Source organism: Novacetimonas pomaceti, assembly GCF_003207955.1.
GTDB lineage: Bacteria > Pseudomonadota > Alphaproteobacteria > Acetobacterales > Acetobacteraceae > Novacetimonas > Novacetimonas pomaceti.
Map to the genome: position 1 here is coordinate 1 of NZ_NOXG01000003.1, position 112,911 is coordinate 112,911.

Annotated in this window: 111 protein-coding genes, 5 tRNA genes, 1 other RNA gene and 1 pseudogene (1 of these 118 only partly in view); 54 read left to right on the forward strand and 64 right to left on the reverse strand. The window is 63.6% G+C overall.

Annotation, left to right across the window (positions count from 1 at the left end):
* Positions 1-325: 325 nt before the first annotated feature.
* From CFR71_RS04300 to CFR71_RS04310, 3 genes are all read right to left on the reverse strand, one after another.
* A complete protein-coding gene (locus CFR71_RS04300; protein ID WP_110528447.1) occupies positions 326-835 on the reverse strand; it encodes a DUF192 domain-containing protein in 510 nt (169 codons plus the stop codon).
* A gap of 48 nt (positions 836-883) precedes the next feature.
* Positions 884-1,552 (reverse strand): MBL fold metallo-hydrolase, encoded by a 669-nt coding sequence (locus CFR71_RS04305; RefSeq protein WP_110527653.1) that lies wholly within the window; start codon positions 1,550-1,552, stop codon positions 884-886.
* A 92-nt stretch (positions 1,553-1,644) separates the two neighbouring features.
* Positions 1,645-2,025: a host attachment protein gene (locus CFR71_RS04310; RefSeq protein WP_110527656.1), complete on the reverse strand. Its 381-nt coding sequence runs from the start codon at positions 2,023-2,025 to the stop codon at positions 1,645-1,647.
* 149 nt (positions 2,026-2,174) lie between these two features.
* On the opposite strand from CFR71_RS04310, the gene CFR71_RS04315 reads away from it, so the two are divergent.
* The 4 genes from CFR71_RS04315 (at position 2,175) to CFR71_RS04330 (ending at position 5,443) form a co-directional block, all read left to right on the forward strand.
* A complete protein-coding gene (locus CFR71_RS04315) occupies positions 2,175-3,272 on the forward strand; it encodes an XdhC family protein (RefSeq protein WP_110527659.1) in 1,098 nt (365 codons plus the stop codon).
* Positions 3,269-3,907, forward strand: coding sequence for a nucleotidyltransferase family protein (locus tag CFR71_RS04320; RefSeq protein WP_110527662.1), 639 nt, complete (start codon positions 3,269-3,271; stop codon positions 3,905-3,907). Before CFR71_RS04315 ends, CFR71_RS04320 begins: the two co-directional genes overlap by 4 nt.
* A gap of 82 nt (positions 3,908-3,989) precedes the next feature.
* Complete coding sequence (locus CFR71_RS04325; protein WP_110528450.1) at positions 3,990-4,340, forward strand: RidA family protein; 351 nt, start codon at positions 3,990-3,992, stop codon at positions 4,338-4,340.
* Between the two features lie 329 nt (positions 4,341-4,669).
* Entirely contained in the window at positions 4,670-5,443 is a 774-nt protein-coding gene (locus CFR71_RS04330) for a CHAP domain-containing protein (RefSeq protein WP_408891647.1), read from the forward strand.
* A 175-nt stretch (positions 5,444-5,618) separates the two neighbouring features.
* Here CFR71_RS04330 and CFR71_RS04335 read toward each other — a convergent pair whose 3' ends face one another.
* The 14 genes from CFR71_RS04335 to rfaD form a co-directional block, all read right to left on the reverse strand.
* Positions 5,619-6,071: a 23S rRNA (pseudouridine(1915)-N(3))-methyltransferase RlmH gene (locus CFR71_RS04335; RefSeq protein WP_207781327.1), complete on the reverse strand. Its 453-nt coding sequence runs from the start codon at positions 6,069-6,071 to the stop codon at positions 5,619-5,621.
* A gap of 14 nt (positions 6,072-6,085) precedes the next feature.
* Positions 6,086-6,571 carry a ribosome silencing factor gene (rsfS, locus tag CFR71_RS04340; protein ID WP_110527671.1) on the reverse strand — a complete coding sequence of 162 codons (486 nt, stop codon included), beginning with the start codon at positions 6,569-6,571 and terminating at the stop codon, positions 6,086-6,088.
* 93 nt (positions 6,572-6,664) lie between these two features.
* A complete protein-coding gene (locus CFR71_RS04345; protein ID WP_110527674.1) occupies positions 6,665-7,291 on the reverse strand; it encodes a nicotinate-nucleotide adenylyltransferase in 627 nt (208 codons plus the stop codon).
* Between the two features lie 9 nt (positions 7,292-7,300).
* On the reverse strand, positions 7,301-8,593 hold the full coding sequence (locus CFR71_RS04350; RefSeq protein WP_165829377.1) for a glutamate-5-semialdehyde dehydrogenase: 1,293 nt from the start codon (positions 8,591-8,593) through the stop codon (positions 7,301-7,303).
* A 90-nt stretch (positions 8,594-8,683) separates the two neighbouring features.
* A complete protein-coding gene (ychF, locus tag CFR71_RS04355) occupies positions 8,684-9,778 on the reverse strand; it encodes a redox-regulated ATPase YchF (protein ID WP_110527677.1) in 1,095 nt (364 codons plus the stop codon).
* 4 nt (positions 9,779-9,782) lie between these two features.
* Positions 9,783-10,355 (reverse strand): aminoacyl-tRNA hydrolase, encoded by a 573-nt coding sequence (pth, locus tag CFR71_RS04360; RefSeq protein WP_110527680.1) that lies wholly within the window; start codon positions 10,353-10,355, stop codon positions 9,783-9,785.
* 31 nt (positions 10,356-10,386) lie between these two features.
* Positions 10,387-11,004 (reverse strand): 50S ribosomal protein L25/general stress protein Ctc, encoded by a 618-nt coding sequence (locus tag CFR71_RS04365; RefSeq protein WP_110527683.1) that lies wholly within the window; start codon positions 11,002-11,004, stop codon positions 10,387-10,389.
* 146 nt (positions 11,005-11,150) lie between these two features.
* On the reverse strand, positions 11,151-11,741 hold the full coding sequence (locus CFR71_RS04370; RefSeq protein ID WP_110527686.1) for a histidine phosphatase family protein: 591 nt from the start codon (positions 11,739-11,741) through the stop codon (positions 11,151-11,153).
* A gap of 121 nt (positions 11,742-11,862) precedes the next feature.
* Complete coding sequence (locus CFR71_RS04375; protein ID WP_110527689.1) at positions 11,863-12,846, reverse strand: ribose-phosphate pyrophosphokinase; 984 nt, start codon at positions 12,844-12,846, stop codon at positions 11,863-11,865.
* Positions 12,847-13,044: 198 nt separating this feature from the next.
* Positions 13,045-14,535, reverse strand: a complete 1,491-nt coding sequence (locus tag CFR71_RS16825; RefSeq protein ID WP_239020265.1) for a hypothetical protein — start codon at positions 14,533-14,535, stop codon at positions 13,045-13,047.
* Positions 14,536-14,542: 7 nt separating this feature from the next.
* Complete coding sequence (gene pgeF / locus CFR71_RS04385; RefSeq protein WP_239020266.1) at positions 14,543-15,364, reverse strand: peptidoglycan editing factor PgeF; 822 nt, start codon at positions 15,362-15,364, stop codon at positions 14,543-14,545.
* 5 nt (positions 15,365-15,369) lie between these two features.
* The gene (locus CFR71_RS04390; protein WP_110527692.1) at positions 15,370-16,461 is read right to left on the reverse strand and encodes a class I SAM-dependent methyltransferase; all 1,092 of its coding nucleotides are present in this window, start codon (positions 16,459-16,461) and stop codon (positions 15,370-15,372) included.
* Entirely contained in the window at positions 16,461-17,315 is an 855-nt protein-coding gene (gene lgt, locus CFR71_RS04395; RefSeq protein WP_110527694.1) for a prolipoprotein diacylglyceryl transferase, read from the reverse strand. Before lgt ends, CFR71_RS04390 begins: the two co-directional genes overlap by 1 nt.
* Before the next feature lie 67 nt (positions 17,316-17,382).
* The gene (rfaD, locus tag CFR71_RS04400) at positions 17,383-18,363 is read right to left on the reverse strand and encodes an ADP-glyceromanno-heptose 6-epimerase (protein WP_110528459.1); all 981 of its coding nucleotides are present in this window, start codon (positions 18,361-18,363) and stop codon (positions 17,383-17,385) included.
* A gap of 222 nt (positions 18,364-18,585) precedes the next feature.
* Here rfaD and CFR71_RS04405 point away from each other — a divergent pair, with 222 nt between their 5' ends.
* The 5 genes from CFR71_RS04405 to CFR71_RS04425 all read left to right on the forward strand — a co-directional run bounded on the left by CFR71_RS04405 (position 18,586) and on the right by CFR71_RS04425 (position 21,394).
* Positions 18,586-18,879, forward strand: coding sequence for an accessory factor UbiK family protein (locus tag CFR71_RS04405; protein WP_110528462.1), 294 nt, complete (start codon positions 18,586-18,588; stop codon positions 18,877-18,879).
* Between the two features lie 232 nt (positions 18,880-19,111).
* Complete coding sequence (locus CFR71_RS04410; protein ID WP_110527696.1) at positions 19,112-19,615, forward strand: type III secretion system chaperone family protein; 504 nt, start codon at positions 19,112-19,114, stop codon at positions 19,613-19,615.
* Positions 19,615-20,445: a pyrroline-5-carboxylate reductase gene (gene proC, locus CFR71_RS04415; RefSeq protein ID WP_110527699.1), complete on the forward strand. Its 831-nt coding sequence runs from the start codon at positions 19,615-19,617 to the stop codon at positions 20,443-20,445. The genes CFR71_RS04410 and proC overlap by 1 nt, the downstream gene beginning before the upstream one ends.
* Before the next feature lie 123 nt (positions 20,446-20,568).
* Positions 20,569-21,222: a TetR family transcriptional regulator gene (locus CFR71_RS04420; protein ID WP_110527703.1), complete on the forward strand. Its 654-nt coding sequence runs from the start codon at positions 20,569-20,571 to the stop codon at positions 21,220-21,222.
* 97 nt (positions 21,223-21,319) lie between these two features.
* A tRNA-Gln gene (locus CFR71_RS04425) sits at positions 21,320-21,394 on the forward strand.
* Between the two features lie 594 nt (positions 21,395-21,988).
* On the opposite strand, the gene CFR71_RS16100 is transcribed toward CFR71_RS04425, so the two are convergent.
* Positions 21,989-22,240 carry a hypothetical protein gene (locus tag CFR71_RS16100; protein ID WP_133250310.1) on the reverse strand — a complete coding sequence of 84 codons (252 nt, stop codon included), beginning with the start codon at positions 22,238-22,240 and terminating at the stop codon, positions 21,989-21,991.
* A 269-nt stretch (positions 22,241-22,509) separates the two neighbouring features.
* Between CFR71_RS16100 and dosP the strand changes: the two genes are divergently transcribed.
* Positions 22,510-25,068 (forward strand): oxygen-sensing cyclic-di-GMP phosphodiesterase DosP, encoded by a 2,559-nt coding sequence (gene dosP / locus CFR71_RS04430; RefSeq protein ID WP_110527706.1) that lies wholly within the window; start codon positions 22,510-22,512, stop codon positions 25,066-25,068.
* 66 nt (positions 25,069-25,134) lie between these two features.
* Here the strand turns inward: dosP and CFR71_RS04435 are convergent, their stop codons facing one another.
* Both CFR71_RS04435 and CFR71_RS04440 read right to left on the reverse strand, forming a co-directional pair.
* A complete protein-coding gene (locus CFR71_RS04435) occupies positions 25,135-26,178 on the reverse strand; it encodes an alpha-E domain-containing protein (protein WP_110527710.1) in 1,044 nt (347 codons plus the stop codon).
* Positions 26,160-27,632 carry a circularly permuted type 2 ATP-grasp protein gene (locus tag CFR71_RS04440; protein WP_110527714.1) on the reverse strand — a complete coding sequence of 491 codons (1,473 nt, stop codon included), beginning with the start codon at positions 27,630-27,632 and terminating at the stop codon, positions 26,160-26,162. Before CFR71_RS04440 ends, CFR71_RS04435 begins: the two co-directional genes overlap by 19 nt.
* A gap of 257 nt (positions 27,633-27,889) precedes the next feature.
* Between CFR71_RS04440 and CFR71_RS04445 the strand changes: the two genes are divergently transcribed.
* The 3 genes from CFR71_RS04445 to CFR71_RS16105 all read left to right on the forward strand — a co-directional run bounded on the left by CFR71_RS04445 (position 27,890) and on the right by CFR71_RS16105 (position 30,448).
* On the forward strand, positions 27,890-28,813 hold the full coding sequence (locus CFR71_RS04445) for a transglutaminase family protein (protein ID WP_239020267.1): 924 nt from the start codon (positions 27,890-27,892) through the stop codon (positions 28,811-28,813).
* 75 nt (positions 28,814-28,888) lie between these two features.
* The gene (locus tag CFR71_RS04450) at positions 28,889-29,965 is read left to right on the forward strand and encodes a zinc-binding metallopeptidase family protein (RefSeq protein ID WP_110528468.1); all 1,077 of its coding nucleotides are present in this window, start codon (positions 28,889-28,891) and stop codon (positions 29,963-29,965) included.
* 204 nt (positions 29,966-30,169) lie between these two features.
* A complete protein-coding gene (locus tag CFR71_RS16105; RefSeq protein ID WP_133251087.1) occupies positions 30,170-30,448 on the forward strand; it encodes a hypothetical protein in 279 nt (92 codons plus the stop codon).
* A 75-nt stretch (positions 30,449-30,523) separates the two neighbouring features.
* Here the strand turns inward: CFR71_RS16105 and CFR71_RS04460 are convergent, their stop codons facing one another.
* Positions 30,524-31,462 (reverse strand): LysR family transcriptional regulator, encoded by a 939-nt coding sequence (locus CFR71_RS04460; RefSeq protein ID WP_110527721.1) that lies wholly within the window; start codon positions 31,460-31,462, stop codon positions 30,524-30,526.
* Positions 31,463-31,565: 103 nt separating this feature from the next.
* Here CFR71_RS04460 and CFR71_RS04465 point away from each other — a divergent pair, with 103 nt between their 5' ends.
* Genes CFR71_RS04465 through CFR71_RS04475 form a run of 3 tightly spaced genes read left to right on the forward strand, consistent with a single transcriptional unit; the run spans position 31,566 to position 34,293 of the window.
* Complete coding sequence (locus CFR71_RS04465) at positions 31,566-32,309, forward strand: (Fe-S)-binding protein (protein ID WP_110527724.1); 744 nt, start codon at positions 31,566-31,568, stop codon at positions 32,307-32,309.
* Positions 32,306-33,712, forward strand: a complete 1,407-nt coding sequence (locus CFR71_RS04470; protein ID WP_110527727.1) for a lactate utilization protein B — start codon at positions 32,306-32,308, stop codon at positions 33,710-33,712. The genes CFR71_RS04465 and CFR71_RS04470 overlap by 4 nt, the downstream gene beginning before the upstream one ends.
* Complete coding sequence (locus CFR71_RS04475; RefSeq protein ID WP_110527730.1) at positions 33,709-34,293, forward strand: LutC/YkgG family protein; 585 nt, start codon at positions 33,709-33,711, stop codon at positions 34,291-34,293. Before CFR71_RS04470 ends, CFR71_RS04475 begins: the two co-directional genes overlap by 4 nt.
* Before the next feature lie 75 nt (positions 34,294-34,368).
* Here CFR71_RS04475 and CFR71_RS04480 read toward each other — a convergent pair whose 3' ends face one another.
* From CFR71_RS04480 to CFR71_RS04495, 3 genes are all read right to left on the reverse strand, one after another.
* Positions 34,369-34,638, reverse strand: a complete 270-nt coding sequence (locus CFR71_RS04480) for an HU family DNA-binding protein (protein WP_110527733.1) — start codon at positions 34,636-34,638, stop codon at positions 34,369-34,371.
* A gap of 422 nt (positions 34,639-35,060) precedes the next feature.
* Entirely contained in the window at positions 35,061-36,431 is a 1,371-nt protein-coding gene (locus CFR71_RS04490; RefSeq protein ID WP_133251088.1) for a hypothetical protein, read from the reverse strand.
* 247 nt (positions 36,432-36,678) lie between these two features.
* Positions 36,679-38,727 carry an NAD(+) synthase gene (locus tag CFR71_RS04495; protein ID WP_110527743.1) on the reverse strand — a complete coding sequence of 683 codons (2,049 nt, stop codon included), beginning with the start codon at positions 38,725-38,727 and terminating at the stop codon, positions 36,679-36,681.
* A gap of 235 nt (positions 38,728-38,962) precedes the next feature.
* Here CFR71_RS04495 and CFR71_RS04500 point away from each other — a divergent pair, with 235 nt between their 5' ends.
* Positions 38,963-39,139 carry a DUF1328 domain-containing protein gene (locus CFR71_RS04500; protein WP_003617451.1) on the forward strand — a complete coding sequence of 59 codons (177 nt, stop codon included), beginning with the start codon at positions 38,963-38,965 and terminating at the stop codon, positions 39,137-39,139.
* Here the strand turns inward: CFR71_RS04500 and CFR71_RS04505 are convergent.
* The 7 genes and pseudogenes from CFR71_RS04505 to CFR71_RS04535 form a co-directional block, all read right to left on the reverse strand.
* A complete protein-coding gene (locus CFR71_RS04505) occupies positions 39,096-39,581 on the reverse strand; it encodes a disulfide bond formation protein B (RefSeq protein WP_110527745.1) in 486 nt (161 codons plus the stop codon). The two genes, CFR71_RS04500 and CFR71_RS04505, sit on opposite strands and share 44 nt — an antisense overlap.
* A gap of 28 nt (positions 39,582-39,609) precedes the next feature.
* Complete coding sequence (locus tag CFR71_RS04510) at positions 39,610-40,962, reverse strand: alpha,alpha-trehalose-phosphate synthase (UDP-forming) (protein WP_110527748.1); 1,353 nt, start codon at positions 40,960-40,962, stop codon at positions 39,610-39,612.
* Positions 40,950-41,702 carry a trehalose-phosphatase gene (gene otsB, locus CFR71_RS04515; protein WP_110527751.1) on the reverse strand — a complete coding sequence of 251 codons (753 nt, stop codon included), beginning with the start codon at positions 41,700-41,702 and terminating at the stop codon, positions 40,950-40,952. The genes CFR71_RS04510 and otsB overlap by 13 nt, the downstream gene beginning before the upstream one ends.
* Positions 41,703-41,807: 105 nt before the next feature.
* Positions 41,808-42,467, reverse strand: coding sequence for a DUF2155 domain-containing protein (locus CFR71_RS04520; RefSeq protein WP_110527754.1), 660 nt, complete (start codon positions 42,465-42,467; stop codon positions 41,808-41,810).
* Entirely contained in the window at positions 42,464-42,724 is a 261-nt protein-coding gene (locus CFR71_RS04525; protein ID WP_110527757.1) for a hypothetical protein, read from the reverse strand. Before CFR71_RS04525 ends, CFR71_RS04520 begins: the two co-directional genes overlap by 4 nt.
* Before the next feature lie 2 nt (positions 42,725-42,726).
* Entirely contained in the window at positions 42,727-43,320 is a 594-nt protein-coding gene (gene mlaD / locus CFR71_RS04530; RefSeq protein WP_110527759.1) for an outer membrane lipid asymmetry maintenance protein MlaD, read from the reverse strand.
* A 58-nt stretch (positions 43,321-43,378) separates the two neighbouring features.
* A pseudogene (locus tag CFR71_RS04535) lies at positions 43,379-43,756 on the reverse strand (NADH:ubiquinone oxidoreductase subunit NDUFA12); the annotation flags it as partial.
* A gap of 206 nt (positions 43,757-43,962) precedes the next feature.
* Between CFR71_RS04535 and CFR71_RS04540 the strand changes: the two are divergent.
* The 5 genes from CFR71_RS04540 (at position 43,963) to CFR71_RS04560 (ending at position 50,559) form a co-directional block, all read left to right on the forward strand.
* Positions 43,963-45,552: a TSCPD domain-containing protein gene (locus tag CFR71_RS04540; RefSeq protein WP_110527765.1), complete on the forward strand. Its 1,590-nt coding sequence runs from the start codon at positions 43,963-43,965 to the stop codon at positions 45,550-45,552.
* A gap of 55 nt (positions 45,553-45,607) precedes the next feature.
* Complete coding sequence (locus CFR71_RS04545; RefSeq protein ID WP_110527768.1) at positions 45,608-46,075, forward strand: RidA family protein; 468 nt, start codon at positions 45,608-45,610, stop codon at positions 46,073-46,075.
* Between the two features lie 85 nt (positions 46,076-46,160).
* Positions 46,161-47,327, forward strand: coding sequence for a GNAT family N-acetyltransferase (locus tag CFR71_RS04550; RefSeq protein ID WP_165832031.1), 1,167 nt, complete (start codon positions 46,161-46,163; stop codon positions 47,325-47,327).
* A 281-nt stretch (positions 47,328-47,608) separates the two neighbouring features.
* Positions 47,609-48,595 (forward strand): zinc-dependent alcohol dehydrogenase family protein, encoded by a 987-nt coding sequence (locus CFR71_RS04555; RefSeq protein WP_110527771.1) that lies wholly within the window; start codon positions 47,609-47,611, stop codon positions 48,593-48,595.
* Positions 48,596-48,780: 185 nt separating this feature from the next.
* Positions 48,781-50,559: a DEAD/DEAH box helicase gene (locus tag CFR71_RS04560; protein WP_110527774.1), complete on the forward strand. Its 1,779-nt coding sequence runs from the start codon at positions 48,781-48,783 to the stop codon at positions 50,557-50,559.
* A gap of 287 nt (positions 50,560-50,846) precedes the next feature.
* On the opposite strand, the gene CFR71_RS04565 is transcribed toward CFR71_RS04560, so the two are convergent.
* Positions 50,847-51,329: a hypothetical protein gene (locus tag CFR71_RS04565; RefSeq protein WP_110527777.1), complete on the reverse strand. Its 483-nt coding sequence runs from the start codon at positions 51,327-51,329 to the stop codon at positions 50,847-50,849.
* 405 nt (positions 51,330-51,734) lie between these two features.
* Between CFR71_RS04565 and CFR71_RS04570 the strand changes: the two genes are divergently transcribed.
* The 4 genes from CFR71_RS04570 (at position 51,735) to CFR71_RS04585 (ending at position 54,757) form a co-directional block, all read left to right on the forward strand.
* Positions 51,735-51,950: a hypothetical protein gene (locus CFR71_RS04570; protein ID WP_110528474.1), complete on the forward strand. Its 216-nt coding sequence runs from the start codon at positions 51,735-51,737 to the stop codon at positions 51,948-51,950.
* A gap of 16 nt (positions 51,951-51,966) precedes the next feature.
* Positions 51,967-52,632 (forward strand): helix-turn-helix transcriptional regulator, encoded by a 666-nt coding sequence (locus CFR71_RS04575; RefSeq protein WP_110527781.1) that lies wholly within the window; start codon positions 51,967-51,969, stop codon positions 52,630-52,632.
* 95 nt (positions 52,633-52,727) lie between these two features.
* Complete coding sequence (gene lepA / locus CFR71_RS04580) at positions 52,728-54,533, forward strand: translation elongation factor 4 (protein WP_110527784.1); 1,806 nt, start codon at positions 52,728-52,730, stop codon at positions 54,531-54,533.
* A 133-nt stretch (positions 54,534-54,666) separates the two neighbouring features.
* Positions 54,667-54,757: transfer RNA gene (locus CFR71_RS04585), tRNA-Ser, on the forward strand.
* Between the two features lie 262 nt (positions 54,758-55,019).
* On the opposite strand, the gene CFR71_RS04595 is transcribed toward CFR71_RS04585, so the two are convergent.
* The 3 genes from CFR71_RS04595 to CFR71_RS04605 form a co-directional block, all read right to left on the reverse strand.
* On the reverse strand, positions 55,020-55,586 hold the full coding sequence (locus CFR71_RS04595) for a DsbA family protein (protein ID WP_110527790.1): 567 nt from the start codon (positions 55,584-55,586) through the stop codon (positions 55,020-55,022).
* Positions 55,587-56,121: 535 nt separating this feature from the next.
* Positions 56,122-56,196 (reverse strand) — tRNA-Thr (locus CFR71_RS04600).
* 83 nt (positions 56,197-56,279) lie between these two features.
* Entirely contained in the window at positions 56,280-58,460 is a 2,181-nt protein-coding gene (locus tag CFR71_RS04605) for an AsmA family protein (protein ID WP_110527793.1), read from the reverse strand.
* 198 nt (positions 58,461-58,658) lie between these two features.
* Between CFR71_RS04605 and ilvD the strand changes: the two genes are divergently transcribed.
* On the forward strand, positions 58,659-60,521 hold the full coding sequence (gene ilvD / locus CFR71_RS04610; protein WP_110527796.1) for a dihydroxy-acid dehydratase: 1,863 nt from the start codon (positions 58,659-58,661) through the stop codon (positions 60,519-60,521).
* A gap of 202 nt (positions 60,522-60,723) precedes the next feature.
* On the opposite strand, the gene CFR71_RS04615 is transcribed toward ilvD, so the two are convergent.
* Together CFR71_RS04615 and CFR71_RS04620 are read right to left on the reverse strand one after the other, a co-directional pair.
* Complete coding sequence (locus CFR71_RS04615) at positions 60,724-60,957, reverse strand: hypothetical protein (RefSeq protein ID WP_110527799.1); 234 nt, start codon at positions 60,955-60,957, stop codon at positions 60,724-60,726.
* Between the two features lie 444 nt (positions 60,958-61,401).
* A complete protein-coding gene (locus CFR71_RS04620; RefSeq protein WP_110528477.1) occupies positions 61,402-62,790 on the reverse strand; it encodes an NAD-dependent succinate-semialdehyde dehydrogenase in 1,389 nt (462 codons plus the stop codon).
* 301 nt (positions 62,791-63,091) lie between these two features.
* On the opposite strand from CFR71_RS04620, the gene CFR71_RS04625 reads away from it, so the two are divergent.
* Positions 63,092-63,664: a hypothetical protein gene (locus CFR71_RS04625; protein WP_110527802.1), complete on the forward strand. Its 573-nt coding sequence runs from the start codon at positions 63,092-63,094 to the stop codon at positions 63,662-63,664.
* Between the two features lie 25 nt (positions 63,665-63,689).
* On the opposite strand, the gene CFR71_RS04630 is transcribed toward CFR71_RS04625, so the two are convergent.
* Complete coding sequence (locus CFR71_RS04630; RefSeq protein WP_133251090.1) at positions 63,690-63,878, reverse strand: hypothetical protein; 189 nt, start codon at positions 63,876-63,878, stop codon at positions 63,690-63,692.
* A 171-nt stretch (positions 63,879-64,049) separates the two neighbouring features.
* On the opposite strand from CFR71_RS04630, the gene CFR71_RS04635 reads away from it, so the two are divergent.
* Positions 64,050-64,808 (forward strand): DNA/RNA non-specific endonuclease, encoded by a 759-nt coding sequence (locus CFR71_RS04635; protein ID WP_239020268.1) that lies wholly within the window; start codon positions 64,050-64,052, stop codon positions 64,806-64,808.
* A gap of 179 nt (positions 64,809-64,987) precedes the next feature.
* A complete protein-coding gene (locus CFR71_RS04640; RefSeq protein WP_110527811.1) occupies positions 64,988-65,260 on the forward strand; it encodes a hypothetical protein in 273 nt (90 codons plus the stop codon).
* Between the two features lie 359 nt (positions 65,261-65,619).
* Here the strand turns inward: CFR71_RS04640 and rpsI are convergent, their stop codons facing one another.
* Positions 65,620-66,123 carry a 30S ribosomal protein S9 gene (gene rpsI / locus CFR71_RS04645; protein WP_110527814.1) on the reverse strand — a complete coding sequence of 168 codons (504 nt, stop codon included), beginning with the start codon at positions 66,121-66,123 and terminating at the stop codon, positions 65,620-65,622.
* 5 nt (positions 66,124-66,128) lie between these two features.
* Positions 66,129-66,611 (reverse strand): 50S ribosomal protein L13, encoded by a 483-nt coding sequence (gene rplM / locus CFR71_RS04650; RefSeq protein ID WP_110527817.1) that lies wholly within the window; start codon positions 66,609-66,611, stop codon positions 66,129-66,131.
* Between the two features lie 187 nt (positions 66,612-66,798).
* On the opposite strand from rplM, the gene CFR71_RS04655 reads away from it, so the two are divergent.
* On the forward strand, positions 66,799-68,175 hold the full coding sequence (locus CFR71_RS04655; RefSeq protein WP_239020269.1) for a hypothetical protein: 1,377 nt from the start codon (positions 66,799-66,801) through the stop codon (positions 68,173-68,175).
* A 49-nt stretch (positions 68,176-68,224) separates the two neighbouring features.
* Positions 68,225-69,133: an NAD(P)H-binding protein gene (locus CFR71_RS04660; protein WP_207781326.1), complete on the forward strand. Its 909-nt coding sequence runs from the start codon at positions 68,225-68,227 to the stop codon at positions 69,131-69,133.
* Positions 69,134-69,178: 45 nt separating this feature from the next.
* On the opposite strand, the gene CFR71_RS04665 is transcribed toward CFR71_RS04660, so the two are convergent.
* A tRNA-His gene (locus tag CFR71_RS04665) sits at positions 69,179-69,254 on the reverse strand.
* Between the two features lie 87 nt (positions 69,255-69,341).
* Complete coding sequence (locus CFR71_RS04670) at positions 69,342-70,517, reverse strand: aminotransferase (protein ID WP_110527823.1); 1,176 nt, start codon at positions 70,515-70,517, stop codon at positions 69,342-69,344.
* 196 nt (positions 70,518-70,713) lie between these two features.
* On the opposite strand from CFR71_RS04670, the gene CFR71_RS04675 reads away from it, so the two are divergent.
* The 6 genes from CFR71_RS04675 to CFR71_RS04700 all read left to right on the forward strand — a co-directional run bounded on the left by CFR71_RS04675 (position 70,714) and on the right by CFR71_RS04700 (position 77,624).
* Entirely contained in the window at positions 70,714-71,052 is a 339-nt protein-coding gene (locus tag CFR71_RS04675; RefSeq protein ID WP_110527826.1) for a P-II family nitrogen regulator, read from the forward strand.
* A gap of 121 nt (positions 71,053-71,173) precedes the next feature.
* Entirely contained in the window at positions 71,174-72,634 is a 1,461-nt protein-coding gene (gene glnA, locus CFR71_RS04680) for a type I glutamate--ammonia ligase (RefSeq protein ID WP_110527829.1), read from the forward strand.
* 286 nt (positions 72,635-72,920) lie between these two features.
* Positions 72,921-73,919, forward strand: coding sequence for an NAD(P)H-quinone oxidoreductase (locus tag CFR71_RS04685; RefSeq protein ID WP_110528483.1), 999 nt, complete (start codon positions 72,921-72,923; stop codon positions 73,917-73,919).
* Positions 73,920-73,941: 22 nt separating this feature from the next.
* Positions 73,942-74,733: an alpha/beta fold hydrolase gene (locus CFR71_RS04690; RefSeq protein WP_110527832.1), complete on the forward strand. Its 792-nt coding sequence runs from the start codon at positions 73,942-73,944 to the stop codon at positions 74,731-74,733.
* A 173-nt stretch (positions 74,734-74,906) separates the two neighbouring features.
* Positions 74,907-76,055, forward strand: a complete 1,149-nt coding sequence (locus tag CFR71_RS04695; protein ID WP_110527835.1) for a TonB family protein — start codon at positions 74,907-74,909, stop codon at positions 76,053-76,055.
* A 108-nt stretch (positions 76,056-76,163) separates the two neighbouring features.
* Positions 76,164-77,624, forward strand: coding sequence for an AMP nucleosidase (locus CFR71_RS04700; protein ID WP_110527838.1), 1,461 nt, complete (start codon positions 76,164-76,166; stop codon positions 77,622-77,624).
* A gap of 54 nt (positions 77,625-77,678) precedes the next feature.
* Here the strand turns inward: CFR71_RS04700 and CFR71_RS04705 are convergent, their stop codons facing one another.
* The 5 genes from CFR71_RS04705 to CFR71_RS04725 all read right to left on the reverse strand — a co-directional run bounded on the left by CFR71_RS04705 (position 77,679) and on the right by CFR71_RS04725 (position 79,929).
* The gene (locus CFR71_RS04705) at positions 77,679-78,494 is read right to left on the reverse strand and encodes a TIGR00282 family metallophosphoesterase (protein ID WP_110527841.1); all 816 of its coding nucleotides are present in this window, start codon (positions 78,492-78,494) and stop codon (positions 77,679-77,681) included.
* Positions 78,495-78,512: 18 nt separating this feature from the next.
* A complete protein-coding gene (locus tag CFR71_RS04710; protein WP_110527844.1) occupies positions 78,513-79,118 on the reverse strand; it encodes a 5-formyltetrahydrofolate cyclo-ligase in 606 nt (201 codons plus the stop codon).
* A gap of 4 nt (positions 79,119-79,122) precedes the next feature.
* Positions 79,123-79,282: non-coding RNA, 6S RNA (gene ssrS, locus CFR71_RS04715), on the reverse strand.
* A gap of 9 nt (positions 79,283-79,291) precedes the next feature.
* Positions 79,292-79,633, reverse strand: coding sequence for a cell division protein ZapA (locus CFR71_RS04720; RefSeq protein ID WP_110527847.1), 342 nt, complete (start codon positions 79,631-79,633; stop codon positions 79,292-79,294).
* Positions 79,634-79,635: 2 nt separating this feature from the next.
* Complete coding sequence (locus CFR71_RS04725) at positions 79,636-79,929, reverse strand: hypothetical protein (RefSeq protein WP_110527850.1); 294 nt, start codon at positions 79,927-79,929, stop codon at positions 79,636-79,638.
* A 60-nt stretch (positions 79,930-79,989) separates the two neighbouring features.
* Here CFR71_RS04725 and CFR71_RS04730 point away from each other — a divergent pair, with 60 nt between their 5' ends.
* Together CFR71_RS04730 and thiE are read left to right on the forward strand one after the other, a co-directional pair.
* Entirely contained in the window at positions 79,990-80,412 is a 423-nt protein-coding gene (locus CFR71_RS04730; RefSeq protein ID WP_110527853.1) for a hypothetical protein, read from the forward strand.
* 134 nt (positions 80,413-80,546) lie between these two features.
* Positions 80,547-81,188: a thiamine phosphate synthase gene (gene thiE, locus CFR71_RS04735; protein ID WP_110527855.1), complete on the forward strand. Its 642-nt coding sequence runs from the start codon at positions 80,547-80,549 to the stop codon at positions 81,186-81,188.
* Between the two features lie 177 nt (positions 81,189-81,365).
* On the opposite strand, the gene epmA is transcribed toward thiE, so the two are convergent.
* Complete coding sequence (epmA, locus tag CFR71_RS04740; RefSeq protein WP_110527858.1) at positions 81,366-82,406, reverse strand: EF-P lysine aminoacylase EpmA; 1,041 nt, start codon at positions 82,404-82,406, stop codon at positions 81,366-81,368.
* Between the two features lie 135 nt (positions 82,407-82,541).
* Between epmA and CFR71_RS04745 the strand changes: the two genes are divergently transcribed.
* The 6 genes from CFR71_RS04745 (at position 82,542) to CFR71_RS04770 (ending at position 88,199) form a co-directional block, all read left to right on the forward strand.
* Positions 82,542-83,630 (forward strand): lysine-2,3-aminomutase-like protein, encoded by a 1,089-nt coding sequence (locus tag CFR71_RS04745; protein WP_110527861.1) that lies wholly within the window; start codon positions 82,542-82,544, stop codon positions 83,628-83,630.
* 46 nt (positions 83,631-83,676) lie between these two features.
* Positions 83,677-84,243, forward strand: coding sequence for an elongation factor P (efp, locus tag CFR71_RS04750; protein ID WP_110527864.1), 567 nt, complete (start codon positions 83,677-83,679; stop codon positions 84,241-84,243).
* Positions 84,244-84,352: 109 nt separating this feature from the next.
* The gene (locus CFR71_RS04755; RefSeq protein WP_110528488.1) at positions 84,353-85,183 is read left to right on the forward strand and encodes an inositol monophosphatase family protein; all 831 of its coding nucleotides are present in this window, start codon (positions 84,353-84,355) and stop codon (positions 85,181-85,183) included.
* A gap of 132 nt (positions 85,184-85,315) precedes the next feature.
* Positions 85,316-86,155 carry an OmpA family protein gene (locus tag CFR71_RS04760; protein ID WP_239020270.1) on the forward strand — a complete coding sequence of 280 codons (840 nt, stop codon included), beginning with the start codon at positions 85,316-85,318 and terminating at the stop codon, positions 86,153-86,155.
* Between the two features lie 12 nt (positions 86,156-86,167).
* The gene (locus tag CFR71_RS04765) at positions 86,168-87,214 is read left to right on the forward strand and encodes a flagellar motor protein MotA (RefSeq protein ID WP_110527867.1); all 1,047 of its coding nucleotides are present in this window, start codon (positions 86,168-86,170) and stop codon (positions 87,212-87,214) included.
* 19 nt (positions 87,215-87,233) lie between these two features.
* On the forward strand, positions 87,234-88,199 hold the full coding sequence (locus CFR71_RS04770; RefSeq protein ID WP_110527870.1) for a peptidoglycan -binding protein: 966 nt from the start codon (positions 87,234-87,236) through the stop codon (positions 88,197-88,199).
* A 221-nt stretch (positions 88,200-88,420) separates the two neighbouring features.
* Here CFR71_RS04770 and CFR71_RS04775 read toward each other — a convergent pair whose 3' ends face one another.
* The 3 genes from CFR71_RS04775 to CFR71_RS04785 all read right to left on the reverse strand — a co-directional run bounded on the left by CFR71_RS04775 (position 88,421) and on the right by CFR71_RS04785 (position 90,328).
* Complete coding sequence (locus CFR71_RS04775; RefSeq protein ID WP_239020271.1) at positions 88,421-89,029, reverse strand: tetratricopeptide repeat protein; 609 nt, start codon at positions 89,027-89,029, stop codon at positions 88,421-88,423.
* Positions 89,030-89,147: 118 nt separating this feature from the next.
* On the reverse strand, positions 89,148-89,273 hold the full coding sequence (gene ykgO / locus CFR71_RS04780; RefSeq protein WP_003617324.1) for a type B 50S ribosomal protein L36: 126 nt from the start codon (positions 89,271-89,273) through the stop codon (positions 89,148-89,150).
* A gap of 89 nt (positions 89,274-89,362) precedes the next feature.
* On the reverse strand, positions 89,363-90,328 hold the full coding sequence (locus CFR71_RS04785; RefSeq protein ID WP_110527876.1) for a hydrogen peroxide-inducible genes activator: 966 nt from the start codon (positions 90,326-90,328) through the stop codon (positions 89,363-89,365).
* Between the two features lie 134 nt (positions 90,329-90,462).
* On the opposite strand from CFR71_RS04785, the gene CFR71_RS04790 reads away from it, so the two are divergent.
* Positions 90,463-91,005, forward strand: coding sequence for a peroxiredoxin (locus CFR71_RS04790; protein WP_110527879.1), 543 nt, complete (start codon positions 90,463-90,465; stop codon positions 91,003-91,005).
* 8 nt (positions 91,006-91,013) lie between these two features.
* Here CFR71_RS04790 and CFR71_RS04795 read toward each other — a convergent pair whose 3' ends face one another.
* Complete coding sequence (locus CFR71_RS04795) at positions 91,014-91,205, reverse strand: hypothetical protein (protein WP_110527881.1); 192 nt, start codon at positions 91,203-91,205, stop codon at positions 91,014-91,016.
* Between the two features lie 72 nt (positions 91,206-91,277).
* Here CFR71_RS04795 and CFR71_RS04800 point away from each other — a divergent pair, with 72 nt between their 5' ends.
* From CFR71_RS04800 to CFR71_RS04810, 3 genes are all read left to right on the forward strand, one after another.
* Positions 91,278-91,811, forward strand: a complete 534-nt coding sequence (locus CFR71_RS04800; protein WP_110528491.1) for a carboxymuconolactone decarboxylase family protein — start codon at positions 91,278-91,280, stop codon at positions 91,809-91,811.
* A 147-nt stretch (positions 91,812-91,958) separates the two neighbouring features.
* Positions 91,959-92,035 (forward strand) — tRNA-Asp (locus tag CFR71_RS04805).
* Between the two features lie 146 nt (positions 92,036-92,181).
* A complete protein-coding gene (locus tag CFR71_RS04810; protein ID WP_165832032.1) occupies positions 92,182-93,279 on the forward strand; it encodes an NADH:flavin oxidoreductase/NADH oxidase in 1,098 nt (365 codons plus the stop codon).
* Positions 93,280-93,437: 158 nt separating this feature from the next.
* Here CFR71_RS04810 and CFR71_RS04820 read toward each other — a convergent pair whose 3' ends face one another.
* From CFR71_RS04820 to tkt, 10 genes are all read right to left on the reverse strand, one after another.
* On the reverse strand, positions 93,438-93,914 hold the full coding sequence (locus tag CFR71_RS04820; RefSeq protein ID WP_110527890.1) for a low molecular weight protein-tyrosine-phosphatase: 477 nt from the start codon (positions 93,912-93,914) through the stop codon (positions 93,438-93,440).
* Positions 93,915-94,138: 224 nt separating this feature from the next.
* On the reverse strand, positions 94,139-94,684 hold the full coding sequence (locus CFR71_RS04825) for a gluconokinase (RefSeq protein WP_110527893.1): 546 nt from the start codon (positions 94,682-94,684) through the stop codon (positions 94,139-94,141).
* Positions 94,681-95,385 carry a ribose-5-phosphate isomerase RpiA gene (gene rpiA, locus CFR71_RS04830; RefSeq protein ID WP_110528493.1) on the reverse strand — a complete coding sequence of 235 codons (705 nt, stop codon included), beginning with the start codon at positions 95,383-95,385 and terminating at the stop codon, positions 94,681-94,683. Before rpiA ends, CFR71_RS04825 begins: the two co-directional genes overlap by 4 nt.
* Positions 95,386-95,482: 97 nt before the next feature.
* A complete protein-coding gene (gene pgl, locus CFR71_RS04835; RefSeq protein WP_110527896.1) occupies positions 95,483-96,223 on the reverse strand; it encodes a 6-phosphogluconolactonase in 741 nt (246 codons plus the stop codon).
* Between the two features lies 1 nt (position 96,224).
* Positions 96,225-97,070 carry a Cof-type HAD-IIB family hydrolase gene (locus tag CFR71_RS04840; protein ID WP_110528496.1) on the reverse strand — a complete coding sequence of 282 codons (846 nt, stop codon included), beginning with the start codon at positions 97,068-97,070 and terminating at the stop codon, positions 96,225-96,227.
* 27 nt (positions 97,071-97,097) lie between these two features.
* Positions 97,098-97,925 (reverse strand): HAD family hydrolase, encoded by an 828-nt coding sequence (locus CFR71_RS04845; RefSeq protein WP_110527900.1) that lies wholly within the window; start codon positions 97,923-97,925, stop codon positions 97,098-97,100.
* 19 nt (positions 97,926-97,944) lie between these two features.
* Complete coding sequence (gene zwf / locus CFR71_RS04850; protein WP_110527904.1) at positions 97,945-99,477, reverse strand: glucose-6-phosphate dehydrogenase; 1,533 nt, start codon at positions 99,475-99,477, stop codon at positions 97,945-97,947.
* A gap of 112 nt (positions 99,478-99,589) precedes the next feature.
* Positions 99,590-100,591: a phosphogluconate dehydrogenase (NAD(+)-dependent, decarboxylating) gene (gene gnd, locus CFR71_RS04855; protein ID WP_110527907.1), complete on the reverse strand. Its 1,002-nt coding sequence runs from the start codon at positions 100,589-100,591 to the stop codon at positions 99,590-99,592.
* Between the two features lie 149 nt (positions 100,592-100,740).
* The gene (locus CFR71_RS04860) at positions 100,741-103,608 is read right to left on the reverse strand and encodes a bifunctional transaldolase/phosoglucose isomerase (RefSeq protein WP_110527910.1); all 2,868 of its coding nucleotides are present in this window, start codon (positions 103,606-103,608) and stop codon (positions 100,741-100,743) included.
* Positions 103,609-103,735: 127 nt separating this feature from the next.
* Positions 103,736-105,802, reverse strand: a complete 2,067-nt coding sequence (gene tkt / locus CFR71_RS04865; protein WP_206057950.1) for a transketolase — start codon at positions 105,800-105,802, stop codon at positions 103,736-103,738.
* A gap of 644 nt (positions 105,803-106,446) precedes the next feature.
* On the opposite strand from tkt, the gene CFR71_RS04870 reads away from it, so the two are divergent.
* From CFR71_RS04870 to CFR71_RS04880, 3 genes are all read left to right on the forward strand, one after another.
* Entirely contained in the window at positions 106,447-106,995 is a 549-nt protein-coding gene (locus tag CFR71_RS04870) for an ankyrin repeat domain-containing protein (RefSeq protein ID WP_110527916.1), read from the forward strand.
* 136 nt (positions 106,996-107,131) lie between these two features.
* Positions 107,132-108,202 carry a histidinol-phosphate transaminase gene (hisC, locus tag CFR71_RS04875; protein ID WP_110528499.1) on the forward strand — a complete coding sequence of 357 codons (1,071 nt, stop codon included), beginning with the start codon at positions 107,132-107,134 and terminating at the stop codon, positions 108,200-108,202.
* Positions 108,203-108,347: 145 nt separating this feature from the next.
* On the forward strand, positions 108,348-108,620 hold the full coding sequence (locus CFR71_RS04880; protein ID WP_110527919.1) for a hypothetical protein: 273 nt from the start codon (positions 108,348-108,350) through the stop codon (positions 108,618-108,620).
* A 477-nt stretch (positions 108,621-109,097) separates the two neighbouring features.
* Here CFR71_RS04880 and CFR71_RS04885 read toward each other — a convergent pair whose 3' ends face one another.
* Positions 109,098-110,420: an MFS transporter gene (locus tag CFR71_RS04885; RefSeq protein WP_110527921.1), complete on the reverse strand. Its 1,323-nt coding sequence runs from the start codon at positions 110,418-110,420 to the stop codon at positions 109,098-109,100.
* A gap of 738 nt (positions 110,421-111,158) precedes the next feature.
* Between CFR71_RS04885 and CFR71_RS04890 the strand changes: the two genes are divergently transcribed.
* Positions 111,159-111,620, forward strand: a complete 462-nt coding sequence (locus CFR71_RS04890; RefSeq protein WP_239019462.1) for a hypothetical protein — start codon at positions 111,159-111,161, stop codon at positions 111,618-111,620.
* 185 nt (positions 111,621-111,805) lie between these two features.
* On the opposite strand, the gene mdoH is transcribed toward CFR71_RS04890, so the two are convergent.
* Positions 111,806-112,911, reverse strand: partial view of a glucans biosynthesis glucosyltransferase MdoH gene (mdoH, locus tag CFR71_RS04895; protein WP_110527927.1) — the 3' portion only. It continues 1,093 nt past the right edge of the window; 1,106 of the gene's 2,199 nt are visible here — the last part of the coding sequence; its start codon lies off the right edge, out of view — the gene reads right to left on this strand; the stop codon is at positions 111,806-111,808.

The window sequence follows — 112,911 nt, forward strand, 5'->3', positions numbered from 1 at the left end:
AGTCACCCAATCCAACCAGCCCCACCATGCCACAAAGTGACACAGCAAAACGCCGCCAACATATCCCTTCCAGTCTCTATTCAATTGTCAATGAACCGGCCTTCAAAAAGCCTCAACCCAACCGGGCCAAACACTCTAGAAAACCAAACCGCTAAACTCAAGAACTTTCTGCCCCCGAAGCGGTGAACGGGGATATACGGCCACCAATCACCACCGTCAATCAAAAAATGAAAGTTTTTTGAAAAGGATCACGACCCATCAGGACCAAAATCGAAAAGAAACGGCAGAAAACCACCATTTCTTTTGATTTCATAAAGTTAGAGAATCAGGGGCTGACCTTCTTCGCATCGGTGAGCGCCGGCGTTTCGACCTTGTCGCCGACAACGATTCCCAGCTTCTCCGTCAGGCCACCCTGAAGTTCCAGCGTCGCGCGCACAGGCCCCTGGCTGCTGATATGGGCAAGGCTGAGGGGGACGGCATTCTCGACAATGGAGGAGATGCGGTTGTCCATGCCGATAAAAACGATATCCAGCGGCACGAGCGTATGCTGCATCCACATCTCGCTGGGTCGGGGATAGGACCAGACGAAAATCATCCCCCCATCGGCGGGAACGGATTTGCGATACATTTCCCCCACCTGCTGTTCACGGGGGGTCGATGCCTTTTCAACCGAAAACACGTGCCGCACATTGTCATGACCCGTGATGGTCAGCGCGACCTTGGGCAGTTCCGCCTGCGCCTGCGTCGGCTCACCAGTTTCCTGCGCCTGCGTGACAACGGGGGCAAACAGCAGCAGCCCGGACAGGCACGCGCCGACAATCCGGACGGGGGTCATCACGGATGACTTCATAGATTCTCTCTCCAGCTAAACAGCCCGCAGGGATCAGCGCAGAAAGAGGTTCCCCTGCCGTTCCGCCCCGATCGTCGTGGCCGGTCCATGACCGGGCAGGATCGTGACATCATCGCCCAGCGGAAGCAATTGCCGCACGATCGCCTCCTTCAGGACATCGGCATCGCCATAGGGAAAATCGGTGCGGCCCACCGATCCCTGAAAAAGGGTATCGCCGACAAAGGCAAAGCGGGCCTGCGGGTCGAAAAACACGACATGTCCCGGCGTGTGGCCGGGCACATGCAGCACCTGGAATTCATGCCCGAGCAGGTCAAGCCGTTCCCCATCGGTCACGAAACGATCCACATGGGCATCCTGCATTCCCTCCACGCCAAAGCGCGCGGCCTGCTGCGTAATGCTGGAGAGGAGGAAGTCATCGCGCGCATCCGGCCCGATCAGCGGGACCTGATGGCCGTCCTGACGTACCGTCAGCTCATCGCGCAGGGCGTCCGCGCCGCCCGCGTGATCGAGATGGCCGTGCGTCAGGAGGATGGCGTCCACCGTCAGGTTCCTGTCCGCGATCACCTTCAGCAGACGGGGAACATCCCCCCCCGGGTCCACGACGATCGCATGACGCGAACGACGGTCCCACAGGATGGAACAGTTCTGTGCAAATGCCGTAACCGGGACAACTTCCAGCGCGAGTGAGGATGGCTGCGACATCTCATTACTACTCCCTTGCAATCCCGATGGGCGGATGATCCCGTCATTGAGCCACAAACCGGCGGACGGGACCATCGTTTATCAACCGTTTATTAACGGATTTTGGGCAGCGGCCATCCCGTCGCGGGAATATCGAAATGGGAGGCAAGGTTATGATCGGGAATATTGGTCAGGTCCTTGTCCACCGTCTTGACCACGGCAGGACGCGACTCAACATCCAGATGGGCGGTGATCTGGTGCATCACCTCACCCGGCGCGGCAATCGCCAGGCCCACGGCTTCCTTCTTGCGCACCGCATCGTTCAGGTACGCGGCGACCACCTTGCCATAGGCGCCGTCGCGGGGCGCTTCGGGGCCTTTCGCGTCGTCGCTCTTGAGATGGGCGATGGTCGCCAGCCCGTGTTCCCCATGCTTGAGGATACGCGCATGCAGGCTGTCGGCCACGACATACCAGACAGGATCAATATAGCTCATGAAATGTCAGCTCCTTGATATGGAATGAAACGCGTTACACATGACAGACTTCACGCGTTTGCGAACACACCCGCTGTCAGATAGATATGGACGCTCGGTTTTTCCAGCGGGTAGCGCGCCCATATCCGTGCTGATCGAGTAGCCCTGCCATGACACAGCCCCTCATCTCCCACGATCCACTTGACCTTGCCATCGCATGGGCACGCGCCGGACAGGCCGCCGCACTGGCCTGCGTGACCTCCACGTGGGGCAGTTCGCCACGGCCCGCGGGCAGCATGATGGCGGTCAGCGCGACCGGACGGATCGAGGGATCGGTCAGTGGCGGCTGCGTGGAAGGCGCCGTCATCGCGGAAGCGGGCGAGGTCATGCAGGATGGCCGTCCACGCAGCCTGTCCTATGGCGTCTCCAGCGAGGATGCGTGGTCTGTCGGGCTGGCATGTGGCGGCCTGCTGGATGTTTATGTCGAATCGATCAGCACGCCCGAAAGGCCGACCGGCACGCTGGAACTGGCGCTGCTTGAACGGCTGTCGGCCCTGCGACAGGCACGCCAGCCCGTGCTTCTGGCCACGCGCCTGTCGGACGGCAGACATATCGTCCTGACCTGTGGTGAGCGGGGCCTGCAGGCACCCGATGTCCTTCCCGAAGATTCCGGCCATGTCGCCTCCCTGTCCGAAAGCGCGCGGCAGGCGTTCCATACCGGTCGCAGCCTGCGGCATATCGACACGCAGGCAGAGGAATGGTTCCTTCACCTGATCCCGATGCAGCCACGGCTGATGATCGTCGGTGCGGTGCATATCGCGCAGGTGCTGGCACCGATGGCGCAGACGGCCGGATTCGCGGTCACGGTGATCGACCCGCGCACGCAGCTTGCCACGGCAGACCGCTTTCCCGGCATCAAGCTGGACACGCAATGGCCTGACGAGGCACTGGACAGCCTGCATATCGACAACCAGACCGCGATCGTCACGCTGACCCATGATGCCAAGCTGGATGATCCCACCCTGCGCCATGCCCTGCGGGGGCCGGCCTTCTATATCGGTGCCCTCGGCTCACGCAAGACGCAGGCCTCGCGCCTGACACGGCTGAGGGAGGACGGATTTTCCGACGAACAGACGCGCCGTATCCATGGCCCGGTCGGGCTGGCGATCGGCGCGGTGGGGGCTGCGGAAATCGCGCTGTCGATTCTGGCGGAAATTGTCGCCGTGCGCCGTAATGCGCCGCTGGGCCACCATCCCGGCTGGACATGACCGCACGTCATCCAGACGGCATTGATGCCATCGTTCTGGCGGCGGGCCTGTCGCGCCGGACGGCCCCCCGGCACAAGCTGCTGGCCCGCGATGCCGACGGCATTCCGATGATCGCCACGACCGTGCGCCGGATACAGGCAAGCAGGGCGGGACGCATTGTCGTCGTGCTGGGCCATCGCGCGGATGAAATCCGCGATGCGATCCAGTCCCACGTGGTTTCGGACCGCCCCTCCCCCGGCTTTGTCATCGCGCCCGACCACGAACGGGGCCTGTCCGCCACCCTGCGATCCGGAATCGGGGAGGCACAGGCACATGGGGCGGCCGGCGCGATGATCTGCCTTGGCGACATGCCCCTGATCCAGACGGAGATGCTGGATCGCATGATCGCCGCCCATCAGGCGCACCATCCCCCGGCGGTTGTCGTCATGCATGATGGGCGGCGTGGAAACCCGGTCCTGTGGGATCGGCGGATGTTTCCGTCACTGCTGGGCCTTACGGGGGACGAGGGCGCGCGCGGGCTGTTGCACCAGCATGAAAAGGACCTGCTGCGATTGCCGGCGGGGGAGGAAATTCACCTCGACTTCGATACGCCTGACCGGCTGGAGCAGTTTTCCCGCCTGTCATTGCCGTCTTGACCTGCCTGCCGGTCATGGCACACAGGACCCGCGACCGGACGGTTTTCCGGAAACATTCCTTTTCCACATGGGAATAATGATCATGAGCAAGATTATCCGCAGCGAATCGAACGACATCCTGTCAAAGGTCGTCGAATATCACGGCTTCCTCTTCACGCAGGGATTCGTCGCCCGCGACCTGTCCGCCGACATCACCGCGCAGACCAAGGACGTGCTGGAACAGATCGACGCCGCGCTGGAGGCCCATGGCACCGACAATACCCGTCTGCTGCAGGCCCAGATCTGGCTGAAGGACATCACCGAACGCGATGCCATGAACAAGGTCTGGAGCGCATGGCTGCCCAAGGGCGGCGCCCCTGCCCGCGCCTGCGTCGAGGCCAAGATGGCCCATCCCGACGTGCGCGTCGAAATCATGATCGTCTGCACGAAATAAGCCTCGTTTGCAGGCCGGAACGAAGGGTGGCGTGGCGCGAATCAACTGTCACATTTATGCCACTCTTTGTTTCTACATGCTGATCTGTCGCTGGTGCGACTCAAGACATAAAGATGTGAAAATCGCCAGAAAAAGCAGATGTTTTTAGTCCGATTAAGGAATTAATTCCTATTTTTTCTTTTTGGCTGGGCCATTCTGCGAAAACTGACTGACTCCCGATCCAGATGCGCCGCTCAGGCTTGTCAGGATTGCAAACAGCTTGCTACTTCACAGGAGCGGGATGCGAATGCCCCCTTACGGCACAACCCAGAGGCGGAGACTTTAAGAGTATGCGGATCGGCAGTCTGAAGCGTGGCTTATACCTATCCGTCCTTACAGCCTCTTTCGGGTTGATGCTTTCCGGCACGACCCAGGCACGCACTGTCCGCCACTCAGCAACGCGTCTTACGCATGCCTCTGCCACCACGCATCACACCACTGCCATTCATCATGCGGGCACCCATCGCCGCTGGCACCATGAAGGCGGCCATGTCATCCAATGTGTGGCCTTCGCCAAAAGCGCGTCGAGCGTCATGATACGCGGCAACGCCGCCGACTGGTGGCATAACGCGGCAGGCCGCTATGCCCGCGGGAACATGCCTGAGGAAGGCAGCGTCCTGAACTTCCGCGCCACGCGTCGCATGCCCCTGGGCCATGTCGCCGTTGTCCGGCAGCTGGTGGACAGCCGCACGATCATCATCGACCAGTCACACTGGGGGCAACGCGGCGTAAGCCGGAATGTTCCTGTCATCGACGTGTCGCCCAATAATGACTGGTCTGCGGTGCGCGTTGCCCTGAACAGCCGCAATGGTTCGTTCGGCAGCATCTATCCCACCTATGGCTTCATTTACGGTCGTCCGGACGGCAATGGCCGCAGCCTGAGCAGCCCGATGTCGGGCATGATGACCGCCGCCGCCGATCAGGAAATCGCCCGCACGCCGGTTTCCAGCCGCAAGGGTCGTCACAGCACCACGACCGAGATCGCGGAAGCGCCTGAGCCCGTTTCGTCGGCTTCCTCTTCCCTCGCCTTCGATGATGACGCGCCGAACCGTTCCTGGGAATAAGGTCTGGCCTTACTGGTCGGACCTTCATGGCCTGAGTTTGGGAACTGTTTAAAAAACAGTCTGCTGGCAATAAATCATAAAAGTTTTTGGGTGCCGCCTTTTTTCAAAAAGGCGGCGTCTTTTCGAAGCTTTTTGCAAAAAGCTTCACCAAAAACTTTTATGATTCCATGGGATGTCAGTCCGGCCGTCCCGCACGATGATAGGGATGGCCCGTTGCAATGGCGCGCGCGCGGTATAGCTGTTCCGCCAGCAACCCGCGCACCAGCATATGCGGCCATGTCATCGGCCCCAGCGACAGTGTATCGTCGGCACGCTCCATAACGCAGCTGTCCAGCCCTTCCGCGCCACCGATCAGGAAACAGATCGGCCGCGACAGCCCCATCCAGCGTTCCAGCGCCCGGGCGAAGGACAGGCTGTCATGGGGCCGTCCCCCTTCGTCCATTGCCACGACATGCGCCCGCGCCGGAAGTGCTGCCAGCAGGGCCTGCCCTTCCCGCCGCTTGATTTCCGCCGTCGCCCCGCGTCCCTCAGGCAGTTCCGTCAGCCTGAGGCGTGGCGAAAGACGTTCGGCGTAACGACTGAACAGGTCCTTTTCGACCCGATCCTTCATCCGCCCGATGGCAATCATGTGCAGCAAGATGCCTAGCCCAGCGGTTCGGCGGATTCCTCTGGCGGGACATCCAGTTCCTTGCCCCACATCCGTTCCAGGCCGTACATGGCACGGGCTTCGGCCTTGAACAGGTGGACAATGATGTCGCCCGCGTCAATCAGCACCCAGTCGGACCCGTTCGCGCCCTCGATCAGGACACGCTTCAGCCCAACCTCGCGCAGCTTGCGCTCGATATGGGAGGCCATGGCCGTGATCTGACGGTCGGCAAGGCCGGTGGCGATCACCATCCGGTCGGCAAAGGCGGCACGTCCCGTCAGGTCGAGCACCACGATATCCTCTCCCTTGTCATCGGAAAGGCTGTTCGTGATGATTTCCAGATAGGTATCGACCATCGGATCATTCACCGGCTCGCGCCGCCCGGATGCGACAGGACCTGCGACGGCCGCTTTCTTGCGTGGGGTTCCCGGCGCCGTAACCGCGCTGCCCAGGGGGGCAACCGATGCGCCTGCGGTTTTCATGCCCGTACGGCGTTTTGCACCCGTTTCGGCTGAAGGCTTCCTGATGATGGCTCTCACTCCTGTCGGGGTGCCTGCGCATGTCCCCGGACATGATCAGGCCGGGCCTTGGCCCGATGCACGTATTTCTGTCGCTGATATAGCGTTCTGCGGCGCGGGAAGAAAGACCCATGCGCATCCTCCCTTCCGCGCCAGCACCGGCGCCTCGCGCGCGGGACGCCGCCATGACGCCATGCAGCGCGCGACCCGCCCATGCAACGCCGCCGGATTGTATCCGGGCCGGGGCAGGATCGCGATCGGCACCAGCTTCATGATGCGTTTCCATCGCCGCCAGCGCGCCATCTGCGCCAGTCCGTCCGCCCCCATCAGCCATACAAAGTGTGCGCGGGGAAAACGTCGCCGCAACTGTGTAATCGTATCGACGGTATAGCGGGTTCCCATGCGGCTTTCGATATCCGTGGCGATGATCCGGCGTCCGAATGGCGCGACACGCCTGCGTGCCTGTTCCAGCCGCTGCGATGCCGGGGCCATGCCCGCCACCGGCTTCAGGGGGTTTCCCGGCGATACCAGAAGCCATACCTGATCAAGGCCAAGCTGCCGCAACGCGCGACAGGCCAGCTGTATATGTCCCTCGTGAATCGGGTTGAACGAACCGCCCAGCAGCCCGATGCACGCACGCCTGCGGTCGCCACGCACGGGAATCGCGGAAGAAGACGCCCCCATCGGAATGAATCAGGGACGGACCTGTCCGTTGCCGAACACCTCGTAACGGAAGGTGGTCAGCTGCTCCAGCCCGACAGGGCCACGGGCATGGAAACGGCCGGTCGCAATCCCGATTTCCGCGCCAAAACCGAATTCCCCCCCGTCACAGAACTGGGTGGAGGCATTCCACATGACCACCGCGCTGTCCGTTTCATTCAGGAATCGTGTCGCCACGGCTTCGTCTTCGGTGACGATCGCCTCGGTATGGGAACTGCCGTAACGCACGATATGGGCCAGCGCGTCATCCACCCCGTCCACCACAGCGATGGACATCACCGCATCCAGCCATTCCGTGGCGAAATCCTGCTCTGTCGCGGGGGGCAGGTCCGGCACGATGCCGCGCGCGCGCGCATCGGCGCGGAACGTGCAGCCCTTTGTCGCCAGATCCTCCACCAGGCCAGGCAGCAGGACCGGCGCGATCGCGTTATCGATCAGTAGCGTCTCCGTCGCGCCGCAGATGCCCGTGCGCCGCATCTTGGCATTCAGGACGATGCGACGCGCCATTTCCAGATCGGCGGCAGCATGGACATAGGTGTGGCACAACCCTTCGGCATGGGACAGGACCGGCACGCGGGCTTCCCGGCAGACACGCTCGACCAGAGATTTGCCCCCGCGCGGGATCAGCAGATCGATCAGGCCCGATGCCGCCAGCATGTCCGCGACATGGCGACGGTCGGTATCGGGCGGGATCTGCACCGCATCGACCGGCAGGCCCGCCGCGCGCAGGCCCGCCTGCATCGCCGCATGGATCACGCGCGCGCTGTTGATGCTGTCGGAGCCACCACGCAGGATCACCGCGTTCCCCGACTTGATGCACAGGGCGGCGGCATCCGCGCCGACATTGGGGCGGCTTTCGTAAATCATGCCGATCACCCCCACCGGGGTGGCGACACGCCGTATCTTCAGTCCATTGGGCCGCGTCCATTCCGCCAGGACCCGTCCCAGCGGATCAGGCAGCTTCGCGACATCCTCCAGCCCCCGGGCCATGGCCTCGATCCGGGCCTCATCAAGGACCAGCCGGTCACGAAACGACGCAGCGCCCGAAAATGCCGCGACATCGCGCGCATTCGCCGCCAGCAGTTCCGTCATGGCATCACGCAGGGCCGTCGCGGCATGGCACAGGGCCGCGTTACGCTGTTCCGTGCTGGCATGGCCCAGCACGCGTCCCGCGACGCGGGCACGCCGCGCCATGTCGGCGACCACCGACGTGGCCGTCATGTCCGCAGCGGCATCCGGGACCGGGGCATGGGGGGCATGATCCATCGGCGTGGAAGTTACGGATGCTCTCATGCCCTTGGTTCCCTGTTCATGCGGCGTTGCCCGCAACCGGCGCGGACAGCCGTGACGGCCGGATCAGACGTTGAAACGGAACAGCAGGACATCGCCATCCTGCACCACATAGTCACGTCCCTCGATTCGCAGCTTGCCCGCCTCTTTCGCGCCAGCTTCGCCATTGCACTGGATATAATCATCATACGCAACGGTTTCGCAGGCGATGAAGCCGCGTTCAAAGTCATTGTGAATGACGGCGGCCGCCTGCGGCGCGCGCATCCCGGCCGTGATGGTCCAGGCACGCGTTTCCTTCGGGCCGACCGTGAAATAGGTGCGCAGGCCCAGCAGGCGATATCCCGCCGCGATCACACGATCCAGCCCGCTATCGCTCAGCCCCAGCCCTTCCAGGAACTCGGCCCGGTCCTCGGGGCCAAGCTGGCTGACCTCGGCCTCGATCGCGGCCGACACGACCACCATGGCGGCGCCTTCCGCCTCGGCCCGCGCGCGGACGCGTTCGGAAAATGCGTTCCCGGTCGCGGCCGATCCCTCGTCCACGTTGCAGACATAGAGGACCGGCTTGGACGTCATCAGGTTCAGCCGGCGCACCGCCTCTTCCTGCCCGGCCGGAATGGCCGAACGCGCAGGCTTTCCCTCCCGCAGCGCCTCGATCAGGGGTTCCATCAGCTCGACCTGCGCTGCGGCCTCGCGGTCATTGCCGCGCGCCTTTTTCTGGAGCGCGACGATCCGCTTCTCCAGCGACTCGAGGTCCGCCAGCATCAGTTCGGTTTCGATGATCTCCGCATCGCGGATGGGATCGACCCCGCCTTCGACATGCGTGATGTCGTCATCCTCGAAACAGCGCAGGACGTGGATGATGGCATCGACCTCGCGGATATTGGCGAGGAACTGGTTCCCCAGCCCTTCCCCCCGCGACGCGCCGCGCACCAGTCCCGCGATATCGACGAATTCAAGGCTGGTCGGCAGGATTTTCTGGGACTTGCCGATCTGCGCCAGTTTCTCCAGGCGCGGATCGGGGACCGCCACGCGCCCGACATTCGGCTCGATGGTGCAGAAGGGATAATTCGCCGCCTGTGCCGAGGCCGTTTCGGTCAAGGCATTGAACAGCGTGGACTTGCCCACATTCGGCAGCCCCACGATCCCGCAGTTGAAGCCCATATCCCTATTCCCCCGTGTGGCTGGCCATTCTGGTCATGAACAGTTCCGGCTGCCCGTCCGCAAGGAGCGCTGCCGTATCCGACAGCGCGTCGAGCATGGGATCGAGCCACAGCCGGTCATCGCGCGAAAAATCGCCCAGCACGTGTCCCGTCACCCGTTCGCGGCTGCCGGGATGGCCGATGCCGATCCGCACGCGCCAGTAATCCTGCGCGCCGAGCATGCGGTCCATCGACCGCAGCCCGTTATGTCCCGCCGCCCCGCCACCGCGCTTGACGCGGATACGGCCGGGGGCAAGGTCAAGTTCGTCGTGAAATGCCGTGATGGCATCGATCGACAGCTTGTAAAAAGCCGCCGCCTGCTGAACGCTTTCACCTGAAAGGTTCATATATGTCAGTGGCTTGAGCAGAAGCACCTTGTGCCGTCCGATCCGTCCCTCACTGACTTCGCCGCGAAAGCGCCTGCGCCACGGGGCGAACCCGTGGCGTTCGGCGATCCGGTCAACGGCCATGAACCCGACATTATGGCGATTCCGGCTCATCCCCGGTTCGGGGTTCCCCAATCCGGCCCAGAGGAGCATGGCATCTCTCCAGTCGTGTCAGGTTCCGTTATCAGTCGGCCGCCGGGGTTTCGGTTTCTTCCACCGTTTCCTCGGCATCGACGGTCGGCGCCGCGATCGTGGCGATGACAAAGTTGGGGATGTGCTGGACCGGGGTCACGTGCTCCGTCCCCTTCAGGTCTTCCCAACGCACGTTGTCATGGATGTCGAGCTTCGACAGGTCCGCGCTGAAACCTTCGGGCATGTTCGCGGGATCGGCCACGACGTCCACGGTGTGACGCACGATGTTCAGCACGCCGCCACGCTTGATGCCGGGGGAGGTTTCCTCACCAGTGAAGGTGATGGCGACTTCCACATGCACCTTCTGCCCTTCGGCAAGGCGCTGGTAATCAACATGCAGCGGGGCATCGGACACCGGATGCAGCTGGATTTCACGCAGAAGGGCGTGTTCCGTCTTGCTGCCGTCGATGGAGATGTCATAGATGCGCGAACGCCAGCCCGGCTTGTGCAGTTCGCGCGCCACGATGCGCGGATCCAGCGCGATCAGCGCGGCTTCCTGCTTGCCACCATAAATAACGCCCGGCACCAGCCCGGCACGTCTCGTCGCCCGCGCTGCCCCCTTACCAGCCTTCGCGCGCGAAGAAACATCGATTTTCGTGAATTTGGTCACTTGTCTGCTCCTGAAACACAAGGCGCGTCGGCCTCCAGGGGTGCCGAACGCGTGCGCGGCCTTTAACGGAAAAGGGCGGCGGATGCAACGCCGGCAATCACTTTTACCGCCGCGATTCCGCGCAGGCAGGCTTCAGAAAGCGCGGTTCAGGAAACGGCAGTCAGGTCCCATGGCTTCCCGTTGCCGGCCGGCTGCGCCCACATCGGGGTGGCATTGGGCAGGCGCACGTTGGGCTTAAGCCCCATCGCCGCGCGCAGGGCGCGGAACATGCCGCCATGGCATACCACCAGCGGCGTGCCGGGGGCCTCCGTCGCGCGATTGATGGCCGATACCGCGCGTTCACGCAGCTCGGCAAAGCTTTCCCCGTCCACCGGGGTGTACTCGCCGGCGATCCAGCTGTCGTACCAGTGGCCCATCGGCTTGCCTTCCTGGTCACCGAAACAGACTTCCTTCAGCCCGTCATCAAGCTGCACCTGAAACAGCGGCGCGCCATGGGCGGCCATGACCTCGGCCACGATTTCGGCCGTCCGGCGCGCGCGGCCCAGCGGGGAGGAGACGATACGCGCGATCGGATGTTCCGCCAGGTGACGCACCAGCACCAGACCGGCCTGCCGGGCCTGTTCCACCCCGGTGGAATTGAGCGGGATGTCGGTCCGGCCCTGCGAGCGCCCCTCGGCGTTCCAGTCCGTCTCTCCATGTCGCAGATACCAGTATGGCCGGGCGAGCAGGTCCGTCATAAATGACTCCTTCTTGATTGGCTTTCCCGGCGATAGCCGCGACACGCCACAGGGTCAATCCCGTGACATACTATGAAATAAACCGGGGAGCCCGCAATCCCCCGGCCCGCGACGCCGGATTTCAGTCAAACAGCGACGACACCGAGCTTTCATCCGACACCGCGCGCATGGCGCGCGACAGCAGGTTCGCCGTGCTGATCTGGCGGATGTTGTGCGACTGGCGCACGTCTTCCGTCTTGGCGATGCTGTCGGTCAGGGTAAGCATCTGCAACGGCGACTGTCCGATGCGGCTGACCGCGCCGCCCGTCAGGACGCCATGGGTGACATAGGCCTCCACCGCCGCGGCGCCGTGGCGCATCAGGGCCTCGGCCGCATTGCACAGCGAACCGCCACTATCGACGATATCGTCGACCAGGACGCAGTACCGTCCCCGCACGTCGCCGATCACGTTCATCACTTCGGACACGCCCGCGCGTTCGCGCCGCTTGTCAATGATGGCCAGGTCCACATTCAGCCGCTGCGCCAGCTGCCGCGCGCGCACGACGCCGCCCACGTCGGGGGAGACGATCATCAGGTTGTGCGGGCCGCCGGGGATGTTCATTTCCGGCGCGTCATAGGGCAGCGGCGCCTCCAGCCCCATGCGTCCCTTGATGTCGCGCGTGAACAGGGGGGCGGCGTACAGATTGTCGACGGGAATATCGAAAAATCCCTGGATCTGCATGGCGTGCAGATCCATCGTCAGGATGCGGTTCGCCCCGGCCTCGACCAGGATGTTGGCGACCAGCTTCGCGCTGATGGGGGTGCGGGGACCGGATTTGCGGTCCTGCCGGGCATAGCCGAAATAGGGCATGACCGCCGTGATGCGCCGTGCCGACCCGCGACGCAGCGCGTCGAGCATGATCAGCAGTTCCATCAGGTTGTCATTGGTGGGCGAACAGGTGCTCTGGATGACAAAGACATCCTCGCCACGCACATTTTCATGGATCTCGACAAAGATTTCCATGTCGGCGAAGCGACGCACGGTCACGTCGCACAGGGGCATTCCCAGTTCGACCGCAACTTTTTCAGCAAGGGGCAGATTACTGTTACAGGCGACGATTTTCATCTTGCGACGTTCCCAGACGACATGAGGCGAAGCGACCGTGGATGACCGCTTCCGTTTCCATGGACCGGGCGCGTTCTAGCAATCGCGCCAGTTCCTGTCACCACCACACCGCAACGAACCACCCCCCGGACACGTCAGGGCGGACCTGCGCGGGACACACGCGCCCGCGACGTGTCGTGACGGCCACACCCTGCGCGTTCATGACCTGCGCGGGGGCAACGTCACGCCCGGCAGCTTCCTGCGCACGGGCGTTGTCGCGGGCGTGTCCTCCGAAACCGGCTGCTGCGGGACGATATCGCGGGGCGGGGCCGAAACACGGGGCGCGGCGACAGACGTGGCGGAAGAAGCGGCGGCCGCCGACGCAACCGGGGCCTGCATCGGCGCTGGGGACGACGGCATCATGGACGGCGCATGCGCGACTGATGGCGTGGCGGCTGCCGACGCAGCCCCGAGTGGCGCGGACTCCACGGCTGCGGGTGCCGGGGACGCAGATACCGGGGCCTTTGCTGGCGCCGATATCATGGAAGACGGGGATGACGACGGGACCGACGCGGCGGATGTCGGGACCGGATTTGTCGCGACGGATGCGGGCGCGGCCGTGACAGGCACGGTCGGGGTGGATGATACCGGGGCTGGCGACACGGCATCGGACGCCTGCGCCAGTGGGGCATTCCTGCCCGGCCGGGAGACAGAAACGTCAGAGGCAGGCGTGGCGGGTGTCGCGGAAACCGGCGCGGCTGATTTCGCCCCGGCCGGTTTCGACGCCTGCGTTGGCGCGGCTGCCGTCGTGGCGGGCAACGGCACGTTATCCCGCCCTGAATAACGCGAAATGATCTGGCGGACGCCGCCCGCGGCTTCCTCGCCCGCGGCTTCGGCCGCGTCCCCCCATTTGCCGTCAAGCGTATGGGCCGCGATATCATGGATCTGCGTTGCGGCACCCGCTTCCTTGCCGTGGGAATCAACCACGCGCCAGGTCAGCGTCAACCGCTGTCGCGCGGGACCGGATACAGGAAGCTGCGTCACGACAACCGTGCATCCGACCGTGAAATCCGCCCCCGACTGCGAATGCTGGATCTGGTCATGCGCATCGCGCAACGATGCGACAAACGCCCGCGACAGCATTGCATTCCCGTCGCCCGGCGCGCCCTTCACCCCCTGGAAATACACATGGGCCGGACGGTTCTTCAGACTGTGGGGATCGCTCTGCATCTGTGCGGCCTGAATGCCGGTCAGCAGGGCGGCGACCTCGGGCGCGGCCTGCATGGCGGAAGCCTGCATCACCGCCTCCGACCCGGCGGACCATGACGCGGCGGGCACGGGCGCGCCCGTCGTCTCGCCGCGTACCTCGCCCTTGGGGGTGATGACGGCATAGGTCGGGATGACCTGGTTCCCCTGCAGGGTGGCGGTCATGCGCAACCACCAGTCGCCGCTTTTCACGGGTTGCCCCACGGCGGGTACCGACTGGTCCAGCATGGCGGCGACCATGTCCTTCTGCCATGTCTGCGCGGCCATGCTGACCAGCAGCGCCTGCGTCGGCTGCGGCACGGCAAGGCGGGCGGGCGGCGCGTTGGAAAGCTGCGACAGCCCCCTGCGCTGGAATGGATGCGGCACGTCAAGGCACCCGGCAAGAAGGCACAGGCCCGACATCGTCAGGGCCATCACGCCATGCCTGAAAAACTTTCCCCTCATGCCGGCATCATACATGGGCGCACGAAATTACCGAAATCTGGTGGCCGATCGCCCCTCCGCCCGCCAGCGTGCGGCGACGATGGCTGAAAAACCGTTCCCCGTCGCCAAGCGTATCCACGCCCAGCGCCATGGCCTGCCCCACCCCCGCGCGACGCAGCCGCGCGACGCAATAGGCGGGCAGGTCGAACTGGTAATGCCCGCCCCTGTGGCCGGGCGTAAAAAACGGCATGGCCGCGTCATCCAGCGCCAGCACGGCGTCACGCATGTCGGCGCCCACCTCGTAACTGTCGCGCGCGATGCAGGGCCCGACGACCGCGCGGATATCGGATGCGACGCCGCCCAGTCCGACCATCGCGGCCACCGTGGCCTCCAGCACGCCCGCCGCGGCCCCGCGCCATCCGGCATGGGCCGCCCCCACCACGCGACCGCGCCCGTCGGAAAACAGCACCGGCGCGCAATCGGCGGTAATGACCCCCAGCGCCAGCCCCGGGCGGGCGCATACCATGGCATCGGCACGCGCGCCCTCGCCCGGCGCCCAGGGGGCGGTGACGCTGACCACGTCCCTGCCATGGACCTGCGTCACGCCAAGCAGGCAGTCGGGGGACACCCCGATCGTCCGCGCGACACGCGCCCGGTTTTCACGCAGCGCCGCCGGATCGTCGCCACTGCGCATGGAACAGTTCAGCGAGGCATAAGGCCCCTGCGACACGCCGCCCAGACGGGTGAAAAACCCGTGGGGTGCTACATGCAGCGCCCCGGCCCGTAGTACCGGCCCCTTCAGCTGATCCTGCCCGGAATGATCCTGCCCGTGTCCGTGCATCACCTGCATCCGCGTCACCCTTCCCCTGCCCGCTCATGGCGTTGTCCCATGCCGGCGCGACCGGGGACAAGCGGGGCCAGCCCCTCGAACCCCGCGACCTCCGTCATGTCCGGCGCTGTCATGGCCATGACGCGGAACAGTCCCCCCATCCGGTCCGGGGCCGCCAGGCGCTGCGCCGCCTCGTTGATCTGGCGGGCCACGTCCCCGGGCTGGTTCCGGGCCAGCTGCGCCGCGCGTGGAAACAGGCCCAGCGCGGAAAGGAACGCCCCCTGCGTCACGCTGCCCCATGTGGCGCATCCCCCATCGCGCGCGGCAGTCGCCAGCGCTGCGAAATCCACGTGCGCCGTCAGGTCCGCCATGCCCGGTCGCGCCAGCGGCCATGCCGGACGCCCGTCGCACAGGGCCTGCAGCGTATCGCCCCAGCCGGGGCCATCATATCCGTAATCGATGAACAGGGCGACGCCACCGCCATGCGACAGCCGCGCGCCAAGCTGCCGCGCGATGCAAAGTGCTCCTTCGCAGACTTCCAGCACCTCCCCCTCGGGCACGTCGCGGGTGGCAAGCGGTCCAAAAGCGGGAAGGTCAGTGGCGGGACGTGTCACGAACACCTCCCCCGTCACCATGCGTTCGTCCCAGCCATGGGCGGTCCGCACGAACTGCCGGATGGGCAGGGCGTCAAGGAATTCGTTGGCGATGAAAACCAGCGGACCGGGCGGCAGGTCGGGGACGGCATCCAGCCAGACGGGTGCCACGACATCCGCGTGCGCCGTCAGCGCCGCGGCCTGCGCCTGGCGCAGCCGTGGCGATGTTTCCACCATATGCACCCGCGCCGCCGCGTAACAGGCGGGCGCCACGCGTGACAGCAGGCGCAGCGCGTCCGCCATCAATGTCCCGCGCCCCGGCCCCGCCTCCGCCAGCACGAAAGGATCGGGCGCGCCCATGCGCTGCCATGTCACCGCGACCCACGCGCCCAGAAGCTCGCCAAACATCTGCGAAATCTCAGGGGAGGTAATGAAGTCCGCAAAGGGATCACGGCGGCTGTAATACGCCGCGTTCGCGCGGGCCATGAAATGGTCGAGCCTGATGGGGGCGGCGTCCCGCGTCATCAGGCGGCCTCTTCCTCATCCATGGCGAAATCCGGGGGCATCAGTTCCGTGCGGGCCGGACGCAGGCAGGCATTGAGCATCAGGCCCAGCCCGCCGATCGCCATGGGAATGCACAGCACCTGCCCCATCGTCACGCCGAAAGGCAGGAATCCGATAAAGGAATCCGGTTCGCGGAACAGTTCGCAGATGCTGCGCGCGATGGCATAGCCGAACAGGAACAGCCCGGCGAGGAAGCCGGGATGTTCGCGCACCTTCAGGCTGCGCGATACCACCCACATCACCGTAAAGAGGATCAGCCCTTCGCCAAGGGCTTCATACAGTTCGGAAGGATGGCGCGGGATCGGGCCTGCGTCGGGAAAGATCATCGCCCATGGCAGGGAGGCCGGGGCCTCGCGGCCCCACAGTTCGCCATTGATGAAATTGGCGATCCGCCCCAGCCCCAGCCCGATGGGCACCACCGTGGTGATACGGTCCGAAAATCCAAGGAAGCTGAGGTGGTTGCGCCATGTAAAGACAATCAGCGCGATGATGACGCCCGCCGCCCCGCCATGAAACGACATCCCCCCATGCCAGACCTGAAGGATCGCCAGCGGATGGGACAGGTAATATCCCGGCTGATAGAACACGATGTATCCCAGCCGTCCCCCCAGCACCACGCCCAGCGTCGCCCATGTCAGGAAATCATCGACCTGCAGCGCGGTGGCGGCGCGCGGCGGCAGCGCCACCAGACGCCGCGCCACCCGCCACCCGACCACCAGCGCGACGATGTACGCCATCGCGTACCACCGCAGGCCGAACGGCCCGAAATGCACCATGACCGGGTCAAATTGCGGAAACATCAGGACAGGCAGCATGAAGCGACTTTCGCAATCGGGAATTTCCAGGCGCGAGGCGTCATCCCCTCACACGTCGCATCAGGCTTTAGACATATGGATCATCGGCGGCAAGGTAGTCATGGATATAGCGCCTGACCCCCTCCTCCAGCGTGACGAAGGGCTGGTCGTACCCCGCCGTGCGCAGTCGCGCCATGTCGGCGCAGGTATAGGACTGGTACTGCCCGTGCAGGGCGGCGGGCATGTCGATGAACTCCACCCGTCGCGCGACCCCGGCCGCGTCACAGACCGCATAGGCCAGATCCAGGCAGGTCCGCGCCACACCCGTCCCGCAGTTGAACACGCCATGGACATGCTGGTGATCCAGCAGCCACAGCATCACCGCGACCGCATCGCCAACCCAGATGAAATCGCGCGCCTGATGCCCGTCGGGCAGACCCGGCCTGTCGGAACGGAACAGGCGGGGCGCCCTGCCCGCGCGAACGTCCCCGTACTTCCCGTGGACGAGGGACATCATCGGTCCCTTGTGATATTCATTGGGCCCATAGACGTTGAAGAATTTCAGCCCCGCCCATGACAGTCCCTGCAGGTCCCCCTGCGCCAGCCGGCGCATCAGGGTGCAGTCGAAGGCGTATTTGGACCACCCGTACAGATTGAGCGGCCGCAGCGCCTCCAGCCGGGCGGGATCATCGGAAAACATCTCCATCCTGTCGGCCGCGCCATAAGTGGCGGCAGAGGAGGCATAGATGAAGCGCACCTCCTCGCGCGCGCACCATTCCATCAGCCGTATCGAAAGGTCCACGTTGGTCCGCCACACAAGGTCCCCGTCGGTGGCCATGGTCTCGCTGATGGCGCCAAGGTGGAAGACCGCGGTGACGTCAGGGCGGCTGTCGAGGAAGGCATCAAGGTCCTGTGGCGCGATCAGGAAATCGGGCACGTGCTTGCGCAGGTTGCGCCATTTCCCGACATTCCCCAGGGAATCCACGATGGCTGTCTGCTCACCGCGCGCATGCAGCGCCTTGTGCAGGCATGAACCGATGAAACCCGCGCCACCCGTAATGATAATCATGAACCCCAAAATCCCGTACGTCCGCGAAACGGCGCCAACATGCCACAAACATGCAAATGCAAGGGAGACAAACTTTGTCACATCATGCTGCACTACGTGACAGCCACGCGGGAATGGCGCGTGTGGATGGCTCTGGCGCGTGGATGCGTCTATACTCGCGCGCCACACGTCGCGACGCGGCGTGCCAGTCCCATCCGGCCCATGCCCAAGGAGTTACGCGCGATGTCCGTCCGACCACGCATTTTTGATGATCTCGCCGGTGTTGCCGGCGGTGCCTTTTCCGCCCTGTCCGGCGTGCGCGAGGAAATCGGCGCGATGGTCCGCGCCCGCGTTGACGAGGCCCTGGCGAACCTGAACCTTGTCCGCCGCGACGAATTCGAGGTCGTGCGCGAAATGGCGACGCGCGCGCGAATCGCGCAGGAAGCGACCGACAGGCAGATCGCCGCCCTTGAAGCGCGCATCGCCGACCTTGAGGCGAGCATGACCACGCCGTCCGCCACCTCCTACAACGGCTGAACACGCCAGCACGGGCAGGCTGATGGGCATGCCCGTGGGAGCGGCGGCATCACGCGCCCTCCCGACACCACGCTGCGTAATTCGTCCCCACCCGTCGCCGCAGGCTTGCCACCACGGCCGTACCAGCCATAGGGTTGCCGTTACGTCTCCTCCCGCAGGGGGAGGCGGGTTGCAGACGCCCGGGATCCGGAAATACCGGATTCCCTCCACGACGGCTTCGGGGAGTCCCACAATGCCTGCCTTGAATTTCACGACATCGCCCAAGGACTCCAACCCGCTCGATCTAATGGAACAGATCGTGGGGGGCTATGAATGGGCATTCGACCGCCGCAACGATTCGGAAATGGCGGCCGAGGCACCGGGAAAATGGTGCGATTACGGCCTGTTCTTTTCCTGGTCGCGCGAAGTCAGCGCGATGCATTTCACCTGCACGTTCGACCTGAAGGTGCCACCCGTGCAGCGACGCAACCTGTTCGAACTGGTCGCACTGGCCAACGAACGCCTGTGGATCGGGCATTTCGGCATGGACCTCGACAATGGCATGCCGCTGTTCCGCCATGCGGTCCTGCTGCGCGGGGCGCCGGGGGCCTCGGTCGAAAGCCTTGAGGACATGATCGATATCGCCCTGACGGAATGCGAACGTTTCTATCCCGCGTTCCAGTTCGTCCTGTGGGGTGGAAAATCCCCGACCGAAGCGCTGGAGGCCGCGATGCTTGACTGCGCGGGAATGGCCTGATGGCGGCAGCGCAGACCTCTCCCCTTCCCTCCGTCCTGCTGGTCGGATGCGGGAAGATGGGGGGCGCGATGCTGCAGGGATGGCTGGCGGAGGGGCTTGCCCCCTCCGTCATCGTTGACCGTCACCGCGACAGCGTGCCCGCGCCGCACCGGCTGGTCCGCGACGTGACCGACCTGCCCGCCGATTTCCAGCCCGACCTCATCATCCTTGCCATGAAGCCACAGAAAGTGGCGGCGATCCTTGGCGCCATCGCCCCGTATGCCCGGCATGCGCCGGTCCTGTCGGTGCTGGCGGGCAGGACGGTCCATGGCCTGACGGAAGGACTGGCCGCCCACATGTCCCCCGGCGCCCGGCCGCTTGTCATCCGCTCCATGCCCAACACCCCGGCGGCGGTGGGCGAAGGGATGACCGTCTCCTACGCGCCGCCACAGGCAACGCCACAGCAGCGCGCCATGTGCGACCGGGTCCTGTCGGCCGTCGGCGAAACCGCATGGGTGGAGCATGAGGACCAGATCGACATCGTGACCGCGATTTCCGGCAGCGGCCCGGCCTATGTCTTCCTGCTGGCGGAACTTCTTGAAGACGTTGGCGTAGGAGAGGGACTGCCGCCCGCCCTTGCCCGGCAGATCGCGCGCCAGACGGTATCCGGCGCGGGCGCGCTGATGCAGCAAAGCGGGACGGAGGCCGCGCAGCTGCGGCGCAACGTCACCAGTCCCGGCGGCACCACGCAGCAGGCGCTGTCCATCCTGATGGCGCCCGACGCATGGCCCGCCACGCTGCGCGCGGCGATCCGCGCGGGGGCGAAGCGGGCGCGCGAACTTGCATCCTGAAGCACGCGGAATATAACGGCGGCATACCCGGCGGAACCTTTCGCCACCCCAGTCAGCGCCTGCCCCGCGTTTCACGGGCATGGCGCGCCTTGGCAACAAGACATCCGGAAGATCGTGATTTCCATGGACAACGACCAGTTTGACGATGCCCTTCTCCGCTCTGCCATGGAGCGTGCCGCGCTGTATGGATGGCGACGGCTGACGGTTGTCGATGCCGCGCGCGACGCGGGGCTGAGTCTGGATGTCGCGCGCAAGCGTTTTCCGTTCAAGGCCAGCATCCTGCTGACGCTTGGCCGGCTGGCGGACGAGGCCGCGCTGGTTGATGACGGCTCCACCGGCACGCCGCGTGAAAAGCTTTTCGACCTGCTGATGCGGCGGCTTGACGTGTTCCAGCAGTACCGCGCCGGCGTGCGCGCGGCCCTGCGCGCGCTGCCGTTCGATCCGCCACTGGCGCTGCTGCTGGGCGGGGCGACGGTGGAAAGCATGAAATGGATGCTTGGCGCCGCGGGGCTGGATATCAGCGGCGTGGCAGGCGCGCTGCGGGTTCAGGCGTTGCTTGGGGCATGGACCGTGACATTGCGGGCATGGGACAAGGATGACAGCCTGGACATGGGCACGACGATGGCGGCACTCGACAAGGCGCTGGACAAGGCCCTGCGATTCAGCGCCCTGCCGGGAATCGGCAAGGCGGCGGCGTCCGGCGGAACGCCAGCACCGGCCGGGCATGATTTCTCCACCGATCCGAGCGTGGATCTCCCGCTCGAACCCCTGGCCTGAAAAACGGATCTTCGGGTCCGCCAGAATGCTGTTGCCCCTTTACGGGAGCCCTCATCCCGCTCTAGAAGGGCGGCAGCGACGAATCGTTCGTAACAGTTGGGGCGTAGCCAAGCGGTAAGGCAGCGGATTTTGATTCCGCCATGCGGAGGTTCGAATCCTCCCGCCCCAGCCAGCATCAGCGCCACGCGCGATGTTTTTCCCATTCCGGAATCATATTACAAAACGGCGGCTGGCCACTTCCCGATGGGCCGTCCCCTTCGCATGTCGTCATGGCCACGCCATGAATACGGCCACCAGCGCCATGTCGCGATTTGGCATTGCCTGGACCGCCCCAGTAATGCGCCAGTAAAGGGATGCGGCATTACAACGGATATCGCCGCATGCCCGGACTTTTCCACTATCATGCAAGAAAGTGGGTTTTCACCCATGCGGGAGCGTAAGCCGTGGTTCCCCGCCATCGTCTCTCCTGTCCTGAACAGTACAGGAGAGACGATCCGGAATATTGTTCGCATCGTTTCAGTCCGGCGCAGCGGACGGACATGAAGCTTACCGGCCCCGGACACCGGGCCTGTTGGATCGGGATACAGCCCCGGATCGGCACATCGTAACGGGAATTAGAGGCTGTTTGAAAAGACAGACCTGACAACCCACTGAAATCATAAAAGTTTTTGGTGAAGCTTTTTACAAAAAGCTTTGAAAAGACGCTGCCTTTTTAGAGAGAAGGCCGCATCCCAAAACTTCTATTTTTTATTATCGGATTGAAATTTCAGGCACCCACATTCTTTTCACCGTGATGCGGTCCGTCCACAAAATCCTGAAATATCCAGTCATATCGCACACCAAAGAAGTATTTGCCGCCCATTGGATATCCCCCTGAAAAAACAGGATGGGAAAGGTTCATCGGGCAGAAATGATATGACGGACAAACATCACTAAATCGTGATTTAATTGTCTTCTGGCATTTATTAAGGTTTTTTAAACTTATGCAGTGAATGATAAGTTTTTGATAATATTTCATGAATTTTGAATCCATTCTGTGGCGCCATGACAAAATCCCCCTGCCGGATGCCTGCCTGCGGCTACCGGTATCCTACTGCCCGTTCATGGATGGCGAATGTCCCTTCCGGGTCCGAGACCGGTGCGAAACAGGCATGCATCGGACATGAGCCCCTGCCCCCCGCATTTCATTCCAATTGTGCATACCTGTCGGGATTCCTTCTTCCGTGGCAGGAATTTTTTACATTTTCCGCATGTAATCTGCTTCGCATCTGAATTCTGGAGTTCGCCATGCCTCGGGACACCCTTGATGACACGCAGGTCACGGTATTGCCTGCCCTTGAACAGACCATTCTGGGTGTCGTCCTGATTGATGAGACCAATACGGTCACGTTCTTCAACAGCGCCGCCGAACGCCTGTGGCACTGTTCCCGCTCAGAGGTGCTTGGCCGCAACGTCAACGTGCTGGTGCCGCGCAAGATCCGCCCGTCCCATGACGACCTGATCAAGCATAACCGTGACACCGGCATCAACAAGATCGTCGGCACCTCGCGCGAGGTGCAGGTCGAACGCTTCGACGGCACCACCTTCTGGGCCGAACTGTCGCTATCGCGCATTTCGGTGGGAGGCAGGATCGGGTACATGGCGCTGATCCGCGACATCTCTCAGGAGGTCGCAGACCGGGAAAAAATCCGCCTGCTGTCGCTCGTGGTGCGCGAAACCGATCGTGGCGTGGTCATCCTCGATCCGGAATTCCGGCTGATTTACGTCAACCGCGCCTTTACCGACATGTTCGGCTATGAACCCAGCCACGTCATCGGCCATGGCCTGTCGGTCATCCTTGCGGGCGATACGACCGACATCAGCACCCTGAACCAGCTTCATGCCGGCGCGCAGAACGCCAAGGGCTTTCACCTCGACATCCGCGCGCGCCACAAGAACGGACGTGACATCTGGGTTTCGGCGGCGATGAACCCGATTTTCCACGATCATGGCGATATCGAAAATATCGTCGTCGTCCTGACGGACATTACTGAAAACCATTTCCTCGAGACGCTGCAGCGCGATGCGCTGGAGGCGATTTCCAGCGACCTCAGCCTGCGTGAAATCATGGATTTCATCTGCCGGCGCATCGAAAATAACGGCATCGACGTGATGCCCGCCATCTTTACGGTGGATAATAATTCCAAGCTGAAATGCGTGGGTCGCGCCAGCCTGCCGCTGTCGCTGGTGGAACTGTTCGATTCGCTGGAAATCGGCCCCGATGTCGGCAGCAGCGGCGTCGCCGCCTACAAGGGGGAAACGGTCACGACCCCCGACATCGAAACCGACCCGAAATGGCTGACGCTGCGCACCCCGGCGATGCGCAATGGCATCCGCGCCGCGTGGGCCACGCCCATCATCCTGCGCGGGGGACGGGTGGCTGGCGTCTTTACGCTGTATTTCCGCACCAAGCGCGAACCGCAGGCCTGGTGTCAGAAAGCCGTCAATGCCAGCCTGCATCTGTGCACGCTGGCGCTGGAACGTTACGAGGCCAAGGAACACATCGCCAAGCTGTCGCATTTCGACACGCTGACGGGCCTGCCGAACCGGCTGTGGCTGCGCCAGCACCTCGACAAGATGCTGCGCCGTCCGACGCGTGGCAATTTCATGCTGCTGTCGCTGGGACTGGACAATTTCAAGAACATCAATGACGTCTTCGGCCATGCGGCGGGCGACGAGCTGATTTCCTATATCGCCACCCAGCTGCGGGAGGCGATCGGCATCGACGATACGATCGTGCGTTCCGGCGGCGACCAGTTCACGATCATCACCAGCGGCGCCCAGCAGCATGCATCGTCCCTGTCGGACATGATCCTGCGCCTGCTGTCGCAGCCCACGCAGGTGGGCGATGTTTCCGTCACATTTTCCGCCAGCATCGGCGTCAGCGTCTATCCTGAAAATGGCGAAACCGGCGAGACGCTGCTCAAGCATGCCGAAACGGCGATGTTCCAGGCCAAGGCGCATGGCGGGGGCAATTACTGCTTCTTCAGCCCCAAGATGAACCAGCAGGCCACCGACCGCCTTATCCTGGCGGCGGCCCTGCGCGACGCGATCGCCCATGACCGCCTGCGCCTTGTCTATCAGCCGCAGGTCCATGCCCGCACGGGCAAGATCTACGGGGTGGAAGCACTGTCGCGCTGGATCGATCCGACGCTTGGTTTCATCTCCCCCGCGCGCTTCATCGCGGTAGCCGAGGAAACGGGACAGATCGAGGCCATCGGCAAATGGTCGATGCGCGCGGCCTGCCGCCAGATGGCGGAATGGATCCGCAACAAGGTGGATATCCCCACCGTTTCGGTCAATCTGTCCCCGCTGCATTTCCGTGATGAAAAGCTGCCGGAATTCGTGGCTGAAGTACTGGAGGAAACCGGCATTCCCCCACGCAGCCTGATGGTGGAAATCACCGAAAGCACGATGATCGACAATTACGAACGCACCATCAAATCCGCGCAGGCATTGCGCGAACTTGGGGTCGGGATGTCGATGGACGATTTCGGGACCGGATTTTCCAGCCTGTCGAACCTGGCGGGACTGCCGGTCAACGAAGTGAAGATCGACCGCAGTTTCATGAACGGGCTGGAAACGGTGGACAAGGTGCGTTCGGTCGTGACAGCCGTGATCCGCATCGGGCAGAGCCTTGGCATGACCGTCGTCGCCGAAGGGGTGGAACACGAGGAACAGCGCCAGATTCTCGTCAACATGGATTGCGACGTGCTGCAGGGATACATGTTCTCCAAGCCGCTACCGGCTGAGGATCTGGCCACGTGGCTGGCAAACTATACCCCCAAGGAAATTGAACCCGCCTGATCCGGCCCCGTCAGCCGACATGCCGGGCCGATGGGCAGTGGAAATGCCTGTCGGCCCGAACGGGGGTTATTGCACCTGTATCGCGGATGGTACCGGGGAGAGCGGCGTTGCAGGCCAGAAGGCCTGCGTGATTTCCTCCTGGATCTGACGTAACTGGCACTGGATCCATTCCATGTATTCATGCAGGCCGCGCAGGATGATTTCCTCGGCAGTCTGTTCCACCAGCGTCACGCGCAGTTCTTCCACCCGTTCGAGGATATGGCTGCCATGGCGCAGGCGGTACTCCCCCGCCAGCAGCCCCAGCGCCGAATGGACCTGCCGCAGGCTGGTGGACAGGGATCGGGGAAAACCGTCATTCTTCAGCAGGAATCCGACGATGTTGACCGGCGTCATGCCCGATGGCAGCACGCGGCGGAACGCATGATAGGCTGCGGCTGACCGCAGGACGGATGTCCACTGGCTGATGTCGATGTCCGACCCGATATCGGCACCCGGCGGCAGCAGGGTATGATACTTGATATCCAGCAGGCGCGTGATCTGGTCGGCACGTTCCAGATGCTTTCCCGTGATGTAAAACAGCCATGCCTGATCGCGGTACAGCGTGCCCTCGGTAATCCCGAAATGGGTCTGGCATTCCTGTTTCAGGCGGGTACAGATGCCCGACAGGCTGCCCGCGCGGATATCGCGGGGGGTCAGTTCATGCACCCATTTCGTAAAGACATTCAGGTGCATCCACATCTCGGTCGAAATCAGGGGACGCAGGGCGCGCGCATTTTCGCGCACCGCCTCCGCCATTCCGGCGATGGAGCCGGGATTATCACGCTCGGTAATGTAAAATGCGACGACCTCATGCTTCGATGCCTGTTCATGGGTCGCGAAGAAGCGTGCCTCGTCCGCGTTGATCTGCAACAGCGAATCCCACCCGGCGCAGACGTTGCGGGGCCGGACGAAGGTGCCCGTCACCTCGATCAGGCGCGCGAGGTTTTCGATCCGCTCCATATACCGCGCCAGCCAGGTCATGCTTTCGGCATAGCGTGAAAGCAGGTTGTTCAGGCCCGGCAGGACCGGCGCAGGGAAAGCCGAAAGATTCGTCATGACGCAAGCACCCATGTGTCCTTTGATCCCCCCCCCTGGGAGGAATTGACCACCAGCGATCCCTTGCGCAACGCGACACGCGACAGGCCACCGGGCAGTACCCATGTGTCCTTCCCCGTCACGGCAAAGGGACGCAGGTCGACATGCCGCGCCTCCAGCCCGGCGGGGCACAGCGTGGGCGAAACCGACAGGTTGATGACGGGCTGGCTGATGTAATTCGCGGGATCGGCCAGCAGGCGCGCGCGGAAATCGTCCAGTTCGGCGCTGGTGGCGTGCGGACCGATCAGCAGGCCGTACCCGCCGGATTCCCCGACCGGCTTGACCACCAGCCGCTCCAGGTTCGCCAGCGTGAAATCCAGTCCCTCCTTCTCCGCGCAGATATGGGTTTCCACATTGTCGAGGATGGGGTCCTGATCGAGGTAATAGCGGATGATCCGGGGCATGTAGGCATAGATCGCCTTGTCATCGGCGACGCCTGTCCCGATGGCGTTGGCAATGGTGACGTTCCCCCGGCGATAGGCATCCACCAGTCCCGGCACGCCAAGCAGGCTGTCAGGATTGAACACCTGCGGATCAAGGAAATCGTCATTGAGGCGGCGATAGATCGTATGCACCGGCGACAGGCCCGCGACCGTGCGCATGAAGACGCGCCCGTCGATCACCACCAGATCGCGCCCCTCCACCAGGGGAATGCCCATCTCCCGGGCAAGGAAGACATGCTCGAAATAGGCGGCGTTATAGATGCCGGGCGACAGCAGCACGACCTGCGGGTCGACCACCCCCGCCGGGGCGGTTTCCGCCAGCGCGCGATGCAGCCGCAGGCCGTATTCGTCAACGGGACGGATATCCACCCCCGAGGCGAGGTCGGGCATCATGCGCAACATCATGTGACGGTTTTCGATCACGTAGGAAACGCCAGACGGCGTGCGGGCATTGTCCTCCAGGATCAGGAAACGCCCGTCCGGGTCGCGGACAAGGTCGGTGCCGTTCACATGGACATACACGCCCCCCGGCACATCGAGCCCCACCATCGCGGAACAGTAATTCGCGTTCCCCAGCACCATTTCCGCGGGCACGACGCCATCATTGAGGATATGGCGATCGTGGTAGATGTCCCACAGGAACAGGTTGATCGCCTGCACGCGCTGGCGCACGCCACGTTCGATATGGTCCCATTCGCCGGCGGTCAGGACACGCGGCACCACGTCGAAAGGCAGGATGCGATCAATCGCCTGATTGTCGGTATAGACGGTAAACGTGATGCCCAGCTGATAGAGCTGTGCCTCCACCGCGGCGGTGCGGCGGCGCAGTTCATCCAGGTCGAAATGCGCCAGGCGGTCACGCACGCGACACAGGCCCGGGGAGGCAGGATCGACGCGGTTCATCAGTTCGCAAAAGGACGCCGGCACGTCATATGTCGCGAACAGTCCAGCGCCCTGCGTCTGGCCGCGCCCCACCGTATCATTCATGCCCCTGCTCCCGTGCCCTGGTCGGAAGGAGGATCAGGCGTGACGGAAACATGCCCACCCACCTGCCTTATTCATTACGCTTCCGTCTTAGCGGAGCAAGAAAATACGACCTTGCCAAGGAGGAATCTGCATCCGGTTTCCTTTTTTCGTCATTCCTTCAACGAAATGACACCCGCGTATGGCGCTGGCCGCGAACTCATGCCATGCATGAAGGTCATGCGATCGACATCCTGCGCGCACGCCGGTCCGGGAACCTGATGCCTTCTTCTTGCACGACATGCCTTCATGAAAGCGATCCCGTGATGACCTGCCATGTCACACTGGTGCACCGGACAAGCTACCGTTACGACCGCCCGGTCTTCCTCGGGCCACAGACCATCCGCCTGCGGCCCGACGCGGCATGCCGCACGCCCATCGTGTCGTACGAGATGGATATCCTGCCATCAGGACACCGGCGTACATGGCGGCAGGACGATTTCGGCAACCACGAGGCCCGCGTCACCTTTGAGGATCGGGTCACACGCTTTGACATCGCCATACGCCTGACTGCCGACCTTTCGCCGATCAATCCGTTCGACCTGTCCCTGTGCGAGACGGGGCGTCGATGGCCCGTGACCTATACCCCCGCGCAGGCGCGCGGGCTTGCCGCCTTCATGGCGCCCCTGCCGGCGGGTCCGCACCTGCGTGCCTTCCTTGCGGAGGTGGCGAGGCTGGAACATGGCGGCACGCTGGACCGGCTGGTGGCGATCAACCGTCTGGTCGCCGCGCGCATCGCCTATCGCACCCGGATGGAGGCCGGCGTCTGGAGCGCGGAGGAAACCCTGGGCCAGCGGACGGGTTCATGCCGTGACAGCGCGTGGCTCCTGATACAGGTGCTGCGGCATATGGGCATGGCCGCGCGGTTCGTCTCGGGCTACCTGATCCAGGACGGGGCGGACGGGACGACAGGCGACCTGCATGCCTGGGTGGAAACATGGCTGCCGGGGGCGGGATGGGTCGGTTTCGATACCACCTCCGGCCTGCTGACGTCGCAGGGACATATCGCGCTTGCGGCGGCGGTCCGTCCCGATCAGGTCGCGCCGGTCACGGGAATGCTGGACAACTGCACCGCGACGCTCGACGTTTCCATGACGATCCACCATCCCGTGGATGCCGACGTGAAAAAGGACTCCCGGACCTGACACGGGGATGTCATATCCTGAGCCTTCCGGATAATGGAATCATGCCCCCCTTCGCGTTATGGAAAGCAAACGGCCTTGCAACTCTTTTCCTGTCAGTCATGTGGTCAGGTCCTGTTTTTCGAAAACACGGCCTGCGAACGCTGTGGGCATAAACTGGGTTACGTGCCGGACATCAACAGCCTGTCGGCACTGACGCCCGATGGAAACGGCGATGGATGGCAGGCCCTTGATCCGCGCGCCACGGATGCTCCCTACCGTTTCTGCGCCAATCATGCGCATGACGCCTGTAACTGGCTTGTCCCCGCCAGCCAGCCGGACCAGCAGTTCTGCGTCGCATGCCAGTTCAACCGCACCATCCCCAACCTGTCGGTGCCGGGGAACCTGGAGCGGTGGCGCAAGATAGAAATCGCCAAGCATCGCCTGTTCTACACCCTGCTGCGGCTGCGCCTGCCGATGCGTACCCGCAGGCAGGACCCGCAGAACGGGCTGATATTCGACTTCCTCGACGATGGTCCCGATGGCAGCACGGTCATGACCGGCCACCAGAACGGGCTGATCACCATTGCCCTGCGCGAGGCCGACGACGCCCAGCGTGAGCGGATGCGCATGGAAATGGGGGAACACTACCGGACCCTGCTGGGGCATTTCCGGCATGAAATCGGGCATTATTACTGGAACCTCCTGGTGCGCGACGGACACCGGCTGGAGGAATGCCGGGCCATTTTCGGCGATGACCGCATGGATTACCAGCAGGCCCTGCAGCGCCATTACGAAAATGGACCGCCTGCGGGATGGCGCACGCAGTACGTCAGCGAATACGCCACCTGTCATCCATGGGAAGACTTTGCCGAGACGTGGGCGCACTACCTGCATATCGTCTCCACCCTGGAGACGGCATGGGCCTATGGCATGACCGTGCGCGAACAGCCGGGCAATCCGAAGGCCCTGCGCGCCATGATCGCCGACAATCCCTATGACGTGGAAACATTCGACACGATTTCGCAGGGGTGGCTGCCGCTGACCTATGCCGTCAACAGCCTGAACCGTTCAATGGGACTGGCGGATTTCTATCCTTTCGTGCTGACACCCACCATCCTGCGAAAACTGGCATTCATCCATCAGCTGGTGCGTGCGGCGCGTGGAAACCAGTAAAAAAATTGCATCTTAAAAACAGGACCCTGAAATAACTTCAATGCATACCTCGGACTGATGAATTCTTGTTCTTTCTTGATTTTTCCTGCATGGGAAAGCACTTTACATTATTTTAACAATTCCATATGAAACATTCGTACACATTAAAGACACTACAAGGTCGTGTTGTACGTGCCTTATCATGTGTCAGAGGAGGTACTTTTTATGAATTTCAAACGTTTCATGCTGGTTGCCGGTATCGCTGGGGCTCTGGGCGCTTATGGCGTTCCGGCAATGGCGCAGGACACCCAGAACAACAATTACGATCATCATCATGAAGATGGCCAGAACCACGATGAACACCATGACGAACATGGTGAGCATGGTGACCACGACTGGAACCATCATGACAATGACAGCAACAGCAGCAGTGACGAGCATCATGGCGAGCATCATCGCGGCCATGGCAAGCATCGCCACCACAAGGAAGACAGCAGCAACTGATCCGGCATGACCCCTTTCATATCGGGGTCATGACGTCAGGAGGGGGCGCTTTCCATACGGGAAGCGCCCCCTTGCTCATTTCAGGGGGGCGGCACCGGGATCGTCCGTGGGAAGAAGCCGCATGTCACGACATGCATCGCGCAGGATCCCCACGAAATGCGAAATCAGCGGCGAATGCTGGCCCACGCGCATGGCGATCGCCAGATCGGCCCTGGGGGCGTCCGGCCCGAGGGAATGATAGGTCACCCCCCCCGAATGGATCTGGTGCAGCGACTGCGGCACCACCGAAATGCCAAGCCCCGCCGCGACAAGTGGCACGGTGGAGGCGATCTGCGGCGCCTGCTGTCCCATGCGGGGGGTAAACCCCGCGTTCTGGCAGGCGGACAGGATGGCGTCATGGAATCCCGGTCCCAGTTCACGTGGAAAGATGATCAGCGGCTCATCCGCCAGCATGCTCAGCTCCAGACGCGGGCGCGACGCCAGCGCATGCCCCTTGGGCAAGGCCACCACGGTCGGTTCGGCCAGCAGCGGGGAGACAATCAGCCCCTCCCCCCCATCAGGGACGGGCGGGCGGACAATCGCGATGTCAATCGCCCGGTCATGCAGGGCCTTGCGCAACGCCGGGGTATTGCTTTCCTCGAGCGAGATGGTGACATCCGGCCATTCCTCGCGAAAACGCCGCACGGTCTGGGGGATCAGCGGCAACAGGGACACCGCCCCCGCCAGCCCGACACGCAGATGCCCCCGTTCCCCCCGGCCCAGCCCCGTCGCAATGGACATGAACTGCTGCTGCATGCCAAGAATGGCCTTGGCCTGATCCACCAGCACCGCGCCCACGTCCGTCAGGCGTACCCCACGCGTCAGGCGCTGGAACAGCAGCACACCCAGTTCATTCTCGAACTGCTTGATCTGCTGGCTCAACGGTGGCTGTTCTATGCCCAGCTGCTCGGCAGCGCGGGTGAAACTGCCATTTTCAGCAACGGCCACGAAATAGCGCAGATGTCTTAAATCCATTTGGCATATAAATAATATATGGAAAACTAGTTCAATATATATTTGACGCCATAACATGGCATGCGCCACGTTCCCCCCATCTGGTAAGGATGAGAGCTCCCTGATGAAGATTGGCCTGTTTATTCCCTGTTATATTGATGCTTTCTATCCGCAGGCAGGGATTGCCACGCTGGAATTGCTGGAGAAACTGGGACTGGATGTCGAATATCCGCTGGATCAGACATGCTGTGGCCAGCCCATGGGCAATTCCGGCTGCAATTCCGACGCGGCCGCGGCGGAGGCGCTTTTCGTGCGCAACTTCGCCCGCTTTGACAAGATCGTCATGCCATCGGGAAGCTGCACCCATCATGTGCGCGACAATTTCGACGCCATCCCACAGACCGACGAAGTCCGCCATGTGCGCGAAAACACCTATGAACTGGTGGAATTCCTGCATGACATCATGAAGGTGGAGGAATTCCCCTGGGCGGAATTCAACCATACCGTCGGCCTGCACAACAGCTGCGGCACCCTGCGCGCGCTGCGTACCGCCAGCATGTCGGAACTGGGTGAAAAGCCCTTCTCCAAGCCGATGGACCTGCTGTCGAAGGTCAAGGGCATCCGTTTCGTAACCCCCAAGCGCCCGGATGAATGCTGCGGGTTTGGCGGCACGTTCTCCGTCACCGAAGAAGCTGTCTCCGCGCGGATGGGCCTGGACAAGGTGCGCGACCATTACCAGGCGGGCGCGGATTACATCGTATCGGCGGATTCCTCGTGCATGATGCACCAGCAGGGCTGCGCCGAACGCGCCGGGATTCCGATCCGCTTCATCCATATCGCACAGATCCTGAACGGAGCACGGGCATGAGCAACAGGCCGGTCAACCACGCCAGGGCCGCCGAAAGGTTCCTGGAGGACGCCCCCCACCTGAAGTTCCATGATGAGCGCCTGTGGGACATGCGCCAGAAGCGCGACGAGCAGATGCACATGCTGCCCGAATGGCAGGAGCTGCGCGCCGAGGCATCGCGCATCAAGGAACACACGCTGTCGCGCCTGCCGGAATATCTGGAACAGTTCGAGGAAAACGCGAAAAAGAACGGCATCCACGTCCACTGGGCGCGTGACGGGGCGGAACATAACCGCATCGTGGGCGAGATCCTCAAGGACCACAACGCACGCAGCCTGATCAAGAGCAAGTCGATGGTCACCGAAGAATGTGACATGCGGCCCTATCTTGAAAAACGCGGCGTCACGGTGACCGAAACCGACCTGGGCGAACGCATCCAGCAGCTTGACGATCAGTTGCCCAGCCATATCGTCGTCCCCGCCGTGCACAAGCTGACGTCCGACGTGGCGCGCATCTTTGCCAAGGATTACAAGACCGATCCGGGCATCCGCGATCCCCACCTTCTGGCGGAGGCGCAGCGCCAGGCGGCCCGCCCGGTCATCCTGCACGCGGACGCCGGCATGACGGGCGCCAATTTCGTGGTGGCGGAAACAGGCACGTTCGTCGTGTGCACCAACGAGGGCAATGCCGACCTCAGCGCGACGGTGCCCAACCTGCATATCGCAACCATCGGCATCGAACGCCTTGTCCCGCGCATGGCTGACCTTGGCGTTTTCATACGCCTTCTGTCACGCAGCGCGCTGGGATCGCCCATCACGCAGTACACCTCGCATTTCCGGGGGCCGCAGAAAGGCGGCGAAATGCATGTCGTGCTGGTCGATAACGGACGTTCCGCGCGACTGGGGATGAGCGATTTCTGGACCTCGCTGAAATGTATCCGCTGCGGGGCATGCATGAATACCTGCCCCGTCTACCGCCGTTCGGGCGGCCTGTCTTATGGCGCGGTCTATTCCGGGCCGATCGGCGCGATCATCGACCCGACCTTCAACGAACGCAAATACAGCACCCTGCCCTATGCCTCCACGCTCAATGGCAGCTGCACGAATGTCTGTCCGGTCAAGATCAACATCCATGAGCAGCTTTACAAATGGCGGCGGGTGCTGGTGCAGCACCACGAAATGCCCTTCGTCAAGCGCGAGATCATGCACATGGCCGGCAAGCTGATGGGGCAGCCGAAACTGTACCGCGCCGCCATCAGCACGACGGAAACGTCGCTGAGCACGCTGCCGCGCTTTGCGCTGTACAACTGGCTCAACCCATGGGGCAAGCACCGCGAGAATCCGCATCCGGTCAAACAGACCTTCCATTCATGGTACAAGGCCAACCGGACAAACAAGACCAGCAAGAGCGGGGGGACACAATGAACGCGCGCGAAACAATCCTTCAGGCCCTGCGTACCAACCGTCCCTCGCCAGAGCAGTATCCCCTGCCGCCCGTGGCGACGCTGGGCGATCTGGACGCGGGACGTGAACGTTTCATCACCTCGCTCAAGATTCTGGGTGGCGACGTGCTGGAACCCCAGGATGGCGAAACGCTGGATGCCGCCATCGCCCGGCGTTTCCCGGATGCGAAAAACGTGTGTTCCGCCGTGCCGGAAACCAACGGCACCATGCGCGCCGAAACCCTGAAAACCCCGCAGGACGCCAAGGACGTGGACATTGCCGTCGTGCGCGCGGCCTTTGGCATCGCGGAAACGGGTTCGATTTTCCTGAGCGAGGCGCAGCTGCCGCTGAATTCACTGGCCCATCTGGCACAGCATATCGTCGTGCTGCTTTCGCCGGATGAAATCACGGCGAACATGCACACCGCCTACCAGAAACGCCCGGAATTCCGTTCCGCGAAATACGGCGTGCTGATGAGCGGACCTTCGGCCACGGCGGATATCCAGGGTGTCCTGATCCGCGGCGCGCAGGGCGTGCGGACCCTGAGCGTCTGGTTCGGCTGAAGGGTTTTTCAGGTTTCCTGACAGGTCATTCGCCCGCCTGCCACCCGTTGGGGATGGCAGGCGGGCGAAATCGTATCAGACAGCCTTTTTCAGATTGGGGCTCGCCTTGAAACGGACGGTCTTGCCGGCCTTGACCTTGACCGGCTCGCCGGTGCGGGGGTTCAGGGCCTTGCGGGCCTTGGTCTTCTTGACGGTGAAGGTACCGAATGACGGCAGGGTAAAACCGCCCTCGCGCTTCAGTTCCTTGATGATCGCTGCCATCAGGTCCGAAGCAGCCTGGTTGGCGGCCACACCAGTGCAATCGATCGAATCCTGAATCACTGCGGCAATAAAGGCTTTGCTCATCGAGACTGTCTGCTCCTTTCAAACCATGCTGTATAAAATAACGCCATGTCCTGATCCCGACATGAAGGGGCATGGACCATCATGACCAGGCGGTCGCGGCTTGTAACGCGGCATGTGAACTTACGCCAGAGGTTTTTTGTCATTACATGCCAATGTTGCTGTTCCAGTCAGCAAAAGCCGTCGCCCTTCCCGAATTGCCCGATATGATACAGACTTTGAGGAAGCTGCAATCAGTCATATCGATTCTGTATCATTATTTCATATGACTGTCATCTTTCCAGATCGGATGACCGGGCATTTTCCCCGCGGCTGTTTTTTTCGTCCCTGATGGATACAAAAAATCCGTCCCGCCCATTCATTGGCCGGAACGGATCATGCGCGGATTGTCCATCCGCGACAGGCCATCAGCCCACGGGCCGGGCTTACGGCTTGAAGTTCTGGGTGCTCAGGTCCGTTACGCCAACGAACGTCACATGCGTATGGTCCGACAGGGAAATGGTCGTGTTCCCCCCCGCGACCGTCGCATTGGCGATCATGTCCTGCAGGGATGCCTGCGTCATGTTGTAGCTCGACAGGTCCACGACATTGCTTGTGGACTTGCCAAAGTCCTTGATGATGTCCTGACCGCCCGCGTGGCCCTTGATGAAGACGAAATCATTGATGCCGTTCGCGCCCGACAGCGTATCGTTGCCGCTGCCGCCAATCAGGGTATTGCTGCCGCTGCCGCCGATCGCGTTGATGTCGCCTGTCGAATTCGCGCCATTGAACAGTTCGCTTCCCGATCCCTGGCTTCCGTCAAAATCGGTATAGGTATCGTCGCTGGCGGTAATATTGAGCGCGTTTTCGCCCGCCGCGCCATAAATCGTGCTGCGCCATGCGCTGACGGTGGCACTCCCACGGGCATTGAGGAAACTCAGGCAACCATCGACACTGATGTCCCCACCAGTGGAGTTGTTGACCGTCAGGAAGCCACTGGCGGAAATCGTATCGCCCGTCCCTCCGGACAGCGACTGCTGTTCCACCAGGTCCTCAAGGCCATACAGGCCTTCCTGATTGTCGAAGGTGATATGTTCATCCGTGCCGCCATTGACGACGCTGCCGCCATGCACGGTCACGTAATTGCCGGAACCGGAATCGGTCAGGTTGGCCTTGGCGCCAAGGTCCAGGCTCGCACTGCCCGAAACGGAACCCTGCGTTTCCAGATCGACGGTCTGCGCGCCCGCATTCTGCGCATAGACCGTATCGGCCCCCTGCAGGTTCAGGGTGTTATTCGCTGAATCGAGGTAGATCGCGGCCGCCCCGCCCTGTCCGGCGTTGATGGTGTCCTGACCGCTGCCGGTGCTGATGGTATCGCGGCCGCCCCCGGTATTGACGACGTAATCGCCCGACCCGCCCTTGAAGACATCATTGCCCGACGACGCCGTAAAGACACCGGACTGGCTGCCGGCGGTATAGGTCACGCTTCCCACGTCGCCCGCGATGACGTTGACGGATGTCGTGATGCCGGTCCCGTCCACGTTCACGGGCTGGCTGAGCGTCTGGCCATTGGGGCCGCCGATCACGACGCCGGCGTCGCTCCCCTTCAGGGTATAGGTGCCACCGGCCGTAATATCGGTATAGGTATTCGCGACGGTGGCGGTATTCACGCCCGGCGTCGCATTGACGATGTAATCGCTTTTCAGCGTGGCGGTAATCTGTTGTGCATACTGCTGCGCAAGGCTGGTGACATATGCGCCGCTGGTCGCAACGGATACGGTTGAACCTTCCGCGCCCGTGATGGTTACAGCTCCCATGCTGTCCGCTCCCTGTTCCATGTTGCGGGCATGGGCTGTGTGCCCCGCCATCAACCAGTTCCAAACCGAAGCGGAAGATGCGCGCGTCCCCGGACGTCCACGCATACCCCGCCCGCAATGGAATCGTCAGCGCCACCAGCAGCGGGCGCCCGATCCCGCAGGAACGAATACACAGACGGAGGTTAACAATTCTCGAATGTCCCCCGACTTCCGTAATGGTTAGGCAGGGGCGTCATTTCGGGGAACGTTATTTTTCGGGAATGGTGCGCTCGATTTCCTCGATCCACAGCCGGGCGTTCCCGTCCGACGGCGCGCGCCAGTCCCCGCGCGGCGACAGCGCGCCACCGGCAAGGACCTTTGGCCCGTTGGGCATCGCGGAACGCTTGAACTGGCTGAAGCCAAAGAAACGTTCGACAAAGACCAGCAGCCAGCGCCGTATCTCCGCCAGGTCATATGCTGTCTTGCGATCCTCGGGGAATCCGGGGGGCCATGCCCCGCGGGCGCGATCACCCCATGCATGCTGCGCCATGAAGGCAATCCGCGACGGGCGGAACCCGTGGCGCAGGATATAGTACAGGTTGAAATCCTGCAGGGCATACGGACCGATCCGGGCCTCCGTGCTCTGGATCGGCTGGCCTTCATGCGCGGGGATCAGTTCGGGCGAAATCTCCGTATGCAGGATATCGCGCAGGATGTCGCAGGTCCGCCCCTCCTCGTCCCCGTGGGACATGACCCAGCGGATCAGGTGCTGGATCAGCGTCTTGGGCAGGCCCGCGTTCACGTTGTAATGCGACATCTGGTCGCCCACGCCATAGGTACACCACCCCAGCGCCAGTTCCGACAGGTCGCCGGTGCCGATGACGATTCCCCCCGACTGGTTCGCCAGCCGGAACAGGAAATCGGTGCGCAGGCCGGCCTGCACATTTTCAAATGTCACGTCATACACGGCCTCCCCCCCGGCAAAGGGATGGCCCATCTGTTCAAGCATCATCCGCGCGGTCGGCCGGATGTCGATTTCCTTCGCGCTTACGCCCAGCGCCTCCATCAGCGCCAGCGCGTTGGAGCGGGTCTGCGTGCTGGTGCCAAAGCCGGGCATGGTATAGCCCAGCACCGAATCACGCCCCAGCCCCAGTTCGTCCGCCGTCCTGACCGCGACCAGCAGCGCATGCGTGGAATCGAGGCCGCCCGAGATGCCGATCACCATCCGCCGCGCGCCGGATGTCCTCATCCGCTGCTTCAGGGCGGATACCTGGATGCTAAACGCCTCGTAACAGTCCTGCGCCAGCTGCTCCGGCGCGGAGGGCACGAAGGGGAAACGCGCGATTTCACGCCGCAGCCCCAGATCGCGCACTGGCGGGCCAAGGACGAACTCCACCCGCCGCCACTGCGCGTCATGCGCCTGCATCGCGCGGCGATTGTCGCCAAACGTCCCCATCCGCATGCGTTCCTGCCGCAACAGGTCCAGATCGACATCCGCCACCGCCCGGACGGGGCCGGTGGGGAAACGGTCGCTCTGGGCAAGCACGCCGCCATTTTCAAACACCGAGACCTGTCCATCCCATGCCAGGTCGGTGGTCGATTCCCCCTCGCCCGCCGCGGCATAGACATAAGCGCACAGGCACCGCGCGGAATGGGCCTGGCACAGCAGCGTCCGGGTCTGTGTCTTTCCCACGGTGATGTCGCTGGCGGACAGGTTCGCGATCACCGACGCACCCGCCAGGGCTGCCTGCGTGCTGGGGGGCTGGGGCACCCATATGTCCTCGCAGATTTCAACCGCCAGCGTCAGGCCCGCGACATCGCGCGCCGCGAACAGGAGGTCGGTTCCGAACGGGGCGTCCTGCCCGCCGACACGGATATGCCCCCCACGCATCCCCGCGCCGGGGGAGAACTGCCGCGCCTCGTAAAACTCGCGATAATTGGGAAGGTAGGATTTGGGCACCACGCCCAGCACGCGGCCCCGATGGATCACGACGGCGCAGTTATACAGCCCGTCCCCATGACGCAGCGGCGCGCCGACGACCACGACAGGCAGCAGGTCGATGCTGCCCGCCGCCAGTTCGGCCACGGCCGCATCCACCCGGTCCAGCACGACGTCCTGCTGGCGCAGGTCCTCAATCGCGTATCCCGAAAGCCCCAGTTCGGGGAACACGCAGATCGCAACGCCCTCGTCATCGCAGGCCTGCGCCTGCTGGAGGGTGCGCAGGACATTGGCCTGTGGATCGGCAAGCGCCACCGGCAGGGTGCAGGCCGCGACCCGCGCGAAACCATGACGATACAGCGCGTGAAAATCGGTCATGAAAACTGCCTCTCCCTGCTCCGCCATCCAGCACCGGATGCCCTCCAGTGTCCGTGGATGGACTGGCTGGCACGACACCAGATGTAATCGCGCGCGCCCCGACCTACAAATTACGGCGCTTCACGATATGACCATCGCAATGAACTTCACCTGTCCTGAAACATTCAGGACAGTAGATGGTGGCGTACCGCCCGCGGGCACCCCATTGCAAAACACCAGATGAAGGAGTGCGGACATGGACCTGTTACGCTGGACCATCACCTTCCTTGTCCTGGCCCTGATCGCAGCGGTCTTCGGCTTTGGCGGGATTTCATCGACCTTCGCCTATTTTGGCAAGGTCCTGTTCTTCATTTTCATCATACTGTTCGTCATTGGATTGTTTTTCGGCCGCGGCCGCGGAAGCGTCCCTTGACCTTCAGGCCCCGGGGCACCAGCGGCAGCAGGGCAAGGGCATAAAGGCCGCTCATCGCCGTCATCGATACCGGCAGCCACGCGATAAGGTACGTCGGGGCGTCACATGGCTTTGCCGGGCGGACAGGCATGGAGGCCAGCCGCTCGGCAAACGTGCCGCCATGGAACGTGGGGGCCATGCATTCCGGCAGGGGACTGGGCCACCATCCCTGCTCCACCCCCACATGCAGCACCGACAGCCCGCATGACACCAGCAGGACGGGCATGCAGCACCACAACGCGCCACGTGCGGCGTCACGCGGCAGGACCATGGCCCCCAGGCCCAGCACGATCAGCACGCGATAGGGCCAGCGTTCCCACAGGCACAGCCCGCAGGGGACATGCCCCAGCCCATGTTCCGTCCACCAGGCCAGCGCAAGCGCAAGCGAACCCGCCAGCGCCATGACAAATCCAGTACCTCTCATCATCCCCTTACGAAGAGACGCAAACTGGTGCCCCGTCAAGCGCCCGCAGGAAATCATTGGCCCAGCTGACGGCCGTCGTGCGGCAGACCTCCTTTTCCAGCGCGGTCCAGCGTGTCTGGCGTTCCGGACGCTGCATCGTCAGCGCCTGATGCAGGGCATCGGCGATTTCATCGGTATCATAGGGATTTACCAGCACCGCCTCATCCAGCTCGGGGGCGGCGCCGGCGAAATGCGACAGGATCAGCACGCCGGGGTCGGCCGGATCCTGTGCTGCAATATATTCCTTCGCCACAAGGTTCATGCCATCACGCAGCGGCGTAATCAGCGCCACGTCCGCCATGCGATAGAAACCGGCAAGGACATCGCGCGAAATCGGCCGGGTGATATAGCGGATCGGCGTCCAGTCGAATTCGGAATAGGCGCCGTTGATCCGCCCCGTCAGTTCGTCCAGCTGGCAGCGCAGCTGGCGGTATTCCTCGACATTGCCGCGTGAAATCGGCGCGACCTGAAGGAAGGTGACCCTGCCGCGATGTTCGGGATAACGCGACAGCAGCGCCTCATACCCCTTGAAACGTTCCGGCAGCCCCTTGGAATAATCCAGCCTGTCCACCCCCAGCACCAGTGCCGCGCCACGCAGGCTGTCGCGCAGGCGGCTGACCTCCGTCCCCTTCATGCTGGTTTCGGCCTGGGTGCGGAACTCCACCGGGTCGATGCCGATCGGAAACGCCTGCGCCCGTTCGGCCATGCTGTTCATGCGCAGCGCATGGTTGAGGTTTTCCGCGTCCTCGGGCGTCTGCACGCCCACCAGGTCATAGGCCTGCATGTCCTCAAGCAGCAGTTCCGCCCCCGGCAGCGCCCGCACGAGGCTCCATGGCGGAAAGGGGATATGGAGGAAAAAACCGATCCGGCACTTCACCCCAAGGTCCCGCAGCGCCTGGCCCAGCGGGAACAGGTGATAGTCATGGATCCAGATCGTATCGTCAGGCCGCAGCAGCGGACGCAGCGTGCGGGCGAACATGGCATTGACACTGAGGTACATTTCCCAGTCCAGCCGGGAATAGTTCATCAGCCCGACACGGTAATGGAAAAGCGGCCACAGGATGCCGTTGGAGAAATTCTGGTAAAACCCGGTATGCTGCGCCGTGGTCAGGTCGATGGTGGCATAGGTGACATTGCCCACCCGGTCGATGGCGGGCGTCGGGTCACCCGACATTTCCGGCACCTGACGGCCCGACCACCCGAACCACAGCGCATCGCCCTGGCGCAGGGCATCCTTCAGCCCCACCGCCAGGCCACCGGCGGGCTGGTTACGCTCCCTTGGCGCGGGAACGCGGTTTGATACGATAATCAGGCGCCCCATGCGTCATCCCCCCCGCCCGACAGCGCCGCGAGCCATGCCCGCACCGCGGCGGGATCAGGGAAATCGCGCGGGATGCGAAAGCCCATCCCGCCCAGCGCGACCGCCGCGCGGATCCCGTCCTCGTCCGTCACGTCGTCACCGATGAAAACCGGATAGCGTCCCACGAATGGCGCCGCCGCCATCAGGTCGCGCACCGCATGTCCCTTGTCGATGCCGGCGGGGCGGATTTCCCACGCCATCTTGGCTTCCTGGATATGGAAACGCGGATCCGTCGCAACCCATGCCTCCGCCGCGTGGCGCAGGGCCGGGCCGGCATCGGGCGCGCCACGGAAATGCAGGACGACCGCCGCTTTCTTCCGTTCGATCCGCACGCCGGGATATTTCGCCGCCAGTTCGTCCGCCTGCTTCAGCCACGCGGCCGGCACGGCGGGCAGGTTGGCGCGCTGGATCGGCGCGCCCGGGCTGCGACGGATGGCAATCCCATGCTCCCCCGCCACGGCATAGGGCACGTCGCCAAGGAAAAAGTCGATCTGATCGATGGGCCGTCCCGAAATGACCGCCACCGCGTTTCCGCATTTCCTGCGCAGCCGCCGCAACGTCGCCAGCAGCCCTGCCTGCACCTTGACCGATTCGGGGGTCGGCGCGATTTCCACCAGCGTACCGTCGAAATCCAGCAGGAAAGCCGTCCTGTCAGGAGGGGGCAGATCGCCGCTTCTGGGCAGGAAAGACATCAGGCTCATAATGGTTCAGACCTCCGGGAAACCGAACGGACGGAAAAAAGACATGAACGTGCGACAGCGTGAGCCATCCCACCCGTTCATGCCGTGTCGGGTCATGCTGACATATCAATGCAGCAAGAGTGGGGCAGCCCCGGAATTATTATCCTCAGGCGTCGGGGGCATGGGCGGCGGGACGGCGGGATGGGCCGCCGGTGGGGGCGAAAGGGGCACGGGCGGCAGTGGCGCATCCGGTGACGGGGTCGGGGCTGCCTGCGCCGGCTGATCCGCTGGCGTGGGAACGGGGGCGTCGGGCGATGTGGCCTGCTGCTGCACCACGGCAAGCGGCGGCGGCACGGGCGCGACATCGTCGCCGCCACATCCGACCACCTGCACATCGTAAAGCGGGTTCTGGAACACGCCGATGGCGGGTTCCTGCGTCAGCATCCATCCATCGAACGCCGCCATCCCCTCATGCGCGTCATGCACCGTCAGCCATGCCGCCGTATCCGCCGCAAGGGTCGGGGGGCGTTCCAGGCAGGCGCGTGCATGCAGCGTCAGGCTTTTGTAAGTCGCGTCCTGTCCGGCGGGGATATTGATCACCTGCACATGCGCATCGAGCTTGTCGAGGATGCGCACCACCGCGACAGAGCGCCCCTTCCATGTATCGGGCGGATACATCGGGGGCGGGGCCAGCCACTGCGTATCGGCCAGCGCGGGAAACGGAACCATGGCCATCCCGCCCATCAGGGACAGCACACAGGCGACGGCACGCATCCGCCGCGTCATGCGTGGGGACTCCGCATCCTGCCGACCAGTTCGATCAGGATACGCCGCATCTGCGCCTCATCCACACCCATCAGGATCGCATCCTCGAACGCGTCGCGCATGACATCATGCAGTTCGACATAATTTTCCCGCAGGACCACCAGTTTCTCGCGGCACGACACGGGCTCCCCATCCGGCTGGGGCCAGATCGCGGGAACCGCATCATCGTCACTGCTACCCTGACCATCATTACCCTGGTCACCGTTACCTTGGGCCATCCTTACGGTCCCTCATGCGCGGCGGGGGCGGCGGACGCGCCATCCGGCGACGCGGGGGTGGCGGCGGGCGCAGTGCCGCCGGCAGGGGCCTGCTGCGCATGGGCGCGCGCCTGATTGGCCTGTGTCAGCGTATCGGTGACCGAGAATATGAACTTGCTGAGCAGCTGTTCCAGACTGATGGAGCCCTGCGTTTCGCCGATCGTGGCCCCCGGACGCAGCATCTTGTCATCCCCGCCGGGGGAGAGCGCGATATACTTGCCGCCCAGCAGGCTGTCGCTGGTGATGATCGCCGCCGTATCGTCGGGCAGCTTGATGTCCGGACGCACCGTAAAGGTCACACCGGCGGAAAATGTCCGTGGGTCGACATGTTCATCGACCACCTGCCCCACGGTGATGCCGGCAAGCCGCACATCCGACCCGATGGACAGGCCATCGATATGCCCGAATGTCGCATTCAGGCGATATCCGCTTTCGGCAGGGCGACCCTTGTCGATCACGGCGTAGGCCAGAAAGCCCCCCAGCAATGCGAGGACCGCAAACCCTGCCACAAGATCCGCCGGTTTCCGTTCCGGACGTGCTGAAACCGCAGCCACCATAACGCGATGCTTTCCCAAAATCGATCGGCATCACCCATAACAGGTTATGCCGAACGTTTCACCCTTCGGGAAACCATGCCTCATAATCGCTGGTGGTTGAAGCCCGCTGGCCGCCACGATAATCGCTGCCGGGGGGGCGATAGGCCTCCGGCGTGCCGGTCTGGTTGGGCTGATAGGGGATCTGCCACGACTTGCGCGCGCTTTCGGGCAGGGGGGCATCATCAATATGATGCAGCCAGCCCCACCATTCCGGCGGAACGGCGGAGGCGTCCTCCCCCTTGTGATAGATGACCCAGCGTTCGTGCCGCTTCAGACCTCCACCGGTCCGGTTGGCCGTGCGGGCCTCATAATAGCACCGGCCATCGGCATCCTTGCCAACCAGCCGGCCCTTGAATCGGGTGTATATACGGGTGCCGAGATTTGCCATGCCCCATAGCCTAGTGGCATTTTCATCGAACGCGGCGTCACATCTGCGGGATCAGGGATGCCCGCATCACGCGCATGGCGTCACGCCCCGCACGCACCCCGCTTCCACTTCACGCAAAGTTATCCCCCATATCCACGATATACAGTGGAATGTATAGCGGCGACTCCCGCCCGGACGGGTTCCGGCGGCACGTCACGGGGGGATAAAATGCCCCCATGACAGCACGAAGCCACTGGAACGGCGTTCGCATGCGCACCGTGCAGGCCGCCGCGGACCCCGACGATGCACCACGCACCGTTACCCTTCCCGCCGACTGGGACGACACGGCGGCCGAGGCGCTTGCGCGCCTGACGCCGGGCCACCGTCCCGTCGACCTCGCACAGGAGGCGGCGCGGTGGATCGACGACCTGTGCGCGGGCGACATCGCGCGCCCGGTCATCGAACCGGTCGCGCGCTCGCTCTCATGCCTGCTCCTGCTGCGGCAGGCCGCCCCGAGCGAGGCCCTGTGGCACGGGCATTTCGACCGGCGGGCGGGGTTTGTCGTCAACCTGGCGGCGTTCGTGCATCCCGACATCGGATTCCGCGCCGATGATTTCGTCGCGGCCCTGCGCCTGATCGCGCGCGTCCTGCGCACCATCGCCCGGCAGAAGGCGGGCCAGCGCAACGGGGAACTGCCGCTGGGCGATGGCGCGCTGTCCGCGGCAAACGCCCCGGCGGCCGATGACATGGCGTCGGGACATGCGATGGTCGCAGGGGAAATCCTGCTGACCAACCTTGACGCCTGCCTCGCGGGGCTGGGACTGGATTATGACAGCGAGGGCGCGCGCGACGCGGCATGCAGCCTTGTCGCGCTGGCGACGCTGGTCGCCCACGCGGGCGAGGGCGCGGACGCGCTGCCCCTGCCGCCCGTGCGCAGCGTCGTGCCCGGCGTCAACCAGATCGCGCGCGCCGTCTGGCAGGATGCAGCGGTGGAAGCCGAACACCCCATGTCGCGCGTCGAAACCGGATTTTCCGCGCCCGGGCCGATCGATGCCCTGCTGGGGGTGGAGGCGTGTGGCCTTGCGCCGGCCTTCTCCCCCCTGCGGCCCGACGGGCGGCTTGCGACCAGCACGCTTTCGCGCCTTGCCTGCCGTGGCCTGACGCTGGAGGCCGCCTTTGCCGCCATGCTGGCGGGCGAAACCGTGCTGCCCCTGCCTGATGCCGCCTCCCACCAGGCGATGTACCGCGCGCTGGCGGGGTTCATCGACCGCATGCCTCCGCGCCCCGATTCCGTGCGCGATACGTTGCAGACCCGCGCGGCGCTGGAACGCGGCGTCCGCCGTCCCCTGCCCCCGCGCCATGGCGGCTTCACGCAGAAGGCCAGCGTCGGCGGCCACCGGCTGTACCTGCGCACCGGCGAGTACGAGGACGGGACGCTGGGCGAGATTTCCATCACCCCCACGCGCGAAAGCCCGATGACGCGCGGCCTGATGGACAGCCTGGGACAGGCCGTCAGCATCGGGCTGCAATATGGCGCGCCGCTGGAAATCTATGTCGATGCCTTTGCCTACAGCCATTTCGGCCCGGCCGGAACGGTGGAAGGCGACGCGGTTGCATCCTATGCGACATCCATGCTGGATTACGCGTTCCGGGCATTGTCCGATGCCTATCTGGGGCGCAGGCTGCCTGATGCCCCGCATGAGGACGACCTGACCCCGGCGCCATCGCCGATGCTGCCGCTGGACCTGCCGGCGCGGGCGCATTCGGGCGATGACAATGACGAAACCCCGCCGCCGCGTCGCGGCAGGCTGCGGCTGGTTGTATAAGGGGCGTTCGCGCCCACCGAACATTCGTGCCACGAAAACCCAACGGAGAAAGCCGATGTCCGCACATACCCCCGAAGAACGCCTCCGGCAGCTGGGCATTGTCCTGCCGACACCGGCGGCCCCCGTCGCCAATTACGTCGCCGCCGTCATCAGCGGCTCCTCCCTGATCGTCTCGGGGCAGCTGCCTCTGGTGGACGGACGCCTGTATGCCAGCGGGAAGCTGGGCGACAGCGTCGCGGTCGAGGTCGCGGTCGAGGCCGCGCGCTACAGCATGGTCAACGTGATCGCGCAGGTAAAGGCGGCGATTGGCGACCTCTCGCGCGTGCGGCGCGTGGTGCGCCTGGGTGGGTTCATCGCCTGCACGCCCGATTTCACGCAGCATGCGAACGTCATGAATGGCGCGTCCGACCTTGCCGTCGCGGTGTTCGGCGACGCGGGACGCCATGCGCGCTCCACCGTCGGCGTGCCGTCGCTGCCGCTGGATTCGGCGGTCGAGGTCGAGGGCCTGTTCGAAATCGCCTGATCCACGCCCGCGGCGCCCGCAAAGATGCCGGATACTCCATGCCGGACAGATAGGACGCCGCGGCACAGACATGCGGGAAAATGCGATGCCTTCCTCCGCCCCGAGCCTGAGCCTCCATCGCCGTATCGCGGACATTCCGGCGGCGCAGTGGGACCTGTGCGCGGGCGATGACAACCCGTTCGTCAGCCATGCCTTCCTGTCCGCTCTGGAAGACAGCGGCTCGGCCGAGGCACGCACGGGCTGGCTGCCGCAGCACGCCGCCGTGCATGCGGCGGACGGGTCGCTGCTGGCGGTCGCCCCGATGTACGCGAAATCGCACTCCTTTGGCGAATACGTCTTTGACCAGCAATGGGCCCGCGCCTTTGAACAGGCGGGCGGGGAATATTACCCCAAGCTGCAGGTCGCCGTCCCCTTTTCCCCCGTAACCGGGCCACGCCTGCTGGTTCGCAGGGACATGGGCGACGGGGCAGCCGAAACCCATGCCCGCATGCTGGCGGGCGCGCTGCGGCAGGCCTGCGGGGAACTGGGCCTGTCCTCCACCCACGTGACGTTCTGCGAACGTGGGGAATATGAACTGATGGGCCGCGAAGGCTGGCTGCAGCGGCTGGGGGTGCAGTATCACTGGGACAATCCCGGTTACGGCAGTTTCGAGGATTTCCTGGCGACCCTTGCCTCGCGCAAGCGCAAGACGCTCAGACGCGAACGCCGCGACGCCAATGGCTGCGGCCTGACGTTCGAGGCCGTGCGCGGTCCCGACATCACCGAGGACCTGTGGGACCATTTCTACCGCTTCTACCTCTCCACCGTGGACCGCAAGTGGGGAAGCGCCTACCTGCGGCGCCCGTTCTTCTCCCTGCTGTCGCAGCGGCTGGGTGACCGGGTCGTGCTGATGATCGCGCGCCGCGACGCAACGCCGGTGGCAGGCGCGCTGAACCTCATGGGTCGCGATACGCTGTATGGCCGCAACTGGGGTTGCGGCCGGGGGGACTGGCCCTTTTTGCATTTCGAGCTGTGCTATTACCAGGCGATGGAGTTCGCCATCGCCCACGGCCTGCGCCGCGTGGAGGCCGGGGCGCAGGGGGAACACAAGCTGCAGCGCGGCTATCGCCCCTGCCTGACCTATTCCACGCACTGGATCGAACATCCGGGCCTGCGGAATGCCGTGGCGGAATTCCTGGAACATGAACGCGCCGCCATCATGGGCGAAATGGACGTGATGAACGCCATGACGCCCTACCGCACGCAAAGCTGATCGGCTGTCTGAAAATAACCTGCTGATAGAAAACAGAAGTTTCCGGGCGTCGCCTGTTTTCAAAAAGGCGGCATCTTTTGAAGCTTTTGCAAAAATCTTCACCAAAAACTTTCATGATTTCAGGGCATTATCAGGCCACTCTTTCAAACAGGCACCTAAGGACGCGATGTGGCGATCCGTGATGCAGGTCATGCGTCCGTGGGCCGCATGGTGATAGGATATTCCCCGACACGGCGCCCGCGACAACAGGCACCGATGACGACAAGGGAGGAACACCCGACATGCATGCCATGAGACTGAACGCCCCGCACACACCGCTGCAATGGACGGAACTGCCGGATCCCGAACCCGGACCGGGACAGATCCGGGTCAAGGTGGGCGCATGCGGTGTCTGCCGCACCGACCTGCACGTGGTCGACGCGGACCTGCCGTTTCCGGGACATTCCCTGACGCCGGGGCATGAAATCGTCGGGCGCATCGATGCCATCGGCCCCAACGTCACCGACCTGCATATCGGGCAGAGGGTGGGCATCCCGTGGCTGGGCCATACGTGCGGGCACTGCCATTACTGCGAAACGGGGCATGAAAACCTGTGCGACCATCCGCTGTTCACCGGCTATACCCGCGATGGCGGATACGCCACCATGGCCGTGGCGGACGCGCATTTCACCTTCCCCCTGCCGGAAGGCACCGATGACGTCGCCACCGCGCCACTGCTGTGCGCCGGGCTGATCGGGTGGCGTTCGCTGGTGATCGCGGGCAAGGAGGCGCAGAGTGTCGGCCTTTACGGGTTCGGGGCGGCCGCCCACATCATCGCGCAGGTCGCGCTGTGGCAGGGGCGCAAAATCTACGCCTTTACCCGCCCCGGCGACACCAGGACACAGGATTTCGCCCGCAGCCTTGGCGCGACATGGGCGGGCGGTTCCGACGAACTGCCGCCCGAACAGCTGGATGCCTCCATCATCTTCGCCCCGGTGGGCGCGCTGGTGCCCGCCGCGCTGAAATCCGTGCACAAGGCCGGCCGCGTCGTATGCGCGGGCATCCACATGAGCGAAATCCCCGCCTTTTCCTACGACCTGCTGTGGGAGGAGCGTCAGCTCGTCTCCGTCGCGAACCTGACGCGGCAGGACGGCGTCGATTTCCTTGAACTGGTTCCTCGCGTCGGAATCCGCACAAAAACAACCGCTTACCCCCTGCGTGAGGCCAACCGCGCACTCGATGACCTGCGCCATGGCCGCTTTGAGGGGGCGGCCGTCCTGGTCCCCTGATACGCGCGCGCCGTTGGTGCGCGCGACCCCGGATGGAAGGGGGATGATCGGAAGGGTGCGTCATTATTGCTGGTATTTCGGGCCATCTTTCTTTATGCACCCCCTTCCCCCATGACGCATGAACGGCCGGCGGCCTCTCCTCCTGCGTCGCCTTATTTACCGTTTATGCCCGGATTGCTTCATATATGTCGTTTCCTGAAACCCATCCCGCACTTAAACGCGCGCTGGACGAACGGGGTTATGAAACCCCCACCCCCGTCCAGACCGCCGTTCTCGACGTCGCAGCCGACGGGCGCGACCTCCTTGTCTCGGCCCAGACCGGGTCGGGCAAGACGGTCGCCTTCGGCCTTGCGATGGCCGATACGCTGCTGGGCGGGGCCGAACATTTCGGTCCGGCCGGCGCGCCGCTTGCGGTCATCATCGCCCCGACGCGCGAACTGGCCATGCAGGTCACGCGCGAACTGACATGGCTGTACGCGCCTGCTGGCGCGCGTATCGTGTCATGCATCGGTGGCATGGACGCCCGGCGGGAGGCCCGTGCCCTGCAGATGGGCGCGCACATCGTCGTCGGCACGCCCGGACGCCTGTGCGATCACCTGTCGCGTGGCCGGCTGGTCCTGTCGGACCTGCGTGTCGTCGTGCTGGACGAAGCGGACGAGATGCTGGACCTCGGCTTCCGTGACGAGCTGGAACAGCTGCTTGACGCGATGCCGAAAACCCGGCGCACGCTGCTGTTTTCCGCCACGATCGCGCGTGAAATCGCCTCCCTTGCCAAGCGTTACCAGAATGACGCGCTGCGCATCGATACCCTGTCGGGCGCCAGGCAGCATGCGGATATCGAATACCGCGCACTGCTGGCCGATGGGCGCGAGATCATCCCGGCGGTCGTCAACGTCCTGCGCGAAACCGACAGCCCGACCACGATGGTGTTCTGCGCCACGCGCGAACTGGTGCGCCACCTGCAGTCCGCGCTGGTCGAACGGGGCTTTTCCTCCGTCGCGCTGTCGGGGGAACTGGGACAGGCCGAACGCACGCGGGCCATCGACAGCCTGCGCAAGGGACAGGCCAGCGTCTGCGTCGCAACCGACGTCGCCGCGCGTGGCATCGACATCCCGGCGCTGGCGCTGGTGGTGCATGCGACGCTGCCGACCGATCCCGCCACCCTGTTGCACCGTTCGGGCCGCACGGGCCGCGCGGGACGCAAGGGGGTCTGCGCCCTGATCGTGCCGGTCTCCCAGCGCCGCCGCGCCGAACGCCTGATGATGGGCGCGAAGATTTCGGCCACATGGTCCCCGGTCCCAAGCGCCGAGGAAATCCGCGCGCTCGACGCGCAGCGCCTGCTGTCCGACCCGGCCCTGTCGGAAGAGGTGCCGGCGGCGGACCATGAACTGATTTCCCGCCTGACCGAAGGGCATTCCCCGGAACAGCTGGCGGCGGCCCTGCTGCGCACCTATCGCGCGCACCTGCCCCAGCCGGAAAACGTGCGCCAGATCACGCCCGATGCCCGTCCGCCGCGTGCCGAGGGCACCCGTCCCGCGCGCGAGGGACGTGACCGCGCGCCGCGTGAACCCGGCGCCTGGTTCTCCCTCAGCGTTGGGCGGCAGGACAAGGCCGACCCGAAATGGCTGGTACCGCTGATCTGCCGGCTTGGCGGGGTGCGCAAATCCGATATCGGTGCCATCCGCATCGCGGACACGCAGACCCTGTTCGAAATCGCCCCCGACACGGAAGAGAAATTCCGTTCCTGCATCGCGGCGATTGACAATGACGAGGTGCAGATCGCCCCGGCGTCGGCCCCGGCAGGGGGAACAGGACCGCGCCGTTCGTCCGGCCCGCGCGGCCAGGGACGTCCGCCGGTGGGGGCACGTCGTCCCCGCGCCTTTGGCGGGGGTGGCCAGGGCCATGGCGGCCCGCGTGGCGGCGCGACCGGATCGTCGCGCAAGCGTACTCCGCGACCGGCCTGATCCACGATCGGGGGCGACGGGCCATGGATATGGCCCGTCCCCTGCCCCACCAATAACAGGGGCAAACAGACCGCCTGAAAATGTAAAAGTTTTTGGTGAAGCTTTTTGCAAAAAGCTTCGAAAGACGTCGCCTTCCTGAAAAAAGGCGACACCCAGAAACATCCGTCATTCCTGATCGGCAGGCTGTTTTCAAACAGCCCCAAGAACATCCAAAGGCGCGTAAACCGGCATTCCGGTTCCCGCGCCCTTATCCGTTACGCACACAGGGTGACGGGGCCGCTCCGGAATTACTGACCGCCACCCAGCAGGCTGTCGACGTCCGAGCGGGTCTGGTTGCGCATGTTGTTCCAGTTCTGCTTTTCCGCGTCCCCGGCCGAACGGATCTGGTCCAGCTTCTGCTGCGGGGCGTTGCGGATCGCATCCAGACGGTCGCGGCCGTTTTCAAGGCGCTGGTCAAAGTTGGAACGTGCGTTCGTCAGCTTCTGCTCCTCCGCCTCACGCGCGCGGTCCAGCCGTCCGGTCGTGTCGTTGCGCAGGGTGTCCTCACGATCCTTCAGGGCCTGTTCACGCTGCTCGATGCTGTTATGGGCCCTGTCGCGATAGGATTGCAGGCGATTGTTGGCGCAGTCACCGGCCTGCGCCGCGCGATCAAGCACGTCCCAGCTTGGCGTTGACTGGCTGTTGTCGCAATCCGTGGCATGCGCCGCGGGCGACAGGGCGAAAACGGCACCGGACAGGCTCGCTACAAGAAAAAACCGATTGAACTTCATTATTACCCTCATCAAATGCAAGATAATCCAACCTGGCTGGAAACAACCACGGACATATGGCCGCATTGGGACGGACCTGTGACGAAATCCATCCCGCGCTGTTTCACGTTGACATAATGATCCATGGCCGTGCGGATAAGGTCGCGCAGCACATGGCTGCCTTTCCCTGGCACAGGCTTTTCCTTGGCATGGGGGAAATTATGGCCTATCCGGTCGTATTGAAAAAATAGTATATTTGTTAAAATATTGTGATGATATAATATTGGTGACATACGTATTGAACGCCTGACAATTTCTTATCGATATTCATGATGATACGCCCCCCATGTGGCCACCGTTACCGATCTTGTGGTCCCGGCCCGTCCGGCAGCCCCCGCGCTGTCCGGGGATGGACGGACTGACGCCATGTGGGACGAACCTTATCTGGAGACATGCTGCCGTTCGGCGCTGCACCGCCTGTATCTGAGCGGACAGGCAGGTCGGCCCGAAGGAATGCCCGACACCCCCTGTCTGGAACGGCTGGTGGAGATGGGGCTGGCCCTTCGGCGTCCGGACGGTCGTTTTGCAATTTCAGCGACAGGAACCACACGACATTGCAGCGAAATCCTGAAACGGCCCTGACTGAAGCGGCCCCCCCATGATCAGCCACGAGGATATCTGGCGCGCGCTGGATCTTCTGGCGACCGAACGCGGCATGACCCCCTCCGGCCTGGCGCGGGCGGCGGGACTGGACAGCACCACATTCAACCCGTCCAAACGCATGACATCATCGGGTCGGCCGCGCTGGCCGGGGACCGAAAGCCTTGCGCGCACGCTGTCGGCCACCGGCATTTCGCTGGAGGGTTTTGGCCGGCTGATGAACGGGCACGGGGAAAAACCTTCGGCCACGCATCATTCCCACCTGAAAATCGTCTCCTTTTCGGAACTGTGCCAGCCGGATCTGTTCGATGACGCGGGCCTGCCCTGTGGCGACAGGTGGGAGACATGGGATTTCCATGGGCTGGCGGATCATCATTCCTATGCCGTCCTGGTGGATTCCGACAACATGGAACCGATTTTCCGCCGCGGCGCGGTCGTGGTCGTTTCCCCTACCGCCGCCATCCGCGAACATGACCGGGTGCTGCTGCATGGTCCCGATTCCCATCCATGCTGCGGCATCGTGACCGACAGGTGGCACGATGCGCCGGCCACGGCACCGCTGCATGAACGAATCCGCATTCGTGGCGTTGGCCGGATGGAGGGGGAGACCATCGAAATGGACGGCGCGTCACGCGTTCACCGCATTGCGCTGGCCTGTCTGTAGGCCGCCCGTGTCCCCGGTGTAACCGGCGCGCGAAAACCGGATCAATTCATGATGTTCCGGCTGACTTTTGGCAATTTTTACCTTATGTCTCGCGCATGACCGACACACCCCTTTCCCTGATCCGCAATTTCTCGATCATTGCCCATATCGACCATGGGAAATCCACGCTGGCGGACCGCCTGATCCAGGCGTGCGGCGCATTGACGCAGCGTGAAATGACGAACCAGGTCCTCGACAACATGGACCTGGAGCGCGAACGCGGCATCACGATCAAGGCGCAGACCGTGCGCCTGACCTATCCCGCCAAGGATGGAAAGACCTATGTCCTCAACCTGATGGACACGCCGGGCCATGTCGACTTCGCTTACGAGGTCAGCCGTTCGCTTGCCGCGTGCGAGGGGTCGCTGCTGGTTGTCGATGCATCGCAGGGGGTGGAGGCACAGACGCTGGCCAACGTGTATCAGGCCATCGACGCCAATCATGAAATCGTGCCCGTCCTGAACAAGGTGGACCTGCCCGCCGCCGACTGCGAACGCGTCAAGGCGCAGATCGAGGAAGTCGTGGGCATCGACGCCGAAGACGCGGTGGAGGTTTCCGCCAAGACCGGGCTGAATATCGAGGCCGTGCTGGAGGCGCTCGTGACGCGCCTGCCGCCGCCCAAGGGCGATGCCGAAGCGCCGCTCAAGGCGCTGCTGGTCGACAGCTGGTATGATCCCTACCTTGGCGTCATCACGCTGGTCCGGGTCAAGGAAGGACGCCTGAAGAAGGGCATGCGCATCCGCATGATGTCCACGGGCGTGGTCCATAATGTCGATCAGGTGGGCGTATTTGCCCCGCGCATGACCCCGGTGGACGAGCTGGGTCCGGGCGAAATCGGCTATATCAACGCGGCGATCAAGACGGTGGCCGACTGTAACGTGGGCGACACCCTGACCGATGACCGGCGCCCGGCGGACAAGCCGCTGGCCGGGTTCAAGCCGTCCATTCCCGTTGTCTGGTGCGGCCTGTATCCGGTGGTCGCGGATGATTTTGAAAAGCTGCGCGACAGTCTGGCGAAGCTGCGGCTGAACGATGCCTCCTTCCATTACGAGGCGGAGACGTCCGCCGCGCTGGGCTTCGGGTTCCGCTGCGGGTTCCTCGGGCTGCTGCATCTGGAAATCATCCAGGAACGCCTCAGCCGTGAATTCAACCTCGACCTCATCGCGACCGCGCCATCGGTGGTCTATCGCCTGTGGCGGACCAACGGCACGATGGAGGAACTGCACAACCCCGCCGACATGCCGGACGGTTCCCTGATCGAACGGATCGAGGAACCGTGGATCCGGGCGACCATCATGGTTCCCGACGAATATCTGGGCGCGGTCCTGACCCTGTGCACGGAACGGCGCGGGGTACAGCTGGACCTGACCTATGTCGGCAACCGGGCGATGGCGGTCTATCGCCTGCCGTTGAACGAAGTGGTCTTTGATTTCTATGACCGGCTGAAATCCGTCTCCCGCGGGTATGCCAGCTTCGACTACCAGATGGACACGTATGAGGAGAGCGACCTTGTCCGCATCTCCATCCTTGTCAATCAGGAACCGGTGGATGCCCTGTCCTTCATCGCCCACCGTTCGGCGGCGGAAACGCGGGGACGCGCGATCTGCGCGAAGCTGAAAGACCTCATCCCCCGGCAGCTGTTCAAGATCGCGATCCAGGCCTCCATCGGAAGCCGCATCATCGCGCGCGAAACGCTTGGCGCCATGTCCAAGGACGTGACCGCCAAATGTTATGGCGGCGACATCTCGCGCAAGCGCAAGCTTCTGGAAAAGCAGAAGGAAGGCAAGAAGCGGATGCGCCAGTTCGGCAAGGTGGAAATCCCGCAGAGCGCCTTCCTCGCCGCGCTGAAGATGGATCACTGAGGAACGGCGCACGGCCATCATGATTATCCCGCCAGGGGGTGGGATAATCATGATCTTCCCCCTTGCGCTTGCATGAATTGCTGCTATGTTCCGCACCCATCAGGCGGGATTGCGTGCCCGTTCCTGATCGGCTGGAGAGATGGCCGAGCGGCTTAAGGCGCACGCTTGGAAAGCGTGTGTACGTTAATAGCGTACCGTGGGTTCGAATCCCACTCTCTCCGCCACGACACCCCATCGCAATGATTGCCTGAATTCCTGTGGTTGTACCTCCGTCAAAGACGGTAGAACATGGGAATGCCGTCTTTTCAGGGGATGCTCACGAAATACCGTGACATCATAAGAAAGTTTTTGGTGAAGCTTTTTTCAAAAAGCTTCGAAAGACGCCGCCTTTTTGAAAAAAGGCGGCACCCAAAAACTTTTATTACTGTTGCTGGCAGGTTGTTTCAAACAGTCCTTCGGATGACACCCGACAGCATCTCCGTGGCATCAGTCCGCGAAAATCCGTGCCATCCAGTCTTCGACCGTATCGCCACTGCTGATGGCAGGATCAATCAACCCGTCGACCATGAAGGTCGGTGACACATGAATGCCGTTCTGGCGCGCATATTTGCAGTGCCATTTGATCGCCGCCTGCAATTCCGGCACCGCAAAGGCCTGCGCCAGCGCAACGCCGCTATAACGTTCCATGCGGCGGATGATATCATTGGGCGTGGCGTCCATGTTGGGACCGGCGCAATGATGCAGGAATTCGAATTCCTCCCGATGGGCGCCCACCGCATTCATGACGGCACGCGCCGTCTCCTTGCCGCCCTCCAGCGTGGAGGCCGCCAGAATGGCGCGCACGATCACGCCCGAAAACATGTGCCACGGCTGGGACTGGAAACGGATCTTGATCGTGATCCGATCCTCCCCCGCCTGCTGCAAAAGGGCATCGAGCTTACCCATGGCACGGACGGAAAATGGGCAGGTCGGTTCGACAAAAATCTCGAAAATCCTGGGTCCATGCCCCCAGATCAGCGGATCAACGCGACAGGATGAAGGCGTTTCGGACATTGTGCATGTTCCTTCTTCTGTATGAGGCCGCGCCATGCCCTCGCATTTTCAGGACAGGCATGGCATGCCGGCAGCCCGTAAAGCAGTATGGTGCCACCCGTCAGGCGCCCCATGCCATCCGTTCAATCATTCTGGCAAAATGAACGGGGCAAGATTCCACGCATTCACCCCGACATCCCATGACTGCGCCGCTGGCAGCCTGAGCATCCTGCCTGTGACCATAAACCCGTAATGGAACATGTCCGATGCCCGCAGGGGATGGTGAAACGGGGGCATCCATGTTCCCGCCAATGGCAATGGCGCCATATTCCTGAATCTGGACCATCCATACCGGTTGCGGGCATGGCGGCATCCATTTCCAGTGTGTCGGTAAAAGAGCACGCGCAATGCTTCCAGACCGCCGCATGTCCGGAATGTAAACCACGTTGCGTACATGCCCGACAATACCGGGGAAATGACCGACGCATGGCTGAAGGGATTTTTAACCGGGAGGAGTCCCCCCGAAAAGCAACAGCATCCTGTCGCGAGAAAGCTATGGTGCCGGGTGAGGGATTTGAACCCCCGGCCTTCGGTTTACAAAACCGCTGCACTACCGCTGTGCTAACCCGGCAATAGCGTCTCCTTTTGCCCATATCGCCGCGCAGGGTCAAGCGGGTATTGCCCCCGGCAACGGGGGCCAATATCCCCTTTTCCTCAGGAATGCTGTCCCTTCATCCTTTGCGTCCAGACCTGCTTGATACGCGCCCGTTCCGCAGCACTCAGCCGGCCTGTTGGCGCGGGATGCGGCGCATGGGCGGCATGGGCGCGATGGGCCGCGCGTGCCTGATGGTGGCTTACGCGCTGTGGACGCCCCGCGACCGGCACCTGCCCCGAGGCGGGATTGTCGCGCATCTGGCGGATCGCCTGCGCGCACAGGGATTCCTTGCCAACCCCTGCCTCGATCGTCGGCAGCAGGGCGACAGGCGTTACCACCCCCAGCAGGACAGAACCCACGGCACGGGCGATCGTCTCCGTCCCCGGCATGATGGACGGTTTTTTCAGCAGGCCGGTAATATGCAGCGTCCCGGGAAAGGATCCGACCGCGAAATGACGGGAATCCGTCATCAGGGCGTAATCGATCGTGTTGTCGCGGAAATTGATGTCCCCCTTGCCCACCGTGCGGGTATCCCCCGTTTCGATCAGCAGCGTGCGCGTTCCCAGTATTCCCTGACGCAGCGGCATATCGGCAATCACGCATTTCAGTTCCGTCTCGCCCGGCAGGCCGAGGAGCGAAAGCAGCGCCTTGCCCAGTTCCAGCCCCAGCAGGTCCGGCAGCACGGCGGAAATATCGCCCCCCTGGTCCAGCGCGACGGTCATGCCGCCATCGCCATTGCCCACGATGGCCGCCAGCGAATTCCCGGTCCCATGGACCGCCAGATGTCCGCCAAAAACTCCGTTGCCATGAAACCGCCCGGTTGCCTGCATCAGGCGCGACAGGTTGATGCGCACCATGTCGATGCCGATCCGGGCCTCCACCGCGTCACCCCGGGGGGTAAAGGTCCCGCTGCTGGCCAGCGTGCCGGACCCCACGGCAAAGTTCAGGTGATGGACATCGATCACGCCATCGCGGATATCGGCCAGCACATCGATATTATCCAGCGGCGTATGGCGGTTTTCGATATGGTCGCCGTGATAGGCGAAATGGACGTTGGTCGCCCGGATCTTGGGCATGTTGATGGGCGTGCTGGGCAGGACGGCATTGCTGCTGGCATGGGCGCGGGCTTCTTCCTGCTGCTGCGCGGTGGAGGGTTTTTCCCCCGGCGTCGCCCCGAAAAATCCGCCAAGATCGGCAAGGTCGACGCGACGGGAATGAAGTTCGGCATCCACGAAGGGCACGGCCTGGTGCGGATCGATCGAAAGATCCCCGCCAAGGTCGCTGGAACCGACATGCCCGTCCAGATCGCGAAAGCGGACATGCGCCGCGGTGTAGTCAAGGTTGCCCTCCACCCGATAGGGGGGCGTCTGGGGAATGACCACGCCCGTCAGGGGATAGAGCAGCGACATGTCCGGTCCCGCCAGCGACAGGCGCAGCCGCGCCCCTGCAAGGGACAGCGGGTCCTCCACCGCGCCATGCAGCGCAAGACGCGTCTCTCCATGCCGCACTTCCAGATCGACGGGATAGGGTTGCCTGCGATCCTGCAGCGATACCAGCGTGCCGCCGGAAAAATGACCGGTAATCGCCTGACGGACATAGGTGCCATGGGCATCCATCACCAGACGCGCGCCTTCCGGATCGCTTGCCTCGGTCGTGTGGACCTGCCCGCGCATATCGGTATGCAGCCGGGCATGCATGACATGCAGCTGCCCGCCGACGATGCGCACCGCGCCGATCCGGGGCATGGAGGCATCCCCCTTCTTCGGGGCCCTGTCTCCTTTCGGCGCATTCGGATCGGAAAAATCGTAATTGCGGCTGCCGTCCGCGCGTTCCTGCAGCTCCACCACCGGCGTATCAAGCGAAATCAGCGGCAGGTCCAGCCCCCCACCCGACAGCAACGGCCACCACCGGATCGCGACATCAAGCCGCTTCGCCGTTGCAAGTGGCGGCAGGTTTTCGAAACCCGCAGGCTGATCGATACGCACATCGTCGGCCCCGATCACGATCACCCGGCCGGGACGGACATGCAGGTGCGCGATGGTGACCCTGCGGTGCAGCGCCGCGCCGGCCCTGCGTTCCACCAGCGGGATGAACCAGTCCCACGACCACAGGATGACCAGCACCAGCACGGCGACACAGATCGCACCCGCGACAATCGCGCGCACGGGCGGAACCGCGCGGCCCTGCCGGGGGGGTGGGGGATCGTTCCTGCGTGTGAGTGCCTTGCCTGTATCCGTCATGCCTGCCCTTTCTTCCCGATTGACGCAAACGCCTGCCACGACACGGAGTTTCGCCCCCTCCTGCCCGCTTTGCCGCCGCATGCCGGTGCAAAACCGGGAAATAACAGGACTGGCGTGGGGGAAGGCGCTCCTGTAATTGCCGTGTAGTCATACCCATCTCTTCCCGGGTTGTCCCATTTACCGCAGAAAGGTTTACCCATGCCTGCCTACCGTTCCCGCACCACGACACATGGCCGCAACATGGCCGGTGCGCGCAGCCTGTGGCGTGCGACCGGCATGCAGGATGGGGATTTCGGCAAGCCGATCATCGCGGTCGCCAATTCCTTTACACAGTTCGTGCCCGGCCATGTCCACCTCAAGGACCTGGGACAGCTGGTGGCCGGCGCCGTGGCCGAGGCCGGGGGCATCGCGCGTGAATTCAACACGATCGCGGTCGATGACGGCATCGCCATGGGCCATGGCGGGATGCTCTACAGCCTGCCGTCGCGCGAACTGATCGCCGATGCGGTCGAATACATGGTCAACGCCCACTGCGCGGACGCGCTGGTGTGCATCAGCAACTGCGACAAGATCACGCCGGGCATGCTGATGGCGGCAATGCGGCTGAACATCCCCGCCATCTTCGTCTCCGGCGGTCCGATGGAGGCGGGGAAGATCCTGAACGAAGGGGTCGAACGTCGCGTGGACCTTATCAGTTCGATGGTCGCCGCCGCTGATTCGCGCATCAGCGATGACCAGTCACAGCGGATCGAACGCTCCGCCTGTCCGACCTGTGGATCATGTTCGGGCATGTTCACCGCCAATTCCATGAACTGCCTGACCGAGGCACTGGGCCTTGCCCTGCCCGGCAACGGCAGCCTGCTGGCCACGCATTCCGACCGTCGGGACCTGTTCGTGCGCGCCGGACACCGTATCGTCGAACTGGCGCGGCAGTGGTACGAACATGACGACGCCACCGCCCTGCCGCGCGGGATCGCGACGCTGCCGGCGTTTGAAAACGCCATGTCCGTCGATATCGCGATGGGCGGATCGACCAATACGGTGCTGCACCTGCTGGCCGCCGCGCATGAAGGCAAGGTCGCGTTCACCATGGCCGACATCGACCGCCTGTCGCGTCGGGTGCCGAACCTGTGCAAGGTCGCGCCCTCGCGCTCCGACATCCATATGGAGGACGTTCACCGCGCCGGCGGCATTCCCGCCATCATGGGCGAACTGCTGCGCATGGGGCTGATCCATGATGACGTCCCGACGGTGCATGCGCCCACCCTCCGCGCGGCGCTGGCGAAATGGGACATCAGCGCCCCCGACGCGGACGAGGCCGCGCGTACCCTGTTCCGCGCAGCCCCCGGCGGGGTGCGCACCACGCAGGCATTTTCACAGTCCAGCCGTTACAGCGAACTCGATACCGACCGGGCCACGGGCGCGATACGCGATAACGAGCATGCCTACAGCCATGATGGGGGCCTTGCGGTCCTGTTCGGCAACATCGCGGAAGACGGCGCCATCGTGAAAACGGCGGGCGTTGCGGCCAACCTGCTGAGCTTCAGCGGTCCGGCGCGGATTTTCGAAAGTCAGGATGACGCCGTGTCCGCCATCCTGGGCGACAGGATCAGGCCGGGCGACGTCGTGGTCATCCGTTACGAAGGGCCCAAGGGCGGCCCGGGCATGCAGGAAATGCTCTATCCCACCAGCTACCTGAAATCCAAGGGACTGGCGGAAAAATGCGCGCTGATTACGGATGGGCGCTTTTCGGGGGGCAGCTCCGGCCTGTCGATCGGCCATATCTCCCCCGAGGCGGCGGAAGGCGGCATGATCGGCCTTCTTGAGGAAGGGGACATCATCGAAATCGACATTCCGGCGCGCATCCTGCGCGCCGCCGTGGGGGATGCGGAAATGGCCGCGCGCCGCGACCGCATGGAAGAACGCGGGGACGCGGCATGGCAGCCAAAGCGTGACCGCGTCGTCTCGACCGCGCTGCAGGCCTATGCCGCACTGACGACCAGCGCATCGCACGGCGCGGTGCGCGATGTGACCCAGCTGCGTCGTCGGGTCATTCGCTGAACCGGCACGAAAAAACGGGCAGGCCCCGCGGCCTGCCCGTCATCTTCAGGATATACTGCAAAAAGACTTCCCGGTTTCCTTGTGCCATGCCCCGGGAAACGGCTGGCGGATGCGGCATCAGCCATGCAGCCGCTTCAACGGCGGGGCCTGGCAGGCAGCATGATGCCCCGCCAATGGAGACTTCTCATGCCAGGGCCGGGGCCTATGCCTGTCCCTGCGGCCTGAGGCGGGAAAATCCGCCCATTTCCCCATGCGCCATGCGGCGGAATGTCTGGGCCACGCGGTTTTTCAGGGCCGCGATGTCCGGCACCACCATATTGTGCAGCGACCTGACCCGGTCATGCGTGGCATAAAAACGGCGGCTTTGATTCTGGTCCATCTGGATCGCCGTTCCAACGAAAATTCCGTCTATTTCGATAATCTGTGAATCAAGCATGGATATCCTGCCTTATCATGGCCGGTTAAGCGAAAACCCGTAAACGGGACAGGGATGTCCGCTGTTCCGGCAAGCTTCCGAATTATGGGTTCCGGTTCGTCTTTTTCATTGCTGTCACTGGCGTCGCGGGCCTGTCGGCCGCGCACCACGTGATGTTCATGTCAACATGCGCGCCGCCCATCCGGGCCGCATGCATACGGACACGTCAACGCATATTGCCTATCACGCGGATGCATTCAATCGGAAAAACAATATTTTGATATGAATTTTTAAAGTAACACCCCGGATGTACTTTTGAAACGTGCGTTCCGGAAGCGGGGTATTATGTCTTTTTTATGTCTTGGTTTGCTTTTTACTTAATGACGATTTCGAAACAGATCGTCATTCGAAATCATGCGCGAACCTGCGGGTGGAAATTCCTTCCCACCCGCAGGGCCTGCCTGATTACGGCGCGTCGATATCGACGACGTTGATCAGCTTCTTGTTGACGAACTCGTCGATGCCCAGACCGGAAAGTTCCCGGCCATAGCCCGACTTCTTGATGCCGCCGAACGGCAGTTCCGGGGCCGTCCATGTCGGGTGGTTGATGAACACCATGCCGGTGCGCACCTGACGGGCCACTTCCACGCCGCGCTTCTCATCGCGGGTGAAGACGGAACCGCCCAGCCCGAATTCGGAATCGTTCGCCAGCGCGATCGCTTCCTCATCGCTGCCGACGCGGAAGACCATGGCCACGGGGCCAAAGAATTCCTGGAAATAGGCCGGGTTGTCACGCGCCACATCCGTCAGGATGGTCGCGCGGACGAACGCGCCCTTCTTCGGCACCTCCGCCCCGCAATAATGCGGACGCGCGCCGTTGGCGACAGCCTGGCGGACCTGTTCGTTCAGCTCGTCCGCCGCACTCTGGGAGGACATCGGCGGCAGGGTGGTGGCCGGATCGCGCGGGTCGCCCGCGACCAGCTTGTCCAGCGCCGCCTTGAACTTGGCGATGAACTCGTCAGCAATGGATTCGGCCACGATGAAGCGCTTGGACGCGACACAGCACTGCCCGCCGTTGTTGAGGCGTCCCCACACGGCCCACTTGACCGTCTTGTCGAGGTCGGCGTCGTCCAGCACGATGAACGCGTCGGCCCCGCCGAGTTCCAGCGTCGTCTTCTTCAGGCTCTTGCCCGCGCGCGCGGCGACATGGCCGCCCGAACGCTCGCCCCCCGTCAGGCACACCGCGGCGATGCGCGGATCCTCGATCAGGTGGTTGAGCTGATCGCGCGTGGCGAACAGGTTGGTATAGGCACCGGCCGGCGCGCCGGCATCATGGAACAGCTTGTCAAACGCCGCCGCGCACTGCGGCACGATGGAGGAATGCTTCACCATGACGGTGTTGCCCGCCATCAGCTGCGGCCCGGCAACGCGGGCAAGCTGGTAATACGGGAAATTCCACGGTTCCACCGCCAGCAGGACACCAATCGGGTCGCTGACGATCATGGGGCGCATATGCTTGTTTTCCGCCTCCTTCAGCGGAACCGGGGCAAGGAAACGCTCCGCATTGTCGGCGTAGTAGTCAAGGATGTCGGCCGACAGCTTGACCTCGCCCTGTGCTTCGCGCGCCAGCTTTCCCATTTCCAGCGTCAGCAGGGAGGCGTAATGGTCCGCCTGCTCACGCAGGAGGGACGCCGCCTTTTTCATGATGGCGCGACGCTCCGCGAAAGAGGTGCGCGACCACTTCTCAAAAGTATCGACCGCCTGCGCGAGCAGGACCTCGACCTGGGCATCCTCCAGGTCGGGAAAACGGGCGACAACTTCGTTGGTATAGGGGTTTGTGGTAATGTATGCCATGACTTCGCTTTGACACATCAAAACCGCCAAGAAAAGGGCATATGTCCCATGGTGGCGGCCATGACCCCACGGCGGACGGCGCTTTTTTGCGAAAACCGTGGCACCGGCCGCCCCATATGGCTGATTTTACCTTCTGGGTGCTGGATTTTTGGATATGACGTGGCGCAACAATCGGTCACCTGGCGGTGATTTTCAAGAAAGTTTAATAAAAATTTTAATGCGAATTTGCTCGTTCCTGTTCCTATCCGAACATTCACGGGGGATATGGCCGTTCCGATTCGCAACTGGCGCGGCAGTTGCAATGGCAGCCGGGCTTACGATGGCGGACGCCCACGCGGCCCCCTATCCCGCGCCGATCCTGCCGCCGCATTCGATGGCGCAGGCGTGGGGTGTCACCGCGCGGATCGAACATGCGGGACAGGGCTGCACCGTGCATGCCACCATCGATCAGGCGCGCTTCATCGCGCAGATGCCCCAGATGATTTCGGCGGGGATCTTCAGCACCCGCCTGACGCCCGAACTGATCCGCAGCACGCCACATTACCTGATGAACACGCTGCAGACCGATGTCAGCCCCGGCTTTGTCCACGCCCTGTTCACGCAGGCTGGCGCGCCCGCCCGCTGCCGCTTCGTATGGGATTACGTCGCGGCCGACCCGTCGGGGGCCATGGCGTCCCACCCCATGCTGTCATTTGAATTCACCCGGGCCGCCCATGACCACATCGACTGGCCCAACCTGAAATTCGGCGACATGGTGGCCAGCGAACAGGCCGTGGCGGCGGACCGCATCTTTGACGCGCAGGTCAATCAGGAAACGCTCGACATCACCATGGCGCTGGCGCGTGAGGATATTACGGCGGCTGGCCCGTCCTGAGGGAACGGACGTCCCTTGCGCGGTCCTATCGCGTGCCGTGCAACCAGTGTAACAGCATGTCCCCCATCGCCAGGCAGGCCAGAAGAAGCACCACGACCCTGACGCCGACATGCAGGGCACGCTGAAACGGGGTCAACGGCTTTTCACGACGCCGCATGATGACCCTGTCCGGATCGGGGGCGTGCACATACCGTGTATGCGGGGAGTCAGCCATGTCGTTCACCATCCCTTTTGTGCCACATCCGTGATTAACAGACATGACAGGATGGCACCACTCGCCCCGCTCCATGGCTTTTGCATGAAAACCCTTTTCTTTTGTCTCCTGTCGTTCCTAATGCTCGCCATGGGAACCGCAACCCCGGCATGGGCGGAACCGTGCGATGCCATGGGGCCAGACAATCGCATGCCGGCCCTGACGAACGAAAAGCTGGGCGCGCAGACGCGCCTGCTGTGCAATAGCGCGTTCGTGGTCCTGTATTCAGGTGTCGCGCGCGACCCGATCTGGTCGGCCGAACACCTGACGGCCAGCGTCATCCGACAGGCGCAGGCCACTCCACGGCGCGGGGAATTCCAGCCCGACGACCGCCTGCCCGCCAGTGCGCGCGCCGAACTGTCGGATTATGTTCATTCCGGATATGATCGCGGGCACATGTCCCCCTCTGGCGACATGCCGGATGACGCCACGCAGGAAGAAAGCTTCCGCCTGTCGAATGTCGTGCCCCAGACGGCCGCGCTCAACCGTGGACGGTGGGAAGAAATCGAAAGCGCCGTGCGCCGCCTGACCCTGCGCGACGGGGACATCTATGTCGTGACCGGCCCGGCATTCCACACGCGCCGCCTTTCCACCATCGGAAGCGACCGGGTTCTGGTTCCGACATCAACGTGGAAGGCGGTCTATGACCCGCGCCAGCAGGTCGCGGGCGTCTATGTCTGCCGCAACGCGGTGCGCACGCCCGCCTGCCACCGCGTCACGATTGCAACCCTGATCGAAACGGTGGGGGTTGATCCGTTCCCGGCCCTCCCGCCCGCGCTGAAACAGACCTATATCACCCTGCCCATACGGACCGTCTGGCATGGATCGTCGCGGCGATCATCACGACGCCATACGCACCGTCGCCGGAGCCGGTATTACCGCCATGTATAAGGGACAGTCTGAAAAAGAAGGTTCCGTAACAGGCTGAAACCATGAAAATCTCAGTGGAAGCTTCGAAAGACGTCGCCTTTTTGGAAAAAGGCGACACCCAAAAACTTCTGCTATTTTATCAACAGGGTATTTTCAGACAGCTTTTATGGTTCTGGCACCCAAGCGAGGAGACTGCGGACATGAAACAGGCCCAGCATCCGGCCATCGTTCCCTTTGCCGATGACAGCGCGTCATGCACGATTGACGGGATGACCATTGAAAACGGCACCGACAGCATCGCCTTTTACGGACAGACGGACCTGACCCGCGACAAGGCCGGGCTACGCCGGGCGCAGGACCTGCTGACATTCCTGCAGGCCGTCGTGGACAGGCTGCAATCCACGCCGGACCTGCCCGCCGCCATCAAGCCGGCCCCACGCAAGGCGGGCAAGGTGGACAACCCGTTCATGTGAGAGGCTGCCTGAAACTCGACAAACCCCAAAAATCATAAAAGTTTTTGGTGAAGCTTTTTTCAAAAAGCTTCGGACAACACTGCCTTTTTGAAAACGGAAACTTCCGTTATTTTTATCAGCAGGATGTTTTCAAACAACCTCCACGGCTGCGTGAACAAGGGGCACGGAAACCTGTCCATTCTGGCTGCAGCAATGACCCGATGCGACAGAACGGTATGTGTTCCCCTGGATCCCGGCCCCTGAAAATGGCCTGAAAACACAAACGGGGCGGACCGCATGCGGCCCACCCCGTCGTGATGATCGCCTGACCTTTGGCATCCTCCCGACATGTGCCGGAAAAGACGCCGCAGGATATGCAATCAGCGCTTGCTGAACTGGAAGGAACGACGTGCCTTGGCGCGACCGTACTTCTTGCGTTCGACAACACGCGGATCGCGCGTCAGGAAGCCCGCGGCCTTCAGGATGCCACGCAGGGCCGGTTCGTAATGCGTCAGCGCACGGCTGATGCCGTGACGGACCGCGCCCGCCTGACCCGACAGGCCACCGCCGGTCACGGTGCAGTAGACATCGAACTGGTTATAGCGATCGGCAACCAGGAACGGCTGCGTGATCAGCATGCGCAGGACGGGACGGGCGAAATAGGTGCCGACCGGACGGCCATTGACGACGATGTCGCCCTTGCCCGGCTTGATCCACACGCGTGCCGCGGCGTCCTTGCGACGGCCCGTGGCATAGGAACGGCCCTGCGCGTCGCGCTTGGCTTCGTAAACCGGGGCCGCGTTCTCGGTGGATTCGATCTGACCCGACGCGACTGCTCCCTGCAGATCGGCCAGCGTGCCTGTACGTTCTTGGGTTTCAGACATGGAGATCAGGCCCCGTTCTTGTTGCTGGAAACGGAATTCTTGCGGTTCAGCGCCGCAACGTCGAGAACCTGCGGCTTCTGCCCTTCGTGGGGATGCTCGCTGCCGGCATAGACATACAGGTGCTTCATCTGCGCGCGCTGCAGCGGACCGCGGGTGATCATGCGCTCGACAGCCTTGCGCACGACATGGCCGGGGTTCTTGCCTTCGAGGCGCTGGGTGATCGTGCGCTGCTTGATACCGCCGGGATAGCCCGTGTGGTAATGGAACAGCTTCTGCGCCACCTTGTTGCCGGTCAGGCGGACCTTTTCGGCATTGATGATGACGATGTTGTCGCCACAATCAACATGGGGGGTGAACTGCGGCTTGTGCTTGCCGCGCAGGCGCTGTGCGACGATGGCCGCCAGCCGGCCCAGGACCAGACCTTCGGCGTCGATCAGGGTCCAGCCCCGTGTCACCTCGGCAGGTTTCAGGGAAAGTGTGGTCTTCATGGATTCAGTGTTCCGTCTTGATATGAGCGGTAACGGGTGGCGCGTTATCATCCGGACGCAACACGAACGTCAAGAGGACAATGCGATTTTCCGGCGCTTTTCCGCAGAAAATCGCATTGTGGTAATATGATACCACAATATTTGACGCCAGAAGATTGCCCCGCCCCCTGTGAATGATATAGCTGACATGCAAGAGATCACTGTGGACACCGCGCTCGTGAAGAAAATATTTCCCGCCTTACCGATGGTCGCACTTGTCCTTGTGGTGGGCAGCTGGGGCCTCCATCACTTCGCCCAGCGCAGGCTGGAGGCCGGCATCGCGGACTTCCGCGCCGCCATCGGGCCGAACGCCAGCTTCAGCTATGCGACGGCGAAACCCCGCACCCTTGCGCGCGGCGCCCGCTTTACCTCCGTCACCTATCATAATCCCGCCATGACGCTGACGGCGGCCAGCGTGCGGCTGGGCGGCATGAAGGGAAACAACGTCCAGGGGGAAAAGATCGGCAGCGTGGTCCTGCAGAAGGTGCAGGTCATGGCATGGGGCAACACATTTTCCCTCGACGAGGTGGACCTGTCTGACCTGACCCTGCCCAATGGCGCGCGGCCCGTCGATAACGCGCCCCAGTCGCTGGGCTTCGATTCGCTGGTGCTGGGCGAAGGGGTCTTCACCAACTTCCACCTTGCCGCCCCCGCGACGCAGACCGACATGACCGTGGCCCACATGCGCGTGGACCATTACGGGCTGGGACAGGCATCGCACCTCGACCTCGACCATCTGGCGACGCAGATCAACCTCACGCCCACGCGGCGCATCACGGTGGACCACCTTGAGCTTGATGGCCCGGACTTCGCCGGACAGGTGGCAAGCCTGATCCAGTCGGGCCATCTGGTCCATGAGACGCATCCCTACAAGGTGGACCTGAAAAAGGGCGTGATCGAAAGTTCCCACCCGCTGCTGCAGGTGGACCGCCTCGTCTCGTCACGCACTTCGACCGAGGTCGAGGACAAGATGGATTCGCGCCTGACCAATCTTGCGATCTGGTCCACGGGAACGGACAGCATCTCGCTTCTCAATGCCTTCGGCTATGACCATTTCATGGGGAACGTGCATGTGGTGAGCGCGGGCGACCGCAGCGCGGGGCACCTGCGGCTGGAACCCATGACGGTGGAGTCGCCGGACATGGGCAACCTGACGGTGATCGCGGAACTGGACCAGATCCCCTTTGACGACATGCTGGTGGTGCCCGAAACCGCGCGCGTCGTCTCGGCGGCCATTACGTGGGAAGATCGCTCGCTGGCCGGCCATGTGATCGAAGCCCTTGCCCGCAGCCGCGAGACGCCGGTGGATGCCTACCGCCAGACGCTGCTTGCCAGCCTGTCTTCTTCCGATGATGCCTCGATGCGCGCGCTGGGCCGTTTCCTGCAGTCGCCCGCGGACCATCCGCTCCAGCTGGCGCTGCGCCCGATGAAGCCGGTCAACCTGATGATGATCGGCGTCGCCCTGTCGATGGCCAGCGACCCGTCCATCGCCGCCCCGCTGGGCCTTACGATTTCAACGCCCTGAAACGCCCCGATTTAATGTCCTGAGGCTTCGCCACCGTGATGACGCCCTGATGCCCGCACCTGCTGTCCCCGCCATGCAGGGACCGGTGCATGTCATCGGGGCGTCGGGCCGATCGGGCCGGGCGCTATGCATGGCGCTGCATCAGCATGGCATTGCGTTTGTTCCACTGGTGCGCGACCTCGGCCGGTGGCGTGCGACGGGCCTGCCGGGACAGGCACGACGAATCGAGCTTACCTCCACCGACGGCACACTGGCTGCCGCACTGCGCGATGCACGGCGGATCGTCTCCACCGCGCATGCGCGTCATGTCGCGGCCATCGTGGCGGCCGCCCCGCCAGAAGCTTCGCTGGTCTGTCTGGGCAGCACGCGGATATTCACCCGCTGGCCCGATGCGCATGGACGCGACGTGGCGCGGGGACAGCAGGCGCTGCTGTCGTCGGGGCGCAACGGCGTCATACTCCACCCGACCATGATTTACGGCGCGCAGGGGGAAAACAACATCCAGCGCCTGCTGGGCCTGATCCGGCGCCTGCCTGTCCTGCCGCTGCCATCGGGCGGCCGGGCGCTGGTGCAACCGATCTTTCAGGGGGATGTCACGCGCGCGATCATGGCGGCGCTGGCGCGTGAATGGCGCGGGGGGCATACGCTGGTGATCGCGGGGGGGCAGGCCGTTCCCTATCGCGTGCTTGCCACCCTTGTCGCGCGTCACGCCGGGCTGCGCCCGCGCCCGGTCATCAACGTGCCGGCGCCGCTGCTGATGGGGCTGGGCCGCCTGATGCCGCCCCTGCCCGGCCTGCCCCGCGTCACCCCGGCGGAAATCCGTCGCCTGGGTGAGGACAAGGCCTTCGACATCGCCCCGATGCGCGCGGCACTCGGCTTTACGCCCCTTACGCCCGATGAAGGACTCGGCAGGTTCCTGGCCGCATTGCGGGCAGAGACGCAACCCGCGCGGACATGACGGCGCGACGCGTGATTCCGATTGGGAAATTTCAGAGGGAAATGATGGGGCGAATGACGGGGCTCGAACCCGCGACATCCAAGACCACAACCTGGCGCTCTACCAACTGAGCTACATCCGCCGCAACGAGGGGTGATTTAGAGGCTCTGATGCACGACGTCAATAACCCTTTTCCCGCCGCGTGGCGTTTGGTGTGCCACCCCTGTCCTCATCCCCTCAGCCCGTCCACGCGGGCCAGCCGGCGGACCGCCTCCGCGATGACTTCGGGCCGCTTGCAAAACGCAAAGCGCACGAGGGTGCGCGGGCCGGGGCCGCCGTCAGGGTCATAGAAGGCGGAGACGGGAATGGCCGTCACCCGCAGCTGACGCGTCATCGCCTCGCAGAACGCGACATCGTCGCCCGCGAATCCCAGTCCCGCGAAATCGGCGATGACGAAATAGCTGCCATCGCAGGGCAGGACCTCGAATCCGGCATCGCGAAGCCCTTTGACCAGCATGTCGCGCGACTGGCGCATGCTTTCGGAAAGCTGGAGGAAATAGCCGGTGTCCTTTTCCAGCCCGATGGCGACGGCGCGCTGCAGGTTCGGCGCGACCGTAAAGGTCAGGAGCTGGTGCGCCTTCGCCACCAGCGCCGCCAGCGGCGCGGGCGCGGTGACATAGCCGACCTTCCAGCCCGTCATCGAAAAACTCTTGCCCGCGCTGCCGATGCGGATGGTGCGCGCCTTCATGCCCGGCAGGGACATCAGCGCGACATGGCGCGCCGGGGCGAATGTCAGATGCTCGTACACCTCGTCGCAGACGGCATAGACATCATGGCAGACCATCAGATCGGCGATGAATTCCAGCTCCGCGCGGGTAAAGACCTTGCCGGTGGGGTTCATGGGGGTGTTGAGCAGGATCGCCTTGGTCTTCGGGCCGACCGCCGCCGCCAGTTCCGCGCGCGGCAGCGACCAGTGCGGCGGCATCAGGCGCACCGGACGCACGACCGCGCCCAGCATGCGCAGCACCGGCAGGTAGGTGTCATAAAGCGGTTCGAACACGACCACCTCGTCCCCCGGATTGACCAGGGCCATCAGCGAGGCCGTGATCGCCTCGGTCGCGCCGCAGGTCACCACGACTTCCGTCGCGGGGTCGGCCTCTATCCCGCAGAACCGCGCATTGGCCGACGCCACCGCCATGCGCAGTTCCGGCACGCCCGCCAGCGGCGGATACTGGTTGCGCCCGTCGCGCAGGGCCGCGGCGGCCGCGTCGATCAGGTCGGCCGGCCCTTCGGTATCGGGAAATCCCTGCCCCAGGTTGACGGCATCATATTCCACCGCCAGCGCCGACATGACGGAAAAAATGGTCGTCGGCAGGGCCGACAGCATCGCATTCGCGGGTTTCATACCTGACATCCTGTCCAGGGGCGCCAATGACGCCGGGCTTGCGATTTTTGCCATATCATCCGATTGCCTGAAATCCCAACCCGTGCAAACCTGTAGCCGAAAAGAAGCTGAAACGGCATCTGCGTCCGTTCCCGCAGGAATACGATCCGGTACCGGAATGCCGCCGGTCCGCCAGACTGGAGATTGACGACGCGGCATGAAAAAGATCGAGGCCATCATCAAACCCTTCAAGCTCGACGAAGTGAAGGAAGCCCTTCATGAAATCGGCCTGATGGGCATTACCGTGACCGAAGCCAAGGGGTTCGGCCGGCAGAAAGGTCATACCGAGCTGTATCGTGGCGCCGAATACATCGTCGATTTCCTTCCCAAGGTGAAGCTTGAAATCGTGTGTTCGAACGATCTGGCCGACCGCGCGATCGAAGCCATCATCGCCGCCGCCCGCACGGGCCGCATCGGCGACGGCAAGATCTTCGTCTCCCCGGTGGAAGACGTGATCCGTATCCGTACCGGCGAACATGGCGAGGATGCCGTCTGACATGGCCTGTCCCGTCCAGCGGGACGGCACGGTCCCCTCGACATGGCCATTCCTTTTCCGTAACCGTTTCGGTATCCGCATCATCCTTGCGGGACCGTTCACCACAGGCAGGTAGAGAACAATGCCAAAAAAAGCATCGGGTACCCCTTCTTCCCCGACATCAGGGGTGTCGGCTGAGGCCATCGCCAAGGTCTTCAGCATGATCAAGGAAAACGCCGTGGAGATGGTGGACCTGCGTTTCACCGACCCGCGCGGCAAGTGGCATCACACGACCCAGTATGTCTCCACCATCGAGGAAGATACCTTCCGCGAGGGTTTCATGTTCGACGGTTCGTCCATCGCGGGATGGAAGGCCATCAACGAAAGCGACATGATCCTGCTGCCCGACCCCGCCACGGCGGTCATGGACCCGTTCTCGGCCAAGCCGCAGCTCATCCTGATCTGCGACATCGTCGAACCCTCCACCGGGCAGTTCTACAACCGTGACCCCCGCGCCACGGCGAAGCTGGCGGAACAGTACCTGAAGTCCACCGGCCTGGGCGATACGGCATTCTTCGGCCCGGAAGCCGAATTCTTCATCTTCGACAGCGTGCGTTTCGGCACCGGCCCGAACTTCGGCAAGTACGAGCTTGAAAGCATGGAAGGCCCCGGCGCCTCGCTCAAGGACTATCCCGAAGGCAACATGGGCCATCGCCCGGGCGTCAAGGGCGGCTATTTCCCGGTTCCCCCCGTCGACAGCGAAAGCGACCTGCGCGCCGAAATGCTGACCACGATGGGCGAAATGGGCCTGCCGATCGAAAAGCACCACCACGAGGTCGCGCAGTCGCAGCATGAGCTGGGCACCAAGTTCGCCACTCTGGTCGAATCCGCCGACTTCATGCAGATCTACAAGTACTGCGTGCACAACGTCGCCCATTCCTATGGCAAGACGGCGACCTTCATGCCCAAGCCGATCTATGGCGACAACGGATCGGGCATGCATGTCCACCAGTCGATCTGGAAGGCGGGCAAGCCGACCTTTGCCGGCAATGGCTATGCCGACCTGTCGGACGAGGCGCTGTACTACATCGGCGGCATCATCAAGCACGCCAAGGCGCTGAACGCGTTCACCAACCCGTCCACCAATTCCTACAAGCGCCTGATCCCCGGATTCGAAGCGCCCGTGCTGCTCGCCTATTCCGCGCGCAACCGTTCGGCGTCGTGTCGCATCCCCTACGCCACCAGCCCGAAGGCCAAGCGCGTGGAGGTCCGCTTCCCCGACCCGACCGCGAACCCCTACCTTGCGTTCTCGGCCATGCTGATGGCGGGTCTGGACGGCATCAAGAACAAGATCCATCCGGGCGACGCGATGGACAAGGACCTGTACGACCTTCCCCCCGAAGAGCTCAAGCAGATCCCGACCGTCTGCGGATCGCTGCGTGAAGCGCTGACGGCGCTGGAAGCGGATCACGAGTTCCTGCTGGCCGGTGGCGTGTTCACCAAGGACCAGATCGAAAGCTACTGCGCGATCAAGTGGGACGAAGTGTTCAAGTTCGAACACACCCCGCATCCCGCCGAGTTCGAGATGTACTACTCGGTCTGAGGACCGCGCGTTCCGCATTCCCTGCGGCACGACATGGCAAGGCATCGGGATCATACGATCCCGGTGCCTTTTTTGATGTCCCCGTTTTCATGCGCCAGCATCCGAACCCCGCCTCCGGCGCGACGTTGTCCATGATGGCGGCATGCGCCATGCACGCAGACATGTCATCGGGGGGCCGCATGATCGGGGCATGATATTACGCCACGATGTGTTATCGACGGGGGTACGCCACCTTGCCCGGAATACCGACGAAAGGACGATCATGAACCCCACCCTGCCGGTCATGATGCAGGCCGTCACCTATGCCGATCCCGGCGCCCCGGATGTCATGACCCTGAGCGACGTGCCCGTGCCCGCCCCGAAGGAGGGAGAGGTGCTGGTGCGCGTGATGGCGGCGGGCGTCAACCGCCCCGACATCATGCAGCGCCAGGGTCTGTATCCCCCACCGCCGGGGGCGAGCCCGATCCTCGGGCTGGAAATCGCGGGCGAGGTCGTCGCCCGTGGCCCCGGCATTCCCGACGATGCCTTTCCCGCCCTGGGCGCGCGTGTCTGCGCCCTGTCCAATGGCGGGGGATACGCCCAGTACTGCACCGTTCCCGCCGGACAGTGCCTGCCGTGGCCGTCGGGGTTCGATGCCCTGCACGCGGCCGCCCTGCCGGAGACGTTCTTTACTGTCTGGTCCAACATCTTCATGACCGCGTCCATGCGCGCGGGGGATCGTGTCCTGATCCATGGCGGCAGCAGCGGCATCGGCACGGTGGCGATCCAGCTGGTGCGCCAGATGGGCGGCATTGCCTATGCCACCGCCGGCACGCCCGAAAAGACCGAACTGTGCACGGCCATCGGCGCGGACGCGGCGATCAATTACCGGACCGAGGACTTCGTCACCCGCATTGCCGAACTGACCGATGGAAAGGGGGTGAACATCATCCTCGACATGATCGGCGGTTCCTATCTGGAGCGCAACCTGAAGTGCCTCGCCCCGGAAGGGCGGCTGGTGATCATCGCGCTGCAGGGCGGCGCGCGGGCTGAAAATATCGGCCTGGCGCGGATCATGACGCGACGCCTGGTGGTCACCGGCACGACGCTGCGCCCGCGCAGCAGCGCCTACAAGGCGGAAATCGCAAGGCAGCTGGAACAGCATGTGTGGCCACTTCTGGAAAAAAAGGCCGTCCGTCCCCTCATCCATGCCACCTTCCCCCTTGCGCGGGTCGCGGATGCCCATAAGCTGATGGAAAATGGGACGCATTCGGGGAAAATCCTCCTGAATCTCCAGACATCTTGAATCCAGGGACAAGGTAATCGCGGTGCTGCTGAATGTGATTGAACGGGGGCCGGAGGAAGCATCCACGCGGGATGCGGGCCGACCACCGGTTGTCCTGCTGCACGGGCTGTTCGGGCGGGCACGCAACCTTGGCTTTTTCCAGCGGCGTCTGGCGCGCACGCGCCGCACGCTGGCGATCGACCTGCGCAATCATGGCGCCAGCCCGCACGGGCTGATGGATTACAACGTGATGTCCGCCGACCTTCTGGAAACGCTGGGCCATCACGACGCCCTGCCCGCGACGCTGGTGGGTCATTCCATGGGCGGCAAGGTCGCGATGACGCTGGCGCTGATGCATCCGGGAATGGTGCACAGCCTGCTGGTCGCGGACATCCCGCCCGCGCGCACCGGCCATGGGCAGTTCGGGCTGGGCGAACAGATGCTCCACGTGCCCTTTCCCCCTTTCCTCAACCGGGCGGGGGCGGACCTTTTGCTGCAGCATTACATTCCCAACGCCGACGTGCGCGCGCTGATGCTGCAGAACATCCGGGTCGGGGAAAACCCCGACTGGTACATCGGCCTGCGCGAAATCGTGGAATCGATGCCCAATGTCGAAAGCTGGCCCTACATCCCCGAAGGCTACAGCTATCCGGGGCCGACGCTGTTCCTCGCGGGGGAGAATTCACCCTATATCCGGGCGGAACACTTCACGACGATGCGTCGCCTGTTTCCCAACCACCGGCTGGAACTGATCGAAAAGGCCGGGCACTGGCTGCACGTGGAAAATCCCGACCGTTTCGCCGAACTGCTGGAACGCTTTGTCGAACGCTACTGACGCAACGCCACCGGCACGGGGAAACACATGCGGCCACATGTTGTATCGCTCTTGACATCGTGACCCGTCCCCGCAGTTATGCTGGCAAGCCGGAACAGGTAATGGCACGATAGTGGCGGCAACCTGTCTTGCGATCACAGCAGCCACCCCAAGGCGGAGAAACGCGCCCTTTCATGTCGGTGACACTCAGTCCTTCTTCCCGGTACCGCCATGCCGTGGAACCCGTACTGATCCCGCGCGGGGACGAGCCGGTCCGTCCCGCGCCGCCTGTCACGCCATCGCGGTCCCATACCCGTCAGGACGAACGGCTTGAATCGCCCGACCTGGTTCCGCGTCCCCCCGGCTATCGCGGGCTGCGTCCCGTTACCTCGGGCCTGATCCGTCCCGACACGCTGGAGGACCCGGGCGCCGGCAAGGCCGCGGCCATTTCCATCGCGCTGCATACCGCGCTGCTGTGCGCCATCCTCATCAGTTCCGCGCACCACAACCCCCACGGCGACCCGTCCTCCTCTTCCGAATCCCCGCAGGTGGAAATGGTGTTCTCCCCCCCGTCCTCCAGCGGGATGCAGGGACAGTCCTCCCCCGACATGGCCGGGGGGGCCGATGCGCCGCGCAAGGAAAGCCAGCACAGCACGACGGAAAGCACCCCGACCCCCAAGGAACAGAGCGAGGATTCCTCCCCCTCGCCCAACGTCCCGACGCCGGAAACACCGTCATCGCCACAGCTGACGCAGGCCCCTTCCGACCTGTCGGTGCCGCAGTCGACGGAACAGAAGGAGTTCAATCCGGGCATGCAGAGCCCCGGCCATTCGACGCACGCCGCGCAGCAGCCGCGCCATCATGCCTCCAGCCAGTCGCATTCGTCGCTGCAGTCGCCGATGGACCTGTCGTTCGCGCCGTCGCCGCTGCCGCACCGCAGCCGCCATGGCCGCGCGGGCGGTTCGGGATCGCCCATCGATCTGTCCGTCGGGCCGCTGGTCAGCAACGGGAAGATCAATTCCCCCTATTCCACCAACACGCAGATCCATGGCGTCAGCGACGATTACGCCTCCGAACTGGACCAGTGGATCCGCAGCCACATGTATTACCCCGAAGAGGCCGCCCGCGCGGGCGAGGAAGGGCCGTCATCGGTGCATGTCGTGCTGGACCGCAACGGACAGGTAGCGAAGGTGCGCCTGACGGGGCAGTCGGGATCGTACTACCTTGACGCCGCGACGGTGGGGATGTTCCGCAATGCGCAGCTGCCGCCCGTGCCGCCGGACATGGCCGGGGACCATTTCGATATCGACCTTACGATCAACTATATCCTGATCCGCCACTGACCGGCCTGCACCCTGGGGGGGATCCCGGACGGGCGCGGCAGCGCCGTGCTAGTTGATTGTTTTTTCCGCCCTCTTCATAGTTTCCCCACCAGAGCAAGGGGATGCGCCATGACACCGACGACAAAGCGCCTGCTGGAAGAGGTCGGGACGGATTTCGAATCCTTTGACGACGCCAGCGCGGCCGTGGCGCGGATTACCGACCTGTACGATACGGCGGCGCACCTGCTGCGCAAGGCCTTTGCGACGCGCGATACGCGGCATCTGGCGCAGGGAGTGTATCCCTACCTCGCGTTCGTTCAGGAAAGCGGGCTGCCCGCCGACATGCCGCGCCCCCCATTCGATATTGTCCTCGAATCCGGATTTTACGGCACGACCCTGACGCACCCGGCGCTGTTTCGCGAATACTGGCGCGAACAGATCGACATCCTGCTGCGCCATTACCGCCAGCCCGTGCTGGTGGGACGTTCGCGGCGGCCCATCCCGCTGTCCTATGTGATGGAAGATGCCGTCACCTCCCTGACGGAGGCGGACATGGCGTGGCTGCAGCAGCATTTCGCGCTGCCGGACCTGTGGATGACCGACGATTCCATCGCCAACTGCGAACAGGTGCCACGCCCCGGCACGCCGCGCCCGCTGGCGCTGTTCACGGCGGAACGCACCGATTATTCGCTGGCGCGGCTGCATCATTACACGGGCACGGCCCCGGGGCATTTCCAGCGCTTCATCCTGCTGACGAATTACCAGCGCTATGTCGATGCCTTTCGCGAATATGGCCACGCGCAGGTCGATGCAGGTGATGAATACGATGCCTTTGTCGAACCGGGGGGCGTGATCCACCGCAGGGGGACATCCCCCCGCCCGCAGGGCAGCGCGGGCAGCCTGCCACAGATGCCCGCCTATCACCTGTGCCGCCCGGACGGCGATGGCATCACGCTGGTCAATATCGGGGTGGGACCGGCGAACGCCAAGACGATTACCGACCACCTCGCCGTCCTGCGTCCGCACTGCTGGCTGATGGTGGGGCACTGCGCCGGGCTGCGCCGGACGCAGCGGCTGGGCGATTACGTGCTGGCCCATGGCTATCTGCGCGATGACAACGTCCTGGACGAGGACCTGCCGCCATGGGTGCCGGTCCCCCCCATCGCGGAGGTACAGACGGCCCTGCAGGAAGTGGCCGAACGGGTAACGGGGCTGCATGATGCGGAACTCAAGACCCGGCTGCGTACCGGCACGGTCATGACCACCGACAACCGCAACTGGGAACTGCGGCTGGAGGCGCTGTTCACCCGCATCAACATGACCCGCGCCATCGCGGTGGACATGGAATCGGCCACCATCGCGGCCAACGGTTTCCGGTTCCGCGTTCCCTATGGCACGCTGCTGTGCGTTTCGGACAAGCCCCTGCATGGTGAGGTAAAGCTGCGTGGCATGGCCAACGCCTTCTATCGCGAACGCGTGCGCCAGCACCTGATCGTCGGGATCGAGACCATGCGCCAGTTGCGGGCGCAGGGCGTCGGCCGGCTGCATTCGCGCAAGCTGCGCGGCTTTTACGAACCGGCCTTTCGCTGATGGGATGGGCGGCGGACGGCTGACATCCGTGGGGCGGGGCCTGTCCGCGCGTCGTCAGAAATCGGGCCGCGTCTGCGCCAGGTGTCCCCCCAGCCGCAGCGGGGCCATGCGCAGGGCAAGGCCCGTCGCGTCATCGGTTTCCACCATCATGCCCGCGATGCTGGCATCGCCTTCCGCCGGCTGCAGGCGTTCGCCCGGCATCTTGCGCACGAATCGCGCGATGGCGGCATCCTTGCCCATGCCGATCACGCTGTCATAATCGCCGCACATCCCCGCATCGGTCTGGAACGCCGTCCCGTTGGGGAAAATACGATGGTCGGCGGTGGGCGTGTGGGTATGCGTCCCGATCACCAGCGACACGCGACCATCACAGATATGGCCCATGGCCCATTTCTCGCTCGTCGCCTCCGCATGGATATCGACCACGATGGCCTGCACCGTCACCCCCAGCCGATGGCGCGACAGGATGTCGGACACCGCGCGGAACGGATCGTCCATCGCATCCATGAACTGCCGCCCCATGACGCTGATGACCAGCGCCTTGCGCCCATTGACCAGTTCCACCACCACGCTGCCCTGCCCGGGCGTGCCGGGGGGATAGTTGGCGGGACGGATGATGCGGGGTTCGGCATCGATATGCCCGATCATGTCGCGCCGGTCCCAGCTGTGGTTGCCCAGCGTAATGACATCGGCGCCCGCCGCGAACAGGTCACGGCCGATGGCCGGCGACAGGCCAAAGCCGTGGCTTGCATTTTCCCCGTTCACCACCACCAGATCCAGCGACAGCTCGTTACGCAATCCCGGCAGGCGGTCGATCACCGCCTCCCGCCCGACGCGGCCGACAATGTCGCCCAGAAACAGTATCCTCAAAAAACCCGACCTTCCTCTTTACCCGCGCGTGGACGCATTCCCATGACACGCGATCCGTTCGCGCTCCGTCACGACGCCCGACAGCGGCACGTCATGCGGCCCCATGGGAATGTTCGCGACCTCCTGCGTGGCGAGACCATAGCCGATCGCAATCGCACGGGGCAGCCGCGCAAGCGTGCGATCGTAATATCCCCCCCCGTATCCCAGCCGCCCACCCCGCCTGTCAAAGGCCAGCAGCGGCACGAACACCATGTCGGGCCGGTGGGCATGCCCGTCAGGATGCCACGTCGCGAATCGGCCGTTGCACATCGTCACGTCAGGATGCCAGTGATGGAACGACAGCGGCTGCCCCCGTGGCGGCGTAAAGGGCAGCAGGACGCGATAGCCGCGCTGGTGAAGGGGCATGAAAACCGGCCGCAGGTCGATTTCCCCCGGTAGTGGCCAGACCAGGGCGATCGCGCCACCAGCCGGGACCAGATCCACGCAGGCGAGGATGCCCGCGCGCAGGGCATGTTCCTGGGCCGCCGTGGGCGGGGTATTTTCCCGTCGCGCCCGGCACTGCCGCCGCAGTTCGGCCTTGGCCCGCGCCAGGGCGGGCGAATCGGAATCGGGAGATATCGTCATGAATTACGGAGCCACCATGACCGTTGGTCTTATCAGCCCTCCCGGACCTGCAGGTGCAGGTGGGCGCCAGGTAACGTGACCACGGTCACGACAGTGCCAGCTCCCTTAGGAAGTGCTTATCGGCCCAGGGGTTGAATGTTGCCTGACGCGTCCGGCAGCCCCGCACCTGTTATCTAGTCACGTTCGAGGGCGGCTGCAATGTTTTCCGCGCGTTCCACCAGATGCGTCAGCTGATCGCGACGGCGCTCGTTCTCGATCCGGGCCTGACGGCCCTGCGCCAGCTGGTGGGCGGTGTCGGCGGACATCTTTTCCGCTGTCAGGTCATGGATCTCGTCCGCCATCAGCAGCGCCGCCAGCGCCAGCAGCCGCCCTTCGCCGCTGTGACCGCCCAGCGCACGGATACGGTCGATTCGCCGCTCCACTTCCTGCGCCATCGCCTGCAGGTGCTGTTCCTGCCCTTCCTCGCATCCAACGGTATAGGAATACCCGTTGATGCGTACCGTCACCTGTCCCATCGTCATTCGTCCCTTACATCCGCGATCACGGCTGCCGGTTCCCCGTCATCCAGAAGATCGCGCACCCGGGCGATCAGGACGTCAATATTCGCCGCCAGCGCCTGAAGGTCCACCTCCGGCGTGGAAGAAGGTGACGGCGGCAGCGACGGCCACGTTCCCTGTTCGCGGCATTCGATGGCAAAGGCGATACGCGTCAGCGCCTGTTCCAGCCGGTCCGCCGGGTCAATCGTCCCTTCATGCGCGGATGCGGAGGCTTCCTGCCCCGTCTGCGTTGTGTCAGTATTGGACACGTTCATCCTTATTTCCTGCCATGGTCCCTTGCAAACTGATCGCCCGGTGGCGTCTGAACGTCAAGCATGATCGATAATCATGACATTTTTGCGCTTCCGCGTCATTTCGTCGTCATTTCCACCCTTGGGGAAATGGAAATGGTATGCACCGCGCTGAACACCCGGCCCGGCAGTTCCTGCGCACTGGTATCCGAACCCGATGCCGGCTGCTTCATGGGGATCGCATGGTGGAAGGCGCTGACGGCGGGGGCCGGCATGCCCGCCTTTCTTGATTGCGGCATGGCGGCGGCCCGCGCGGCCGAAGGGCTTCGTGCGGGGCTGGGGGGCGTCATCGTCGAACCCGCCTGCACGCAGCACGACGCGCTGGCCCAACTGGCGGGGATCATGGGGGCGACATGCCTGCGGGGCCGCCCGGACGCGCATGTCATCGCCGGCCCGGACGCGGCAGACGCATTGCAGCGATACCTGCGATCCCACCCCGCCGGCTGAGCGGCGCATCGTCATTTTGCATCGCCATCCCCTTCGAACGCGGGGCATGCCGCGACCGAACGCCTGCCCAACACACCCCATGCGCCGTGAGGGCTGTTTTCCATGACGGATGTGCGTCATATGATCGGCTTACCATGACCGATTGCCAGCTTTATCTTGTCACGCCCGAGTCGCTTGACCCCCACGCGTTCGCGCCCACACTGGCGCGCGCGCTTGACGCCGGGCCGGTGGCGGCGGTGCAGCTGCGGCTCAAGAACGTTCCCGACGATGCGATCCGCCGCGCCATCGACGCGCTGCGTCCGGTCGCGCACGAACGCGACGTCGCCTTCATCCTCAATGACCGTCCCGACCTTGCGCGCTCCACCGGCTGCGACGGCGCGCATGTCGGCATGGACGACATGACGGTGGAAGAGGCGCGACGCATCCTTGGCGACGACCTGCAGCTGGGCGTCTCATGCTATGACAGTCGCGACATGGCGATGCGCGCGGGCGAAGGCGGGGCGGATTACGTGGCGTTCGGCGCGTTCTTCCCCTCGGTCTCAAAGGAAACCTCCGTCCGGGCGGGCACCGACCTGCTGACATGGTGGAGCGGCATGATGGAGCTGCCGGTTGTCGCGATCGGGGGAATCACGCCAGGCAACTGCGCGCCGCTGGTCCGTGCGGGGGCTGATTTCCTGGCGGTCATCAGCGCGGTATGGTCACATCCCGATGGCCCCGACGCGGGCGTGCGGGCAATGAACGCCGCGATGGACGCCGCAGCCGATTCGGTTGACTGAACCCGACAGACCCTGGGGGCTGTCTGAAAAATCAGGCCCGATAATACACTGAAATTATAAAAGTTTTTGGTGAAGCTTTTTGCAAAAAGCTTCAGATGACGTCGCCTTTTTTCAAAAAGGCGACACCCAAAAACTTTTATCAATCTTACCCAACCTGCGGTTTCCAAATAACTCCTTTCATTCCGGCAGCCATAATATGTCACTGATGCGCCGCGTCCCGGCAGCCAGCATCACCAGCCGATCCAGGCCAAGCGCGATCCCCGCGCAGGGCGGCAGGGCGTCCAGCGCCGCGAGGAACGCATGGTCCATCGGCCACGCCGCATCCGGGTCATCCGCGTACAGCTCCGCGCGGCGGGCGCGATCGGCGACGAAACGCGCCTCCTGCTCCGCCTGGTCGGTCAGTTCCTCGAACGCGTTGGCCAGTTCGATCCCGTCGGCATACAGTTCGAAACGCAACGCCACGCGCGGGTCATGTGGATCACGACGGGCAAGGGCCGCCTGACTGGCGGGCCAGTGCGTCAGGAAGGTGGGGCGGAGGCGCCCGATATGCGGCTCGACCCGTTCCATCAACAGGCGAAAGAACAGGTCCTCCCAGCTTTCGTCCGATCGCAGGTCGCACCCGGCGGCATGCGCCAGCGCGGCCGCGTCATCGCCCGTCGCCAGCAGGTCAACGCCTGCGTACCGCCCGAATGCCTCCGCCATCGTCAGGCGCTCGAACGGCGGGGCGATTTCGACCTGCGTCCCCTGAACCACGGGCGGCAGCGTCGCGCGCAGCAGGGCCTCCGTCTCGTCCATCAGGTCCGACAGGCTGGCGTGGGGACAATACCATTCCAGCATCGTGAATTCATGCGCGTGCAGGCGGCTGCCCTCCGCATTGCGCCACACGCGCGCCATCTGGAACACCGGCAGCCCCGTCGCCGCGACGATGCGCTTCATCGCGAATTCGGGGCTTGTGTGCAAAAACAGCGGACGCGTCCGACCATCGGGGCTGTGCTGCTCGGTGCGGAACACCTTCAGGTGCACTTCCTCCCCCGGCGTGGGCACGGCATAGGGGGTTTCGACCTCCAGATAGCCACGCGCCTCGAAAAACGCGCGTATGGCACGGATGACCAGCCCACGGCGCCGCAACAGCGCAAGGCGTTCGGCAATGCGGGCGGGGTCGTGGCCCGCATGCGCCGGTGCCGGGCCGGGAGATTCGTTTCCGGAAGATTCGTTCATGGACGCGCAACTCCGGTTGCAGGGAAAACCGGCGCGCAGTACAGCGCGGCAGGAGAAGCGCAGGTCAACCCCCTGCGACCCGCCGACTTCCCTTTTTGCCGTCCCGCTTCATCCCCGCGTCACGGAGGTCCCGTCATGCCAGACACCCCACGTCCCGCCGCCCGCACGCTGCGCACTGTCGGCGACCTGGTTGACGCAGGCCTGGCGCCAGAGGGGGCGCGATCCGCGCTGGAGGAGGTGGCGCGACATTACGCCACCGCGATTCCACCGGCCTTTGCCGAGCTGATCGAACATCCAGACGACCCGATCGGGCGGCAGGTCATCCCCGATCCGGCGGAACTTGTGGTCACGGCGGAGGAACGTTCGGACCCGATCGGCGATGACGCGCTGTCGCCGGTGCCGGGAATTGTCCACCGCTATGCCGATCGCGCGCTGCTCAAGCCGCTGCTGGTCTGCCCGCTTTACTGCCGGTTCTGTTTCCGCCGCGAACATGTCGGCCCCGATGGCGGCGTGCTGGACGAGGCCGCCCTGGAACGCGCGCTGGACTGGCTGCGGGACCACCCGGCCATTGGCGAGGTGATCCTGACGGGCGGCGATCCGATGATGCTGTCGCCGCGGCGCATGTCGCGCATCATCCGCGCGCTGGAGGCGATGCCCCATGTCCATACCATCCGCATCCATACCCGCGTGCCCGTGGCCGATCCCGCGCGCATCACCGAAGAGATGGCCGCGGCACTGGACACCACATGCAGCATGTGGGTGGTGGCGCACGTCAATCACGCCCGCGAACTGACCCCGCAGGCACGCGACGCCATCCGCCGGATACAGGCGCGCGCCATTCCCGTCATCGCGCAGTCGGTGCTGCTGCGCGGGGTCAATGACACGCCCGAGACGCTGGAGGCTCTGCTGCGCGCGCTGGTGTCGGCGCGGGTCAGGCCCTATTACCTGCACCAGCTGGACCCCGCCCCCGGCACGTCACGCTTTCGCGTGCCCATCGCACAGGGGCAGCGCCTGCTGGCGGCGCTGCGCGGGCGGGTGACGGGGCTGGCATGGCCGACCTATGTCCTCGATATCCCCGGCGGCCATGGCAAGGTGCCGATCGGCCCCGCCTATCTGGAAACGATGGAAAACACCGTCGTCGGGGTGCGCGATCCGCAGGGCAGGACCCATCGGGTGGAAGAAGGCGACAGCGCAAAACTTGCCCTTCCGCGCCGGGGGAGGTAGAAGCCCATCCTTCAAGACATTCCCACAAGTTCAGACAGAGACCCCTATGAAACAGCAGGCGAACCTGATCCGTGCCGGACAGGTCATCGAGCATGACGGCCGTCGCTGGACGGTCCTGAAGCAGCAGATCATCACTCCGGGCAAGGGCGGCGCCTTCATCCAGGTGGAGATGCGCGACCTCAAGACCGGCAACAAGACGAACGAACGCTGGCGCACGGCGGATACCGTCGAACGCCTGATGACCGAGGAAAAGGAATATACCTATTCCTACATGGATGGTGACAACATCGTCCTGATGGACCCGGAAACGTTCGAACAGCTGCTGCTTCCGCTGGACCTGCTGGGCGATCAGGCCCCCTTCCTGCAGGACAACATGACGCTGGTCCTCAACCTTGTCGAAGGTGACCCGGTCGGCGTCGTGCTGCCCAGTCAGGTGACGCTCGAGGTCGTGGAGGCCGATCCCGTCGTCAAGGGACAGACCGCCAGTTCGTCGTACAAGCCCGCCCGCCTGTCCAACGGCGTCAAGACCATGGTCCCCCCCTTCATCGAAGCGGGCGAAAGCATCGTGGTCCGCACCGAGGACGGCAGCTATGTCGAGCGCGCCAAGTCCTGAATGACCGACCCGCGTGGCGCCCGTCCGGGCGTCCGCGGTCATTGCGTTTTCCCATCCCGCTTCCATTCCCGTTTCACCGCCGAACCAGACAGGACCGATCACCGTGGCAATGCGACTTTCCCCTCATATGACGGTGATGCAGAACGCCGCGCAGAAAGCGGCGCGCCGGCTGCTGCGTGATTTCAATGAGGTCGAGCAGCTTCAGGTCAGCATCAAGGGACCCGGCGATTTCGTGTCGCAGGCCGACCTGCGCGCCGAGACGACCCTGCGCGAGGAGCTTGGCCGCGCGCGTCCCGGCTATGCCTTCCTGATGGAGGAAAGCGGCGCGTCGGGTGGCGATGGCTGGACATGGCGCTGGATTGTCGATCCGCTGGACGGGACGACCAACTTCCTGCATGGCATCCCGCACTGGGCCATTTCCATCGGCCTGCAGCGCCGCCTGCCCGATGGCGCGATCGAAATGGTCGCCGCCCTCGTCTACAACCCCGCCGCGAACGAGATGTTCTGGGCCGAAAAGGGCATTGGCGCGTTCCTCAACGAACGCCGCCTGCGTGTCTCGGCCCGGCGCAACATGGACGAATCGCTGTTCGCGACGGGAATTCCCTTTGCCAAGGTGTCGGCCAAGAACCGCCTGTCCTTTGCCCGCACGCTGGGCGCGCTGATGCCGCAGGTCGCAGGCATCCGCCGCTTCGGGGCGGCGGCACTTGACCTCGCATGGGTGGCGGCCGGCCGTTACGAAGGGTACTGGGAACTGGGCATCCGCCCGTGGGACTGTGCCGCTGGCGTGCTGCTGGTGCGCGAGGCCGGGGGCTATGCCACCGATCCCCAGGGCGTCGACCTCAACGACTTCCCGGACTCGGTGGATGCGGTGGCGGGCAACCCGCACCTGCATGGCGTCCTGCGCGAACTGGTCGCCAACAGCCTGACGCCGCGTTCCTGAAGACCCGCCCAATGGGCCGGGCAATGTCCCGGGCCCGGGGATTGGGCCATCGCTGACGGGGCCGCGATTTCGCGTCCCATGCGCACGATCATGTTGAGTGCGCCCCGCCCCTCGTCTAGCGTGTCGGTCACCATGTCACATGAACCGACCTTCACGCGCCCTTCCCCCATGCCGCCCCGGACACCTCCTGTCCCCCGCCTGTCCCCCGCCCGTCCCGTGACGGCATCGCGCGCGGGCACGACACTGGTGCCGGGCCTCGCGCTGGGGCTGCTCCTCGGCCTTGCGCCGGCGGGACACGACATCCTCCATGCGCAGGTGGTCACCCATCCGGACGTGCTCAATACGCTTGGCGCGCCGCCGCCTGCCCGCGCGGAGGCGAAACCCTCCCCCCACGCCGCCAGCAATGAAATGGGGCCCCATGCCCCGGCCAGTATCCCGTCCGCCAATACCCCGTCCGCCACGGACGCGGCCAGCCCGGCCGCCGTCGCGGCGGTGCCGCAGGTTGCGACGACCCCGCCCGCCAATCCCGTCCTGCGCCCCCCCGAAGTGCATGTTCCGCTGCATCCCGCACCGCCCCCGCCGGAGGTCAAGCCCGACCCGGCGGCCAAGGGCCACGCGATGCGCATTCCCGGCGGCACGCGGCTGTTTTTCGGAAACCAGAGCGCGGACATGAACCCGCGCATGATCGCGGCCCTGCAGACACTGGCGGGCGTCATGCAGCACCTGCCGGACCAGCGCATAAGCATCGCCGCGTATGGCGAGGGGAATGGCGACGATGCCTCCACCCCGCGTCGCATCGCGCTGTCGCGTGGGCTTGCCGCGCGCTCCGTCCTGATCCATGCCGGGGTCGCATCGACCCGCATCTATGTCCGCGCCATCGGGCTGCCGCCTGAAAACCAGATCGGAATAACTCCGGACTGTATTGACGTGACCCGCTCTGGTGTGGTGGCGTCAAATCCTTCTCCTTCCTGAGCGAGCAGCTGCGTGACGCGACCTACGACCTATATCCTCCGGATTGTCCTGTTCCTTCTGGCTGTAGGCATTGTTGCCTCCATGCTGGGGACTACGCTGTACCAGGCGTTTTTCAACAACCCCTACCTCGACGGGCTGATCCTTGGCATCCTTGCGCTGGGGATCGCGTGGAACGTGTCCATGGTCCTGCGCCTGATCCCCGAGGTACGGTGGGTGGATACCATCCGCCACCCGCGCGAAGGGCTGACCACGCCGCAGCCGCCGCGCCTGCTGGCGGCCATGGCCTCCATGCTGGCGACGCGCGAACGCGGCACCCGCCTGACGCTGTCGGCCCCCGTGGCGCAGTCGCTGCTCGACAGCATTTCGTCGCGGCTTGACGAAGGGCGCGAACTCTCGCGTTACCTGACGGGGCTGCTGATTTTCCTGGGGCTGCTGGGCACGTTCTACGGGCTGCTGCTGACGGTGGGGTCCATCGCGGATGTCATCGGCGGCATGACCGTCGGATCGGGCGACATGACGGCGATGTTCGATCAGCTCAAGACCGGGCTGGCCGGGCCGCTGCACGGGATGGGCACGGCATTTTCAGGTTCCATGTTCGGTCTGGCGGGCGCGCTGGTCCTGGGTTTTCTGGACCTGACCGCCGGACAGGCGCAGAACCGCTTTTTCAACGAACTCGAGGAATGGCTGGCCAGCATCACGCGCCTGTCGGGCGGTGGCGTCGCCGCTTCCGGCGAGGAAGGGACCCTGCCGGCCTATGTGGAGGCGCTGCTGGAACATACGGCGGAAAACCTTGAAAAGCTCCAGACGCTGCTGGCCCGCAACGAGGAACATCGCGCGCAGGAACAGCACATGCTGTCCACCCTGAATGACCGTCTTGCCCATCTGGTGGATCCGCGCGGGGGCGAACATCTGCAGAATATCGAAGCCCTGCTGGCCCGCCTGGTGCAGGAGTCCGAAGCAGGACGCACGCAGATTTCCAGCGAAATCCGTGGCGACCTGCGTCTTCTGGCCCGCACCATCGCCGCGGCCGCCCCGGGCGCGGGACGCCCTGCCTCCTGATTCATAGAAAGTTCCCGCCATGGCCCGCCGTTCCCGCCGCCAGTCCCGCTCCTCCGAACTGAATGCATGGCCGGGATATGTGGACGCGCTGTCCACCCTCCTGATGGTCATCATCTTCGTGCTGCTTGTTTTCGTGCTGGGACAGGCATTCCTGTCCGTGGCGCTGAACAAGCGCCAGCAGGTCCTTGACCAGCTCCAGCGCGAGGTCGCACATCTGGGCCAGATGCTGTCGCTGGAACAGGGACATAACCGTTCCCTGCAGCAATCGGTCGCAACGCTCCAGAAAGAACATGCCGCCGATCAGGCCACCGCCACGTCGCTGACGGCGCAGGTCACCCAGCAGGCCGCCGAACGCGACAGCGCGCGCCATCAGGCCGATGACCTGAACGCTCAGGTCGCGCAGCTCAGCGCACAGCTGGCGGCCGTCAGCACCGCGCTGGAGATCAGCGAAAACGAGGTCCAGGACCGCGATCGCAAGATCGACAACCTTGGCATGCAGCTTAATGTCGCGCTGGCCCGCAAGGTGGAACAGCTGCAGCGCTACCGCTCGGAATTCTTTGGCCGCCTGCGCGACGTGCTGAAGGATACCAAGGGCATCCAGGTGGTGGGCGACCGCTTCGTCTTCCAGAGCGAGGTCCTCTTCCCCGTTGGCAGCGCCGACCTGTCGCCCGAAGGCGTGCAGGAAATCAGGGTGCTGGGCCGCACCCTCAAACAGGTGGCGCAGCAGATCCCGCCCTCGATCCCATGGATCCTGCGCGTGGATGGCCATGCCGACCGCCTGCCGATCCACACGGCCTTCCCCAGTAACTGGGAACTGTCATCGGCGCGTGCCATCACGGTGGTCAAGATGCTGATTTCCGACGGGATCGACCCACATCACCTGGCAGCAACCGGCTTTGCCGATTTCCAGCCGCTTGATAACGGCACGACGGCGGAAGCCTATGCCCGTAACCGTCGCATCGAATTCCGCCTGACCGACCGGTAAGAAAAGGCAGGTCCAAAGAATACCCTGAAATCATGAAAGTTTTTGGGTGTCGCCTTTTTTCAAAAAGGCGACGTCTTTCGAAGCTTTTGCAAAAAGCTTCACCAAAAACTTCTGTTATTTTTATCAGCCGGCTGTTCTCAGACAGCCCTGCAATGGGTCACCTGATGCCTACCTGACCGCGCAGCCGGCGTCAGGAGGGACTGTCGGTCATGCGCGGGAAATCAGGTGGGACGTCCGAACGCCTTGAGGCGCAGGTCCTCGGTCTGGTGGGCGGCACCGGGAAACATGGGATAAAGCGACAGGACGTGCTGCCATGCCTTCCACGCAGCGCCCCAGTCGCCACGCACGCCCTCCGCATCGCTCAGGATCTGCCATGCCAGCACGTCGCGCGGGTCATGATGCAGCGCCACGCCAAGGTCGGCCACCGCCCCGTCGGCATTCGCCCCCGCCAGACGCGCCTGCGCGCGCGTGCGCCACAGGATTTCCAGATCCGGCTGCAGGACCAGCGCATCATTCAGGTCGGTCTGCGCATCGCCCACGCGGTCTTCGCCAAGGTCATCCTGCGCGCGGCGTACCAGCAGGCGGGTCGTGGGCGAAATCTCTTTCTGGCGCAGCTGTTCGATCCGGTCCAGCAGATCGCCCGCCGCCTGCCGTGACTTCGCGTGCGCCAGTTCATCCTGAAGCTCGGGGAGCGTCGGTTCCTTGTCTTTCTCCGCCTTATCCTTCTGCGTCGTGGCATCCGGTTTGGCCATGGGGGCGGAATGATGGGCGGGCGGGGGCGTTGCCGGATTGCCCGCGGCGGGGGCGGCCATGACGGCAGGCCCCGCCATTACGGGATACAGGGACGCCAGAACGCACAAAAGGCCGCGCAAGCGGGCAGAGTTATGCCAGCTCACGCGACCCTGTGTCGCATCAATATGGAACCTGACGGTCAAATCCGTCCGGCAATCAGCCCTGACGGGCCTTCATGCGCGGGTTCTTCTTGTTGATGACATAGACCTTGCCACGACGACGGACCACACGGCAGTCCTTGTCACGAACCTTGGCCGACTTCAGGCTGTTTCTGATTTTCATGATCCGACCCTCACTGGCGGCTGAAACCGCAAAGAGGCGCCCGAATACCCCTGACCGCGCGATGAGTCAACCGCAACGACGCCCCCTTCCTACTTTTTATCCCCGGAAAACGGCGCCCGCGACGCTTTTCCTTCCCTTGTGGACAGGTGCGGGGGAATGAAAAACGGGGCAAGCGTCCGGAAATCCCCCATCCGTGGCGAACGCGGACGCCACGCCAGCCCGATCGTGCGCCATGCCTGCCCCCCTGTCACGGGACGCGCCACGACCGCCTGCTCACGCAGCAGCCCGGCCTCGACCGCCATCTGCGGCAGCAGGGCGACCCCGAGTCCCGCGCCCACCATTTCCACCATGGTATGCAGGGACGTGACGGTGAACTCCTCCCCCCCTTCGGCGCGGGACCATCCCCGCACCTGACGGCACAGCGCCAGCGTCTGGTCCCGCAGGCAGTGCCCGTCCTCCAGCATGATCATGCGTTCGGAGACGATCCGTTCAACCGGCACCGCCGAGAGTTTCGACAGGGGATGGCTTTCGGGCATCGCCAGCATGAAGGCATCGCGCCACAGGGGCCATGTCTCGCTGTCGGCGCAGTCGCACGGCATCGCCAGCAGCACGAGGTCAAGCCGCCCCAGCGACAGCTTTTCCAGCACATGGTGGGTCAGGTCCTCGTTCAGCGAAAGCCGCATCCGCGCGAACCCCTGCCGCAGCCGGCGGATCAGGTCGGGCACGACAAACGGGCCGATCGTGGGAATGACCCCGATGCGCAGCAGGCCGCTCATCGGTTCGTGCGACGCCGCCGCCACGTCAAGGACCGACTGCAATGCCTCCAGCGCCAGCCGGGCGCGGGCGACCACCTCGTTCCCCAGCGGCGTGAACACCACCTTCTTGCCGACATTGCGGTCAAGAAGCTGCACGTTCATCTGCCGCTCAAGGGCAAGGATTCCCGCCGAAAGGGTGGACTGCGTGACGGCGCAGCTTCTGGCGGCGCGGCCGAAATGACGCAGCTCCGCCAGTGTGACGAGATAGCGGAGCTGCTGTGCGGAAGGCATGGGAAGCATCGATCAATTCGATCATGAATATATAAATTATTCACTGGTCTGATAGCAGCATCAGGGTCATAGATATAGCCCATCGGACGCGCCCATCCGGGTGGACTGCCTGACCCTCAACCGAATCAAGGGAGATTCTTCAAATGCTTACAGTCGGTGACAAGTTCCCGAGCTTCAACCTGCAGGCCGTTCCCGGCGGCCCCGAAGGACTGAAGGGCGAGTTCGTCCAGATTTCGGATGAAACCAATGAAGGCAAGTGGAAGATCGTTTTCTTCTGGCCGCTGGACTTCACGTTCGTCTGCCCCACGGAAATCGTGGCGTTCGGCAAGCTGGCCGGTGAATTCAAGGACCGCGACGCGGTGGTGTATGGCGTGTCGATCGACAGCGCGTTCGTGCACCTGAACTGGCGCCTGCATAACGAGGACCTCAAGAACCTCGAAATTCCCATGCTGTCCGACATCAAGCGCGAACTGATCGAAGGCGTTGGTGTGATGTCGCAGGGCGCGGGTGCCGCCTATCGCGCCACGTTCATCATCGACCCGCAGGGCATCATCCGCCATGTCAGCGTCAACGACCTGTCGGTCGGCCGCAACCCGCAGGAAATCCTGCGCATCCTCGACGGCCTGCAGAGCGACGAGCTGTGCCCGTGCAACTGGAAGAAGGGCGATGCCTTCATCAAGGCCTGATCGCACGATCAGGGCCTGACCGGTCCAGGCGGTATCCCGCGCGGCGCGTCACCGCGCGGGATGGCGTCCGCATCCCCGGCTTCCGCGCCTGCCGCCATGTTGCCCGCAGCCCTGTCCCCTGCTGTTCCGGCGCGCCCGCGGCATCCCGGCATGTGGACCCCGATATCCCCTTCCGCCACGTCATCCGATGACGCCCGCATGGGGCATGCATGCTTCTTCGCGGGCGGGATGTCCCCTTTCCCGTTTTCCTGACCTGCGCGAGGCACGTCTTCATGTCGCTCGATACGCTCAAATCCCTCCTGCCTGATTACGCCAAGGACCTGAAGCTCAATCTGGGTTCCCTCTCCCACGACGTTACCCTCACGCCGCAGCAGCTGGCCGGGACGTTCGTGGCGTCGGCCATCGCGTCACGCAACCCGCTGGTCACGGACCTGCTGAGCGCGCATTTCGCCGAATCCCTGTCTGGCGCGGCACTTGACGCCGCGCGCGCCGCCGCCGCCATCATGGGCATGAACAATGTCTATTACCGCTTCGTGCATCTGGTCGGCGGCGATTACGCCAAGATGCCGGCACAGCTGCGGATGAACGTCATCGCACGCCCGGGCGTGGAAAAGGTCGATTTCGAACTCTGGTCCCTGGCGGTGTCGGCCATCAACGGATGCGGCATGTGCATGGAAAGCCATGAACATCAGCTCCGCAAGGCGGGCCTTGGCACCGAACAGATCCAGACCGCCGTGCGCATCGCCGCGACCGTGCATGGCGTGGCCGTGATCCTTGACGGGGCCAGCCTGCCGAAAGCAGGCTGATCGGGACGGGCGGATTTTCGGCAAAAAACGGCATCACCATGAAAAAGATGCCGTTTTTTTTCGACAGGCCGTTGCCAGAGCAGCCGAAGCCTGTTATTTGCCCATCCACCGAATGGTTCCGGGGCTTCTTCCTCCCCGGCAGCCCACGCGGGTGTAGCTCAGTTGGTTAGAGCGCCGGCCTGTCACGCCGGAGGTCGCGGGTTCGAGCCCCGTCACTCGCGCCATTTCCTGGCATTTCCTTTCCAGAAAATCCTTCCCTGCCCGGATGATGGGATCGTCATCCCCGTCCCGCATGGGTGGCTTTCATTGCATCGGTTTTCCATTGGCGGCAGGATGGCTTCCTGTTTTTTCAGAGTCGCCAGAGGACCAGATGCCTGACCTCTTTACGCCCTATACCCTCAAGGGATGCACCCTTCGCAATCGCATCGCGGTATCGCCGATGTGCCAGTATGTTGCCGTCGATGGCGTCGCGGGCGAATGGCATGACGTCCATTACGCCTCCCTTGCCCGTGGGGGCAGCGGACTGGTGGTGGTGGAGGCCACGGCCGTCTCCCCCGAAGGACGCATCACGCCCGGCTGCCTGGGCCTGTGGAACGATGCACAGGCCGATGCCCTGCGCCCGATCGCGCGCGCCATCCGCGATGCCGGGGCCGTGCCGGGCATCCAGATCGGGCATGCCGGACGCAAGGCCAGCGCGAACCGCCCGTGGGAAGGCGATGACCACATGGCGGCCGACGACCCGCGCGGGTGGGAGACCATCTCCCCTTCCGCCATCGCGTTTGGCGCCAACCTGCCCAAGGTGCCACGGGCCATGACGGGCGATGACATCACGCGGGTGCGTCAGGACTTCGTCGCCAGCGCCATCCGCGCACGCGACGCCGGATTGGGATGGCTGATGCTGCATTTCGCCCATGGCTATCTGGGGCAGAGCTTCCTTTCCCCTTACGCCAACCAGCGTACCGACCTGTATGGGGGCACCCTTGAAAACCGGGCACGGTTCCTGCTGGAAACGCTGAGCGAGGTGCGCGCCGTCTGGCCGGAGGATCGCCCGCTCAGCGCGCGTCTGGGTGTGGTCGAGTTCGACGGCCATGATGAACAGACGCTGGAGGAGGCGATCACCCTGGCGCGTCATTTCCGCACGCTGGGCCTTGATTTCCTTGACGTCAGCATCGGCTTTTCCACGCCGGAGGCAAAAATCCCGTGGGGCCCGGCCTTCATGGCGCCCATCGCCGCGCGCGTGCGCAGGGAAAGCGGCCTGCCCGTCGCGACAAGCTGGTACATCAGCAGGCCGGAACAGGCCAATACGCTGATTCAGGATGAAAATCTGGATCTTGTCATGATGGGACGGCCATTCCTTGAAAACCCGCACTGGCCTTATGCCGCAGCGCGCGCGCTGGGACGGCCGGACGCGGCGCAGGTGCTGCCCGAACCCTATGCCCACTGGCTGGCGCGCTACCGTTCGGAGTGAGCGTCAGGCTGGGCCTGCCATACAGGCCGCCCATGAAATATCCATAAAATCGTGAAGAAGTTTTTGGTAAAGCTTTTTCCAAAAAGCTTTGAAAGACGTCGCCTTTTTGAAAAAAGGCGACACCCAAAAACTCTTATTACTTTTATCGGCTGGCGTTTTCAGCGGGCTTTCTGCTTCAGATGCAGCGCAAGGGCTTCCGCCCCTTCGCTGACATCGCGCCATGTGACCGTGAAATCGTGGGCCGTGCCGTAATAAGGATCGACCACAGCCTGCCCCTCGCGCTGCGCCACATGATCGAGCAGAAGCGCCAGTTCCGCCGTCGCATCCTCGGGCCTCAGACGCTTCAGATGTTCCAGATTGGCGTGATCGAGGGCAATGACATGGCTGAATTCGTGAAAGTCACGCTCGGTCACGACCCGGGCGCGGTAATGGTCGATATCGATGCCATTCTGACGGGCCACGGCGCGGGCACGCCGGTCCGGCGGATCGCCTACGTGCCAGTTGCCCGTCCCGGCCGAATCAATATGCACATCCAGCCCATGGCGCGCCGTCGCCGCGCGAAACGCGGCCTCCGCCAGTGGGGAGCGGCAGATATTGCCCATGCACACAAACAGGACCGACAGTTTACGCGCCATGTTTCCTGATTCCCGCAGGTCCGGGCTGGCCCATGAATCGCGTCATGGATGCCCGATCCGGATAAAATATCGATACTGGCGAAGGACAGGGATCAGGCCGGTGGAAAGGCGTATCGCCACATCCCCCCCCGGCCGTCATTCCGATGGATTGCCAGCACCCTGCCACCGCACCGGCGTCCCGTCAGGACTTTCCCCGGCCAGCCCCGTGCGCAGGGCGGGCGGGATTATTCGGGGTAGCGTTCCTGCAATATGCCGATGGTCTTCGCGATCATGTCCGCAGGCGTTTCCTCCAGCGTGACAACCACCGGATGCTCGTCAGGGGTGGGAGGCTCCAGCGTCGCAAGCTGACTGGGCAGCAGGCTGGGGGGCATGTAGTGCCCACGCCGCCGCTCCAGCCGGGCCTTGAGGATATCGGGCGGGATTTCAAGATAGACGAACACGATCCCCGGCGCGTCCGCGCGCAGGATGTCGCGATAGGACCGTTTCAGCGCCGAGCAGGTGAGTATCCCCCCCTGCCCCGATTCCACGCGCTGTTTCAGCCAGTCATGGCAGCGTTCCAGCCACGGCATGCGATCCGCGTCGGTCAGGGGAATGCCCGCCGCCATCTTTTCAACGTTCGCCTTGGGATGCAGCAGATCCCCCTCCTGATAGGGCCAGCCCAGGAGGTTGTGCAGACCGGAGGCCAGCGTGGTCTTGCCACATCCCGATACCCCCATGATCACCAGGACAAGTGGACGGATACCCTGATCCTGAAGAACGGCAGAGGTCATGATGGCTCCAGATGTTTCAGGCCGTCATGCGCGGCCACGATGACTTCGGATGTGCGGCCGATGAACAGGCCGGTTTCAATGACGCCGACAATGGCGCGCAACCTGCGCGACAGTGCCACGGAATCGGCAATCGGGCCAAAATGGCAATCAAGGATCATGTTGCCACCGTCGGTGACAAAGACGTTCCCGCTGCGGTCCATGCGCTGCGTTATGCGCGCGCCCAGCGCCTCCAGCTGGCGGGCGGTGCTTTCCCAGCCAAAGGTCGTGACCTCCACCGGGACAGGCACATGATGGCCCAGACGTTCCACCAGCTTGCTTTCATCCACCACCACGACGAACCGGCGCGACGCGGCGGCGACGATCTTTTCGCGAAACAGCGCACCACCCAGCCCCTTGATGAGGTTGAGCGTGCCCAGTTCCACCTCGTCCGCGCCATCGATATCGAGGTCGATCTGCGGATGGGTGGCAAACGTCACCAGCTTTATGCCATGGGCGCGTGCCTGTTCCGCCGAATGTTCGGACGTGGGGATGGCGCAGAACCGCAATCCCTCGGCCCAGCGGCGGCCCAGTTCCTCGATCATGTAGGCCGACGTGGTACCAGATCCCAGCCCGACCACCATGCCGTCCTGCACCATGGAGGCCGCCTCGATCGCCGCCTGACGCTTGAGTTTCGCCCTGGGATCGCCACTCTGGCTTGACATACCCTGTTTTCCTTCCCCGCGCGGGCCGTTTCCGCGTCCGCGCGGCGGCCCATCGTTATTGTTCTGTTCTGCGGTCACACCCGCCTGATACGCTGGATTATTGCCCGGCGGCCGCCTTGTCCAGAAGCCAGATGAGTTCCCCTTCGGTGGTGATGTGGCTTGCCGGTTCCGCCGGGTCGCCCGCGCGCACCTTCGCAAACGCCTCCTTCTTCCCCGCGCCTGCCAGCATGAACACGACATGGCGGCTGGAATGGATGGCGGGATAGGTCAGGGTCAGGCGCGTATGCGGCGCGTCGTCCGGAACACAGGTCGAAACCCACAGTTTGCGTTCCTTCAGGACGGGCTGGCGCGGGAACAGCGACGCCGTATGGCCGTTATCCCCCAGCCCCAGCATCACGACATCGAACAGGGGACGCCCCGGCTGGAGGGTATCGGCGCCATAGATTTTCTGCAGTTCCGCCTGGTACTGCGCCGCCGCCTGCACCGGGTCGCCCGATGTGGGCATGCGATGGATGTTCTGCAGGGGCACCGGCACGTGCTCAAGCATCTCCGTCTCGACCATGTTGTAATTGCTGGCGGGATCATCGGCGGGAACAAAGCGTTCATCGCCAAAGAAGAACTGCGTGTTCGCCCACGGAAAGCGCCCGGCATATTCATCGGACGCAAGGATCTGGTACAGCCGCTTGGGCGTCGACCCGCCCGACAGCGACAGCACGAACGGCCCGTCCTTTTTCGCCAGCGCCTGCTGCGTCAGCCATTTTGCCATGTAATGCGCAATTGCTTCCCCATCGGCAAGGACGATCATCTCGCCCGTCCTGACATCATGCCCGCCCGTCATGTCATGCGTCTCCCAGCACGTATTTTTCGATCCCGTTGGCGAATCCCTCCTCCTCGCACGAGGTGGAGACATAGGTCGCCTGCTTCTGGACTTCCGGGCTGGCCTGTCCCATGGCGATGGACATCCCGCTCTTGCGGAACATCAGCACGTCATTGGGCTGATCGCCCAGCGTCACCATCTGCGACGCGGGAATGCCCAGCAGCCGTTCCAGCGTCATGACCACGCCGCCCTTGTTGGCGTCGCGGTTGGTGACGTCCACGTAATAAGGCTGCGACAGCGCGGCGGAGGCGGTATCGCCAAGCGCCTGCTGCAGGTCATGTTCCAGCCGCTTCATCAGGTCGAGGTCATCGCTGACGCCGGTAATCTTGACCACCTGATCCAGTTCGTCACCGATGACACCGACCTTGGGGGGAAATTTGACCGTCCACTGTTCGCGCGCGACATGCGGCGCGTCGATTCTGGAGACGATCCAGTCATTGCCGTTATAGACCCACGGATCCGCCTTGTGATCGCGGATGATGCCGATCACCTTGCGCGCGGTATCCGCCGTCAGGGTCCGCGCCTCGATCACGGAAAAATCGGGCCGGACCATCATGCCGCCATTGAAACCCGCGATGGGCTGGTCGATCTTCAGGGGGTCGATCACCATCTTCATGCCCTTGGGCGGGCGCCCGCTGGTGATGGTGAACAGGATGCCGCGTTCACGCAGGCGTTCGACCGCACGGATCGCGCGCGGCGTCAGGATCTTGTCCTTCGTCACCAGCGTGCCATCGACGTCGGCAAGGACCAGCCGTATCTTTTCCGCCGGCGTCGCCGTCGCGGCTGTCTGTGTCCCGACTGGTTGCATAACCTTCTCCTTCTGCGTCATCTGACGTCAGGCCCGGGGCAGGACAAAGCGTTCCATCGCCCGTGCCCATCCGTCCTGCGTGTTGGTGTCCGTCACGAAATGGGCATGTCCCTGCACCTCGGCCGGGGCATTGCCCATCGCGATGGCCACCCCGGCCACGTCAAGCATCGGAATATCATTATTCATGTCACCGATGCAGGCCACTTCGTGAATATCAATGTCCATCAGGTGTGCCAGCTCGCGCGCGGCATGCCCCTTGTTGGCCAGGGGATGGGTGACATCGACCAGGCATTCCGACGAACGGTGCACGTTCGCCCGTCCCGCCAGCTGCACGCTGAGTTCGCGTTCCACCGTGCGCAGCCGCGCCTCGTCGGTGGAAACGCCCATGATCTTGCCCACGCCCTCGTAATGGCGCGACAGGTCGGGGGCCACGACGGGGGTGGTCTTCACCACCTCCTCCTCATGACGGACCAGCGGCGTGTCGTCACGACGCACCAGCCAGGCGTAATCAATGAACAGCCATGGCTCCACCTCCCGCGACAGCAGCTCCTCCACCGCCTCGCGCGTGGTGGCGGGGTCCAGCGAATGACGCGACATGATTTCACCCCCCGCCGTGCAGATCAGCCCGCCGTTGAGGGCCGCGATCGGCCGGTCGATGCGCAGCGGCGCAAGGAAGGGCCGCATGCCCACCGGGCCCCGGCTGCTGACCAGGCACAGCGCGATTCCCGCCCGGCGCAGCTCCTCCGCCGCCGCCAGCGCGGCCGGGGTCAGCCGCTTGTCCGGGGTGACAAGGGTGCCATCGATATCCGAGACCACCATACGTATCCTGGCCGAAGGCGGGCGCCGAGCTGTCATGTCCGTATCATCCTGTGTGTCATGAACCTATCTTGAGCCAGTGCCGGTGATCGCGCGCCAGCAGGTCGTCGGCGGCCTTCGGCCCCTCTGACCCGGCGGGGTAGAAATGCAGGAAACCGGGATCACGTTCCCATTCCAGAACAGGCTGGACCACGCGCCATCCGGCCTCGATATTGTCGGCGCGCTGGAACAGGGTGGCATCGCCGATCATGCAGTCGTAAATCAGCGTTTCATAGCCGGTGCTCGGCCCTTCCTTGAACCATTCGGAATAGTCGAATTTCATCCGCACCCCGCCCAGATGCACCGTGGGGCCGGGGATTTTCGCCGAAAACTGCATCGTCACGCCTTCGGTGGGCTGGATATGCAGCAGCATGATGTTGGGGGTCAGCTTGTCCACCGGCGTATCGCGGAACAGCGCATAGGGGGCGGATTTGAAATGGATGGCGATTTCGGTCTTGCGCGCCGCCAGCCGCTTGCCCGTGCGCACGTAAAACGGCACCCCGGCCCAGCGCCAGTTATCAATCCGCAGCTTCATCGCGACATAGGTTTCGGTGCGGGACTGCGGATTGATGCCCGGCTCTTCGCGATATCCGACGACGGGCTCGCCCTTGATGGTGCCAGCGCCGTACTGGCCCCGGACCACGTCCTCGCGCCCGACGGCGTGGATGGCCTTGAGCACCTTGGTCTTTTCATCACGAACCGCGTCGGCGTCGAAGGAGGTCGGGGCTTCCATCGCCGTCATCGCCAGCAACTGCATCACATGATTGGGCACCATGTCGCGCACCGCGCCCGTGCCCTCGTAAAACTTGGCGCGCTGTTCGACGCCGACCGTCTCCGCCGCCGTGATCTGGACATGGTCGATATTGTCGCGGTTCCACAGCGGTTCAAAGAAACCGTTGGAAAACCGCAGCGCCAGGATGTTCTGGACCGTTTCCTTGCCCAGGTAATGGTCAATGCGATAGATCTGGCGTTCACGCAGGCTTTTGAGCAGGCGGGCATTCAGCGCCACGGCGGAGGCCAGGTCGCTGCCGAAGGGCTTTTCGATGATGACGCGACGGAACATGCCGTCGGTTTCATGCGCAAGGCCGCTATGGCCCAGCTGATCGACGATCGCGCCAAAGAACCGCGCCGCCACGGCAAGGTAGAAGATGCAGTTCGTCTCGCCCACTTCCTGCGCAAGCTGGGCATAGGTCGCCTCGTCCTCGAACGAGCCACGGACGTAGCGGATGCGCGACTGCATCCATTCCCACACATCCTCGCGCAGGGGGACGGATTCCGTTCCCCGGCTGCTTGTGAAATTCTTCAGCGCGTCGTGGAAATTCTGCTTCAGCTGGCCGGTGGACATATCGGTCCAGTCAACGGCCACGATAGAGAAATGGTCATCCAGCAGACCCGCGCACGCAAGGTTGTAAATCGCGGGGATCAGCAGCCGGCGCGTCAGGTCGCCGCCGCCGCCAAAGATGACAAATGTGCCAGGGGGACTGCGACGCGGGGCATTTTCATGTCCCACGTCGCCAATCTGCGATGATGCCGATGCGACAATACTTTCCATCAGGCTGCTCCATGAAATGTTTCCATCCGGTAGAAACCCGGCCGCCAGCCTGCGGTCGTTGTGTTGCCGTCGCGATCATGGCAGCCGGGCATGCGATCAGACGCGGCGTGCGTCAGTTGTTCGTCCCTTCGATATGACCGCCAAAGCCGAAGCGCATCGCCGACAGCAGCTTTTCGGCATAATTGTTGCCGGTGCGCGAACGGAACCGCGTGAACAGGGCGGCGGTGATGACGGGCACGGGCACCGCTTCCTCGATCGCGGCGTCGATGGTCCAGCGTCCCTCGCCCGAATCCGCGACATCGCCCTTGTAGTTCGAAAGATCCGGATTCGCCGCCAGCGCCTGCGCCGACAGATCCAGCAGCCACGACGAAACGACGCTGCCACGACGCCACACCTCGGCAATGTCGGGCATGTTCAGCTCGAAACGCTGCTCGGGGGGGAGTTCGGTGGAATTCTTCGACTTCATGACGTCGAAGCCTTCGGCGAAGGCCTGCATGATCCCGTATTCGATGCCGTTATGGACCATCTTGACGAAATGGCCCGACCCGGCGGGGCCGCAATGCAGGTAGCCAAGTTCCGCGCGCGGGTCGAGGCCCGGCTTGTCACGGCCCGGCGTGCGCGGCACGTCGCCAAGTCCCGGCGCCAGCGCGCGCAGGATCGGATCGATGTGGTCGGTGGCGTCCTTGGTGCCGCCGTACATCATGCAGTATCCGCGCTCCAGCCCCCAGACGCCGCCAGACGTGCCGACATCGACGTAATGGATTCCCTTTTCCGCCAGCACGCCGGCGCGACGGATGTCATCCTTGTAAAAGGAATTGCCGCCATCGATCAGGATGTCGCCCTTGCCCAGAATGCCGCCAAGTTCCTCCACCGCGGCTTCGGTCACGGCGCCGGCGGGCAGCATCAGCCAGATGATCTTGCGATCGGCCGTCAGCTTTGACGCCATGTCCTTCAGGCCGGTGGCGGGCTTCGTCTTTCCCGCCTCCGCACGTTCGCTTACCTTGGAAATCACGGCCGGATCACGGTCGTAAAGGACCACGTCATGGCCGTGACGCGTCAGGCGGACGGAGATGTTCCCCCCCATCTTACCCAGGCCGACGATACCGATTTGCATGATTATTGATACTCCTGATGTGGAATTCCCGCTGCCCCCGCCTGTCGGGCACGCGCACGTCCATCGGGCATGGGCGTCCCGGCGGGGAAAGGCAGGGCCAATGACCCCGCCATTGATCCATCAACGGCGGGGCGGCGCATTGCGGTGGATCAGACCGCGGCCTTTATGATCTGTCCCAGTTTTTCAAGCCCGGCCTTCAGCCCGCCATGGATGTGCACCCGCAGGGCACGGCGGCCGCGTTCGCCAAGGACTTCGAGGTCACCGCGCGCCTGCGCTTCCTTGACGATGCCAAAGGTGTATTTTTCCCCCGGGACCGGCAGGTTGATCGCATCGTCGCAGGTGATCTGCAGGAACACGCCCGTGTCGGGACCGCCCTTGTAGGCCTGGCCGGTGGAATGCTGGAAACGCGGGCCGAATTCGGCCGCCGTCGCCAGCTTCAGCGCATCGCGGATCGACAGGCGCACCGTCTGGATCCATTCGCGCGTCGCCGTGTCGCGTTCGATATAGGCCAGAAGGGCGACATAATCCCCGGCCTTGCCACGGGCGAAATGCGCCTTGAGGATTTCCTCCGCCGTCTTGCCGCCCTTCAGCGCGGCCGCGTTCTTCGGATCGGCATAGAACGCGAACGTCCCGTCCTTGGCGAAGGGTTCGTACGGCGGCAGCTTGCCGGTCTCGTTATAGGCGGTGGTGATCTTCTTGGTCTCGATCTTCGAGGCCTCAACATCGGGCTGGTCAAAGGCATTGATGCCGATGATCGAGCCCGCGACCGCCGTCGCGAATTCCCAGCGGAAGAATTCCTCGACGATCTGGCGCTTTTCATGCAGCTCGATGGTCACGACCGGCTCGCCCGCCGCGATCAGAGCCTTGAACGCCGCGTCCTGCTTCTCGCACGGCTTTTCCGCCAGACGCAGGTAGATGAACACGCGATCCTTGCCATAGACGGAGGCCGGACCCGCCGTCTCGTCATCAATGGGGATCAGCCCGCGACCGTTCTTGCCCGTCGATTCCGCAAGCAGCTGTTCCAGCCACGCGCCCATGTCGTAAATCGCGGGGGAGGCAAGGATCGTCACCTTGTCACGCCCGAACGACTTTGCCGCGACCCCCAGCACGCTGCCGAGGATGACGCCGGGATTCTGCGCCGGCGGGACCGAGGCCGCGCAGGACTTTTCACCCCGCAGCGCCGATTCCAGCAGAAGCCGCAGCGGCAGGCCCGCGACGGCGGCGGGCACCATGCCGAAATCGGACAGGACGGAATACCGCCCGCCGATCTGCTTTTCGCCATAGAAGGTCTTCCAGAACCCGTCGCGCTTTGCCACGGCTTCCATGTGCGACCCGGGATCGGTCACGGCGATGAAATGCGAACCGACCCTGTCGCCCAGCACCTTCTTCGCCTGGTCATAGAAATAGGCCTTCAGGATGTTGGGCTCCAGCGTGCCGCCCGACTTGGACGAAACGATGAACAGCGTCTTGGAAATGTCGATCTTGTCCTCGAACGCCTTGACCTGCTGCGGGTCGGTGCTGTCGAGGACATACAGGTGCGGGAAACCCTCATGCTTGCCGAACGTCACGGACAGGACTTCCGGACCGAGGCTCGATCCACCCATGCCCAGCAGCAGCGCATCGCGGAAGCCGCGCGCCTTCACTTCGGCCTGGAATTCCTCGAACTTCGACAGGGCGGCCAGCTGGTCGTCAACGATCGACAGCCATTTCAGCCAGCTTGCCTCGTCCTTGCCGGTCCACAGGGTGGCGTCGCGGCCCCACAGGCGGCGGACCTTGCCATCCTTGCGCCATTCCTCAAGCTCCGCCTTGACGGCCGTATCAAGCTCGGCGGGCAGGTTCAGCGTGGTGCTCGTCATCTTCTTGCCCACGAACGCCGCCTGCTTCGCCGCGACCGAGCCAAGAAGTTCGTCAAACGCGTCCTCGAACGACTTCACGCCCTCATCCACCAGCACGGTGGTCACGCCGTCAAGGTCAAGGCCAAGGCGCTTCGCCTCCGCCAGGACATGGTGCGCGCCCTTGACGTCATGCGTCAGGGTCGGGGCCACCTTGCCATGGTCGCGGAAGGCGTCGAACGTCTTGGGCGGGATGGTGTTGACCGTTTCCTCGCCAATCAGGGCATCGACATACAGCACGTCGCTGAAGGACTTGTCCTTCGTGCCCGTGCTGGCCCACAGCAGGCGCTGCGGACGCGCGCCCGCCGCCGCCAGCTTCTGCCAGCGCGCGCTCTTGACCACGCCCTGCCAGTATTCATAGGCGGCCTTGGCGTTCGCGATGGCGACCTTGCCACGCAGCGCCTTCAGCGCGGCGGCGTCCTTGTCGCCGGCGGCGACGCGACGGTCGATTTCGCCATCGATCTTCACGTCGATGCGGCTGACGAAGAAGGAGGCGACGCTGGCGATGCCGGAAATGCTCTCCCCTTTCGCAAGGCGGTCCTCAAGCCCCGCGATGTAGGCCTCGAGAACTTTCTTGTACGCCTCGATGGAGAAAAGGAGCGTGACGTTGACGTTGATCCCTTCGGAAATCGCGGTGCGCACGGCGGGCGCGCCCTGATCGGTGCCGGGGATCTTGATCATCAGGTTGGCGGCGTCCACCGCCTTCCACAGGCGCCGGGCCTCGGTAATGGTGCCCTGCGTGTCGCGGGCAAGGTAGGGGGAAACCTCGAGGCTGACATAGCCATCGACGCCCCTGGTCTCTTCATAGACAGGGTGCAGCACCTTGGCGGCGTTGCGGATATCCTCGATCGCCAGCAGTTCGTACAGCGTGCCCGCGTCAACGATCTTGTGTTCAAGGATGGAGCGGATCTGCGGATCGTAATCCGTGCCCTGCCCCATCGCCTTCTGGAAGATGGAGGGGTTGGAGGTCACGCCCTTCAGCCCGTCCTCGTCCACCAGCTTCTTCAGGCTGCCGTCGGCGGTATAGGAACGCTGGATGAAGTCCAGCCATGGCGACTGCCCATACTTCGCCAGCTGCTTTAACGGATTTTCCGCGCCGTCCCGGCCTGTTTCGTGCACACTCATCTCTGTGCATTCCCTTCTTTTCATGGGCGGGTCGATCGCGCGGCCCGTGCCGCGACGATCACCCGCCTGATCCTGACAAAACCAGAACAGGGCCACATCAGGGCCCTGTTCCGTTGTAAATGACAGTCTATGACGCCTTGCTGGCGAGCTGCTTGCGGGCTTCGGCCACCACCGCGTCAACGGTAAAGCCGAACTTCACCTCCAGCTGTTCCGCCGGGGCGGAGGCACCGAACGTGTGCATGACGATGGTTGCGCCACTCAGCCCGACATAACGGTCCCACCCAAGCTGGGCCGCCTGCTCCACCGCCACGCGGGCCGTGACGTCGGGCGGCAGCACGCTGTCGCGATAGGATTTGGGCTGGGCCTCGAACAGGTCCCACGACGGCATCGAGACGACGCGCGCCTTTACCCCTTCGGCCTTGAGCTGTTCGTACGCCTTTACCACCAGACCGACCTCGCTGCCTGTTGCCATAAGGATGACATCGGGCTTCCCGTCGGCATCCGCAAGGACATAGGCCCCTTTTGCCAGCCCCGACGCAGGCGCATAGGTCTTGCGGCAGATGGTCGGCAGGTTCTGGCGGCTCAGCACCAGCACGGACGGGCGGTCCATCATCGGAACCAGGGTGCGCCATGCCTCGGCCACCTCGTTCGCGTCGGACGGACGGATCAGGGTGACGCCCGGCGTCGCCCGCAGCTGCGCCAGCTGCTCGATCGGCTGATGGGTCGGTCCATCCTCGCCCACCCCAATGGAGTCATGGGTGAAGATATAGACGACCGGCAGCTTCATCAGCGCCGACAGGCGGATCGGCGGCTTCATGTAGTCGGAGAAGATCAGGAAGCCCGAGCAGTAGGGACGCAGCCCCGCCAGCGCGATGCCGTTGCAGATCGAGCCCATCGCGTGTTCGCGCACCCCGAAATGCAGGTTGCGCCCGCCATAGGTCGCCCCCCATTCCGGCGGCTGGAAATCGCCCGCGCCCTCGAACGTCAGGTGCGTCTTGGTGGAGGGCGAAAGGTCCGCCGAACCGCCGATCATCCACGGATAGTTGACGGCCACCTGGTTGAGCACCTTGGCCGAGCTGGCGCGCGAGGCGATGCCTTTCGCGTCGGCGGGGAAGGTCGCGATGTCCTTGTCCCACCCTTCGGGCAGGCTGCCTGCGAAGATGCTGTCGAGCTGGGCCGCGAGTTCGGGATATTCCTTGCGATAGCCCGCGAACAGCTCGTACCACGCCTTGCTCGCCGCCGCGCCGCGCGTGGCAATTCCCTGGCGGAAATGTTCCGGCACGCCGTCGGGGACATAGAAGCTCTTGTCTTCCGGCCAGCCATAGAACTTCTTGGTCTCGCGCACTTCCTCGACACCCAGTGGCGAGCCATGGGCCTCCGCCGTACCGGCCTTGTGCGGCGAACCCCAGCCGATGATCGAATGCACGATGATCAGCGTCGGGCGTGACGTCTCGGCCTTCGCCTCTTCCAGCAGGCGGCGGAAATCGCCCGTGTCGTTGGCGTCGCGCAGTTCGAGCACATGCCAGCCATAGGCCTCGAAACGCTTGTGCACGTTCTCGGTAAAGGCGATGCGGGTGTCGCCCTCGATGGAAATGCGGTTGCTGTCATAGATCCATGTCAGGTTCCCCAGCTTGAGGTGACCGGCCACGGACGCCGCCTCGCTGGAGATGCCTTCCATGTTGTCGCCATCACCGCAGAACGTATAGATGTGATAGTCGAACAGCTTGAATTCCGGCTTGTTGAAGCGTGTCGCGAGCCATTTTTCCGCGATCGCCATGCCGACGGAATTGCCACAGCCCTGGCCCAGCGGGCCGGTCGTGGTTTCCACGCCGCTGGTATGGCCATGTTCGGGATGGCCCGGCGTGCGGGAATCAAGCTGGCGGAACTGCTCGATATCCTTGATCGTCAGCGACGGGGCGTCGATCACCTTGCCGTCCTTCAGGTCGCGGACCCCCGCGAGGTAGATCAGCGAATACAGCAGCATCGACGCGTGGCCGATCGACAGGACGAAACGGTCGCGGTTCGGCCACAGCGGGTTGGCCGGGTCATAGTTCAGGACATCGCGCCACAGGGTATAGGCCGGCGGCGCAAGCGCCATGGCCGTGCCGGGATGGCCCGAATTGGCCTTCTGCACCGCATCCATGGACAGCGTGCGGATCGTGTTGATGCACAGCGTGTCAATGTTGGCGGGCATGCTGCCGCCACCTTCTGGTGCCCTTGCGGGACAGGGAAACAATGAATGCATAAAACCACTCTCCTTCATCCTGACTGCCCCGATCCGCAACATGCCTGATGAAATCGGGACCGGCGGCAGATCCACCGGCATCCTGACACTTCGACAAAACGCACATCACGTAACAGGCGCCGGCGTCCCGGCACGCGCCCATCAGGGGCGCGGCATGGGCGCGATATGCCGGGGCCTGTCCGAAACGGTTGATGGGGCAACCGTTTTACGCACAATCTCATGACCACCTTATGGGAACAAGCCACCACATCCGGCACGACAGTCCCCGTATTGAAGGCCCGAACCGCGCGCGATGCCAGCCTTGCTGAATCACGACTGCTCGACCCCCTGATGCCTGATCGTAACGACCGCCATGGCGCATGCCTCCCACCACGAAGCCATGGCGCGTTGCGGGGGCCATGAAAATGACATGACCCCGTGGTCTGGACATGCAAGGCGGGTGGCCCGCTTCTTGCGAAGGGTCCCGGCATTGCGTAATCATCATGCGACGCCGCACGAAGACCCGTGCAGGCACGACGCGACCCGCGCGTCGCAATGGCGGCTCCGCGCCCCATGTTTCAACCCCGTTTCAACCCCGCACGCGAGGCAGGCCCATGACCAAGACAATCGCCAGCGGCGACCCCGCCGCGACCGCACCGGAACAGACCTTCACGACCACCCAGATCGCGGACCTGTTCCTGTCGGCCGCGCGTGACGGGGAAACGGACCTGGTCAGGGAATTCCTGCGGGCGGGAATCGACCCCGATGTCCGCAATGACAAGGGATATACCGCGCTGATCCTGGCCGGGTACAACGGGCATGCCGACACGGTGCGCGCCCTGCTCGAAGGGGGGGCGTCGCCCGACCTTCAGGACCAGAAGGGGGCCACGGCCCTGGCGGGCGTGGCGTTCAAGGGCGACCTGCCCAGCGCGCGCACTCTGATCGCGCACGGGGCGAAAATCGACATCCCCAACGGGGTCGGCCGCACGCCGCTGATCTTCGCGGTCATGTTCAACCGCGACCCGATGGTCGCCCTGCTGCTGGAACACGGGGCCAACCCCGACCTGCGCGATGGCGAAGGGGTAAGCGCGCGCATGCTCGCCACCCGGCAGGACAATACCGAACTGCTGGCGCTGATGGGGGCCAGGCCGGCAGAGGGCTGATCCACCCGGCCGTATTTTTCCGCCCGTTCCTTTCAGGCATTTCTCCCTTTTCATTTTCGTGTCATCCGTAGGCATGCGCCCGCATGTCGGCCCCCGCATGCCGACACAGTTCGCGTTTCAGTGGAACCCCAATGCAATGAGCCGTTTCTGGAGTCCCGTCGTCCATCGCCTGACCCCCTACGTGCCGGGGGAACAGCCGCGCATGACCAACCTCATCAAGCTCAATACCAACGAATCCCCCTATGGCCCCTCCCCCCGGGCGCTGGCGGCCATCCGGGCGGCGACGGACGATACGCTGCGCCTGTATCCCGACCCCGCCGCGCTGGCCCTGCGCCAGGCGATCGGGCGCGCGCATGACGTGCCGGCGGGGCATGTCTTTGTCGGCAACGGCTCGGACGAGGTGCTGGCCCATGCGTTCCAGGCGCTGCTCAGGCATGAGCGGCCGCTGCTGTTCCCCGACATTTCCTACAGCTTCTATCCCGTCTATTGCGGGCTGTATGACATCACGGCCCAGACCGTGCCGCTGGATGACGGGATGCGCGTCAATGTGGCGGATTACATGCGCCCGTGCGGCGGCATCATCCTGCCCAACCCGAACGCCCCCACCGGCATGGCGCTGGGGTTGGCGGATATCGAGACCCTGCTGACCCACCATCGCGACCAGGTGGTCGTGGTGGACGAGGCGTATGTCGATTTCGGGGGCGAAAGCGCGATCGGCCTGACGGCGCGCCACGACAACCTGCTGGTGGTGCGCACCCTGTCCAAATCCAGCGCGCTGGCGGGACTGCGCGTCGGTTATGCCGTGGGGCATCCCGACCTGATCGAGGCGCTGAACCGGGTCAAGGACAGTTTCAATTCCTATCCCCTCGACCGGCTGGCGCAGGCCGGGGCGATTGCCGCCATTGAAGATCGGGAATGGCTTGCCAATATACGTGAACGGGTCATAAGATCGCGCGACAGGCTGACAGACAGCCTGGGAAAGATGGGGTTCGAGGTCCTGCCCTCATGCGCGAATTTCGTATTCGCGCGCCATCCTGACCATGACGCGCTGACCCTGGCCCAGAACCTGCGGGAACGGGCGATCATCGTGCGCCATTTCAGGACGCCCCGAATCGCCCAATGGCTCCGTATCACCATCGGGACCGAAGCCGAATGCCAGGCGCTGTGTGATGCGCTGGCTGACATCACGGCCATACCCCGCGCCTGAGCCGCCCCCAAGCGCCATCAGGTCGGGCTAACGGTTATCGCTGTCATGACCCACGGGGGATATCCCTGCGTGGGCATGGGGGCGTGCGTGCCCTTTCCACCCCGCCTGAACAGACACCTGTTTTCCATTCGAATGGATTATCATCATGCGTGCATTCCACGGACAGATGTCCGACAACCAGCCCATCCGCCGTTCGCTGGCGGAAAAGCAGAAGCAGCTGCGCGACCTGCGCGAAACCCTTGCGAACATGAAATCGCATACGGCGGCCTCCCTGCGCGAAAGCGTGCAGAAACGCATCCGCCAGCTTGAGGCCGAACTGGCCGCCGCCCCGGCGATGAAGGCACCCGCCGCCAGGGGGCGTGACACGGGCGATCGCGCGCCCTCACGCTCTCCCCGCCGTCGCCCCGAACGGGGCTGAACGGGGGCGAGGCCCGGAAATGTTTTCCAGGGTCCCTGTTACCATCAGATGCTGGCGGCAAACTTCAGGGCTCTGCCCTGAAACCCGCCAAAGGTCACAGACCTTTGGAAACCACCATACATCCAACGAATCTGGGCGGCAGGGGCCTGTCATCCGACCCCTTCCCGCCCCCTTGAAGGGTCACGTTTCGACGGCCAGAGGCCGCCCGAAAAGACAGGCCTGACAATACCCTGAAATCATGAAAGTTTTTGGTGAAGCTTTTTGCAAAAGCTTCGAAAGACGTCGCCTTTTTGAAAAAAGGCGACACCCAAAAACTTCTGTTGTTTTCAGACTGTCTTTTAAGCCGTTCCCAACGCTCACTGCTCCCTGTCCGGACCACCCCACATAAAGAAAGCGCGGACCTGCAAGGCGGGTCCGCGCTTTCTTTATGGTCAGGGCTTTCCCCGCACCGGCTGGCGCGGGGAAAGGCCGGATGCCTCAGTGATGATCAGCGGCAGCCAGTTCCTCGGCGATGTCGCCACGGGCCGCGGCTTCATCCATGTAACGACGCGCCTCCGGCGAGATCGTCAGCGTGATGGTCAGCAGCGCGGACAGCAGATACAGGCCGGAGAAGATCCAGATGATCCCCTCGATCCCGTGCCAGGATTCGAACCACGTGACCACGGCCGGGCCAACCCATGTGCTGGCACCCGCGCCAAGGCCCAGCGCGGACAGGGCCGCCGCCTTTTCCTTGGGGCAGATCTGCGGCATCAGGCCCGACAGCGGGACGAAAGCCGCGACCGTCGCGCCATACAGCGCGCCCATGGCGGCCGCGATGGCGAAGTTGCCGGGGAACATCAGCGGCACATAATAGAACAGCAGCACCGTGATCGCGGCACCGACACCACCACCGATGGCGACGACCGAGCGATGGCCAAGGCGGTCGGCCATCATGCCCGAGACAAGGTTCACCAGGATGTTCGCCAGGAAGATGATCGACAGCAGCTGCAGCCACTGCGACAGCGAGAAGCCGATGACCTTGGTGAAGAACGCCGGCATGATGACCAGGAACGCATATTCCGACGCCGTGTCGATGATGCGCACGATCATGGCGATGAACGTCTTGGGTTCACGCCACAGGATGCTGACGGAGCTGAAGAAGATCGTGCCCGCCGCCGTGCCCGGCGGGGCAAGGCGCTTGCTTCCCGTCGGTTCACGCGTCATCAGCAGCGCAAGCAGGCCACCGAACAGCACCAGCACCAGCGAGCTCCAGAACGTCATCATTTCACCGATCACGGGGATGGCGAAACTGGCGAACAGGGATCCCAGCGTGGGCAGACCGCCGGAGAAGGCGAACCAGAACCAGCCCGCGGCCGAACCCAGCTGATGGCGCGGCGTGGCGGCAGCGATCCACACAAGGAAGCCATACGTGAACAGCGGATAGCCAAAGCCACGCATCGTATAGGCCGCCAGCATGATGGAATAGCTGTTGGTCGCGACACCCATCGACAGGAACGCGACCTCGAACACGGCCCAGATCGCAAGGCCGATCCACATGACCCGCTTGGGTCCCCACAGGTCGGACAGCGGGCCCGACACCCATGAGGAGATGGAAACAGTCACTCCATAAATCGTGAAGAGCAGCGCGGTGTCACGCGACGAAATGCCCTGCCCTTCAAGATACGGCGCAAGATAGCCTGCCTCCACGCCGTCACCGATCATGAAGAACAGCAGGCCGACGAACCCCCAGAACAGGGGTGTGGGTATGCCGAGCTTGTCAGCAAGCGAAGTTCGTTGGGACAGAACGTCTGTCTGTTTCAAGGGGAGATACTCCTCTTTCACAGGCAACCGACATCAGACTGAGGGGCTCCGCCTCATTGCGGAGCATCGATGCAGGCTGCGTCCACGATGCCCCGGCATGCCGGGTTGCGATCGTGGAACCTCAGGTAAAAAAAGCGCGGTTACGCAAGATGCGCCCGCACGCACGGGCGGAAGAACGCCGCAAGCCAAAAGCCCCGCCACACGGATGCACCATGTCCGGGCGATTTGCGGATCGTTGCCAGCCGTTGTCATGTCGTCCATCACGGCCTGAAATACGGGTCACGATATCGGCATCAGACATGATATGTGACAGTCATCGCATTCGTCCTCACCTGTATCAGGGGCGAAAATTCGCCTTCATGAAGGGGCGGATGGACCATAAATTTTTAAGATGTGCAAAATCATTACGATACCGAACGATTTTGCAGGGCCATATGTCTGTGCACCTCCCGGTTTCAGGCAACGCAATATATCGAGTGGCTGATTTTATACTCAAAAGAACATCAGAATGTAAGCAAATTTCAAATTTTTGGCGCAATTGTTATTTGTTGCTGATTCCACAAGGATTTTTTTGACATACATTGAGACATCGACACATCTTTTCCCCGTCATGCCTTGCTGGCATACTCTGGCCGCGCGCTTTTCGCCGTGCCGACAGGCCACATGACACGGCGAAAACCCTGTTTTTTCGAATGTCGCCACCACCCAAGGGGGCACCAGGTCATGGAACATTCCAAAGTGAGCCTCTTCACCCGTTTCCTTTTCCCCACGGTTTCCGTCCTTGCCCTCCTGCCTGCGTACCTGTCCGCGCCGGCCATGGCGGAAACGCTTGCCACCCAGAAGGTGCAGCGCGCGATGGACGTGCTGCAGTTCAAGCCGGACGCCGCGAGCAAGAGCTGCATCGAAAAACTCGAGGAACTGCACAAGATGCAGGCCGTCATCCAGAAATCGAGCGAGAGCAACACCCGAGACCCGGACATGTCACTGGCCCACGACGTGATGGAATCGGATTACGAGGATGCAACCGAAAGCTGCGTTCCCGATGCGGCAAAGCTGTGCGGGGGCAAACAGTTCCAGTCCAATGCGCGTTTTTCACAGTCATGTGAAAGTCTGGACGCCCTGATGTCCATCGACGGATCATCGGAAGGCGAGGAGATGGTCACAGCGCCGGTTGGAAACTCCCCTTCCGACGGATCCTGATCCCCGCGCGGTTTCCCCTCGCCCCGGAAACCGGCCTGAGGGACGCCCTGCAATCATAAGGAAGTTTTTGGTGAAGCTTTTGCAAAAAGCTTCAGGGGAACGTCGCCTTTTTGGATAAAAGGCGACGCCTGGAAACTTCTGTCATTTTATCGGCGAGCTGTTTTCCAGACAGGTCCGACACGGCGTCAGCCCGTCGCCGGCAGTGCCTCCAGCAGGCGCAGCCCCTCCGCATTGCCCAGGACGGCGGCCTTTTCACGGGGACTGAGCACGGCACGGGCCGCCTGCAGGTCGGAAGCCTCCTGCAGCTTGACCAGCCCGACCAGAAGGTTGGCGTCAATCGGATCCCCCCTGTGCCGCGGTGGCGGCAGCATGGCGCAATGTAGCGCCAGCAGCGCCGGGTGCGATCGCAGCGTCGCCAGCGCATCGGCAATGGGATGCCCGGCCATGTCACGCAGGTTGCGCACCGCCCGCGCCAGCACGTCGGGGGGAGATGTTTCCTCCGGGATCAGCAGCAGTCCCATGCGACGCAGTTCCTGGCCGGCGGCACGGTTCCCCGTCAGGATCGCCAGCGGAATGGCAAGCACCAGCCCCAGCAGGACCGGCAGCATCCACAGGAACAGCGACAGCGACACGCTCCACGCAGCGATGCCCAGCACGACACCGAACGCGGTATAGCCCGCGTACAGGCGGGCATTCTGCATGACGGGCACGCCCCCGTCATCGCGACGCTGCGCATTCCATCCCGAATCGCGTCCCATCAGGATCGAAATGACGCCCATCGTCTGGATCAGCATCGCCACGGGCGCGACCAGACCGCCCAGCACCGTTTCGACGACCATCGACAGGGCGGCGCGGACCGCCCCGCCGCATCCCCGCCGCAGCCGCCCGTCAAACAGCAGCGCGACATAGGCCAGCATTTTCGGCGCGAGCAGGATCCCCATCGTGCACAGGAACATGAAACGCGCCTGCACCGGGTCGACATGGGGCCAGTGGGGATACAGGATCTTGGTATCGCCAAAATATTCCGGCCGGGAAAAACGGTTCTGCAGCGACACGAGGATGCCCGCCAGCAGGAACACGAGCCATAGCGGCGACGTCACATACGACCCGATCCCCATCAGCATGTGCAGGCGGCTGATCCAGTGCAGTCCCCGTGCGGACAGGACCTTGGCATGCTGCAGGTTGCCCTGGCACCAGCGCCGGTCCCGGATGGCGATATCGGTCAGCGAGGGGGGACTTTCCTCATACGATCCCATCAGGGCGGGCACCATGTGGATGGCCCATCCCCCAC

Coding starts and splice junctions, on each gene's coding strand:
- CFR71_RS04300 (WP_110528447.1), bottom strand. CDS start 835: ATGACCCCCGTCCGGATTGTCGGCGCGTGCCTGTCCGGGCTGCTGCTG.
- CFR71_RS04305 (WP_110527653.1), bottom strand. CDS start 1,552: ATGTCGCAGCCATCCTCACTCGCGCTGGAAGTTGTCCCGGTTACGGCA.
- CFR71_RS04310 (WP_110527656.1), bottom strand. CDS start 2,025: ATGAGCTATATTGATCCTGTCTGGTATGTCGTGGCCGACAGCCTGCAT.
- CFR71_RS04315 (WP_110527659.1), top strand. CDS start 2,175: ATGACACAGCCCCTCATCTCCCACGATCCACTTGACCTTGCCATCGCA.
- CFR71_RS04320 (WP_110527662.1), top strand. CDS start 3,269: ATGACCGCACGTCATCCAGACGGCATTGATGCCATCGTTCTGGCGGCG.
- CFR71_RS04325 (WP_110528450.1), top strand. CDS start 3,990: ATGAGCAAGATTATCCGCAGCGAATCGAACGACATCCTGTCAAAGGTC.
- CFR71_RS04330 (WP_408891647.1), top strand. CDS start 4,670: ATGCGGATCGGCAGTCTGAAGCGTGGCTTATACCTATCCGTCCTTACA.
- CFR71_RS04335 (WP_207781327.1), bottom strand. CDS start 6,071: ATGATTGCCATCGGGCGGATGAAGGATCGGGTCGAAAAGGACCTGTTC.
- rsfS (WP_110527671.1), bottom strand. CDS start 6,571: ATGAAAACCGCAGGCGCATCGGTTGCCCCCCTGGGCAGCGCGGTTACG.
- CFR71_RS04345 (WP_110527674.1), bottom strand. CDS start 7,291: ATGGGGGCGTCTTCTTCCGCGATTCCCGTGCGTGGCGACCGCAGGCGT.
- CFR71_RS04350 (WP_165829377.1), bottom strand. CDS start 8,593: ATGGATCATGCCCCCCATGCCCCGGTCCCGGATGCCGCTGCGGACATG.
- ychF (WP_110527677.1), bottom strand. CDS start 9,778: ATGGGCTTCAACTGCGGGATCGTGGGGCTGCCGAATGTGGGCAAGTCC.
- pth (WP_110527680.1), bottom strand. CDS start 10,355: ATGCTCCTCTGGGCCGGATTGGGGAACCCCGAACCGGGGATGAGCCGG.
- CFR71_RS04370 (WP_110527686.1), bottom strand. CDS start 11,741: ATGACGGACCTGCTCGCCCGGCCATACTGGTATCTGCGACATGGAGAG.
- CFR71_RS04375 (WP_110527689.1), bottom strand. CDS start 12,846: ATGAAAATCGTCGCCTGTAACAGTAATCTGCCCCTTGCTGAAAAAGTT.
- CFR71_RS16825 (WP_239020265.1), bottom strand. CDS start 14,535: ATGAGGGGAAAGTTTTTCAGGCATGGCGTGATGGCCCTGACGATGTCG.
- pgeF (WP_239020266.1), bottom strand. CDS start 15,364: ATGCAGGTGATGCACGGACACGGGCAGGATCATTCCGGGCAGGATCAG.
- CFR71_RS04390 (WP_110527692.1), bottom strand. CDS start 16,461: ATGACGCGGGACGCCGCCCCCATCAGGCTCGACCATTTCATGGCCCGC.
- lgt (WP_110527694.1), bottom strand. CDS start 17,315: ATGCTGCCTGTCCTGATGTTTCCGCAATTTGACCCGGTCATGGTGCAT.
- rfaD (WP_110528459.1), bottom strand. CDS start 18,363: ATGATTATCATTACGGGTGGCGCGGGTTTCATCGGTTCATGCCTGCAC.
- CFR71_RS04405 (WP_110528462.1), top strand. CDS start 18,586: ATGTCCGTCCGACCACGCATTTTTGATGATCTCGCCGGTGTTGCCGGC.
- CFR71_RS04410 (WP_110527696.1), top strand. CDS start 19,112: ATGCCTGCCTTGAATTTCACGACATCGCCCAAGGACTCCAACCCGCTC.
- proC (WP_110527699.1), top strand. CDS start 19,615: ATGGCGGCAGCGCAGACCTCTCCCCTTCCCTCCGTCCTGCTGGTCGGA.
- CFR71_RS04420 (WP_110527703.1), top strand. CDS start 20,569: ATGGACAACGACCAGTTTGACGATGCCCTTCTCCGCTCTGCCATGGAG.
- CFR71_RS16100 (WP_133250310.1), bottom strand. CDS start 22,240: ATGAAATATTATCAAAAACTTATCATTCACTGCATAAGTTTAAAAAAC.
- dosP (WP_110527706.1), top strand. CDS start 22,510: ATGCCTCGGGACACCCTTGATGACACGCAGGTCACGGTATTGCCTGCC.
- CFR71_RS04435 (WP_110527710.1), bottom strand. CDS start 26,178: ATGGGTGCTTGCGTCATGACGAATCTTTCGGCTTTCCCTGCGCCGGTC.
- CFR71_RS04440 (WP_110527714.1), bottom strand. CDS start 27,632: ATGAATGATACGGTGGGGCGCGGCCAGACGCAGGGCGCTGGACTGTTC.
- CFR71_RS04445 (WP_239020267.1), top strand. CDS start 27,890: ATGCCTTCTTCTTGCACGACATGCCTTCATGAAAGCGATCCCGTGATG.
- CFR71_RS16105 (WP_133251087.1), top strand. CDS start 30,170: ATGAATTTCAAACGTTTCATGCTGGTTGCCGGTATCGCTGGGGCTCTG.
- CFR71_RS04460 (WP_110527721.1), bottom strand. CDS start 31,462: ATGGATTTAAGACATCTGCGCTATTTCGTGGCCGTTGCTGAAAATGGC.
- CFR71_RS04465 (WP_110527724.1), top strand. CDS start 31,566: ATGAAGATTGGCCTGTTTATTCCCTGTTATATTGATGCTTTCTATCCG.
- CFR71_RS04470 (WP_110527727.1), top strand. CDS start 32,306: ATGAGCAACAGGCCGGTCAACCACGCCAGGGCCGCCGAAAGGTTCCTG.
- CFR71_RS04475 (WP_110527730.1), top strand. CDS start 33,709: ATGAACGCGCGCGAAACAATCCTTCAGGCCCTGCGTACCAACCGTCCC.
- CFR71_RS04480 (WP_110527733.1), bottom strand. CDS start 34,638: ATGAGCAAAGCCTTTATTGCCGCAGTGATTCAGGATTCGATCGATTGC.
- CFR71_RS04490 (WP_133251088.1), bottom strand. CDS start 36,431: ATGGGAGCTGTAACCATCACGGGCGCGGAAGGTTCAACCGTATCCGTT.
- CFR71_RS04495 (WP_110527743.1), bottom strand. CDS start 38,727: ATGACCGATTTTCACGCGCTGTATCGTCATGGTTTCGCGCGGGTCGCG.
- CFR71_RS04500 (WP_003617451.1), top strand. CDS start 38,963: ATGGACCTGTTACGCTGGACCATCACCTTCCTTGTCCTGGCCCTGATC.
- CFR71_RS04505 (WP_110527745.1), bottom strand. CDS start 39,581: ATGGCGCTGGCGGGTTCGCTTGCGCTTGCGCTGGCCTGGTGGACGGAA.
- CFR71_RS04510 (WP_110527748.1), bottom strand. CDS start 40,962: ATGGGGCGCCTGATTATCGTATCAAACCGCGTTCCCGCGCCAAGGGAG.
- otsB (WP_110527751.1), bottom strand. CDS start 41,702: ATGAGCCTGATGTCTTTCCTGCCCAGAAGCGGCGATCTGCCCCCTCCT.
- CFR71_RS04520 (WP_110527754.1), bottom strand. CDS start 42,467: ATGACGCGGCGGATGCGTGCCGTCGCCTGTGTGCTGTCCCTGATGGGC.
- CFR71_RS04525 (WP_110527757.1), bottom strand. CDS start 42,724: ATGGCCCAAGGTAACGGTGACCAGGGTAATGATGGTCAGGGTAGCAGT.
- mlaD (WP_110527759.1), bottom strand. CDS start 43,320: ATGGTGGCTGCGGTTTCAGCACGTCCGGAACGGAAACCGGCGGATCTT.
- CFR71_RS04540 (WP_110527765.1), top strand. CDS start 43,963: ATGACAGCACGAAGCCACTGGAACGGCGTTCGCATGCGCACCGTGCAG.
- CFR71_RS04545 (WP_110527768.1), top strand. CDS start 45,608: ATGTCCGCACATACCCCCGAAGAACGCCTCCGGCAGCTGGGCATTGTC.
- CFR71_RS04550 (WP_165832031.1), top strand. CDS start 46,161: ATGCCTTCCTCCGCCCCGAGCCTGAGCCTCCATCGCCGTATCGCGGAC.
- CFR71_RS04555 (WP_110527771.1), top strand. CDS start 47,609: ATGCATGCCATGAGACTGAACGCCCCGCACACACCGCTGCAATGGACG.
- CFR71_RS04560 (WP_110527774.1), top strand. CDS start 48,781: ATGTCGTTTCCTGAAACCCATCCCGCACTTAAACGCGCGCTGGACGAA.
- CFR71_RS04565 (WP_110527777.1), bottom strand. CDS start 51,329: ATGAAGTTCAATCGGTTTTTTCTTGTAGCGAGCCTGTCCGGTGCCGTT.
- CFR71_RS04570 (WP_110528474.1), top strand. CDS start 51,735: ATGTGGGACGAACCTTATCTGGAGACATGCTGCCGTTCGGCGCTGCAC.
- CFR71_RS04575 (WP_110527781.1), top strand. CDS start 51,967: ATGATCAGCCACGAGGATATCTGGCGCGCGCTGGATCTTCTGGCGACC.
- lepA (WP_110527784.1), top strand. CDS start 52,728: ATGACCGACACACCCCTTTCCCTGATCCGCAATTTCTCGATCATTGCC.
- CFR71_RS04595 (WP_110527790.1), bottom strand. CDS start 55,586: ATGTCCGAAACGCCTTCATCCTGTCGCGTTGATCCGCTGATCTGGGGG.
- CFR71_RS04605 (WP_110527793.1), bottom strand. CDS start 58,460: ATGACGGATACAGGCAAGGCACTCACACGCAGGAACGATCCCCCACCC.
- ilvD (WP_110527796.1), top strand. CDS start 58,659: ATGCCTGCCTACCGTTCCCGCACCACGACACATGGCCGCAACATGGCC.
- CFR71_RS04615 (WP_110527799.1), bottom strand. CDS start 60,957: ATGCTTGATTCACAGATTATCGAAATAGACGGAATTTTCGTTGGAACG.
- CFR71_RS04620 (WP_110528477.1), bottom strand. CDS start 62,790: ATGGCATACATTACCACAAACCCCTATACCAACGAAGTTGTCGCCCGT.
- CFR71_RS04625 (WP_110527802.1), top strand. CDS start 63,092: ATGGCAGCCGGGCTTACGATGGCGGACGCCCACGCGGCCCCCTATCCC.
- CFR71_RS04630 (WP_133251090.1), bottom strand. CDS start 63,878: ATGGCTGACTCCCCGCATACACGGTATGTGCACGCCCCCGATCCGGAC.
- CFR71_RS04635 (WP_239020268.1), top strand. CDS start 64,050: ATGGGGCCAGACAATCGCATGCCGGCCCTGACGAACGAAAAGCTGGGC.
- CFR71_RS04640 (WP_110527811.1), top strand. CDS start 64,988: ATGAAACAGGCCCAGCATCCGGCCATCGTTCCCTTTGCCGATGACAGC.
- rpsI (WP_110527814.1), bottom strand. CDS start 66,123: ATGTCTGAAACCCAAGAACGTACAGGCACGCTGGCCGATCTGCAGGGA.
- rplM (WP_110527817.1), bottom strand. CDS start 66,611: ATGAAGACCACACTTTCCCTGAAACCTGCCGAGGTGACACGGGGCTGG.
- CFR71_RS04655 (WP_239020269.1), top strand. CDS start 66,799: ATGCAAGAGATCACTGTGGACACCGCGCTCGTGAAGAAAATATTTCCC.
- CFR71_RS04660 (WP_207781326.1), top strand. CDS start 68,225: ATGCCCGCACCTGCTGTCCCCGCCATGCAGGGACCGGTGCATGTCATC.
- CFR71_RS04670 (WP_110527823.1), bottom strand. CDS start 70,517: ATGAAACCCGCGAATGCGATGCTGTCGGCCCTGCCGACGACCATTTTT.
- CFR71_RS04675 (WP_110527826.1), top strand. CDS start 70,714: ATGAAAAAGATCGAGGCCATCATCAAACCCTTCAAGCTCGACGAAGTG.
- glnA (WP_110527829.1), top strand. CDS start 71,174: ATGCCAAAAAAAGCATCGGGTACCCCTTCTTCCCCGACATCAGGGGTG.
- CFR71_RS04685 (WP_110528483.1), top strand. CDS start 72,921: ATGCAGGCCGTCACCTATGCCGATCCCGGCGCCCCGGATGTCATGACC.
- CFR71_RS04695 (WP_110527835.1), top strand. CDS start 74,907: ATGTCGGTGACACTCAGTCCTTCTTCCCGGTACCGCCATGCCGTGGAA.
- CFR71_RS04700 (WP_110527838.1), top strand. CDS start 76,164: ATGACACCGACGACAAAGCGCCTGCTGGAAGAGGTCGGGACGGATTTC.
- CFR71_RS04710 (WP_110527844.1), bottom strand. CDS start 79,118: ATGACGATATCTCCCGATTCCGATTCGCCCGCCCTGGCGCGGGCCAAG.
- CFR71_RS04720 (WP_110527847.1), bottom strand. CDS start 79,633: ATGGGACAGGTGACGGTACGCATCAACGGGTATTCCTATACCGTTGGA.
- CFR71_RS04725 (WP_110527850.1), bottom strand. CDS start 79,929: ATGAACGTGTCCAATACTGACACAACGCAGACGGGGCAGGAAGCCTCC.
- CFR71_RS04730 (WP_110527853.1), top strand. CDS start 79,990: ATGATCGATAATCATGACATTTTTGCGCTTCCGCGTCATTTCGTCGTC.
- thiE (WP_110527855.1), top strand. CDS start 80,547: ATGACCGATTGCCAGCTTTATCTTGTCACGCCCGAGTCGCTTGACCCC.
- epmA (WP_110527858.1), bottom strand. CDS start 82,406: ATGAACGAATCTTCCGGAAACGAATCTCCCGGCCCGGCACCGGCGCAT.
- CFR71_RS04745 (WP_110527861.1), top strand. CDS start 82,542: ATGCCAGACACCCCACGTCCCGCCGCCCGCACGCTGCGCACTGTCGGC.
- efp (WP_110527864.1), top strand. CDS start 83,677: ATGAAACAGCAGGCGAACCTGATCCGTGCCGGACAGGTCATCGAGCAT.
- CFR71_RS04755 (WP_110528488.1), top strand. CDS start 84,353: ATGCGACTTTCCCCTCATATGACGGTGATGCAGAACGCCGCGCAGAAA.
- CFR71_RS04760 (WP_239020270.1), top strand. CDS start 85,316: ATGTCACATGAACCGACCTTCACGCGCCCTTCCCCCATGCCGCCCCGG.
- CFR71_RS04770 (WP_110527870.1), top strand. CDS start 87,234: ATGGCCCGCCGTTCCCGCCGCCAGTCCCGCTCCTCCGAACTGAATGCA.
- CFR71_RS04775 (WP_239020271.1), bottom strand. CDS start 89,029: ATGGCGGGGCCTGCCGTCATGGCCGCCCCCGCCGCGGGCAATCCGGCA.
- ykgO (WP_003617324.1), bottom strand. CDS start 89,273: ATGAAAATCAGAAACAGCCTGAAGTCGGCCAAGGTTCGTGACAAGGAC.
- CFR71_RS04785 (WP_110527876.1), bottom strand. CDS start 90,328: ATGCTTCCCATGCCTTCCGCACAGCAGCTCCGCTATCTCGTCACACTG.
- CFR71_RS04790 (WP_110527879.1), top strand. CDS start 90,463: ATGCTTACAGTCGGTGACAAGTTCCCGAGCTTCAACCTGCAGGCCGTT.
- CFR71_RS04795 (WP_110527881.1), bottom strand. CDS start 91,205: ATGCGGGCGTCATCGGATGACGTGGCGGAAGGGGATATCGGGGTCCAC.
- CFR71_RS04800 (WP_110528491.1), top strand. CDS start 91,278: ATGTCGCTCGATACGCTCAAATCCCTCCTGCCTGATTACGCCAAGGAC.
- CFR71_RS04810 (WP_165832032.1), top strand. CDS start 92,182: ATGCCTGACCTCTTTACGCCCTATACCCTCAAGGGATGCACCCTTCGC.
- CFR71_RS04820 (WP_110527890.1), bottom strand. CDS start 93,914: ATGGCGCGTAAACTGTCGGTCCTGTTTGTGTGCATGGGCAATATCTGC.
- CFR71_RS04825 (WP_110527893.1), bottom strand. CDS start 94,684: ATGACCTCTGCCGTTCTTCAGGATCAGGGTATCCGTCCACTTGTCCTG.
- rpiA (WP_110528493.1), bottom strand. CDS start 95,385: ATGTCAAGCCAGAGTGGCGATCCCAGGGCGAAACTCAAGCGTCAGGCG.
- pgl (WP_110527896.1), bottom strand. CDS start 96,223: ATGACGGGCGGGCATGATGTCAGGACGGGCGAGATGATCGTCCTTGCC.
- CFR71_RS04840 (WP_110528496.1), bottom strand. CDS start 97,070: ATGCAACCAGTCGGGACACAGACAGCCGCGACGGCGACGCCGGCGGAA.
- CFR71_RS04845 (WP_110527900.1), bottom strand. CDS start 97,925: ATGACAGCTCGGCGCCCGCCTTCGGCCAGGATACGTATGGTGGTCTCG.
- zwf (WP_110527904.1), bottom strand. CDS start 99,477: ATGGAAAGTATTGTCGCATCGGCATCATCGCAGATTGGCGACGTGGGA.
- gnd (WP_110527907.1), bottom strand. CDS start 100,591: ATGCAAATCGGTATCGTCGGCCTGGGTAAGATGGGGGGGAACATCTCC.
- CFR71_RS04860 (WP_110527910.1), bottom strand. CDS start 103,608: ATGAGTGTGCACGAAACAGGCCGGGACGGCGCGGAAAATCCGTTAAAG.
- tkt (WP_206057950.1), bottom strand. CDS start 105,802: ATGCCCGCCAACATTGACACGCTGTGCATCAACACGATCCGCACGCTG.
- CFR71_RS04870 (WP_110527916.1), top strand. CDS start 106,447: ATGACCAAGACAATCGCCAGCGGCGACCCCGCCGCGACCGCACCGGAA.
- hisC (WP_110528499.1), top strand. CDS start 107,132: ATGAGCCGTTTCTGGAGTCCCGTCGTCCATCGCCTGACCCCCTACGTG.
- CFR71_RS04880 (WP_110527919.1), top strand. CDS start 108,348: ATGCGTGCATTCCACGGACAGATGTCCGACAACCAGCCCATCCGCCGT.